Genomic DNA, 115343 nt, shown 5'->3' with positions numbered 1-115343 from the left:
GCCAAGATCGCCGCGATGGAAGGCGACTGGGACTCTGAAGGCCGCGCGCCGGAAATCCTGTTCGGTATTCCGGACATGGAAAACGAGACGACGCACTACAAGGTCCAGATTCCGCTCCTCGGCTCCCTGATCCTGACGCACAGCCTCGATGGCAAGGTGCCGGGCCTCAAGGACTACCCGAAGGATCTGCGACCGTATTCGCCGCTGCTGTTCTTCTCCTTCCGCATCATGATCGCGCTTGGCTCGCTCATGGTTCTGGTTGGTCTGTGGTCTCTCTTCCTGCGCTGGAAGGGCAGCCTTTACAGCAACGCGATGCTCCATCGTGTCGCTCTGTGGATGTCCCCGGCAGGCTTCATAGCCCTGCTGTGTGGCTGGATCACGACTGAGGTCGGCCGTCAGCCATACACGGTTTATGGCCTCCTAAAGACCTCCGACAGTGTCTCCCAGATCGCTCTGCCGAGCATGGCGACGTCGATGGTTGCCTTCGTGATTGTGTACTTTGTGGTCTTCGCAGGTGGCATCACCATTCTCCTGCGCAGCTTCGCAGAAGAGCCTCACTCTGGTGAGGAAGGTCCGTCCGAGCACGAGCCGCAGATGTCCGCTGGTACCACGCAGGTCTCACATCACCCCCACAATGCTGGTCTGGCGGAGTAAGCGATCATGACCGAATCCGCCGCTTTCTGGCTTCCCGTGGTCTGGGCCGTTCTCGCGGCCTCTGCCATCTTCCTCTACGTCATTCTTGACGGCTTTGACCTTGGCATCGGCGTCCTGTTCCTCAAGGAACGGGATCACGATCACCGCAACGTCATGGTCAACACGGTCGCTCCTGTCTGGGACGGCAACGAAACCTGGATGATCTTCGGCGGCGCTGCACTCTACGGCGTCTTCCCGGTCGCTTACGGCACGATCCTTCCCGCGCTGTACCTGCCGATCCTGTTCATGCTGCTGGCTCTCATCCTGCGCGGCGTCTCCTTCGAATTCCGCTTCAAGATGAAGTCTCCCGGTTCACAGCTGTTCTGGGATGCATCCTTCTGCGGTGGCTCCATCGTTGCAGCATTCATGCAGGGTGTGATCCTCGGGACGCTGGTGCAGGGCATTCCCGTCCAGAACAACGTGTTCGTCGGAACCTCGCTGGACTGGCTGACGCCGTTTGCACTGTTCTGTGGTGCCGCCGTCACAATCGGCTACGCGCTTCTGGGCTCCACATGGCTCATCTGGCGCTGTGAAGGCGAACTGCAGGATACGATGCGTCGTGTTTCCTACGGCCTTGCCGGCCTGATGCTGCTGACGATCGTCGCTGTATCCGTTTGGACGCCACAGCTTCACACGACCTACATGCAGCATTGGCTGGAATGGCCACAGCTTGCTCTGGTCCTGCCGGTTCCCGTCGCTGTCGTAGCTGTCGCTGGCGCGCTGTTCCTGGGCCTGCGCAACCGCAAGTCCCACCTGCTGCCGTTCATCTCGACACTGGGTCTGTTCTTCCTGTGCTTCTCCGGTCTCGGGATCAACGTGTGGCCGTATATCGTGCCGCCGACCATCACGATCTGGCAGGCCTCTTCGCCACCCAGCAGTCAGGCGTTCGTCCTGTTCGGTGCGATGTTCCTGCTGCCAGTCATCCTCGGCTACACGATTTATTCCTACTACGTGTTCCGTGGAAAAGTGACGAACGAGCATCACTACCACTGACCTTCAGGGAGTTCGCGCCATGAGAATCGAGTACGGAAAGCCCAACCAGAAAACCGGCACCGTCGCCTGGATGAAACGGGTGGGATGGTTCGTACTCTTCTGGCTCAGTGGTGTCCTCGTCGTTGGCGTGGGCGCTGAACTCCTCAAGAGGATCATCTTCGGCGGCCATCACTAACCGAGGCCTCCCAAAGAAAAACCCCGCCCCTGAAAGGCGGGGTTTTTCATGCCCTCAGAAGGTATCTTTCTGCCGACGCAAGTCCGCAAAATGCGACACATCGGACGCTCGCAGAAATGGATTCGTGGCCCGCTCCGTTCCCAGAGAGACTGGCAATGTCGGTCTCCCCGCTTCCAGAAGCGTTTCCACTTCCGCTGCCCGTGCTTTCAGAGCCTGATTGTCTGGATCGACATGCAATGCGAAGGCAATGTTCGAACGGGTATACTCATGTCCGGCACAAACCAGCGTGTTATCGGGCAGTGCATCATAACGATGGAGACTCCGATACAGTTCTTCTGCTGTCCCCTCCAGCAGGCGCCCACATCCGACACTGAACAGCACATCACCACAGAACAACGCAGGCACTTCAGGCACGACATAGGAAAGATGCCCGACAGCGTGTCCCGGCGTTAGAAGAACGTCCACTTTCGTGGATCCGATATAAAAACTGTCACCATCTCCAAGGCCACGATCCAGCTTGGGAAGCCATTCCTGCTTCTGGGATGGTCCAAACACTTTCGCGCCATATCGTTCGCGAAGGGCTTCCACCCCTCCCGTGTGATCCACGTGGTGATGCGTCAGAAGAATCAGATCGAGACGCCCTTCTCCCAACACGTCCATGACTGGGCCAGCTTCGCCTGGGTCCACGACAGCCCGCGTCCCGTCTTCTGCTTTCAAAAGCCAGACATAATTGTCTGACAAAACCGGAATGGACTGAATATCAAGTGACATGACAGTTCCCCTGACCTGAGCTTGCTGGTTAGATACTTCCATGCTGACGCGCCTGACACGCACCCGTTCCGAAGATGCTGCCGCTTTCTATCAAAGCCGGGCAGGCCAACGCACAGCCAGTCTCCTCAACCGGAGATTGAACAGCCTCCTGCCAGACCTTCGGGCGCGTCGGCTGCTCGGGATAGGGTACCCCGGCCCCTATCTTCCTGCCACAGCCGGATGCGCAGTTTCTGCGCGTTTGCAGCATCCCCAGACCCAGCGCCCATTTCACCACATCGTTCAGGACTGCCTGATTGAGAGCGGGCGCCTGCCTTTCGATGACCTGTCGATGGATACCGTGCTGGTCGTTCATGGACTGGAGTTTACCCGTTCAGCAGCAGAGTTTCTCCGCGCCGCCTGGAAAGTCATGACGGATGACGGCTACCTGATTCTCGTCGTACCAAACCGCTCCGGCTACTGGGCTCATACGGATGCAACACCTTTTGGTCACGGCGTCCCCTTCAGCACCAGACAGTTGACGCGGCTGCTGGAACAGGGACTGTTCCAAATCGAACATCATACTGGCGCCCTCATGACGCCCCCTGCTCTGCTGTCGCGTCTTTCAGGCACACTTCCAGAACGCGTTGGAAAAATGATCCGCTACCCCTGCGCGGGCGTCCATATCGTGGTGGCTCGCAAGAACGTCTATGCAGGCCTTCCCTTGATGGACGAAAAAGCGCGCGTGACCGTCCCCAGACAGGTTGCAGAACCTGCCTGAAAAACGCCTTCTTTGTGGCGAATTCTTGACCCTAGCTTCCTGTGCCGTAAGAGTGCGTTCCATGTCGTTGATCCAGTCCCTCAAACTTGTCCTGTCGCCGCCGCATCGCGCTGCGACTCCCTTCCTCGCTGCAGGTGCCTTCGTTGGCATCATCGGCCGCCTGACGCCCTGGCGGTTCACGCGTCTCATCGGAAAGGCTGGCATCGCATTTTCTGCCTTCTGCCTGTACTTCTTCCGGGATCCGAAGCGCACACCCCCACCGGGATCAGATCTCGTACTGGCGTCTGCAGATGGCCGCGTAACGTCAGTCTCTCTCGTTGCTCCACCGGTAGCGCTTGAAATGGGCACAACTCCGGTCTGGCGCGTCTCGACGTTCCTGTCCGTGCTGGATGTGCACATCAACCGGATGCCTGCAGCCGGTCAGGTCACGAAGATTGCCTATCATGCAGGCAAGTTCCTGAACGCCAGCCTCGACAAGGCCTCAGAGCATAACGAGCGCAACGAAATCCGCCTGACCCTTCCCGACGGCCGCAATATCGGCGTCGTACAGATCGCAGGCCTGATTGCGCGCCGTATCCTCTGCTTCGTTGAAGAAGGCGAGCACCTGGAAGCTGGTGAACGCTTCGGTCTGATCCGTTTTGGCTCCCGCACAGACGTGTATCTGCCGCCGGGTGTTGAGCCGATCGTTGTTGAAGGCCAGACCATGATCGGGGGCGAAACCGTCCTGGCGAAGCTCTGAGCCAGAACGCGCCAATGACCATTCCCGAGACGGCTGAACCCAACCGTCCTGCCAGACGCCGCCGCATTCGTCGCCGACTGCGCCGCATGGGACGCACCCCCCGCACACGCGTGCGAGGACCGTCCTTTAACCGGCTGATTCCCAACATCCTGACCATGCTCGGCCTGTGTGCCGGGTTGAGCGGGATGCGCTTTGCGCTGGAACACCAGTTTGCACACGCAGCAGTCGCTCTCCTGATCGCAGCCTGCATTGATGGACTGGACGGCCGGATCGCCCGCCTTCTGCGCGGCACAACGCGTTTTGGCGCCGAATTCGACAGTCTGTCAGATTTCGTATGCTTCGGTGTCGCACCGTCATTCGTGCTGCTGATCTGGTGCCTTGAAGATGCCGGGCGCTATGCCTTTGTCCCCTGCATCATGTTCACGGTCTGCATGGCCCTTCGTCTGGCACGCTTTAACGCAAGCCTGGATGACGATGACAAGCCGGATTACTCCGCCAACTTCTTTACCGGCGTTCCAGCCCCTGCTGGCGCAGGTATTGTTCTGTTCCCCGTATTTCTGGGGCTCGAGGCGGACAGGATGCATGCCGAAGGCCTTGCGGCTTTCGCCCGTGCACCCATCGTCTCGGCAGTCTGCCTGATCCTGACAGGTCTGCTTCTGGTCTCGACGCTGCCGGTCTGGTCTTTCAAGAATTTCAAGGTTCCGGCCCGCTATGTTCTGCCGCTCATGCTGGGAACGGGCCTCTATGCGGCCGTTCTCGTTGCAGACCCGTGGGGCGCACTAGCCGCAGCCGGACTGTTCTATGTCGCAATACTGCCCTTTTCCCGCCGGTCTTATCACCGGCTGAAACGGGCCGCTGAAGACATGTCCGAGACGGTTGAAGAAGAAGCAATCTGAACAAAAAAAGCCGCCGGAATAACCGGCGGCTTTTTTATGTCTCCACATGGCTGGAAGCAGTCTTCCAGCCATTCGGAAAATACTTATTCTGTGACATCCCAAAGCCATGCTGCACCGCGGACGCCAGAGCTGTCACCATGCAGGTTCTTGACGATTGGCGTTGTGCAGACCGGCGTAATGACGTGCTTGCTCAGGAGCGGCGGAACACGCTCATACAGAGACGCAAGATTGGAAATTCCGCCTCCGAGAACGATCACGTCCGGATCAAGGAAGTTGATCGCGAGGGAACAGGCGCGCGCAAAGCGCTCCATGTAGAGGTTCAGGGCGCGGATGGCAGCCTGATCGCCGTTTGCAGCAGCATCTTCGATGCCAGCCGTATTGCGGTTACCAGGACCCTTCCAGTCAGCAGCCAAAGCGGGACCGGAGAGATAGCGCTCCATGCAGCCCCTGTTTCCACAGAAGCAAGGACGCGGCTCACCATCTTCAGGGAGCGGCCAGGGAAGCGGCAGATGCCCCCATTCACCAGCAATATGATGGCGGCCCTCAAGCACACGCCCGTTATTGACAATGCCAGCGCCCATGCCCGTTCCGACAATAATACCGAAAACAGTCTGTGCACCTTTGGCTGCACCATCGGCCGCCTCAGACAACGCAAAGCAGTTTGCATCGTTCTCTGTGCGAACAGGGCGGGACAGAGCCGATTCCAGATCCATGCCGAAAGGCTGATCGTTCAGCCAGGTCGCGTTGGCGTTCTTGATCAGCCCCGTCTCCGGAGAAATCGATCCTGGAATGCCAATACCCAGCGTGGACGTGCTCTGACCGGCAGACACACGGTGGCTGGGAACAGCCCCCAGACGATGATCCACACTCGTCACGAGATCACGGATCGCAAGAACCGCTTCCGGATAAACACCTGGATTAGGAATTCGCTCACGCAGGACAAGGTCGCCCTGACGATTAAGAACTGCGATCTCGATCTTGGTTCCACCGAGATCAATACCAAGGCGATAGTCAGCCATCTCATGCCCTGTGTTGTTTGGCGGCCGTCTGAAAAGAGAGCCTGAAAACAGATTAACGCACTGTATGCGCTCGTCTGATTGAACGTGAAAGCCTCTGTCGGCAAGTCATCCGATCACAAAAAATCAATGTTTCTGTTTTTGCAGGATCGAGTGCTGGTCAAACTCCGCCATTCATCTCTCAGCGAGACGCTGAAGACCCACAAGAATGTCCTGGGGAGACGGAGGACATCCTGGAATAGCCCGGCGGACCGGCGTGAGTGCCTTCAAGCCTCCCAAAGTGGCATAATTCGGCCCGAACATCCCGCCATCAACAGCGCAAGCCCCTACAGCCACCAGACTTTTTCCAGCCGGCATCGCGTTCCAGACCCGCTCAAGCATCTGAACACAAGCCCTGCCCATCGGCCCCGTAACCAACAGCCAGTCTGCATCTGCCGGATCGGTAACGCGTGCAAAGCCATATTGCTCAAGAGCGAAAGCACTGCCGCATAAACTCTCCACTTCCATGGCGCAGCCTTCACATCCCCCGGTCTCCAATACGTACAAATTGATCGTATCGGGACGGACAGACATGCCTTTGTCAGCAGATACTCTCCACCGCGAGACATTCAGGAAAGCATGCAGCACACTGAGTGGGCCCATAGTCTGAAACGCTGTCACATCGCCACTCCAGACGGGGCCAGAGCCAGAGACTTCAGCCCGGCACTCAAACGCTCAGGAGCCTCTCCCTGCAAAACGCGATGCAGAACGGGTAGTAAAGAGACAGCCGGGTCTCGGGCATGGACAGACTCAATCTTCCCATTCTTCAGGCGGACCCAATACCAGACGTCACCTCTCGCCCCTTCAGCCGCGCCAATGCCTTCCTGCGTGGCTTCAGGTGCAGGCTCATCATCATCCATGCCGATACTCCCCAAAATCCGCTTGATTAAAGCCAGAGAATCCCGGATTTCCGTTAAACGCAACGCATCGCGGGCGGCCGCATCGCCATCGCTTGAGCCCGTTGCCCGCAAAGCATCCAGCCGCATACCGACTTCCCTGCGACGCACATCCAGGCTTCGACCCGAAGCCCGACCGACCAGACCACCCACGGCAAATTCACGTGCCTGCGCAGGCGCCAAAACCGCCAGTCCCTTCAAACGGGGTGCAAATACGGATTGCAGTTCGCGCAGTTGCGCCATGCGAGAGTACATGACCTCCAGAACAGCATGAGCCAGCGGAACGATTTCCAAACCAGACCGCACACCCTCGCACGTAATGACGTCCGTTAGTCGGCGCGGTACGCCCTGCTCTGCACAAGCGGCCGCAATAGCCTCCCGCGCATGCTCGCAGTGTGTTGCCAGCAGCCCCGCATCCACGGCACGTGCTGTTCTCGCCATATCGAAGAGGTGGACGGAAATTCGCTCGATTTCGAGAAGGATCATCCAGGCATCCCGCGTCCCTGGACCCGGCTGCAACCCGCGCGCTTGGGCAACAGCCCGGCAAAACGCCATTGGGTGGGCGACAAAACCCCCAGCCGTCATGCGGGCCACCAGCGGGAGAGCCTCTTCAGGCGACAATCCAACCATGCGTTGCAACACACCGCGATGAGCCAGCCCAGCATCGACGGACAGCCCTTGCACTGCGCCGCGCAGCACATCGAAAGAGAGTTCGAGCGGACCGCTCAATCCTGTTGTTTCCGCGCGCAGGCGGCTACGGCCCGCAGGCAAGGGCATAGCCTGCCCTCCAGGCCCCGGCCGTGAGGACAGCGGCCATGTCGTTTCCCAGAAACCATCATCAAGGGCAGGACGACCATCTCCGCAGGCACTCATGGCCTCAACACCCCACAGGTCATAGGCTACGCGTTCCCCCCACTCCGCCGCAGGGAAACGTGAAGATGGCGCCAGATAACGACGATCTTCCACCGGCGTACTGGCCATCAAAGGGCAATCGCCATCCAGAAACAGCACGTAAACACGCTGCTCATCCGCCCAGCAGGACAACAGTGACAAAGCTCTGCCGGGTGCAGTCAGCATCGCTTCCCATTGCTCGGGATCAAGATGGTAATGCGCCAGTGCAATCCGCTCACCACTCCGTATGATGCGTTCCATGCTCATCATGGCCGCCACCCAGGTGCTGGATGCCATGCCAGAAGCAGCGGCCCGCAAAGACCGACAAGCAGAAGAACGGCCTCAGCAGCCGGAACAATGCCACCCTTGAGACTAAGACCGGACGGCATCAGCCCCGCCAGACGAACCTGCCTCACCCCGGGCAGAAGACAAACGATCATCAGCACAAGGAGCAGTGGCTCGAGAGAGCGACCAATCGCCAACAAAGCGCAAAAGACCGGCCAGGGCGCTATACCAGCGGCAACCATCTCGTATCGACGCCCATCATTCTGACGCTCCAGAACAGCCAACCCAACAGACGCCACTAAAAGAAGGACAATTGCACTTCCTTCACCAACCGCCGCGGCAATCGCACCCAGCGAGGACAGAATGGGCAAGAAGACACCGCGACCTCGGGACTGGCCTGCCATACGCATGATCAGTGTCCCGAACCCAGCTACCAGCACCAGAATATGAACGAGCGGGTGTCCGTCCAGTCGCAACATCAGCAGAATGGCTGCAAACCTCAGGCCCGTATCAAGCAGCACTGCATCAGGTTCCGGGACGGGAGACGGCCCCAGACCAGCCATCATACACAACCCGACGGTCAGCAGAACCGGCCCCAGAGGAGACTGGTCCATCGACAGCAGGGATGCCCCAAGCACTCCCAGAATAACTCCACCGAGACGTGACCTTGCCATATCCCAGACAATGGCAGCCTTCTGCGCGCCCCGGCCCTCGCGCCACGCCCAGAGAACCGTTCCTGCGCCACACAGCACCGTAACGGCGAAAGCTGAATGAACATTCAGGGCCATCAAAGCGCATCCGGTCACCAGAAAAGGCAGAATGCGTCCAACCCGGTCTCCCGCAGGCGGCAAAAGAAGCGGCATGACTGCAACCACGCAGGAGCACGCGGCGGCGAGCGCATCCGCACCCGGCATCAGCCAAACCGCAACGGGGGTCATGAGAGCACCAGCAATCGCAAACGTGCGACTGCTGACAGCCTGTCGACCGGGAGGCGTCATGAGTAGCAGAAAAGCGGCCAGAAGCGGCCAGACTGTCACGGCAAACAGCGTTCCAACGGGAGCAAGTGGATGCATCAAGTTTCCTCCACCCGCCGCCAGGCAAGGCGTGGCAACAGCGTCATACCCAGTGCACCCAGAACACCCCATAGCGCTACAGCCGCAGCAAAGAACGGCCACGACTGAAGAACACACGCCATGACAATCAGTCCGTCAGCAGCCATCAGCAGCCCTGTAAACTGCACAAGTGCCGGACCGAAAGCAGCGCCACACAGGCCCACCAGAACCGCTCCCGCTCCCAACACAGGCGCCAATCCAAGACTCGCACCTGAGAGGCCAAGTGCCAGCAGCAGCAGCAACGCTCCGACCACAGGCAGCACGGCACCGCGATCTGGCACATGACCAGCGAACCGCCTGAGCCATATCCAGGCACCAATATTCAGACCGATTAATGCGATCGAGGTGAGCAGCGCCAAAAGCCCTCCACAGACTGTCGCCCCCGCAAAAGCACATACCAGACCGTAGAGCGGCAAGCCTCGTCCATCTCGCCCCAGCCCGGCAAGCGCCAGCAGCAGGAGCACACCAAATCCGACAATCATGTCGCAAACCTCCCGGCGAGCGCGAGCAGAAGCGCCACGCCGGCAAATAGCGCCGTCAGTCGTTCACTGCGTTCCTGTGCGGTGAGCCTCAGTCCAATAAGCACGACCACCACAAGAGCAAGTCGCCCCAACAGACCACCCAATCCTACAAACCAGCCCGTCACATCGCTTCCACCCAGACCAACCGTAATGGGCATAGCGAGATCAGCCAGCAGCAGAAGCCAAGCCGTATTCAGAACTTCCGCAACATTCCGCGACATCTCACGAACCTGACGGCTTTTTTCGCCATCCAGACGTTGGATCATATCGTCTTCACGCAGGGGCGGGCAGGAAATCGCCAACGCCAATGCGCATGCGCCCAGCGCACCTTCCAGCCCTGGTGCTGGCTCAATGTGCAACATGGCACATAAGCCCCCCAGACCATCCGCGCCAGGCGCCGCGAGCGCAATCAAGGCTTCAGTCAGGCAGAGCACCAGAACAGCAGGGAGAACCCGCCGCCATTCTTCCCTTTGCTGCGGAACACCTAACATGAGGCGACCGGCCAGCAGCAAAAGGCCGATCAACAGAGGATTGGCGAGAGAAACAAATGCCCCGCCCGTCGTCACCGCAGGCAGAACAACAAAGATCAACAACGCGATAGCCAGAACGAGCGCCAGCCTCGGTGCAACAGGCAGTTTTAAGACAATGCCCCAGAAACGGATTGCCCTGCGCATCTGACGCTGAAGCCCGCAAATGGCTTCGCCATTTATCCAGCGAGGCAACTCTGCTAGCGCCCACGCCATGACAGGCGCCAGAACCAGAAGAATAAAAAGCTGAAACAACGTCTGAGCGACAGCCCACAAACCGGTCATCATCATGCCGTCAGACCCAGAACCACCAGAACAAGCGCAAGCAGCACAAGCCAGAGCCCGACCGCCATCTGCCGCATATCTGGCATTTGACCGCTCTTAAGCGCCGTCAGTGCCTGAAGACGGATCCGACCGCCGACAATCAAACGACGCATGATCCAGGGCAGAGCCGGAGGTTCTTCGAAGAGTCCGGTCTCTGAACGTCCGGTCGGCGTCCCCGGAAGCAATAAGTTCGCGATAGCCTTTTCAAGACCGCGCTCCGTGCGCCACGATTTTACAAAGAACAGCCACATCACACTGAGAATTAACATCAAAGCTGGCACCTTGAGGTGTGCGCCGTCTCCGCCACCTAAAGACCAGAACGGCCAGACCCACTCTCCCTCGACGTGATGAAGCACAGGACTGAATACACCAAACACTGCCACCGGCAGCAGCAGCGCGCCCAGAATAACCCCGCAGACCGCACCAGCTGGACCGATAGGCAAAACACCCGTGTCGGGCCGACGCCCCACAGTCAAAACGTCAAACAATGAGATCAGGCCGATCAGAAGCGCCACAAGCACTCCAATCACGCTCCAGCCCTGCACACCGGCAGCCAGCCCCAGCGCAGCGTGAATTCCCAGCCACAACACGAGAAACCCCGGCAGGGGCGGAAACGGCAGACGCAACGTCACGAGGACCGGCATCAGTCTCAGCACCGGAACGGACAGCGTTATCAGGGTCAGATCCAGCAACAGGCTTTCAAGCGCAATCCGCGCGCCTGTTCCCATGCCCTCATCCTGCGCAGCAATCAGAAGCGTTGCCAGAATGGCAGGCCGGACCAGTCCCAGATCGCCCGGGGAAATTCCCCAGAACACGCTGCGCCCCAAAACGAGCAAAGCAAGTGCAGCCAGTCCCGCTGCACAGCCAATCGGGACGACGGCCCCCGCATGCCAGACAAGCGCAACGGCAAGAACAGACGACAACGCCGGAAAAAGCGCACCCTCACGTGTGAAGAGCGCAGGCCAGAACAACACCGGAAAGAGCGAAAGAAGCGCCAACGTACTGTCTGGCATCAATGCCGAGCATAAGAGAGCCGGCAGCGCCCACCATACCGGGCACGCTTTGCGCTCCTGCGTCATCAGCACGCCAATCGCGACAGCAACAGCCGGAGCAGACGCCAACAATACAGCCGCAAGAGCTGCCGGAAGGGCAAAGCGCCCCCGGCCAACACGGCTTTCCCGGTCTGTCTTAAGAGCAGCAGGAAACGTCAATGCCGCAAGGCAAAGAGAGACCGGATCAGTATGAAACAGGGCAGAAAAAGTGAGCAGGGTACGGTCCGGTCCAGAGTGGGAACGGGCCGTATCAGATCATGCCCGTCAGATCATGGCGAGAGATACCTTGCGTTGCGGCGGAGGGAAAGCATGATCCAGAACTTTCAGGTCCTCTTCAGTGAGGCTGATTTCCAAACTGGCAACATTGGAGATGAGATGCTTTGGAGAGCCAGCCTTGGGAATAGCCATGACATTTTCCCGACGCATCACCCAGGCGAGTGCAATCTGAGCAGGATCAGCCGGGCCAGCAGACGTCTCATGTCTCCCTGCGATCTCGGCAAGAGCGGGGTGCTGGAGAAGTTCGCCGCCCTGCCCCAGGGGAGAATAAGCCATCGTCACAGTGCCGGTCGAAAGATCGTGATCCAGCAGATCAAACTCCGTTCCGCGATGCTCCAGACTGTAAAGAACCTGATTGACCTGACAGGACCCTGAAAGCGCCTCGATTTCTTCCATGTCCTCAACATCGAAGTTCGAAACACCCCATCCCCGGATCAGCCCGTCTGTCTGAAGGTCTTCAAACGCCCGAATGGTCTCTTCCAGCGGCGTACCACCACGCCAGTGCAGCAGATACATGTCCAGCCAGTCCGTATCCAGGCGGTCCAGCGTGCGCCGGCAGGCCCGGCGTACGCCGTCATAAGACGCGTTGGACGGGAGAACCTTGCTGACGAGATAAACATCATCCCGCACATCCGCGATGGCTTCCCCAACCAGCTTTTCAGACCGGCCGTTTCCATACATTTCCGCTGTGTCGATAACCCGCAGACCGGCTTCCAGCCCCGTGCGCAAACTCTCGATTTCCAGAGCGCGACGATCTGCACTGTCTCCGACATTCCATGTCCCCATTCCCAATGCAGGAACGGTGGTGCCGTTGCGGAGCGTAACGGTTTTCATAAGGCGTCTCCCGGGAAGAACTCTGTCACACAACGACATACCCCCCGAAGATGTTCCGCCTGAACCTCAGCCGGACTTCTTCCAGCCCCGCTCCTGCTGCTGCCAGTACACAAGAGTATGGCCCGCCGCTTTCAAGGCTACCCATCTTTGACGGGCCCTCTGGACGCTCGCGGGGTCACGCCCATCGAACAGGTCAAAAATTCTTGTGAACGGAGAAAAGTCGTCTTCTCCAGCGCCATCAATCCGGAACAGGAACTTTGCACCATTCGGCACATCAGTCCCTTCTGTCAGCCAGATCGGCTGCCAGGACGCATGACCCATCTTTGCAGTGCCATGCGGAAGCCACACAGGATCGCGGGAGGCCCAGAGTGCGGCATCCAGAGCCGTAACGGACGCTGCATCAGGGCAACGGACCAAAGCCCGCTCCCCCACATCCAGCGTCTTACCCAAAAGCGCAGGCAACGCCTCTTCCAGAGGCGTCCGCGTCAGATGATAAAATCCGACATCCACTCTCAGGCACGGGCCTCATGAGACTGTACGAACTGGTTCAGAAGACGAACCCCAAACCCAGTTGCACCCTTCGGAGCCGTCGGGGACGCCGTCGTCTTCCATGTCGTGCCCGCAATATCCAGATGCGCCCAGCCAGTCTCACCAACGAAGCGCTTCAGGAACTCAGCTGCCAGAATGGCACTCCCCGGACGCCCACCAATGTTCTTCATATCAGCAATGTCAGAGTCGATCTGGCGGTTGTAGGCCTCGCCCATCGGCATCCGCCACAGACCTTCGCCAACCTGCTTTCCAGCTTCGAACAGACCGGAAGCCAGCGTGTCGTCATTGCTGAACAAACCTGCGTTTTCCGTTCCAAGACTCACCACGATCGCACCAGTCAATGTGGCCAGATCGACCATCAGCTTCGGCTTGAAACGATCCTTTGTGTAGGCAAGAACATCCGCCAGAACCAGACGGCCTTCGGCATCCGTGTTCAGCACTTCAATGGTCTGGCCGCTATAACTCGTCACAATATCGCCCGGACGCTGGGCCCGGTCAGACACCATGTTTTCCACCAGTCCAACAACACCGATCGCATTCACGGGAGCCTTGCGGCGCGCCAGTGCGCTCATAAGGCCGATAACCGTGGCGGCACCGCCCATGTCGGTCTTCATCTCGTCCATGCCGGCAGCAGGCTTGATCGAAATTCCACCGCTATCAAACGTTACGCCCTTACCGATGAAGGCTAAAGGGGCCTCATCACCACCGCCATTATGACGGACGATCACCGTGCGGGGCTTGTTCGCACTTCCCTGTGCCACACCCAGAAGGGCACCAAAGCCCAATTCCTGCATGGCGGCTTCATCGAGAACCTCCACTTCAAGACCCGTCTCACGGAGCGCTTCGATCCGCGCTGTGAACGTTTCCGGAGACAGAATGTTGGCGGGTTCGCTGATAAGGTCACGGGTCAGAAACACACCGCGAGATACGGCATCCAGAGCCGTCCAGCGCGCTTCAGCGGCGGCAACATCCGAAGCCACGACCGTCAAAGCCTTCAGAACCGGCCTCTCGGAAGACTTCTTCGTGCGATACAGAGCAAAGTCGTAACGAGCCAGACGTGCACCCAACGCAGCTTCCGGTGCAAATTCTGCAATATCTGCCGTCAGGGCGAGAGCAGCATCAGCCACGCCATCGAGCGCTTTAGCCGCAGAGCCACCAGCATTTTCAACAGCAACCGATCCGACAGCCGAGCCATCCTTAGCCGCACATCCCACCAGAACAACCTGAGACAGACCAGCAGATGGCGCCGTCAGCACAACTATCTGCCCAACTTCGCCCTTAAAACCCTTGAAAGACGCAGCACGGCTCAATGCACCAGCCGTCGCGTCATCGAGTGCCTTGAAGGTGCTGTCTTCAAAGGTCGCCTTCCCATGCCCAATCAAGGCAACGGCCTGTGGCTGAGCGTCGTTCAGCGCTGGAAGCGAACCAAAAGAAATATCGAGCATATCGCACCTTTTGCATGGCAGAACCATTTCAGTGCTCCCGTTATCGGGAACAGCGTGCTTCCACACAAGAGGGGAGCAGTTCGATGAGCACAACGGAGACGTCACATGTCACTGCGTTCCGGCTTCATTTCCGCTGCAATCATCGCCTCATTGGCGTGCTCTGTTCCGCATGCAACAGCGCACGAGGCCTCCGGGCAACTCAGCCGGCTCTCACTCCTGCCCCTGCATGACGGACTGAACACTTTCGAAAGCCCACTCGGACCGTTCTCCATTTTCCAGGCATGGCGGGACAACGGAAATGCGTGGGGCTATCACATGTATGTTCTGACGACCGTCATCGACAAAAGAACCAGCGTTATTGGTATCGAAGGATCCACAGAGACACCCGATCACTCATTCGAAGACCATCTGAGAGATTCACCTCATACGGGTGAGGACGCGTTGACCACCGTTCAATTTGCTCATGGCGAACTGGATGGAAAACCCGCGACTCTCTTGTTCGAGGCTATTCGAAACCCAAAAGACGGCCCTGTAACCTCTCGTGGCCCAACCATCATTTACATTTACAGCCTTGTCGCATCAGATGGCGTTCCCGGATGGACACCGCTCTATTTTCATTTTGTCAAAAAGATCGCAGTCCCGGGCACATTCTGTAGCTCCGATATCGCATTGAAAGTCGCCACAGGCCTGCCCCTGTCCGCCGATGCGGGGCCGCCCTCCTCTCCAGATGGATGCTTCCCGTAATCACGACGTGACATCTCTCGCATCAGCACATGACGAAACGCCTTTCATGAAGTAGCCTTGCAGGCATGACCTCAGCCCCCCTCCATACGGTCTCCCCAGACGATGACCGCGCCCTGCTGTCCCTCGCATTCCGTCTGGCCTCGGAAGCAGCGGACATCATTAACGAAATCCGTGCCCGAGGCTTCCTCACGGAAGTCAAGAAAGACGCCTCTCCGGTTACGGAGGCAGATCGCGCCTCTGAAGACCACATCCTGCGTGGCCTGCGCACGGCGTGCCCGTCGCTTGCTGCAATCGGGGAAGAGGAAATGTCGGCGGGGATTGAGGTTACGGCCGGGGACGCCTACTGGCTGGTGGACCCGCTGGACGGAACCCGCGGCTTCTCGTCCGGCGGCAAGGACTTCACCGTCAATATAGGCCTGATTCGTGGAGACAGGCCCGCTTTGGGCGTCGTCGCACTTCCAGGATACGGACTGATCTACAGCGGGGGCATAGGGCTCGGCGCCCATCGTTTCGATGGTACGACCAGTACCCCTATCCACACGGCCAAACCTTCTGCTGAAGGGCTACGCGTTCTGGCGTCCAGCCACCATGGGAATACCGAGCTTCTCGATCGGTGGCTCGCCGGACGGAAAGTCGCGTCCATCGACAAGCTGGCCTCCTCCGTAAAATTCATGCGCGTTGCAGAAGGCGCTGCGGATTTTTATCCCCGTTTTGGCCCGACAATGGAGTGGGACACCGCCGCCCCGCAGGCCATTCTCGAAGCCGCAGGGGGAAGCCTGCTGGATGAAAACGGCCAACCCTTGCGTTACGGCAAGCCCGACCGCCTGAACTCTTCATTTTACTGCACCGGAGGCGCTTCGTGAGCGAGACCCTTAACACGGAACGCCTGACTGCTGACACAAACGGAATCCGCCGCGCTGCAGAGCTTCTGAAGGCCGGTAAGCTCGTCGCCTTCGGAACCGAGACCGTTTATGGCCTGGGGGCGCTCGCATCGTCCGATACCGCAGTCGCGCGTATTTTTGCAGCCAAGGGACGTCCCCGCTTCAATCCCCTCATCAGCCATCTGGCAGATGCAGAAAGCGCCTTTGCACAGGCAGATCTGCATGGGCGGATCAAAGACATGGCGTATGCGCTGGCCGACAAGTTCTGGCCGGGGCCCCTGACGATGGTCCTCCCCCGCGGATCACACTCCACTGTTTCGGACCTGGCCGCCGCTGGCCTGAACACGCTGGCCCTTCGCGTCCCCCGAGGCAAAACGGCTCTTGCCCTCCTCCGCGAGGTTGGCGCCCCCATCGCAGCGCCATCTGCGAATATTTCCGGGACGGTCAGCCCGTCAGACGCCTCGCATGTTCTGCGGTCTCTGGATGGACGGATCGATGCCGTTCTGGATTCTGGTCCGTGCTCCGTCGGAGTAGAAAGTACCGTTCTGGATCTCACACGCGATACACCTGTCCTGCTCAGACCGGGTGGCGTGACGCTGGAAGAACTGACGGCTCTCTGTGGCCCAATCCAGCATCCGGACGATTTTGCCGAAGCGCTTCCCTCTTCCCCTGGCAGGCTGGCGTCTCATTATGCGCCCTCCCTGCCAGTCCGCCTTGACGCCTATGACGTCCGCCCCAACGAAGCACTGCTGGCCTTTGGCCCGGCGCTTTCCAATGCTGGCTTGACCTGGAATCTGAGTGAAACTGGGAATCTGGAAGAAGCGGCGGCGCGCCTGTTTGCAGGGTTGCGCTTCCTGGACGCAGAAGGCACCAAACGCGGACTGACATGTATCGCGGCACAGCCCATTCCCCGTCAGGGTCTTGGGCTTGCAATTCGGGATCGGCTACGGCGTGCGGCTGAACCACGCCCACTTTCTCAAGCTCTTGGCTGACATATGGCTGAGAACCGCTTCGACCCCAAAGATATCAAAATTCTTTCCGATATTCTCGCGCTGGTTCTCGCAGAGCCGTCTGGTTCTGCCCAAAATGCGCTCGAAGCACTCCGTCTCCGTGCCAAACGCAATAATCTGTCAGGCGGCGCACTCAAAAACCTGTTCGCAAGCCTTGCTGCTGACACCGGACGCCAAAACGCAGCCGATCGAGAAAAACAGTTCCGCCAAAGAATTTCCGATCTTGAGCGCGAACTACGACAAGCCCAGAGTCACCTCCGGTCCGCTCAGGGCGCCCTCAGTCATACGCAGATGGAGAGCCGAGCTCTCATGACCGAGATCGCGACACAGCGTGCCCAGCGCCCATGGCGTTACATTACAATTGCCTTTGGGATCAGCGCGGGGCTATTGCTTGGGATCGCGACAAGCCAGTTCTACCATAGCCTGACAGACCGGCCTCCGATTGACCGATCAGTCTACTTCCGCTGATACCGTTTTGTTTTTTTGCCTTTCTCCCGTCACAGGCTAAGGATAGATGAAGGGCCATGGCCTCTTCCCCCGGCGCTGCAAAGCGACATCTGCTGCCCCTTCTTGACCGATACGTTCTCCGCCAGCTTGTCATCGCCCTTTTGGCGCTGACGGGCGGGGCCGTAGCGCTCATCTGGCTGACACAATCGCTGCATTTTGTATCGATGATTGTTCAGCATGGGCTGTCGCTGCGCGTCTTCCTGCAGCTTACCTCCCTGATGTTGCCGTCCTTTGTGGCTGTCATTCTGCCGATCACAACTTTCCTCGTGATCCTCTTTACCTATCAGCGAATGTCCGGCGACCGGGAAATGACCGTCATGCGCGCCGCTGGCCGTTCCCCCCTGGAACTGGCACGCCCTGGCCTGATCTGTGCAGGAGCCTGCGTCGGCCTGTGCTACGTTTTGACGCTCTGGCTGGCTCCCGTGTCCTATCACGCGTTCCATCGATACGAATTCCAGATCCGCAATCAGATGGCTGCCTTCCTGCTTCAGGATGGTGTTTTCACAAAGGTCTCGGGAGACATGACCGTGTATGTCCGCTCCCGGGATTCCAACGGGCTGCTGCACGGTGTTCTGGTGGAAGATGATCGTGACCCGGATGCCCATACGACCGTTCTGGCCGAACGAGGCACGATCGTAACCGTCAACGACAAGCCTCGCGTCGTCCTTTACAATGGCTCTCGTGAAGAAATTGACCGGCATACAGGGCGACTCAACGTCCTGACATTTGGCCGCAACACGATTGATCTAACGTCGTCCCGCCAGAACAACCATGAAGAGCGGGACGCATCGGAAATGCCATTGCACGATCTATTCCACCCGGATCCAAACGAGGTGTCCGAGCGTGACAGGGGCAAATTTGCGGTCGAAGGGTGGCATCGCCTGACTGCGCCACTGACTGTGCTATCCTTTGCCATGATCGGGCTTGTGGCTGTTCTTCGGGGGACGTTCTCCCGCCATGGAAATATCACCCGTCCTCTGATCGCCATTCTGACAGTCGTGGGGCTTCTCGCACTTTCACTCATGCTCCAGAATTTTGCTGGCAGAAATCTTGCTCTTGTTCCCCTGCTCTGGGTTGCAGCCCTTCTTCCAAGCATCATCTGTGCAGCTCTTCTGTTCGCCGAGCAGTGGACTGGAACCACGCGCCAGACTGGACGCCCCTCATGAAATCCACCACTGACGGGTATCGCAGCTGGTTTTCCACGCTCATCCACACCCTGAGACCACAGGAAGCGGAAGTCGGGTTTTCTACGACCCTGGCGATCTACATCGCACGTCATTTCACGTTAAATACGCTGTCGATGGTTCTGGCTCTGACAGGGCTTGTGTCCCTGTTCGACTTCATTGATCTGCTCAGGCGCGCCGCAACCCGACCCAATGTGCCCACCAGCCTCATTCTTGAAATCGCAGGGCTGCACATTCCGTATTACGTCATTTACGTGCTGCCGTTTGGTATTCTGCTTGGCGGAATTGTCTGCTTTTCCCGCCTGACAAGGTCGTCCGAACTCATTGTCGCCAGAGCCGCGGGGATCTCTGCCTGGCAGTTCCTTGCCAGCCCTCTCTCCTGCGCCCTCCTGATCGGTCTGTTCACAACCACCGGCATCTCAGCCCTTTCTTCGTCAATGTATCGGCAGGCGGAGCTTCTGGATCAGTCTTATCTTCGAACGGGTGGTGGCGTTCTCACACTCAAAGGCGGCGAACTCTGGCTCAGGCAGGCCGACGATGGACTGACGCCACACGGCGTCGCCATTCTCCACGCCCAGAACGTCAAACTTGCGCAGGATACGCTCGATGTCTCCGGCGTGACCATTTTCCGCCTGGATGACCGGGATCGTCTGATCGTCCGCGTCGAAGCGCCAACCGGAACACTCGCCCATCAGCAGTGGAGCCTGAATGATTCGTCCCTGCTGCATCCGGATCATCTGCCGGAAAAAATCGGAACCCTGAGCCTTCCGTCCGATCTTACGGTCAGTCGCATTCAGGAAAGTTTTGCATCGCCCGATACGCTGTCGGTCTTTGCTCTACCCAGCTTTATCTCCCTTCTGGAGCGGTCCGGTTTCCCTTCAATTCGGCACAGGTTACATTTCCAATCGCTTCTGGCTCTTCCCATCCTTGCTGGTACAATGGCATTGGTGTCCGCAGGGTTTTCGATGCGTCCCGCACGACGCGGCGGAGTGGCCCGGATGCTGGGATCGGGAATTGCTGCAGGCTTTGCGCTTTTCACGATCTCGAAAGTGGCTGAACAGTTTGGTGAATCTGGCGCTTTGCCGCCGGTTCTTGCCGCATGGGCGCCCACGGGCGCAGGGCTCTGCCTTGCGGTCGCGCTTTTGCTGCATATGGAGGATGGTTGATGTCGGTGCCCCGGTGGCTCCCAAAACGCGCCCGCAGATGCGTCTCTCTTGCAGGCGTCGCCCTGACGGGAACTGCGCTCGTGGCGCCGCAGGACATGTTTGCCAATACGATGCAGCGCGACAATTCGCATATCATCGTCATTGGCAAGCCGACGTCCGAGCACGACCCTCTCACCTATCTGGCTGACAGCGAAAGCTACGCAAAGAACGGTCTCGTCACATGGGAAGGCAATGTCCGCATCTGGCAGGGCGATCACGCTCTCCGTGCCGACAAGATCACCTATGACCGGAACACAGGCGTTCTGGCAGCACGCGGCCATGTCGCCATCATGGAACCAGATGGCAGCACCACGTATGCTGCCTATATGGAATTCAGCCATGGCATGCATGACGGCATCGGCACGTCCATCTACATGCAGATGCAGGATAATGCGAAGCTGGCCGGTAACGGCATGCGTCGCACCAATGGTCTGATCAATGATCTCTCACATGCCGTTTATACGGCGTGCAAGATCTGCGAAACAAACCCTGATGCTCCGCCATTCTGGCAGTTCCAGGCCTATGGCGCGACGCAGGATGCCCAGCACAAGCGTATCGAGTTCAACCATGCCTGGTTGAAAATGCTCGGCCTTCCAGTGTTCTATTTTCCGTTCTTCTCGATGTCCGACCCTTCGGTCAAACGACAGAGCGGCTTCCTGATGGCCGGCATCAGCCCGCATGACCGCTATCTTGGAACGTATTTCACACTTCCATATTTCTGGGCCATTGACGACAGTCAGGACCTCACCGTGCGTGGACTGGTCTCCACAAAGACCGGTCCGGAAATCACCAGCGAATATCGCCGCCGTTTCAACTTTGGCACGCTGGATATCACGGCCGGTGGCGCATACGACACCAACCGAGAGAGCCGCTACGTCAATACGTTCGGAAACAACGTCAACTCTTCAGGCGAATATGGCCTTCAGGGTTACGTGTTCGGTCAGGGCAATTTCGCGATCAACAAGCATTGGCAGGCGGGGATCAACGTCAATCTGGCGACGTCTGCCAACTACATGCGAGATTACCGCGTCCCTGGTTACGGTCAGGAATCGCTCAACTCGAACGTCTATCTTGAAGGCTACGGCGTAGGTGCCTACGCCCGCCTCGATGCACAGGCCTATCAGGGTCTGAACCAGGGCGTCATTCAGAACTCCGAGCTGCCATGGGCACTGCCGCGCTTCACCTACGCCTATCAGGGCCAGCCTGATGCACTGGGTGGGCGTTTCAGCATGAACACCACAGACTTTGACGTGTACCGTACAAAGGGCGTGTCTGATCAGCGCGGCCAGCTTCAGATGCAGTGGGATCGTCCGTTCCATAACAGTCTGGGCCAGCAGTGGCTTGTAACGGCACGGTTGGACTCAAACGTCTATCGGGCCACTCGTCTTGCACAGCAGCCGACCTATTACGCCGTTGGCGGCACAAAAATCACAGGGCAGGTTCTTCCAACGATTGCCGTCAAGATGAACTGGCCGTTCCTGCGGTCCTTCGCCCGCGGACGTGGCACGCAGGTTCTTGAGCCTATTGTTCAGCTGATTGCCGCGCCTAACACCGGCAACTCCGCCAACAGCAATATGCCGAATGAAGACAGCCTGACGTACGAATTCACCGATACAACCATGTTCTCCCTGAACCGCTATGCCGGGACAGATCGCCTCGATGGCGGATTGCGCGGCAATATCGGCGTTCATCAGAGCTGGACGTGGAACGGCCATTCCATCGACATGCTGGTGGGTGAAAGCATCCAGGAGCACATCACAAAGAACCGTATTCCGTATTCCGGCCTGGATCATCATCTTTCGGACCCGGTTGGCCGTGTGCGCTTCACACCCAACAAGTACCTCGATGTAACGGCCCGCGGTCGTTACAATCCATGGACGCATCAGGTGGACTACGGCGAAGGCCTGTTCAGCGCCGGCATTCCGGCTTTGCGCTTCAGTGCCGGCTACCTCTATGCCCCGGTGACACCGTATTATTATTACGCCACCAACTATCGTGAGAGCGGCGTAAACTCGCCCTATCTGGTCAAGACGAACGAAATTACGGGCAGTGTCTCTACCCACTGGCGCCAGTATCATGCGTCAGGCTTCTTCCGTCGCAGTCTGTCCCGGAAACAGTTCGTCGCAAATGGCGGGGATATTGGGTATTCCAACGACTGCTTCGGGCTGGATATCATGTATATCAAACAGTACACACGGATCGGCGGCGAGCAGCGGAACACCACTGTGATGTTCAACTTCACGTTCAAAACGATCGGCACTTTCGGAATTAACGGCTGAGCATGTCCAAGACCCATCGCATCGCATCTACTGCCCTGGTTGCCCTGCTGGCCTTCTCTGCGGCGGCTCCAACCGCTGTGGCGCATGCTGCACCCGCACACAAGAGTGCTCCCAAAAAGGAGCAGGCACCCGCAGCGAAACCGCCTGAAGACCAGATCCTGGCTGTTATCAACGGTCAGGTGCTGACCCAGCGTGATGTGGATAACCGCGCCAAGCTGTTCGTGCTTTCCACTGGCCTGCCCGTCAGCCCGGATGTCATGAACCGCATGCGCGGCCAGATCATTCACCAGTTGATCGAAGAACGCCTGAAGACTCAGGAAATGCTGAAGCGACACATCAATGTCGAGCCTGAGCAGATTGCCGGAGCCATCAGCAACATCGAACAGCGCAACGGCATGCCCAAAAATGCCCTGCGTGACCGTCTGGCATCCGATGGCGTCTCCCTGACAACGCTGATCGATCAGATCCGTGTGCAGATTGGCTGGATGCAGGTGCTTCGTGAGCAGCTGGGCGAAGGGGGCCGCATTACAGCCACCCAGATCGCGCAGCGTGAGCAGGCCCTTCAGGCTGAGCAGGGTCGCGCGCAGTACATGATGAGCGAAATTTTCGTTCCTGTTGCTGACCCACGCCACGATGAAAACGAACTCACGTTCACACGCACCATCATCTCCCAGCTTCGAGAAGGCGCGCCCTTCCCTATTGTTGCCGCACAGTTCTCGCAGGCACAGTCTGCGCTCGACGGCGGTTCCATGGGCTGGGTGCAGGAAGACAACCTTGACCCACAGGTCGTGAATGTCGTGCGCCAGATGCCAATTGGTGCCATTTCCAACCCGATCCAGGTTGCTGGCGGGTTTGTCATCGCAACAGTTCAGGCCAAACGTGTCGTCGGCAAACAGATGGGCACGCTCGTTGCCCTGCGTCAGGCCTTCTTCCCGTTTGATGCGCCGCTGAATCCACAGAACCCTACACCTCAGCAGCAGGCGGCTCTTCAGAAAGCGACGCACGCTGTTGAAACGATCCATAGCTGCGATGCTCTGGAAGCGCTTAACAAAGCTCAGGGTGAGAAGCGTCCCAGCAATCCCGGAACTCAGGTTCTGGAACGCTTGGCGCCCCAGATGCGCTCCATTATCGAGCCTCTGCCTATAAACAAGGTGAGCCACCCGCTGGTGTCCATGGATGGTATTGCCCTGTTGATGGTCTGTGATCGCCAGCAGAAAAATCTGGCACAGCAGACACCTGGGGAAATTGCCGATCAGCTCATGAATGAGCGGGTTGAGCAGGCGTCCCGTCAGCTCCAGCGGGATCTACAGCGCCGGTCCATCATCGATATCCGCCCCGCAGCGAAGCCGGCTCTCAACTGACGTGAGCCTTCCTTCTCTGAAAGAGTCTATCCAGGCTTACGGTCTGGATGCAAAAAAATCCCTCGGTCAGCACTTTCTTCTGGATCCCGGAATTTGTGCCCGGATCGTCACCTTGGGTGGCGATCTGACCGGGCGAAGCGTTGTTGAAATCGGACCTGGTCCTGGTGGCCTGACACGCGCTCTGCTCGATAGTCCGGCAAGCCGCGTCGATGCTGTGGAAATTGATGAACGCGCGTGGCCGCTGCTCGAAGAGCTGGCTGGGCACTATCCGGATCGTCTGCATATTATCCGGCAGGATGCCCTGAAACTGGATGCGGCGAGCCTTGCCCCTGCTCCCAGACAGATCATCGCCAACCTGCCTTATAATGTTGCCACGCCCCTTCTTGTTGGCTGGTTGAGACAGGCCCATTCGTGGGAACGCCTGTCTTTGATGTTCCAGCTTGAAGTTGCTGAACGCATCTGTGCTGAGCCAGATACGTCTGCTTACGGGCGGCTTGCTGTTCTGGCCCAGTGGTGCGCGTCCTGCTCCGTGGCTCTGCGCATTCCACCCGGGGCATTTTCCCCACCGCCCAAGGTTCACTCGGCCGTTGCGGTTCTCATTCCACATGCAGAGCAGCCCGCACCAGAGCTTTTTCGTGCGATGGAGCGCGTCACCGCCGCCGCGTTCGGACAGCGCCGCAAGATGCTACGATCATCTCTCAAATCGATTGGTGGGGAAGCACTTCTGGACGCTGCGGGTATCGAGCCCACACGCCGGGCTGAAACCCTGAGCGTTGCAGAATTTGGCCGCCTTGCAGAGCTGCATCTTGCCCGCTCCCGCGCCTGAGAACCTTCCCCGCTGTCGTTGGGCCGTAACAGACCCCCTTCTTCGCCAGTACCATGACGAAGAGTGGGGCGTTCCGATCCGTGATAGCCGTGAACTGTGGGAGACCCTCGTTCTGGAAAGCTTTCAGGCTGGCTTATCCTGGGCGATCGTTCTGAAGCGGCGCGAAGGGTTTCGGAAAGCCTTTGCTAACTTTGACCCTGAAAAAGTAGCACTCTTTACGGAACAGGATATCGACCGCCTCATGCAGGATCCCGGCATCATCCGAGCCCGTGCCAAGATCAAAGCCACCATAGGCAATGCACAAGCCTACCTCGCCATGAAGGAACAAGGCGAAGATTTCGCAGGTTTCATTGCCTCCCTGGTCCCGAATGCTCCGATTTATAATTCGACCGGAGCAGTCTTGGCGCAGTCGCCTCTTTCAGTAACTGTCTCTAAAGCTTTAAAAGCCCGAGGCTTTCGCTTCGTCGGGCCTGTCATCGTGTATGCTTGGATGCAGGCCGTGGGTCTGATCCACGATCATGACCCATCCTGCTTTCGCTACAAACCCCAAGTCTAAAAACTCAGACTGCGCTTTTCGCACGCTCACTTTCAAACATGTAGTCACGCGTCAAAGGCACAGCATCCACGGACCGTGTCAGCTGAAGCTGGAAATTCATGTGCCCTTGCACGCGGAACGCCAGCTCGCTTCCCACGAGATATAACTCGAACATCCGCACAAACCGTTCATCATACAGATCAATGATTTTCTGTTTGTTGGCCTCAAAGCGCTTACGCCATTCTGCAATTGTCTTGGCATAGTGCAGACGCAGAACTTCGCAGTCCGTCATCCAAAGGCCAGTGCGCTCAACAGCAGCCAGCGTCTCGCTTAAAGACGGGGAATATCCACCCGGAAAGATGTATTTCTGGAGCCAGGCGTTAGTCGTTCCAGGCCCATCTGTTCGGCCGATCGAGTGGATCAAAGCCACCCCATCCGGCTTCAGACATTCCTTGATTCCGCGAAAATAGCGCTCAAATTGCGGCTGCCCAACGTGCTCGAACATTCCGACTGACACGACACGATCGAACTCGTGGTGAACGTTGCGGTAGTCCATAAGCTCGAAACGGACCTGCCCTTCCAGCCCCTCGGCGCGCACCCGAGCTCGCGCTTCCTCTAATTGTTCCTTGGAAAGCGTAATACCGACAACCGTTGCGCCATATTCTTTTGCCAGTGTCAGCGCCAGACCGCCCCAACCGCACCCAATATCCAGAACTTCCAGTCCCGGACGATTCAGATTCAACTTGGAGGCAATATGTCGCTTCTTCGCAATCTGAGCCTCCTCAAGCGTCATGTCTTCACGCTGGAAATAGGCGCAGGAGTATTGACGGTCCTTATCCAGAAACAAGTCATAAAGGCGACCATTCAGATCATAATGATGCGCAACATTCCGGCATGACCGTTTCAGGGAATTCAGCCCCTTGAAAGGTCGGAGAAGATAACGGAGTCGATCCTCGATCTCTTCAAAAACATGACCGCCTTGGGTGATGTTCGCCATGAGGACGATCATCAGTGTCTCAAGAGTGCATCCTTCCGGCGCAAGTTCGCCAGCCATGTATTCTTCGCCAAACGCCAACCCGGAATTAATAACCAGAGAACGCTCAGCCTGTTTTGTTTTGAGATGTAAGCCCGCTTCAACGCCGGGTAAGGCCCCACGATAGGTTTGTATCGTGCCGTCACTGAACGTGACTCGCAGTGTTCCGACCTGAATAAATTTTTTCAGAACGAAATCGAGAATGGGTTTCACGCCTGCCTCCCTCCTGTTCACGCGTCATGACAAGACATGACACAGTCTTCAGTTGCCTGACCGGGAGAGCAGACATCAAAAAACCCGGCGCGGGAATACCCGGCCGGGTTTTCTGTTGGCTATGCCAGCGAAATCAGCCTTCGGCTTCTTCCGTGACTGCAGCTTCGGCAGCAGCTTCTTCAGCTGCGTTCTCTGCCTGCAGTTCGCCGAGGATGTTGTCATCCTCTTCTTCCACGCCAACGGCTTCGCCGCGGGCCTGGCGCTCAGCTTCTTCAGCAGAACGTGCAACGTTGACTGTCAGCGGAATGGAAACTTCCGGGTGCAGGACGATGCGGGCTTCCGTCAGGCCAAGAGACTTGATCGGGTGAGCCAGAACAACCTGCTGACGAGCAACCGTAAGGCCAGCGTCCGTAGCAGCAACAGCGATATCACGCGTGCTGACGGAGCCGTACAGGTTGCCGCTGTCACTTGCCTGACGGATGATGACGACAGACAGGCTGTCCATACGTTCGGCAAGACGCTCAGCTTCTTCGCGCTTCTTGATGTTCAGCGCTTCAAGCTGGGCGCGCTCCGTGTCAAAGCGCTTGCGGTTTGCGGCCGTAGCACGCATCGCCTTGCCTTGCGGAAGCAGGAAGTTACGGGCGTAACCCGGCTTCACGGAAACAAGATCGCCCATCTGGCCGAGATGCTCGACCCGCTGGAGCAGGATCAGTGCGGTCTGGGACATGGTGCTCTCCTCAGCTTACGACGTAGGGGAGCAGGGCAAGGAAGCGGGCACGCTTGATAGCCTGCGCCAGCTCACGCTGCTTCTTGGCCGAAACAGCCGTGATACGGCTCGGCACGATCTTGCCACGCTCAGAGAGGAAGCGGCTCAGAAGACGCACGTCCTTGTAGTCGATCTTCGGCGCATTCGGGCCGGAGAACGGGCAGGACTTACGACGACGATAGAAAGGACGGCGTGCGCCGACAGCCGTGCGACGGGCTGCTGGGTTGACGTCGTTCACGTCGGTGGTGGTTGTATCGGACATGTTTCTTACTCCGCTCCAGCCGCCTCACGAGCATCGTCCTGCTCGCCGCGTGCACGGTATTCTTCACGGTCTTCGCTGCCACGACGCGGGCCGCCACGGCCGCTCTCGAAGCGACCAGCCGGCTTGGAGCCGCCACGGAAGCTACCACGGTCGCCGCGATCATCATTCTTGCGAGCAAGAACCGGGGACGGAGTTTCGTCGATTTCGTCAACGCGAAGCGTCAGAACGCGAAGCACGTCTTCGTTCAGGCCGAGCTGACGCTCAACTTCACGAAGCGTATCCGGCGTGCAGTCGATACCGAGCAGGACGTAATGGCCCTTACGGTTCTTCTTGATGCGGTATGCGAGCGAACGGAGACCCCAGAATTCGCGCTTCTGGATGGAACCACCATTCTCGGTCAGCAGGGCTTCAATGGTCTCAACCAGGCTCTCGACCTGTGCCTGAGACACATCGTTACGTGCGATGAGCACGCTTTCGTACAGTGGCATGAAAACTCCCTTCGGATAAGGTCAACCCAACTGGTCCAGCCCGTGCCGGAGACAGTGCAATCTTTGGGGAAAGCGCGGGTATAGCCGGCGCGACGCCACATCGCCCGGCAGGGAAAGGCTGCATTAATCATGCAGCCTAACGGAAATCAAGGATAAACTCAGAGTCGACGCAGCTCTGCCGGGACATATTCGTCAGGAACGTTCCAGATTTCCTGAACAACATACTGAATTACAAACCCACATTTCTGATAATTGGTCAGCGCTCTGGGATGATCCAGTGTGCAGGTATTGACCCGCAATCGCCAACATCCTGCCGTAAACGCCTGAGAAATCGCGGAATCCAGCAATGCCCGACCTAAGCCACGACCAATGGCCGCTGGCAGAAGCCCGAAATACGCCAGATTGGCATCTCCGCCCTCTCGCAGATCCAGTTCGTAGAACCCAAGAGGCGTACCATCTGCCTGCCAGAGCACCATGAAGTAAACGTCAGGATCATGGACAATTTCAGCAAGTTTTTCGTCCGGCATCGGACGACGCATCCACCAGCAATATGCCTCACCAACTTCCCGATAGAGCTTGCGGTATAGCGGCAATGCCGGAGGGAGAACTCTCTCAAGAGAGACCCCCTCTGGCAAAACCGGAGCTGGGCGGCTTGCCCTCGTCTCCAGAAAAGTCACACCCACCTCAAAACGGGTGGATGATCCCTGCGGATGAAGCCAGGCCGGCAGCATGACCCAGACGATCAGTTATCGTCGAGGAAGGAACGCAGCTTACGGCTGCGGCTCGGGTGCTTGAGCTTGCGAAGAGCCTTTGCCTCGATCTGACGAATACGCTCACGCGTCACGTTGAACTGCTGACCCACTTCCTCAAGGGTGTGGTCCGTGTTCATGCCAATACCAAAGCGCATCCGCAGAACGCGCTCTTCACGTGGCGTCAGGGACGCCAGAACGCGCGTGGTTGCTTCACGCAGGTTGGTCTGGATCGCGGCATCCAACGGAATAACAGCCGTCTTATCCTCGATGAAGTCACCAAGATGACTGTCTTCCTCGTCGCCAATCGGCGTTTCAAGGGAGATCGGCTCCTTGGCAATCTTCAGGACCTTCCGGACCTTCTCCAGCGGCATGCCAAGCTTCTCAGCCAGCTCTTCCGGAGCAGGCTCACGCCCGATCTCATGCAGCATCTGACGGGACGTGCGCACCAGCTTGTTGATCGTCTCGATCATGTGCACCGGAATACGGATCGTCTTCGCCTGATCGGCGATAGAACGCGTGATCGCCTGACGGATCCACCAGGTGGCATAGGTCGAGAACTTGTAACCGCGACGGTACTCGAACTTGTCCACAGCCTTCATCAGACCGATGTTGCCTTCCTGAATCAGATCCAGGAACTGCAGACCACGGTTCGTGTACTTCTTGGCAATCGAGATCACGAGACGCAGGTTGGCCTCGATCATTTCCTTCTTGGCACGCGTGGAGTCACGCTCACCACGGGAAATGGTCGCATACACACGACGGAACTCCCCAACCGGCAGGCCAGTCTCGTGAGAAAGCGCCGCAAGATCAGCACGCATGGACCGGATCTGGTCCAGGTGCTTGGTCGTCAGCGTCTTCCAACCCTTACCGGGCAGAGTGCAGATAAAATCAACCCAGGTCGGGTCCATCTCGCGGTTACGATACTTCAGCAGGAAGTCATCACGCGAAATTTTGCAGCCCTCAGCCAGACGCAGCAAGCGGCCTTCGAGGTTGTTCAGACGCTGAACATGCATCTTGATCTGGGCAACAAGCTCTTCAATCCGGTTGTTATGCAGGTGAACCTGCTCCACCAGACTGACCAGTTCATGGCGCAGCTCTTCGTAAATGTTCTCAGACTTGTCCGAGCTTTCCTCACCGGCCGTCAGGGCCTCCAGACGCTTGACCTGAAGCTGACGCAGCTTGTGATACAGCGGCTCGATGGCTTCGAAGCGGGCCAGAATTTCTGGCTTCAGCTTCTCTTCCAGAGCAGACAGGGACAGGCCACTGCCTTCCTGCTGATCACCGTCGCCTTCTTCGGCATCGTCGTCCGTAGCGTCTTCGTCAGCCGCAGCTTCCTCGCCTTCCTCGCCCTCTTCGCCTTCAGGACCCGGACCGACAGCCTGACTGGCTTCCAGATCGACGATGTCGCGGAGCAGCATTTCGCCGTCCTTGAGGCGTTCATGCCAGGAAATGATCGCGCGGATCGTCAGCGGGCTTTCGCAAAGCCCGCCAATCATCTCGTCACGACCTGCTTCAATGCGCTTGGCGATCGCGATTTCGCCTTCGCGGGACAGGAGCTCCACAGACCCCATCTCACGCAGATACATCCGAACCGGATCATCCGTGCGGCTGGCAGCCTCGGCATCAATATTGCCGCCCTGAGGCTCGTCTGATTCCTCAGCTTCTTCCTTGGCTTCTTCCTGAGCCGGCTCAGCTTCGTCCTGTTCTTCGTTTTCCAGAACCTGAATGCCCATCTCTGACAGAGCTGCCATGACGTCTTCGATCTGCTCGGAGGACATCTGGTCCTGCGGCAGAACGGCGTTCAGCTCGTCAAAGGTAATATGGCCACGCTCACGCCCTTTGGCGATCAGCCGCTTCACGGCAGCGGATTGCGTATCAAGAAGAGTGGCATCCCCCTCCTGTTCCTGCGCGTTCCGATCCGTACCAGAGGCTGTTTTCGTCGCCATGCGTCTCTCCCTCAACTCCACCGAAAGCAAGCAATTCGGCAGCGTGCAGGTGGTCGATCCTGAGCCGTAAGTCAAGGTTTAGACGAAAAAGAAAGCAACTTCAGGGCAATAAAAAACGTTAGCCCCGGCCTTTTTCACCCTTCTTCTTCAACATCCTCACCTCGCCGCAGCGCTTCCAGAACCCTCATCCGCGCCAGCAGGCTTTCCGGAAAAGATGAGTCTCCGCCCCCTCCACCAGAATAGACCTGCATGATGGTTGCCTGAATGTCATTGGCCACTTCGCGCTCGAAATTGCGAAAATTTACAAGCCCGTAAAAGTGCCACCAGCTCTCCACAACATCGATCTTGAGAACTTCATCTCTATCTTTTCCGAGCCCCACTTCTCGAGGCATCGGACTTTCTGTCACGGCCGCCACGATATCCGTCAGCCCATGAGCCTCGATCCAGCGATGGCAGTTCTCTTCCGTCAGATCCTCGTCCTGACAACTCCAGTCCAAAAGGGCGGAGCGAATCCGATCCAGATCCACCGGGAGAGCCAGACTGCTATAGGCCTGCTCTACCTCCGGAAGGATATCCGGATAACGCAGCAGCATCGCTGTCAGAATGTTGAGACGCTCCACACTCCCCTGCTCGATATGCCGCATCTCGCCAGGGGCCTGCGTTGAAAGAGGAAGCGGTGCCCCTTTCTTCTGGAACGGCTTTTTGCTTCCACCACCGCGCCTGAATCGCGCGAAAAACATATCCAGAAACGTACTGCGATACTCAGACGCAAGTGCCCGATCCGGGATCAGCTTTGACAGAGCAACAAGCTTCTCACGCAACGCCGCCCGCTGATCGGGACCGGGATCAACCATTCCCCCTGTCATCAACCCGAACAATTCAGTCGCCAGAGACGTCGCCCCAGACAGGGCTTCCTTCATGGCCGCAACGCCGCGTGTACGGATCAGACTGTCTGGGTCATCTTTAGGGTCCAGGCGGCAGAACCTGAGCGTTCGTTCGGGAGACAGCAGCGAAAGCGCGACTTCACAGACCCGCAAAGCGGCGCGCGCTCCTGCCGCATCACCATCCAGACACAGGATCGGAGAGGGCGTCATGCGCCACAGCAGATCAAGCTGCTCTTCGCCCAGTGCAGTCCCCAACGGCGCCACAGCACCACCAAAGCCTGCCTGGTCCAGAGCAATGACGTCCATATACCCTTCAACCACAACAAGCTCAGCGCCCTTGTGGACAGCCTCACGCGCCAGATCGAGGTTGTAGAGTGTGCGCCGCTTGGAGAAGAGCGCCGTTTCCGGACCATTGAGATATTTTGGTTGCCCGTCCCCCAGGGTGCGCGCGCCAAAAGAAATCAGCTTGCCGCGGCGATCCCGGATCGGAAACGTCACGCGATTAAAAAACAGTTCCCCTTTGGGCTGTCCCCGGTCATCCACGCGCAAAATACCCGCCTGAACCAGCATTTCAGGCGTCACATCATGGGCGCGCAATTCTTCAACCAAATGCCGCCCATCGCCAGACCACCCCAGACCAAACCGTTCGATAGTCGCGTCACTCAGTCCGCGCCCACGCAGATAAGCGAGCCCCTCCCGTCCTTCCGGAAGGAAGAGTCGACGCCGGTAACTGGCCTGAACGAGGGACAGAACATCGCCAAGAGATTTGACCTCCCGCGCACGCGCCTCACTCCGTGGGTCCTGCTTCGGAACTTCAAGGCCTGCCTCAGCGGCTAGTTGCTCAACAGCCTCAGGAAAACTCCGACCGTCGCTCTGCATGACAAAGGAGATCGCATCACCATGCGCGCCACAGCCAAAGCAATGAAAATGATCATCATAAACGTAGAAAGACGGAGTCTTTTCCCCGTGGAAAGGACAGCATGTTTTCCAGTTACGACCGGAGCGAACCAGCTTGTTGCGACGCCCGATCAGGGAGGCCAGCGGCGTTCGATTGCGGAGTTCGTCCAGAAAGGCGGCGTCGAATGCCATCGGGCAGCAGGAGCCTTTCAATCAGTTCCGTCGGAAGAGATGGCTCTTACAAGCCTGAGACAAGAAAATCCACTCTGGCTCGAACAGCGGGCACTCAAAGAAAAACAGAAAGGTTACTGGCCGTTTCCGAAACAATCGTAGCCGTTTTCCTGATCTGGAAACGATTACAATATGACAACTAAAAGAAATTTTTTTCTTTTGACACCCATCAATGGAAGAGGCGCAAATATAGCGTCAATATGGCAGTCGAACGAGGTGCAGGCCCCTGCATCCCTTTAGTGGGGTGGATGAGTCGCGCCTTCACAAAAGATTAAAGACGCAGGATCTCAACCTATGACCGTAAAAATCACGGTACTAAAAGAACAGGACGAAGGCGGTGAACGTCGCGTCGCCCTGATCCCGCAGGTTGTCGAGCGCCTCAGCAGCCTCGGCGTCTCTTTCGCGATGGAAAACGGGGCCGGTGTCGCCTCTTCCTATCCGGATGAAACCTATAAAGACGTAACCCTTTCAACAGACCGGAAGGCTCTCCTCGGCGATGCGGATATTGTCCTCGCCGTTCAGCCTCCCACCATTGAAACCGTTCAGGCCATGAAGCCCGGCGCCGTTCTGGTGTCTTTCATTTACGGCCGAAACCACCCTGATCTGGTCAAGGCCCTTCGGGACCAGAAAGTCACCTGCTTCGCCATGGAGCTGGTTCCCCGCATTTCCCGCGCACAGGCCATGGACGCCCTGTCCAGTCAGGCCACCCTTGCCGGCTATTACGCCGTTCTGCTCGGGTCCGTGCATATGACCAAGATCCTTCCCATGATGACCACGGCCGTCGGCTCCCTGCGGGCCGCACAGGTTCTGGTCATGGGGCTTGGCGTCGCTGGCCTTCAGGCTCTCGCAACGGCCAAGCGTCTTGGTGCCGTCACGGAAGGCTATGACGTCCGCCCCGAAACACGCGAAGAGGCACAGTCTCTGGGTGCCAAATTCGTCGATACCGGCGTGGATGGCACCGGCAAGGGCGGTTATGCCCGAGAACTGACAGACGAAGAAAAACAGACGGTCCGCAAGGTCATCAGCGACCACATCGCACGGGCTGACCTGATCGTCACGACAGCAGCCGTCCCCGGCAAAAAGGCTCCTCGCCTGATTGATGCCGAGCAGATCAAGGCCATGAAGCCTGGCTCCGTCATCATCGACCTCGGTGCAGAAGGTGGCGGCAACTGTGAAGGTACACAGGCTGGCCAGACGGTACAGGTTGGCCCGACCACAATCGTTGGTCCGATCAATGTTCCGTCCATGCTCGCCCTTCAGGCCAGCGAACTTTATTCCAAAAACATCATGCATCTGCTCCAACAGATCCTGACCAAGGACGGTCAGATCCAGCTGGATTTCACGGATGAAGTCATTTCCGGCACCGCCCTCACTCATGATGGCTACATCACGAACGAAGGCATCCGCACGGCCGTCGATCCGAATTCCCCGGCGCCGCCCGCACCGCAACCCCCTGCCCCGGCTGCCACCCCCGCCGCACCGGCACAGGCTTCAGGACAGGAGGCCGCACGATGATCACCGCAATGACCTTCATCATCGCGCTCTACATCTTCATGCTCGCGGCTTTCACGGGCTACGAGGTCATCAGCCGCGTGCCCTCTATCCTGCACACACCGCTGATGTCCGGCTCGAACTTCGTACACGGTATCGTGGTCGTGGGGGCGCTGACAGCCCTGTTCAACGCCTCTTCCGTGCTCGAACAGGTTGTCGGTTTCCTCGGCGTCATGATGGGCGCTGGTAACGTTGTCGGCGGTTACGTCGTGACAGACCGTATGCTGGCCATGTTCAAGCCCAGTGACAAAGCGGCTCCGCAGAAGGGAGCGCAGAAATGATCCTCCTCGAATATATCGTCGCTATCAGCGCTCTTATCGCCTCCGGCCTGCTGGTCTACGGCCTCAAGCGCATGTCCTCTCCCGTTACGGCCGTTTCCGGCATTGTGACGGCGGGTTGGGGTATGCTGTTCGTTACCGCAGCCAGCTTCCTCGGCATTTTCAGTGTTTCTGAAGCCGCAAAGCCGCATCTGGTCGTCAACGTCATTCTGGCCATCCTCGCCCTTGTCATCGGCGGTGGCTGGGCTGGCTGGAAAGGCCGCAGCGTTGCCATGACGGCCATGCCGCAGATGGTCGCCCTCTTCAACGGCATGGGTGGCGGTGCGGCCGCGGCTGTGTCCGTCATTGCCCTGACCGGCCCGAAAGAGACAGGCATCGTTCCGCTTCTCGTCACTGTCGCTGGTGGCCTGATCGGCAGCATGTCCCTGTCGGGTTCCATCATTGCCTGGGCCAAGCTCGATGGCCGGATGAACAAGCCGATCCGCTTCGGCGGCCAGCGTATCGTTAATGCTGCCGTCTTTATGCTCACCGTCCTGCTCGGCATCATGGCAGCCTTCCTGTACCATCAGGATGGCGGCGGTATCGCCACCCTGCTGTTCTTCATCGGCGCCCTGCTGGCTGGCATCTGCATGACGATCCCCATCGGCGGTGCTGACATGCCGGTCGTGATCTCGCTGTACAACGCCTTCACGGGTCTGGCTGTCGGTCTCGAAGGCTATGTCATGGCCGATCCGGCTCTGATGATCGCCGGTATGGTCGTGGGTTCCGCCGGTACACTGCTGACGGTCATGATGGCCAAGGGCATGAACCGTTCGATTGCCAACGTGCTGTTCAGCAACTTCGGTGAAGCCTCCGCTTCCACGGCAACAGGTCCCGAGAAAGAAGCCAAGTCCGTCGCTCCAAGCGATGCTGCCACGACGATGCGCTATGCTTCGTCTGTCATCATCGTGCCGGGTTACGGTCTGGCCGTCGCTCAGGCTCAGGGTAAGCTTTACGATTTCGTCAAGCAGCTTCAGGCCGCAGGCGTGGACGTCAAGTTCGCCATCCATCCGGTCGCCGGTCGTATGCCGGGCCATATGAACGTGCTGCTCGCCGAAGCCGGCGTCCCATACGACATGATCTATGACATGGAAGACATCAACGACAGCTTCGCTGACACGGATGTCGCCCTCATCATCGGCGCCAACGACGTGGTGAACCCATCCGCCCGGACGGACAAATCCTCCCCAATCTACGGCATGCCGATCCTGAATGCGGATCAGGCCCGTCAGGTCTTCGTCATCAAGCGTGGCATGGGCATGGGTTACTCCGCCGTTCAGAACCCGCTCTTCTTCCAGGACAACTGCGCCATGGTCTTCGGTGATGCGCAGGCCGTCCTCAGCAAGATGGTCGAAGCCGTAAAGGCTCTCGGCGCATCGTAAACCCTTCTCAAGGAGACACTCTCATGGCTGATACAATGCTAGCCGCCGTCGTCCGTGAGTTCGGGAAGCCTCTCTCTGTCGAGAGGCTTCCCATTCCCGAGATCCGGCCAAACCAGATCCTCGTGAAAGTCGATACCTGCGGCGTCTGCCACACCGACCTGCATGCCGCAGAGGGTGACTGGCCCGCAAAGCCGAACCCACCGTTCATTCCCGGCCATGAAGGCATCGGCCATATCGTGGCCGTTGGCAGTCAAGTCAGCCACGCCAAGATCGGCGACGTAGTCGGTGTACCCTGGCTCTATTCCGCCTGCGGGCACTGCGAACACTGCCTCGGCGGCTGGGAAACGCTGTGCAAAGAACAGGACGACACCGGTTACACGGTCAATGGGTGCTTCGCCGAATATGTCGTCGCAGATCCGAACTATGTCGCACATCTGCCCAGCAACATTGATGCCCTACAGGCTGCGCCCGTGCTTTGCGCTGGTCTGACCGTCTATAAGGGCCTGAAGATGACCGAGGCACGCCCCGGTCAGTGGATGGCCATTTCGGGCGTTGGCGGCTTGGGTCAGATGGCCGTTCAATATGCGGTCGCCATGGGCATGAATGTCGTGGCTGTCGATATTGACGACGACAAGCTCGCCACAGCTACAGAGCTTGGCGCGGCTCTGACCGTCAATGCCAAGGACAAGGACCCGGCAGCCTTCATCCAGCAGGAAGTTGGCGGCGCGCACGGTGCACTGGTTACGGCTGTGGGCCGCACGGCCTTCTCGCAGGCCATGGGTTATGCCCGTCGTGGCGGCACGATTGTTCTGAACGGCCTGCCACCCGGAGACTTCCCGGTTTCGATCTTTGATATGGTCATGAATGGCACGACCATTCGTGGCTCCATCGTGGGCACACGGCTGGACATGATCGAAGCCATGGATTTCTTCGCCCGCGGTAAGGTCAAGTCCGTCGTCACCGCAGACAAGATCGAGAACATCAACACGATCTTCGACAATCTCAAGAACGGACGCCTTCAGGGCCGTACGGTTCTGGATTTCCGTTCCTGAGACAGGACACCTGAGACTTTAGAAAGCACACGCCATGTTTGCCATGCAGCTCCGCCAACACCACCAGCCTCTGGAATGGGTGGAGCTGCCAGACCCCGAACCCGGACCGGACGAAATCCGCATCCGCATCGGGGCCTGCGGCGTCTGCCGCACAGATCTGCATGTCGTGGACGGCGAACTCGCCAACCCCACTCTTCCCATCATTCCCGGACATGAAATTGTTGGCCGGATCGACAAGCTCGGGAGCAACGTTAAAAGCCTGAGCGTCGGGGAACGGGTCGGCATTCCTTGGCTCGGCCATACCTGTGGGCATTGCTATTACTGCACGCACGGGATGGAAAATCTCTGCGATCACCCCCTGTTCACAGGCTTCAACCGTCATGGTGGCTACGCCACCATGACGGTTGCTGATGCGCGATATGCCTTTCCCATGGGTGACAAAGGGGAAGACAAGGATCTTGCTCCCCTGCTCTGCGCTGGCCTGATCGGCTGGCGCTGTCTCAGCAAAGCTGGAGACGGCAAAAAGATCGGCCTGTATGGCTTCGGAGCCGCCGCTCATATCATCATTCAGGTACTCCGCTGGCAAGGACGCGAGGTTTATGCCTTCACATCCCCCGGAGACACAGAGAAGCAGGCATTTGCCCGCTCCCTTGGCGCCGTTTGGGTAGGCGGCTCAGACGAACTTCCCCCCGAACCGCTTGATGCCGTAATCCTGTTTGCGCCTGTCGGCGCTCTGGTTCCGGCCGGACTGAAAGCCGTCCGCAAGGGTGGAAAGGTCGTGTGTGGCGGCATCCATATGAGCCCGATCCCGTCTTTTTCCTATGATACGCTTTGGGAAGAACGTGAAATCGTCTCCGTTGCCAATCTAACCCGGCAGGACGGGTTGGATTTTCTAAAGCTGGCTCCTGAGATGGGCATCAAAGTCACGAATACGCCTTATGCCCTCAAAGAGGCCAATCAGGCTCTGGATGACCTGCGCCACGGTCGTTTTGAGGGAGCCGCTGTTCTCATTCCATAAGCGGACATGATTGCTCTACCCTCGCTCTTAACAACCCCATCGCTTAAGAAAGACATACTGTGTCACAATAAGGCGACAGGCACTTCATGCGTAAGACAGCCCTTCTCCTGATCGTCTTTCAATTCTGCGGGCATGCTCAAGCTGCACCCTGGCAGAATTGCCTTCATGGAGCGGTCTCCGTTCCACTGGAGCACTATAATGCGCCACCCTCCATGCTGGGCAGTATAGACGGATTACCTGCCCGCTTTTTCCTTGCCCCACAGGCAAGCGATACTTTTGTTTTTGCCAATCACACTGTCACGTTTTCGGGCTCAGCTCCTGAAGATGCCGGATCAGAGACAGGCGAAGCGACAGTATTCGTGAAAACGCTCTCAACCGTAAATATTGGTGCACTCATACTCAAAAATTATACTGCTTATGTGGTGGATTATTCAGTGCCCAACACTATTATTCCACCACTCCAGGTCGAACTGGGAGAGCACTTTCTCTCCCATATTTCCACCCTGATTAACCGATCTTCTCGCAACGTCACGTTCTTTCGATACGACGATGAGAAATGTCCATCGATCGGAGATTTGCTCCCCGCGCCGACAACCAAACTGCACCTCTATCAAGACGGTTATCCACTCTCGAACACGGTTCTTGTTGAACTCAACGGCCATCCAGTTCGGATGAAAATCAACCTAAGCTCCAACCGAACCCTGATCCAGCAAGATACAGCCAGAGCAATAGGCATTGCGCCTGAGCCAAACACAGATGATCCCGTCCGCATCAATGCCAGCAATACAGTTGGTGGCTATCTTCATACGTTCGACACACTGAAAATCGGTCCGTTTCTGCTGCCCCACCCGAAGATCGTCATCGCTTCCACCATTGCCTATGACGAGTTAGGCACTGATGCTCTGAACCATTTCCATATCCTGCTGGACACACCTCGTGCGGCCATCTGGCTCTCTCCCGCGTCAGACCCTTCTCTCACCAAAGAACCTCCGCTGCCGTGGACGCCCCTCCATATCCGGAAGTATCAGGCAACTGCTCATGATCAGGGCATCGCCCCGAAAGATCCCGTTCATTCCGGGAATGATATGTTGAAAACAGCCGAGCCAGATCGATAATACTATTCCGAATTAGAAACATATCATCTGACCATAAAGGCTCGGCCGCCATGAGACGACTGTCCAAAACACTTCGAACCGCCGTGCTCGCATCCACGCTCGGCGCAGCATGCATCCCCAGCCACGGCGAGGCGCAAATTCTCCCGCCCCTGCAAAGTGTCTCCGTTTATGGTCAGCAGATCCGTTTCCTGGAAGCTGGTACGGGTCCGGACCTTGTGCTGGTCCATGGCCTCGGAAGCAGCGCCACAATGGACTGGGGCAAAGTTATCCCTGAACTGTCCCGGCATTATCATGTCATCGCCATGGATCAGCTCGGCTTTGGTGCTTCGGAAAAGCCGCTGATCGCCTACGGAATTCAGACATGGGTGGACATGCTGGATGGCTTCCTGAAAGCACGCCACATCACGCATTTCATGCTTACCGGAGAATCCCTCGGCGGCTGGATTGCGGGACTTTACACAATCGAGGCGGCACAGAATTCCTCCATGGCCATGCCCGTGCGCCTCATCCTGAGCGATGCCGCTGGCCACAAGTCCCTCGTCGAACATGGTCTTCCCCTGTTCGGGCCGGTCTCATTTTCTGGCATTCGCACGGGGCTAAGATGGCTGTTTTACAACAAAGCCCTCATTACAGATGAACTGGTCCAGGCAACATTTCGAACCCGACTGGCCGAAGGTGCGCAATACACGCAGGAGAGCTTCGCCAGAAACGCCAATGCGCCGGACACCTTTCTCGATGACAGCATGAAGGCCATTCATGTTCCCACGCTCGTGATCTGGGGACAGAATGACCAGGTCATTCCACTGGCCGACGGCCACGATTTTGCTGCAAAAATTCCCGGAGCACATCTGACGGTCATTCCACAATCAGGGCATGCCCCCAGCATTGAGCGACCCGAGGCTTTTCTTAAAGCCGTCGAGCCGTTCCTAGCGGCGAAGTAGTATTCGCCATCAGGTCAGAGGGGCTGGAATCCCGTCCCTCTTGTCCTGCGCCTCAACATACATCCGCAATACAGCGGGGTATCGCGTGCGGGTTATTTTTTCCAGCATCGAAACTCCCCGCTCCACGTCTCCGGCTGAGATCGCATCATCCCAGTCCAGAGATAGCAGAACGATAATGCTCTCGGGGCCTCGGGTCTCCGTCACAACCTCATTGATCCCGACAACACCGGGCAATTTCCGCGCTTCAGCGCGCACAAAGGCATCAATTTCCGGATTGCTCTCACCCACAAGAAGAGAGCGCGTCTCGTTGGTCAGCAATGCTGCCACCACAACCAGCACGACACCAATCAGCAGAGATGCAATTCCATCCAGAACGTGCAGACCCGTCACAACGGAAAGCACGGTGAACACCAGCGCAATCACCAGACTGACCAGAGCGGCCCCATCCTCAAACAGCACGACAAACAGGCCAGGATCGGCACTCCGGCGAATCATTCTCCACAATGAAACCCCCTCACTACGTGGCAGGGATTTCACCGCAGCAACGAACCCATACCCTTCCATGCTGCCGGAAATCGCGAGAATGGCCACGTTCATCCACCATCCCGGAAAGACATGACCCAGGAGATTCACCGGCTGCATTTCCGCCGGATGCATGACCTTCTCCCAACCTTCATAAAGAGACGCGACGCCGCCACCCACAAACAGCGCGCCAGCCACAACCATCGTCCAGAAATACAGCTCGCGATGGTAGCCCAGCGGATGCTCCTTCGTTGCCGGAGCCACGGACCGCTTCATGCCCACCAACAACAGGATCTGGTTTCCGCAGTCCACAAAGGAATGAACCGTCTCAGCCAACATCGCAGCAGAGCCGGTTAGAAGGGCAGCCATGCCTTTCACGCAGGCAATGCCGAAATTGACACCCAGCGCGATGAAAACGACTTTTGTTGAACCACCAGCAGACATGAAGCCCTCATTTCCGTAAGCAAAGGCCAGATTGGGGACCTCGGATAACCTAAGTCAAACATTGCCGGCTTTCAGGGGTTCATGACCCCAACATAAAAAAGGCCGCCCTCAAGGGACGGCCCTCTTCAAGCGACGATGCCTAGCCCGCTTCAGGCAGACAGACGTGCCTTCACAAGTGCACTGGCCTTGGCCGGGTCCAGATCGGCACCAAAACGCTCTTTCAGCGCTGCCATCACCTTGCCCATGTCTTTCATGCTTTCCGCACCTACAGCAGTGGCGGCTTCATCAATGGCAGACTTCAGAGTTGCCTCATCGAGTTCTGGCGGCAGGTAGGCCTTGATCGTTGCGATCTCACCTTCTTCCTTTTCCGCCAGTTCCGGACGGCCACCCTCACGATACATCGTTGCGGATTCAGTACGGGACTTGATCATGGAGCGCAGAGCGGAAATAATCTCTGCTTCCGTCACTTCCCCGGTCTTGGCGCGAGCAGCAACTTCAAGATCCTTCAGCTTCGCCGTGATGCCACGGATCTGCGCCACCTTCTCAGACTGACCAGCCTTCATTGCTGTTTTGAGGTCATCCATGATCTGCGTGCGAAGCGACATGCGTCTTCTCCTGTTTGCGCGGGGCCTGAAAAGCCCCTGTTCAGTCAATGGCGGCAAAATCGCATAAAAGCCTCCCCCCAACAATGGAAAGCACAGCTCTTTCCAGCATCGTCACAAGGTGCAGGGAAGTTTTTTCCCATGCCATTCCACAGACACAAAAACTCATTGGGAAAAAACTTCCCATTTCCGGTTCGATCGCCTATCAGACGGGAAAATGAACGCGGAGCCAGGAACGGGCGACCATGGACATCGACAGAATCATTGAAAAAGCTGGTGGCGCGGAAGAAATCGCCGCGCTGGCTGGTGTCGGCCTTGAAGCCGTACGAAAGTGGCGTCAGTCGCGAACCGTGCCGACCAAGCACTGGCCCGCACTGCTGCGCGTTCCCGGAATCGAACTCCAGGACCTAACTTCCGCTGAAACCCCGCAAGAAAGAGAGACGGACGTGTCCAATCCCTGCCCTGCCGGCGCCAATGCCGCCCTTGTCCTTGCAGATGGCACGGTCCTGTGGGGCCGAGGCTTCGGTGCCCACACCGATGGCGCCGTCGGTGAACTCTGCTTCTCCACCGGTATGACCGGCTATCAGGAAACCCTGACAGACCCGTCTTTCGCTGGGCAGATCGTCACCTTCACCTTCCCGCATATCGGCAACGTCGGCACGAACACGGACGACAATGAAGCGCCAAAAATGGCTGCTCTTGGCGCCGTCGTGAAGGAAGACATCACCGCTCCGGCAAGCTGGCGCTCCACAGAATCCCTCGACGGATGGCTGAAGCAACACGGCCGCGCTGGCATAAGTGGCGTCGACACCCGTGCAGTTACCCGTTCCCTGCGCGACAATGGCCCACAGACCGCCATCCTTGCCTTCCCGGCGAATGGTCGGATCGACACGGACAGCCTGCTGAACCGCGCCCGCCAGTGGCCCGGCCTTGAAGGCATGGATCTCGCCAAAGAGGTCACGCAGCCAAAGCGCGTCTGGACCGATGGCGTGTGGGAAAGCACCCGCCCGGCCCGTACCGAGAACCGCCGCCGCGTGGTCGCCATGGATTATGGCGCCAAGGACAACATCCTGCGCTGCCTCGTGACCGCTGGTTGTGACGTCACGGTTCTGCCGGCGACGGCAACGGCCGAGGAAATCTTGGAACTGAAGCCCGAAGGCGTGTTCCTCTCCAATGGCCCGGGCGACCCGGCAGCTACTGGCACGTATGCCGTACCAGCCATCAAGAGCGTTCTGGACGCCAACGTGCCTGTTTTCGGCATCTGCCTTGGGCACCAGCTTCTCGCACAGGCCCTCGGCGGAACGACCTACAAGCTGGATCGCGGCCATCGCGGTGCCAACCAGCCGGTCAAGGACATTGAGAGCGGCCGCGTGGAAATCACCAGCCAGAACCATGGCTTCGCCGTGGATGAGAAGTCGCTGCCCGCTGATGTGAAGGTAACGCATGTGAGCCTGTTTGACGGCTCCAACGAAGGCATCGCCTCCACCACGAAGGACGCCTTCTCCGTCCAGTACCATCCCGAGGCCAGCCCTGGCCCGTCTGACAGTTTCTATCTTTTCGAGCGTTTCGTCGCGGTCATGGACCGTCGCGCTAAAGCAGGAGCCTGAGCCATGCCAAAACGGACAGACATCAAGTCCATCCTGATCATCGGCGCAGGCCCGATCGTTATCGGACAGGCCTGTGAGTTCGATTACTCCGGCGCACAGGCCTGCAAGGCCCTGCGTGAGGAAGGCTATCGCGTCATCCTCATCAACTCCAACCCAGCCACAATCATGACTGATCCGGGCTTGGCGGACGCGACCTATATCGAACCGATCACGCCGGAATTCGTCGAGCGCATCATCCTCAAGGAAAAGCCCGACGCCGTTCTGCCGACCATGGGTGGCCAGACAGCCCTGAACGCCGCCATGGCGCTCGACAAGTCCGGCTTCCTCAAGAAACACAACGTGGAACTGATCGGCGCAGACGCAGAGGTCATCGACCGTGCGGAGGATCGCCAGAAGTTCCGCGAAGCCATGGACGAAATCGGGATCGAAAGCCCCCGCAGCACCATCGCCCATACGCTGGAAGAAGCCCGTGCAGCTCTGGGTGACGTCGGCCTCCCCGCCATTATTCGCCCGTCCTTCACCATGGGCGGCGCGGGTGGCGGCATCGCGTATAATCGCGAAGAGTTCGACCAGATCGTTGCAGGCGGCCTTGATGCCTCTCCCACAACGGAAGTGCTCATCGAAGAGTCCGTCCTCGGCTGGAAAGAGTACGAGATGGAAGTTGTCCGCGACACCGCGGATAACTGCATCATCATCTGCTCCATCGAAAACATCGACCCGATGGGCGTGCACACCGGTGACTCCATCACCGTCGCCCCGGCCCTGACGCTGACCGATAAAGAATATCAACGCATGCGGGACGCCTCGATCGCGTGCCTACGCAAGATCGGCGTCGAGACCGGTGGCTCCAACGTGCAGTTTGGCGTTAATCCTGCCGATGGCCGTCTGGTCGTCATCGAGATGAACCCGCGCGTTTCCCGTTCCTCCGCGCTTGCCTCAAAGGCCACCGGCTTCCCGATCGCCAAGATCGCCGCCAAGCTGGCCGTTGGTTACACGCTGGACGAACTCAAGAACGACATCACAAAGACGACCCCGGCATCTTTCGAGCCGACGATCGACTATGTTGTGGCCAAGATCCCCCGCTTCACGTTTGAGAAGTTCCCAGGCTCCCCGGCCCTGCTTTCCACGTCCATGAAGTCGGTCGGCGAAGCCATGTCCGTGGGCCGCTCTTTTGCCGAGGCGATCCAGAAGGGCTTCCGCTCCATGGAGACGGGCCTGATGGGTCTGGACCCGGTTGAAGCACCCGGCGATGGTTCAAAAGACGCCTATCTGGCTGCTCTTGCAGAACCACGCCCGGAACGCATTCTGATGGCCACGCAAGCCTTGCGCGCGGGCCTGACGGTCGAAGAGATCCAACAGGCCTGCAAGTTCGAGCCTTGGTTCCTGCGCCAGCTTGAAGACATCGTGTCTTCTGAGCGGGACGTGGAAAAGAACGGCCTGCCAAAAGACGCCTACGGCATGCGCCGCCTGAAAGCCCAAGGCTTCTCTGACGCCCAGCTTGCCCGCCTGTCAGGCCAGACCATTCCGGACGTCGCAGCGCAGCGCGAAGCTCTTGAAGTCGTGCCCGTCTATCGCCGCATCGATACCTGTGCCGCAGAGTTCGCTTCTGACACTCCGTATCTTTATTCCACCTATGAAGGCGGATATGGCACGCCGGAATGCGAAAGCCGCCCGACTAACCGCGACAAGATCATCATTCTGGGTGGCGGACCGAACCGGATTGGTCAGGGCATCGAGTTCGATTACTGCTGCGTTCATGCCGCTTACGCCCTGCGTGAAGCCGGTTTTGAAACAGTCATGGTCAACTGCAACCCGGAAACCGTTTCCACCGATTACGACACGTCCGACCGTCTGTACTTCGAACCTCTCACTGCGGAAGACGTCATTGCCCTGATCCGCACGGAAGCGAAGGGTGGCAAGGTTCTGGGCTGCATCGTTCAGTACGGTGGCCAGACCCCTCTCAAGCTGTCCCGTGCTCTTGAAGAGGCAGGCATTCCGCTGCTCGGCACCCCGGCTGACGCTATTGATCGCGCGGAAGACCGTGAACGCTTCCAGACCATGCTGCGCAAGCTGGGCCTTCGTCAACCACGTAACGGCATTGCCCGCAATCCGGCAGAAGCCGAGAAAGTGGCCGAAGAGGTCGGATATCCGGTCGTTGCCCGTCCGTCCTACGTTCTGGGCGGCCGCGCCATGGAAATCGTCTATGATAACGCAGGTCTGAAGCATTACCTGAATACGGTTCTGCGCGCTGCCGGCCCTGAAGTCTCTACCGGTCCGGTCCTGCTCGATCATTACCTGAACGATGCCATTGAAGCCGATGTGGACTGCATTTCGGACGGCGAAAACGTCTATGTCGCCGGCGTCATGGAACACATTGAGGAAGCTGGTATCCATTCCGGTGACTCTGCCTGCTCCCTACCGCCCTACACGCTGTCTCCGGCACTGGTGACAGAACTTCGAGCGCAGACAGAAGCCATGGCTCGTGAGCTTGGCATCCGCGGCCTGATGAACGTGCAGTACGCCATCAAGGACCAGGAAGTTTTCGTGCTGGAAGTGAACCCCCGCGCGTCTCGCACGGTGCCGTTTGTTGCCAAGGCAACAGGCGTTCCGGTTGCCAAGATCGGCGCTCGTGTGATGGCTGGCGCGCGTCTGTCCGAGTTCCGTCTGGATGGCGGGGCGGTCTCCCCGCACGTTGCGGTCAAGGAAGCCGTCTTCCCATTCCATCGCTTTGCAAACGCAGACACGATCCTCGGTCCGGAAATGCGCTCCACGGGTGAAGTCATGGGGCTGGATTCCAGCTTCGAGCGTGCTTTTGCGAAGTCTCAGCTTGCTGCTGGCGTAAAACTGCCACTGGCTGGAACGGTCTTCCTGTCCGTTCGTGACAGCGACAAGGGACATGTTCAGCCGCTAGCCCGCAAACTGGTTGAAATGGGGTTCACCGTTCTTGCAACCAGCGGAACAGCTTCACGCCTGGAAGCGGCTAACATTCCGGTCAAGCGCGTGAACAAGGTCATGCAGGGCCGTCCGAACTGCGTGGATGCTATCCGCTCGGGTGACGTTCAGATGGTCATCAACACCTCACAGGGCGGCCAAGCCGCACGTGACAGCTACGATATCCGTCGCGGCGCTCTGACCATGGGCATCCCGCACTACACCACGATTGCCGGTGCCCGCGCGGCAACCTACGCCATCGCGGTTCTTAAGGAAGGTGACCTCGGCGTCGCTCCGCTTCAGTCCTACTTCAAGGGCGAGTTCTAAGCCCTACCAGCAGAAAGGCCCGCCAGATTGCTCTGGCGGGCCTTTTTTGTATTCAATCGCTGGAATAGCGCAAAAGATCTCCCGGCTGACACTCCAGCACATGGCAGAGCGCCTCAAGCGTGGAAAACCGGATTGCCTTTGCCTTACCAGTCTTGAGAATTGAAAGATTGGCGAGAGTCAGGCCAACCTTCTCTGACAGCTCCGTAAGAGACATCCCGCGCTCTTTCAGCAGTGCATCCAGACTGACCTGAACCGGCATTAAATGACCTCATCCATTTCGGACTGAAGCTGGGTTCCTAAATCAAAAAGCCACACGACAGCAAACAGGATGATCGCTTCAGGCACGTCTGACAGGAACTCAAAAAAGTATCCAAACCAATTCGCAAAGCTCAACCCTGGCAAATTACAAACGTCATGGATGTAATTCGTTAAAGGAATAAGAAAATCATAAACAAACCCGAGAAATAAAATTTTATATGCTCTTTTCACATTCTCTTTTGTAAAAATTTTTCCCTGCATCAAACTCACTAAAATTTCGGACAAAATTCTGAATATTACTTCCAAACAGGAGTATACTATTACCACTTCGGCAATAAGTATAAAACTCCAGCATATATCTTCTTTCGTGTATCCAAGAGAGTTTTCCAAAGGGAAATGGTCAAAAACTACAATAAAAATGATACCGAACGTAATCAGCCCGAAAAAGCCAATGGGAAGCCACAGGAGAAGACGGAACAGCTTGAGCAGGGTCAGTGCATATTCGATTTTTGTCTCTGTCCTGCCCTTACGCGTACCTGCAATCATTCCTACCTATCCTGACAATGAATTTATCGTTTTTCAATAATATATTTCATTTCGTTTCGCTAGAGAATTTATTGCTTTTCGATAAACAAAAACGCGCCACCTTGCATAAACCCCCCTAAAATCCTATGTTGTCAGGCTGTTCATTCAATTTCAGTCACGCTTTTCCGAGGATTTCAGAGTGCAGAAGATCCCCATGACCGCAAAGGGACTGCAGCGTCTTGAAGACGAACTGCGTACCCTCAAGAGCGTTGACCGCCCTGCAGTCATTCGTGCCATCGCAGAAGCCCGCGAACATGGCGACCTTTCCGAAAACGCCGAATATCACGCCGCCCGAGACCGTCAGTCTTTCATCGAAGGTCGCGTACTTGAGCTGGAAAGCATTGTTTCCTCGGCAGAAGTTATTGATCCTTCGACCCTAACCGGCACGAAAGTACGTTTCGGCGCGCATATCGAAGTCGTTGACGAAGAGACGGACAAGGAAAACGCCTATCAGATCGTTGGCGTTCATGAAGCCGACATCAAGCAGGGCCTGATTTCAATCTCGTCTCCTCTGGCGAAGGCACTGATTGGCAAAGATGTGGGCGACACCATCTCCGTTCCCGCTCCCGGCGGTGATCGCAGCTACGAGATCCTGAAAGTCACATACCGCTAATGTCTGACGTCCTGACGTCCGTCGCCCCTGTTGTGACCCTCCTGGACATTGAAAACGCTCAGAAGCGTATTGCGTCCACGGTCGTTCGCACGCCGACGATTGCCTGCCCGGCCCTTTCCCGCCTGACAGGTGCCGAAATTACGCTCAAGCTTGAAAATCTTCAGGCTATCGGCTCGTTCAAGGAACGGGGAGCAGCCAACAAAATGGCGCTCCTGACGCCCGAGGAACGCGCCCGCGGCGTTATTACAGTCTCGGCAGGCAATCACGCACAGGGTGTAGCGCGTCAGGCCAGCCTCCTTGGCATTGATGCCACGATCGTCATGCCCCGCTTCACGCCAGCAACCAAAGTTGCAGCGACCCAGGCATGGGGAGCAAATGTTGTCCTCGCAGGCGACGATTTTGCTTCTGCATGCGTCACGGCGGAAGAAATTCAGAATAAAGAAGGCCGGGTCCTCGTCCATCCGTTCAATGACCCTGCCGTCATTGCAGGTCAGGGGACTGCTGCACTCGAACTTCTCGAAGATGCACCCGACATTGATACGGTCGTTGTCCCTGTCGGCGGTGGTGGCCTGATCGGTGGTTTTGCAACCGTCATGGCTGCACTTCGCCCCGATGTGGAAATCATTGGCGTGCAGGTCGAGGCTTATGCCTCTCTAGCCGCATTTCCCACAGAAGGTGGCGCCACTCTCGGCGGCTCGACAATTGCTGAAGGCATTGCCGTGACGCAGTTGGGCGATCATTGCCTCAGAGCATTTCGTCACCGGATTTCCAAAATTCTCGTGGTCAACGAACTTCAGGTCGAAAGCGCCATCACGACGCTGGCGGAAAAAGCCAAGCAGGTCTGCGAAGGCGCTGGCGCGACTGGTCTGGCTGCTGTTCTGGCCAACCCTGAGATGTTCAAGGGCCGCAAGGTTGCCCTTCCCTTGTCGGGTGGCAACATCAATGCCCGTATTCTGGCCAATACGATCCTTCGATCCCTTCTCCGGGACGGAAGAATTCTTCGCCTGATCTTCCAAATTCCCGACCGCCCCGGAATGCTGGCTGACATTTCCGCGCGTATTGGCAACTACGGTGGAAACATCATCGAAGTGTCCCATCATCGCCTTTTTGCCTCGCCGTCAGTTCAGACAGCCGAGCTGGTTGTGATGATCGAAGCCCGTGACACTCAGCACGCCACGCAGATCGAAACCGATCTTGCCCGTCATTACATCGTTCGACGGGACTGAAACTGCACGCATTGTGTTCGACCTGGTCTTCCAGCGTCGAACACAATGCAACTGCAACCTAATTTCCGAAATTCAGACGCCTTCTACAATCACCACGTTGTAAGAAGCGGCCTTCCAGCGATGCTTCGCGACAGTTTGATAGGCTGGGCTGTCATACCAGGCCCGGGCAGCAGCAATATCCGGAAATTCGACAATAACGACACCATCCGGCTCGATACCTTCAAGCTTTTCCTGCTTTCCGTAGGCAGCAAGAATTTTGGCCGGATGCCCCTTGAAGGTCTCGCCAACACCATTTGAATAAGCCTCAAATTCGGCTGGGTCGGTCAATTTGTCACGAATGAAAATAGCGTAAGCGGTCATGGTACTTCATCTCCTGAACGGGGGTGATGCATAACCGGCCACAAAACGGCGGGATGTTCAGCACACAAGCGCGTGTGCTGAACATTTGAGGCTTTTTAGCGCGTCCCGAAAAGACGATCGCCAGCATCGCCCAGACCGGGGACGATATATCCGTGTTCATCAAGCTTCTGATCAACACAACACGTTACGATCTGCACATCGGGATGCAGCTTCGTCATGTAATCAATGCCTTCTGGAGCCGCGAGCAGACAGGCGAAAACAGGTGAAATCGCACCCGCTTCCTTGACGCGCGCTACAGCCGCCGCAGCGGAATGTCCCGTGGCAAGCATCGGGTCCAGAACAATACATGTCCGCCCCGGAACGTCGCTTGGCATATTGAAATAATATTCGCTGACTTCCAGCGTTTCATGGTCGCGGCGCAGACCAATATGTCCCACACGCGCAGACGGAACCAGATCCAGCATTCCGTCCAGAAGGCCGTTTCCTGCGCGCAGAATGGAGACGAAGCATAGCTTCTTGCCGTCCAGTTCCTCACCTTCCATTGGCCCGCTCGGGGCTTCAATATGGCGAGACGCCAGAGAAAGCCCGCGCGTCGCTTCGTATGCCAGAAGCAGACTGAGCTCACGGGTCAGCCGACGAAAGCCTGCTGTAGATGTATTCTTATCACGCAGACGGGTCAGCTTGTGGCGCACCAGCGGGTGGTCGAGAACGATAGGCGGCAGCGCCTGACTCATGCTTTTTCTCCTTCGGCCGGGCGAAAATCGAGTGCCAGACCGTTCATGCAATACCGTAACCCTGTGGGCGGTGGCCCATCAGGAAAAACATGCCCCAGATGCCCGTGACAACCCGCACAGTGCACTTCCGTCCGAACCATTCCGTGGCTGACGTCCTGCGTCGTCCCGACACCGTTTTCCAAAGGCGCGAAAAAAGACGGCCAGCCACTTCCGCTCTCGTATTTCGTGGCGGATGAAAAAAGTTCACGCCCACATCCTGCGCAGGCATAAATTCCCGCTCGCTTTTCATCATTCAGCGGGCTGGAACCGGGATATTCGGTGCCATGCTCGAGCAGGATACGGCGCTGTTCCGGCGTAAGGCCGACGCCACACCCCCCGCCATTGGTTCCCGAAACGGGACCGCAGCTTTGGGTCATGGTCAATCTCCAGAAAATCTGAGGTTTTCAGTCTTGGATATATGGAAGCCGCACGCCGCTTTGTCACGCATATCTGAGCGCAAGATATGAAACTTCCTGCCTCACCAGCCGTTTATGTTCGGCAACCCTGTTTCAGGAGGTAATGTCATGAGCTCCATTGAAGACAAGATCAAAGGCGCCACCAACAAGGTCGTCGGCAAGATCAAGGAAGAAGTTGGTCGCGTCACCGACGATGAAAAGCTTGAAGGTGAAGGCGTTGTCCAAAATCTGAAGGGACAGGCCCAGACCGCCAAGGGTGACGTCAAGGACGCCGTCAAAGGCGGCATCGACAAGATCTGACGCTCACGCGACTGTCATGTCACCTGCAACGCCCGCCATCTGGCGGGCGTTCGCATTCTGGAGGAGAAGTGGCATAATGCCCGACAGTCTTTTCCTCCTTAATGCGAGACAGGAAGTCCAATCATGTCCCATACCGCTTCTTCTGCACGCCGCCCCGTCATGCTTGTCATTCTGGACGGGTTCGGCTGGCGTGAAGAAAACTCCGATAACGCGGTAAGACTGGCAAACACCCCAACGTTTGACGGACTTTGGGCGAATAACCCGCATGCTTTTCTTAAAACATGCGGAGAAGATGTCGGGCTTCCTGAAGGCCAGATGGGAAACTCCGAAGTCGGCCACCTGAATATTGGTGCAGGCCGCGTCGTAATGCAGGAACTGCCTCGCATTTCCCGCAGTGCTCGTGACGGCTCACTCGCCGAAAATACAGCCCTCAAAGAATATATTCATGCACTGAAGGTTTCAGGCGGAACCTGCCATCTGATGGGTCTCGTCTCGCCCGGTGGCGTTCATGCACACCAAGACCATATTCTGGCTCTCGCAAAAATCGTCAGCGCAGCAGGAGTGCCCGTCGCTCTACACATTTTCAGCGACGGCCGTGACACTCCCCCACGCTCCGGCGAGGAATTCATTTCAGCCCTCCTTCGAGATCTGCCAGAGACCGTACAGATTGCCACGATCAGTGGCCGCTACTACGCCATGGACCGCGATCGCCGTTGGGAGCGCGTCAAGCTGGCCGTGGATGCGATCCGTGATGGTCAAGGCCCTCATGCAGATAACGCCCTCTCTGTACTCGAAGCCAGTTACGCGGAGGACAAGGGAGACGAATTCGTCCTTCCAACCATACTCGGACAGTATGGTGGCATGAAAGACGGCGACGGCATTCTCTCCTGTAATTTCCGTGCCGATCGTATCCGTCAGTTGCTGGACGTTCTCGTGGCGCCGGACTTTGATGGATACGACAGCGGGCACCGCATCAAGTTTGCCGCCATTACCGGCATGACGCGTTACTCGGATCACTTGTCGCCTTACATGACAGTTCTGTTCCCAAAAATTCCTTTGGAAGATCTTCTGGGTGAGGTCGTGGCCAAGTCTAACAAGACTCAGCTTCGTATGGCCGAAACTGAGAAATTCCCTCACGTCACCTACTTCCTTAACGGCGGTCGTGAAGTTCAGCTTCCGGGCGAAGAGCGCATTCTCGTGCCGTCTCCTAAGGTCGCCACCTACGACCTGCAACCAGAAATGTCCGCTCCTGAGCTGACAGATCGTGCCGTAGAAGCCATTGATTCCGGCCGCTTCGACATGATCATTCTGAACTTCGCAAACCCGGATATGGTTGGCCACACAGGCTCCCTGCCCGCTGCCATCAAGGCCTGCGAAACCGTAGATCAGGGGCTGGGCCGCATTAATGACGCACTTGTCCGCGCAGGTGGCACACTGATCGTCACCGCCGATCACGGAAACTGCGAAACCATGCGCGACCCGGAGACGGGCGGCGTCCATACGGCCCACACCCTCAACGTCGTTCCGGTCATTCTGGCCCATGCTGACGGCAAAACGATTCACGACGGACGTCTGGCAGACCTGGCCCCGACGCTTCTGGCACTTCTGGGTCTTGCTCAGCCCCCAGCGATGACAGGCGTCTCCCTGCTTGAAAACGCCTGACCCAGCCGTCGTTCTGCCACTGGTTTTGGCGTTCTCGCCATTGCTGGTGGCCGCGACTGCGTCCACGCCTCATGGGCATCATACCACTGCCCACGCCCACCCGACGCATGCCCTGAGCGCGGGACAACAAGCACTGGCCCGAGCTCAGGCTGCCCGGAAAGCGCTTGAGACACAGCAGGCTCAGGAAGCCGCCACACTCCGTGCCAGACAGGCTGCCGCGGTTACCGCACAGCAAAAGGCCCTGCAGGATAGCGCGCGCAAAGATGCATTGGCCGCTCAGACCCATACGGCCCAGACCGTGGTACAGACGACACGTTCCCGTATCGCGGCTTTGAATACCGAAATTGCAGATCTCACCAGTCGGCAAGCAACCGTGCGGCAGGATATCGCCCACGAAAACCAAGCGCTCCAACCGCTCCTGCCCGTTGCAGCGAGACTCTCGATAGCGCCCGATGCTGCTCTGCTAGCCTCCCCGACGACTGCAACTGAGAGCATTACCGCACTTTCCATTTTAGGAGGTTTCTCCCGCCTAACCCAGCAGCGGGCTGCAAACCTGCAAGCGAAGGAAGATGAGCTTCAGGAAATCGGGGCCACTCTGGAAGCCCGCCAGAAAGAGCTCGATGGCCTCCTTCAGTCACAGACTCATCAACGTGATATCGCGGCCGCCAGAACCCGGATTGCGGCCAAGCAGGAAAACGTGTCGGACCAGGCTGCACGCCGTGCGAAATCCGCAGTTGCCGAAGCCATGAAGGCGTCAGCGGACCTTTCCGCAGAAATCGACGCAATCGCCCGGCAGGAAGCTCAGGCCAAAGCAACACTGGAAGCCGAAGCCCGTGCGCTCGCAAAGAGCCATCAGATGGAACAGGCGCGCAAAGCCCGTGCTCAGGTCAAAGCTCTTTCCGCCGGGAATGGTGTTTCTTCCGGGAGCGGCCATGCACCTGTCACCGGGCGTATTGCGGTCCGGTGGGGACAGGATACGGAAGCCGGTCCGTCAACAGGCATCACCTATGCCGCTGTGCCTTCTGCATCCGTTCAAGCTCCGTGCAGTGGCCGAATCGTCTTTTCTGGTCCGTTCCGCTCTTTTGGACAGATGTTGATTCTGGATTGCGGACAGAATTACCGCTTTGTTCTCTCTGGTCTGGGCTCACTGGGTGTATCCAGCGGGCAAAGTGTCAGGAAAGCTGCCGCACTTGGGCAAATGCCGTCTGCTGAGGGGCTGCTCTTTGTCCAGTTGCGCCACGGCGCCCAGATTGTCAGCCCTGCTCCGTTTCTGTGACCCTGTTTTCTGACAGGGCAGGACACTGTAAGATCACGTCTTAACATTTCGGCAACCCGTTTCGCGCTAGTTCACACACTGCAAGAGACGCCGGAAGCACGCCCGTTCCCGAGGATGGAGATCACATGAAGTTCCGTACTGGCCTGTTGCTGGGCACCGCCTTTCTGGCCGGACTGGCTGTCGGACCGGGCGCACTGCGTCTCGTCGGGTCCGCTGGCAGTTTCCCCACCGCCGCCATCGCTCGCGACGTCTCTCACGACAACAGCGCTGAAACCGTTCGCCTCCTGACCCTGCTCGGCACGGTCATGGATGTCGTGAAAGCCGAATACGTCCATCCCGTGACGGACAAAGATCTCATCAACAATGCCCTGGACGGTATGGTTGGTGAACTCGATCCCCACTCGTCTTACATGACCGCCGCCCAGTTCAAGGACATGCAGACCGAGATTTCCGGCAAGTTCGGCGGTCTGGGCCTTCAGGTTCAGGCTGAATCCGGCCATGTGCGTGTTGTGTCTCCAATTGATGGCACGCCCGCCGCACGGGCTGGTATCCAGACTGGTGATTTCATCACGATGGTGGATCACAAAAGCATTGATGGCCTGACGCTCGATCAAGCTGTTCGCAAGATGCGCGGCGATCCGGGAACGTCCATCAGCCTGACGGTGGTTCGCCCGAAAACGGGCAAGACACTCACGTTCGACATGAAGCGCGAAATCGTTCACGTCCAGATCGTAAGATCCGCTCTGTACGGCAGCACTGCCTATATTCGCCTGACAGAGTTCGACGATGATCTCGAAGGCGCAATGCATGCCGCTTTTGACAAGCTGAAAGCTGAAGCTGCCAAGAGTCCAGCCCACAAGCTGACAGGTATCATCCTTGATCTGCGGTCCAATCCGGGGGGCAAGCTCGATCAGGCTATTGCCGTCTCTGATGACTTCATCAAGGAGGGAGAAATCGTCTCCATCCGCGGGCGGCATGCTGAAAACAACCAGCGCTGGGATGCGCGCGGCACGGACATCACAAATGGCCTCCCGATTGTCGTTCTGACCAATGGTGGCTCTGCGTCTGCCAGTGAAATCGTGGCCGGAGCACTGAAAGACCATCGTCGGGCTGTCATTCTGGGTGAAAAGACGTTTGGCAAGGGGTCTGTCCAAACGCTGATTCCTATTGGGGATCAGGGTGCCGTTCGCCTGACAACGGCGCGTTATTACACGCCATCTGGCCGCTCCATTCAGGGACTGGGCATCACGCCTGACATCCCCGTTGCGGAAACCAAGGACGATGACGCCTATGGTTATCGGGAAGCGGACCTGTCCCACATTCTGACCAATGTTGGTGGAAACCGGACAGCAGAAACGCCTCGGACTGACCTGCCCCCGATCTCAAAGTCTATTCCGAAAGCTCCGCCGGCAGACTGGCCGAAATTTGATCTGACCAAACCTGCAACGGACTTCCAGCTGCAGCAGGCCATCAAGGTCGTGAACGCCATGGCTGGAATTTCCAATCCTGCACCGGCTGTAGAGCAGGCCACGGAAGTCAAAGCGCCTCCAGCAGACAAAAAGGCCGCCCCTGCACCGGCGCCGACGCACTAACCCGTAGAACGACACAGGACAGCCCAGACCGTGCAGAACCGTCCCGCTTCATCCCGCTCTGGGCTCTGGAGCCGCCTTCCCGTGATCGGGCGTCTTCTGATCGTGTTCTGGGGTGTCGTCCTGGTTGGTGGCACGTCAGCAGCCCTGATGCTTCGGCATCAAACACCTGCTGACGTGCCACCAAAAAAAAACGAAACTGCTCTGGCGCTACCGTCACACCCGCCAGAAAATACTGCTTCCGGTGAGAGGACATCCCCCCCGGCGACGCCGATAAATCAGAATTCCAAAGCCGCTCTCAACGCAAATTCATCGGTCTCACCAGTGCAACCTGCGTTAGCGATAAAAACGTCGGAAATGCCGCCCCCGATTGCGCAGATAACCCATACCGATCTGGCAACAATTACAGCTTCAGGCAAAAGCGTTGTGGCCATCGTGCTCGAAGGTTTCGGGTATTCAGACGCCATGACATATGACGTCCTTTCCCGAATCCCCGAGCCCGTTGCTGTCGGTGTCTCGCCCTATCTTGGCAATCTGACAGATGTCCTGTCTCGAGCACACGCGGCCCATCGCGAAACTTACGTCACACTCCCCATGCAAAGCGCTCATCCAGAGCAGGTTGACGAAGGCCCTCATGCGTTAGGCTATGGCAATTCGGAAGCGGAAGACCGACAGGAACTGGACTGGTGCCTCTCGCAGGCTAAAGGGGCCACAGGTCTAACCGATGCCGCCGAGGCCGGAGACAGCCAACCGGCAGACGGCTACGCAACTACGCCTGCATTTCAATCTCTGGCAGATACGATTTCCAGTCGTGGCTTTCTATATATCAGCAGATCGTCGCAGGAAGACCGTCATATCCGGGGTATGACAGCGTCCACGTGGATCAATGGTGACACAGATGCCAAAACGCTTGACGCAAAGTTTGCAGCCCTAGTCCCAGACGGGGCCAAGCCCACCCATATTCTGTTGATGATGGGGCCGCTGACACCCGTCGCAATCGACCGCCTTGAAGCATGGTTGAAAAGCCCGGCGGCAGAGCGTTTCATTCTGGTCCCACCCTCCGCACTTGCCGATAACGGCACGACGGATCATCAGGCATCCATTCAGTCAACAAACATCCAGACGGCACCCCTATGACCGATTTTTCAGACCTGCCCTACCGCCTCAATGTTGGCGTGGCGTTGTTCAATCGTCATGGAGAGCTCTTCGTCGCCCGTCGCGCCGATCTTCCTGGGGATATCTGGCAATGTCCCCAGGGGGGTATTGATGACGGAGAAGACCCGCAAACTGCGGCCTTCCGTGAACTTGAAGAAGAAACTGGGTGCACGAAGGCGACACTGCTCGCAGAACGGCCGGACTGGCTGTCCTATGATCTTCCTGCTGCCCTGATTGGTCGCGCGCTAGGCGGAAAATTCAGAGGCCAGACACAGAAATGGTTTGTTCTCGGATTTGATGGGGAGGACGGGGATATCCGTCTGGATCTTCATCTCCCGCCCGAGTTCGATACATGGGAATGGATTGCCCCTGAGGATCTTCTTCAGCGCAATCTGGGGTTCAAACGAGAGCTTTATGAAAAGCTCCTGCCTGAACTCAAAAACCTCTATCAGGCCGCTTCAAGAGACTGGCTTCGGACCAAGCGGGCGTAGAGGCCGTTCTTCTTGAGCAACTCCGCATGAGACCCAGATTCAACGGCCTTGCCTCCATCCATCACAACGATAACGTCGGCAGCCTGCACGGTTGAAAGTCGGTGCGCCACAATAACAGTGGTGCGACCTGTGCGAAGCGTACCGAGAGCTTCCTGAACACGAGATTCACTCTCGGAATCCAGCGCGCTTGTTGCTTCGTCCAGCAATAGTACGCGCGGGTTACGCAGAAGAGCCCGCGCGAGAGCAACACGCTGTCGCTGTCCCCCTGAAAGGCGCCGTCCCCCCGGCCCAACACGCGTTTCCAGTCCATGTGGAAGATTACCGAGAAAATCGACAGCCGCCATCCGACAGGCGTTCTCGACTTCTTCCCTGCTCGCATCCGGGCGGCCAATCCAGATATTCTCCATGAGCGACATATCGAAAAGCGTCGTGTCCTGACTGACATACGCAATCGCATCACGCAGGGACGATACACGCACGTCCCGGATATCTACGCCTTCCAGCAGAATACGCCCTGCCGTCACGTCATGCAGACGTGGGATCAGGGAAAGTGCAGTTGATTTTCCCGCACCACTAGGGCCCACCAGCGCGACTGTTTGCCCTGGTTGAACATCCAGGGTCAGACCGGCCAGTCCGACACGCCCATCTTCGTATTCGTAAGACGCCTCTTCGAAAACCAGATGTCCAGTTCCAGATGGGACCGTCAGAGCGTCCGCCCGTTCGACAACTGCAGGAGGCTCATCAATCACTGCAAAGACACGAGACAGCCCGGCCAATCCTTCCTGCATCGCCGTATTGAGAGAACCCAGAGCCCGAATGGGGCGCGCCGCGGTCAGCAGCGCTGTGATGAAAGCTGTGAAATCACCAAGCGTGGCGCCCCCCATGGCGGCACGCCACCCGGCGAAGCCCAGCACAACGGCAACTGCTGTACCTCCCAGAACTTCCAGAACGGGATCGACGCGTGCACGTCCCTTCGCAATCCGCAGAAAAGCAGTGTGCAACAGATCCAGAGAATGATCGACGCGCTCGCTTTCCCGACTTTCCATCCGGTAAATGCGCACCTGACGCGCCAGGGCAAAGCTCTCATTGAGGAGCGCAGAAGTCTCGCCAATCTGCTCCTGCATTCCCCCCGAAGCCCGACGAACCTTTTTACCAAGCTTCTGAATTGGCACTGCTGCGACGGGATAAAGCACCAGGGCAATCAGGCTAAGTTCCCAGTCAGCCCAGATCATGGCTGCTACAAGCCCGACCACAGTAACAGCGTCGCCCAGCGCATTCACGACCCTAACCATGGCTTCACGGATCGAAACAGCGTCTGTCGTGAAACGTGCGGCCCACTGAGCAGGCGCTTCGCGCTCAATGCGCGAAATGTCTGTTTGCAGGGCATGTGCGAACATCCGCGACTGAAGCCCACGGATAACAGTCAGTACCAGCCCCTGAACGGCAATTGTCTGCCCGTACTGGGAGGCAGCCTTGAGGGTCGTCACAATCACAACGAGTGCCGGCACCTGGTAGAGAATGCGCGGGTCCTGAGCCGCAAACATGTCTACAGCGCGTTTGATCACCACTGGATAGAGCGCCGTCAGTCCTGCCATCAGAACCGTCAGCACAACTACGCTCACAATCTGGCGCACGTGATGACGCATTTCATCACGCCAGATCCGTCGAATCAGAACCTGGCTGTCTGTATCAAGGGCTGTCTTTCTGCTCATTCGAGGGGGTTTAGCAGGCCTCTGCAAAAGCACGAAACCGCGACGACACCATATGCCTACTCTGACGCTTCTCCCATCTCATCCAGAAGATACGCCATGCATGCGTCTCGGCCCGGAAGGCACCCGTGGTTCATCCACCACAAACGCCCCTTAGCCAACCACTGCCCCATGCCTGGGCCTGGCATAATCCCGGCGTCTCTGGCCTCTTTGCCTCCAAGCGGGAACACAGGTTGTGGTTCCTGAGTCAGACGATCTCGCAGCCTGTTCCATTCAATACTTGGGACACCAATCAGCGCAGCCTGCAACAGCCAGCTTCTGTCCAGCAAAACAGAAAGGTTTTGTTCCACACGTGCCCGCCGGATATCGTCAGCAGACATTGCGGGTGCCAGATCTGGCCGATCAGAATCAAACAAACGCAGCCGGTCACGATCCGCATTGGAGAGCCTTAGACGCTCTGCCAATAATTCACCTTGCCCATGACCGAGAGCCGATAGCCGCAACACTGGATCTTCTGGAGCTTCACACATCAGAAGCCGCCGTAACAAGACCAGATTGGGTGCAGGGACAATCCGAGCCAAAAGGCCAACGTCCTGCATAGCCTGCAACGTTTCCTGTATTCTTGGTCCCGTCAGAATCCGCAGGAGTTCTGAGGCAATCCGTTCGGCGGACAAGCCATCAATCAGATCAAGCCGTTCCGCAATCGCCGTGCAGGCCTCATGATCGGGTGTTCCCCTGCCATAGCGCGCATCGAAGCGAAAAAATCTGAGCGCCCGCAGAGCATCTTCCTCAATGCGACGCCCGGCGTTTCCAACAAATCGAACGTGATGGGCTTCAAGATCCTGGCTGCCCTGGAAATAGTCATGCAGACGATCATGCCGATCCAGAGACATCGCGTTGATGGTAAAATCGCGACGTGCAGCGTCCTCTTCCCAGCTTTCTGTCCAGGCAACAACAGCATGCCGACCATCCGTCTGCTCGTCACGCCGTAGGGTTGTAATTTCGTACGGCACACCCCGAATCACAGCCGTCACAGTGCCATGAGATAATCCGGTCGGAATAACCCGGACTCCGTCAGCCTTTAGAATGTCCTGTACGATGTCGGGGGGCTCAGGCGTTGCCACATCCAGATCGTGCACGGAGATGCCGCGCAGCAGATCTCTGACGGACCCACCCACCAGGCGTGCCTCTGGCAGGAGCCTCCACAAAACATCCAGACCACCCCGGTCGTCCAGACGGGCCAGAAGTCCGGATGTCTCCATCATGGTTGGCGGGATAACGGGAAGAAACAGTCCTGACTCCAGACGCCCAGACACGGCTTGCCCTCAACATGGCCCTGCACGGCAAGAGCCGCGAGCTCAAAATGGACGGAGCGGCTGATTCGCGCCTGGATCGGGAAATCACCTTCCCCGTTTCTCACATGAACGTAAGGAATGGCGCCACACTCATCGAGCGGACGGTCCCAGTCACACGCGATAGGGTGTTCCGGCCCCACGCAAACGAGTTCGTCCATATTGGTGCGGAAACAGAGCGTCTGGTGGCGCCCACAACTTCCCCGAAAGTCCATTTCAACGGCGATGTAGGGGACGTCCTCGACCTGAATAACCCCGCTTTCCATGGGCGTTTTCAGCCAGTACGTGCCTTCGCTATCGCGTGTCAGCATGGACGAAAACATGCAAAGCATCGCCTTGCGCGTCACGGGAGACCCCCGATACAGCCAGGTGCCATCCCGACGAATCAGAAATGGAATTTTCCGGACACCGGTAGCCGGTGCTGGAGCCGCATCAGCAGATCCCGTCGCGGGGAAAACGTCAGATGGGGAGACATCCCGACAATCATGAGCGCTCAATTTTCCCTCCGGTTAAAATGAAAACTTCTCTTCTCACACCAAGTTGGGTGCAATCGAGCCTTGATGAAACCCCCACACCTGTCAGACTGGTGATATGAGCGAGCAGCATTATTCTACCGGCGCCTCCGCCGGAACCCTCCGGGGCGAAGCAGATGTGGCCGAGGCCGATCGTCTGGCCCCTGTTCTCCGCGATGTCCACACAGCTATCGGCAGTATCGTGCTGGGACAAGACCGGGTGATCGAGCAGGTTCTCGTCACGATCCTGTCTGGCGGTCACGCACTTCTGATGGGCGCGCCGGGCCTCGGCAAAACCCTTCTCGTCAACACGGCCTCCCGCGTGCTGGGCCTGGATGCCACGCGTATCCAGTTTACGCCTGATCTGATGCCGTCAGACATCACGGGTGCTGAAATCCTGGATCAGGACGTCAACGGACAGCGGGCGTTCCGATTCCTTCCTGGCCCGATCTTCGGACAGCTTGTACTAGCGGATGAAATCAACCGCGCGAGCCCCCGCACGCAGTCAGCCCTGTTGCAGGCCATGGCAGAACACCGCGTAACGCAGGGTGGCAAGGATTACATTCTTCCAAGCCCCTTCCACGTTCTCGCAACACAGAACCCGATCGAGCAGGAAGGCACCTACCCGCTGCCAGAAGCCCAGCTCGATCGATTCATGCTTCGCATTCCTTTGGATTTCCCAAATCGGGACGCAGAGCGCCAGATGCTCCTGCAAACAACGGGCGCCACAACGGCACAGGCACCGACGCTTCTGAACGCCGAATCCCTTCTGGCAGCGCAGGCCCTCGTTCGTCGACTTCCTGTTGGCGATAAAATCGTTGACGCAATCCTGAGCCTGACGCGCGCCCTTCGCCCAGAAGACCCGTCTGCTTCTTCCGAAGTGCGGGATGCCGTTTCTTTCGGCCCAGGTCCTCGCGCCGCGCAGGCCCTGATGATTGCGACCCGTGCCCGCGCCCTGCTGAACGGCCGTCTTGCCCCCAGCCTGGACGATGTCATCGCGCTCGCAGAACCCGTCCTCTCACACCGTATCGGTCTTGGCTTCGGTGCGCGGGCCTCCGGCGTAACAGTCGAAGCCCTGATCCGCGCACAGGCGCAAACGATTCTCTGAACCCTGTGAAAAGTCCGATTGAAACGCTCCGAGGCCTGTTCTCTTCCCAGAACAGGCCCTCTCCCGCCTCTCTCACGGCACCAGCCGAGCGGCTCGCCCTGCCGGCTCTGCTGCTTCAGGCCGAAAAGATTGCAGCCAGCCTTCAGGCCGGCGCACATGGCCGCAGACGTTCCGGGAGTGGAGAAGACTTCTGGCAGTTCCGTCCCTATCACTCTGGGGAACCGGCAACGGCCATTGACTGGCGGCAGTCCGCACGCTCTCCCATCGAAAATAGCTTCTGGGTGCGGGAACGGGAGCGGGAAAACGCGCAGTCTCTGCTCGTGTGGTGCGATCCTTCTGCATCCATGGACTGGCGGTCTTCCAACCAGCTCCCCACCAAACGGGAGCGTGCTCAGCTCTGTACACTGGCATTGGCCGGTGCGGCTCTCCGCGGTGGTGAACGGGCTGGCCTTCTGACAGGGCCAGAAGCCGGACGCGTTTTTGGTGGAGCTCAGGTGCTCAGCCGTCTCGGCGAGGCTCTCCTTCACTCTTCGACGGATGAACCAGAACTTCCTCCACTAAATGCGCTGTCACCTCAGACAGATCTGGTTCTCATCAGTGACTTTCTTTGGGAAGAAGACCGGATCGAAGCCGTTCTCAAGCATTGTGCCAGTCGGCCTGTCCGCGTCCATCTGCTCTGCATTCTGGATCCCGGCGAGCGTTCCCTTAATCAGACAGGACGAATCCGCTTTTCCGGTCTTGAGGGCGGTGTTCTGACCCTTCCCGCCGTGGAAAGTCTCAATTCAGCTTATGAACACGCGGTCTCAGCGCATCTGGATGCGTTGAAAGCAAGTGCAGCAAACCTGCATGCCGACTGCATTGTGCATGAAACATCGCAGGATCCGCTCCCTGCGCTACTGGCCCTCCACCTCGCCATGGGAAGCGGACGATGATTTTTCTTTCGCCTCTTCTTCTGCTTGGTCTACTGGCACTTCCAGCGCTGTGGTGGCTTGTCCGCGCGACACCTCCTGCCCCGCAGGAAAAGTCCTTTCCATCACTGCTGCTGCTCCGCCGCCTGACGGCGCAGCGAGAGGATGCAGCCCGTTCGCCTCTTTGGCTCCTGATTCTCCGGATTGCCGCAGTTGCACTGGTTATTTTCGGCCTTTCCCGTCCCGTCCTCATTCCACACAGTTCTGGAAAGACGAACGGTCCCTTCCTCATTGTTATGGATGACGGATGGGCCGCAATCCCGCACTGGAATGAACGCGTTGCAGCGGCTCTTTCCCTTGGACAATCAGCTCTCCGCAGCGGAAACCCGGTAACACTTGTTCGTGCAGCCCGCTCCCCCGATGGCGCGATGCCAGAGCCTTTCGTCACGAGAGACAGCCACGCTCTTTCGGAACGTTTTGAGCACATGCGCCCTCAGCCCTGGCCGGTTGATCGCGCAGGGCTGGCTGACGAGCTTGGCCATATTGATCTGTCGAACCAACATATTACTCTGCTGTCTGACGGGGTCGCCGCCCCTCATGACGAAGCTCTGCAAAACACCCTTAGCAAAGCAGAAGCCGTGCAGGATATGCGCTGGAACCCCTGCGATGTTCTACGCCTGAGTGCCAATCAGGAGGCAAACGGCACTCTTCATGCGAAGGTCGAAGGGTTTTCCTGCCCCAGCCGGACAGTTACGGTTCGTGCCGTTGCAGGGAATGGCGGGACCTTGGCAGCATATCCGGTTCAGATTGGCGAAGACAAAATACTTCCGCTACCTGCACTGCTTCGTAACCAGCTGGATCATTTCGCTGTAGAAGGCCTGGCAGGCCCAGCGACAACAGTGCTGAGAGGAGACGTCGGACATCGTCGCCCTGTTGGTCTCCTTCAGACGCCCGGCGACAACACACCGCTCATTGGTTCAGCATTCTTCCTTAACCATGCGCTCGATACACTCTCGGAACGCCGAACCGGTGACGCGAGCGCTCTGCTCGGTTCGTCACTTTCCGTCTTGGTGGCCACCGATGGTTCCCTCTCTGGCGACCAGACCCGCAACCGCGTTCTGGAGTGGGTCCGGCATGGTGGAATGCTTATCCGCTTTGCTGGCCCGGGCCTTGCAGCCGCTCAGTCTTCGCAACAGGATAACGCGACCGACGACGCCCCGGATGCTCTGCTGCCCGTTCCCCTGATGAGCGGTATGCGCCAGCTTGGGGGGCCGATGTCCTGGGGCAAGCCTCAGGCTCTGGAAACTTTCCCTGCCACGTCGCCTTTTGCTGACCTCGCCATTCCGCCAGACATGACAGTCTCACGACAGGTTCTTGCGAAGCCAGAGACGGGCTTGCAGGATCACGTCTGGGCTGCCTTGGCAGACGGGACGCCGCTGGTCACGGCACGGTCGGAAGGCAATGGAGAAATTGTCCTGTTCCACATCACAGCTTCTCCTGACTGGTCCAATCTTCCCATTTCCGGCCTGTTTCCACAGATGCTGGAGCGTCTGATCGAGCGCTCCGCAGGCGTGACTGGCACGAGCCCCACCGATCTTACCCCTTGGCGCACACTGGACAGCACCGGCGGCCTCACTATGCCTCCCGCAGCAGCCAGGGCCGTCAAAGCCAATGCTCTTGCCACCACAGAAGTCAGCGTCACTCACCCAGCAGGGCTCTATGGTCCCGCCCACGGAACACGCCCACTGAACCTGTCAGACCACGCCCCCCCTCTTCGGGAAGAGGCGCTCATGGGAACGCAACTTACGCCCGAAGGCGCGTCGCCAGATAGGCCGCTTGGCCCATGGCTTCTTGCCACCGGACTGCTGGTCCTGCTTGTGGATTTTGCATTGTCCCTGCGACGGCGTGGACTGCTTGGCCCTCTGTGTGGTGTACTTGTGGTACTTTCGTTCCAACAGGCCCAGGCTCAGCAACCAGTCCCCTCAGCACTCCCGACAACGGTGCCGCAGGCCGCATTGGAGACCCGGCTGGCTTACATCGTCACTGGGAATGACGATGTGGATACAGCTTCCCGAGAGGGGCTTCAGGGGTTGTCTGACTATACAAGTGCCCGAAGCTCTGCCCTTCTTGGGCACCCTGACGGTGTTGTTCCCGGGAAAGATGATCTGGCATTCTATCCGCTCATCTACTGGCCCATTACAGCAGATGCACAACCGGATGCCGCTCGCACCAAAGCCCTGAACGCCTTCATGGATCACGGCGGGATTCTGCTGATTGATCAGCAGGGCGCCGGCACGGATATGGATGCAGGATCAGGAGGCGCCGTGAGAGCCGCTCTTAAGCGCGTCACGGACGGACTGACCATTCCTCCTCTTGCCAAACTCACGGACAAGCACGTTCTGGGGCACACGTTCTATCTGCTCCACAGCGGCTTCCCGGGGCGCGTCAATGGGCAGCCCGTTTATGTGGCTCGTAACGGAGATGAAGCGAACGATGATGTCAGTCCTGTCATCATCGGCAACGGAGACTGGGCTCATGCATGGGCTGTCGATGCGTCCGGCAACCACCCTTACGCCGTTCTCCCCGGTGGCGATGATCAGCGCACACAAGCCTATCGTTTTGGCGTCAACATGGTGCTCTACGCCTTGACCGGAAACTACAAGAGCGATCAGGCCCATTACCCGGAAATGCTCCATCGTTTGGGGCAGGACAATCCTGACACGCAAAGCCCCTCCGTCGGCACGGACGAAGACGAGGAGGACGCACCATGACGTTCGACCTTGCCCCCATGCTTCCACTTTGGCTTCTGGCTACTGTGGGCGCACTCATCATTCTAAGCGCCCTTTACGGTCTGGTGCGTGGTGCGCGCGGGATGGTCTGGCGTGCATTGGCCGTTCTGATGCTTCTGGGCTGGATGGCTGGACCGCGCTCCCTACACCCGGTTCTTCGACCTGTTCCACAGGATGCCCTCCTGATCGTGGATCATTCTCCGTCCATGCAGGTTGGGCAGCGTGCGTCTCTCGCAGATCAGACAGCCAATCAGATCACGCAGGATGCAACGCACCTGCCGGGCCTGACACTTCATCGCATTGATGTGCCGGGAGGCTCAGGCCACGGAACGCGCCTGTTTGACGCGATGGATCACGCGGATCTGCCGCAAGGTCGTTTTGCCGGAGCCATCGTTGTCACGGATGGCATGGATCATGACGTCCCATCACGGCTTCCAACTCGCTTTCAGGGCCCGAACGGACAGAGACTACCGCTTCATCTGGTTCTGGCGGCAAGGGGAGAAGAAACGGACCGTCGTCTGCGAATTTTGAGCACTCCGCCGTATGCCATTGTCGGCCAGAACGCGACCATTCGCCTTCAAGTCGACGATCTGGGAACGCCTGCCCCCGCGACAACAACCCTGACCGTCCGTGCGGGAGACGCTCCTGCAACAACTCGCACAATCCAAACAGGCCAGCCGCAGGATATTACCGTTCCTGTCCAGCATCCCGGTGAAACACTGGTTGGCCTCTCCGTCTCAGCCCTCCCGGGCGAGGCCTCTACTCTGAACAACAACGACGTCATTCGCATTCGCGGTGTTCGGGACCGGCTGCGCGTTCTGCTGGTTTCTGGCGTGCCGAACCAGAGTGAGCGTGTTTGGCGCCGTCTGCTGAAAGCGGACCCGTCAGTCGATCTGGTCCACTTCACCATTCTCCGCTCCCCGAGCACAGATGATGGCACACCGCTTTCGGATCTGGCGCTGATACCTTTCCCCATCAGGGAACTGTTTCAGGAAAAAATCCGCAGCTTTGATCTCATTATTCTGGATGGATTTCGCAACAGTAATATCCTGCCGGAAGAGTATCTGACGAACATCGCGGATTATGTTCGCCGTGGTGGTGGCCTGCTTATCACGGCGGGGCCGGAATTCGTGCAAGATGGCTCCTTGCAGGACACGACACTGGCTCAGGTTTTTCCAGCACATGTCCCAACCGATGGTCTCGTAACGCAGGCTTTTCGTCCGGCCCTGACAGAGCTTGGCAAAGCTCATCCGGTCACTGCAGGACTGGGAAACAGCACTGACTGGGGCCCTTGGTACCGTTCAGCGAAGGTGGATCAGTCCCACGGCCAGAATCTAATGAGCGGCCCCAATGGCTCACCTCTCCTTCTGCTTGACCGAGTGGATCAAGGGCGCGTGGCGATGCTGCTGTCTGATCAGCTCTGGCTCTGGTCCCGTAGTGAGGGCGGCGGCGGTCCACAGGCTGAGTTGCTGCGCCGTCTTTCGCACTGGCTCATGAAGGAGCCGGATCTCGAAGAAAACCGGCTGAGTGCCCGCATTGAAAATGGTCAGCTTGCGGTGGACCGTCACGCATTGGGTCAGACAACAATAACACCACAAGCCATGGTCACCTTTCCGGACGGACACACCCAGCCCCTCCCCATGACACGCGGAAAAGGCCTTTGGCATGGCACAATGCCTGTAACAGGCAGCGGGATCTGGACCATCCGGCAAGATGGCCTCGTGGCCTTCGCCAGCCCTGCCGCACAGGATATTCTTGAACGGCAGGACCTCCGCGCGACCGCAACAGTTATGGGCGCAACGGCCAAAGCATCGGGCGGAAGCCAGAACTGGGCAGGAATCGGTATTCCTCATCTGCGTCAGGTCACAGCTGGTCAAGATCTCTCCGGCTCCGGGTGGATCGGCCTGCCTGTGAGTCAGGCTGCGGTAGCAGGAGAGACGCGTACACAGGACCTTGTTCCGGCATGGCTGGCGTTGGTTCTGGCGCTGATATTCCTTGGCGTGGGCTGGTGGCGGGAAGGACGTTGATATTGCAGCATGTGACAAGTTGCGGACGACGATTCTGGAGACTCGCACAGGACTTCAGATCGCAGTATATTGACCCTATGCGACTGCCCCTCACCCTGCCCCGCCTTCTGCTGATTGCCGCTTTGGCAGCCACACCGACAATCTTCGTGCCCTGGCACTCTGCCCATGCGCAGGATGCCGATGACGCGGAAGCTGAACAGGATGCGGAAGAATCTGCCAAAAAGGCAGAAGCCCGCAAGGCTGCCAAACGTGCAGCCCCTCCTTCAGCCCTGCCAGGTGCAGAGGCCGCAGATGACGACGCAGGTCATGCGCGTGTGGACACGAACCCGACGACAGCTCTCTTCGACGCCATCAATCGCGGTTCGCTGAATGCGTCCAAGGAAGCCTTGAATCGCGGTGCTGACATGAATGGCCACAACATTCTTGATCAAACCCCGCTGGATATGGCGATTGACCTGAACCGCAAGGACATCATGTTCCTGCTGCTTTCCATGCGGACCTACAATCCGGATGGACGTCTGGAAACAAGTGTTAAGGATAGCGGCGTGCAGATGAAAGGTGGCAGCGGTCACCTGACAATTGGCGGCAAAGCCTCGACAGCAACGCGTGCGGCGCCTTCTCCTCATTTCGATGAAAAGGGCGGTACCGCTGATCCGGCATCCGGCTTCCTTGGATTTGCAGGACGCTGATTTCCTAACGTTTTAGAACCAGAAAAGGCCTGAAGGAGAGTTCTCCTTCAGGCCTTTTTTATAATCTGCTTTCCAGAGCGGAAGGGCGCTTTAGCCCACGTTTCGCAGGGCAACGCTCTCCTGGCGCAGAATATCAATTGGCACCATTTCTCCGTCCCGCTCAAAGAACCAGAACGTCCATCCATTGCAGGAAGGTGCATTGGTCAGCATTGCGCCCAACTTGTGAATGGAACCACGCTGATTGCCCGATACCAACGTGCCATCTGGCGTAACCGTTGCCTTCAGACGCTTCTGACGATCATACAGTGCCGTTCCCGCAGGTAAGACACCCGTTTCCACAAAGCTCCCGAACGGGATCCGTGGAATATCGCGCTTGGCGGGCGTAACAGCAACATGCTCGGACGTCAGACGTTCCTCGCGGGCAACCCGCTCACGCGCAGCCTTGACATAATCGGGGTGACGTTCAATTCCGACGTAGTGACGCCCCAGTCGCTTGGCCACCGCAGGTGTCGTGCCACTGCCACAGAATGGGTCAAGCACGACATCCTCAACATTCGTGGAAGCCACCAGCACACGATGCAGAAGGCTTTCCGGCTTCTGCGTCGGATGCAGCTTCAAACCGTGTTCGTTCTTGAGGCGCTCGTTCCCCGTGCACAACGGCAAGTACCAGTCCGATCGCATCTGAAGGTCGTCGTTCAGCGCTTTCATGGCCTGATAATTGAAGCGATAACGGCTCTGCGGGCTCTTGGCAGCCCAGATCATCGTTTCATGAGCATTCGTAAACCGGCGTCCACGAAAATTCGGCATTGGGTTGGATTTGCGCCAGATGATGTCGTTCAGGATCCAGAACCCAAGATCCTGAAGAATAGCACCAAGACGAAACACGTTATGATAGGAGCCGATCACCCAGATCGTGCCGTCCTTGTCCAGAATACGATGTGCTTCTGACAGCCACTCACGCGTGAATTTGTCGTACGCCGAGTAATCGTCGAACTTGTCCCAGGCATCATCAACGCCATCAACGACAGTTTCGTCCGGGCGCCGAAGTTCGCCGCGAAGCTGAAGATTATATGGCGGATCGGCAAAGATACAGTCCACGCTGCCATCCGGCAGGGTCTTCATCGTCTCCACGCATTCACCACGCAGGATCTGGTCCACTGGGAGTTCGCCGGTCATGCTGCGTGTGCCTCTGCTTCAATCATGTTTCGAATAGGCGCAAATCCGCGCCTGTGATGGGGCGTCACACCCTGTGTTTTCAGGCCGCTCATATGAACAGCGGTGCCATATCCGGCATTGCGCTCCCATCCATAGGCATCATGCCGAACGGCAAGACGGGCCATCAGGCGGTCTCGTGTAATTTTTGCGATAATAGAGGCTGCCGCGATGGAGAGGCTGATGCCATCTCCACCAATCACCATCTGAATGGGACAGGGCAGCTTGGGTGCGTGCTTGCCATCAACCAGCGCGAGATCCGGCATACGACCCAACCGGTCCAACGCTCGTCTCATGGCCAGGTGGCAAGCCTGCGCAATGTTGATCTGTTCAATTTCCGTGACAGAGGCTGCGCCCACCCCAATCAGGATGTTCGACGCCTGCATCAGCAGGTCATAGGCGACCATACGACGCTTCGCTGTCAGTTTCTTGGAATCATCAAGAAGGCGCGAAAGCATTTCATCAGGGGGAGAGGTGAACGCAACGGCTGCTGCGACTACAGGTCCAGCCAGAGGACCACGCCCGACTTCGTCGATCCCGACGACCAGCCCGCCATGGGCCGCTTCAAGGGCGTAATCTGGCATTCCTGAACTTCTCCCCGACCAATCCGGTCAATCAACTGACTACCGAATCGGTTTTGAATCATGGCGACTCGAAAGGGAAGCCCAAAAATGGGTTATTTTTCAGAATAAGTTGTCAAGTGTGCCTCGAAAGACTCTTTCTCGTGCCTTTCAGAGGTTTTCCTGCTCGCCGTCGCCTTCCGCGGGGTCCTGAGGAGCACTGGTCACATGGTGACCATGCTTCACCTGCTGCTGTATTTCCGGCCAACGGCTGAGGGTGTCACCGATGTTGAACACGAGCAGCACAAGGCTCACGACAAGAAGTGATCGGCCTCGCCCAGTGACCTGACGGCGGCGCCAGAAATATCCGGGCAGGAAAAGCCACCACCAGAACCCCGGCGGTGTGGCGCCCGTTTCCCGGATCGAGTTCCGATCCATAAAAAACGCCGTAAAGAACAGGCCCAGCACCAGAAGACTAACCACGGACATCGTGTTCATACGGTCGGCTTCTGCCACATGCCGCCAGTCCATGATGTAGAGCGTCACACGTCCCATGATCCACGGGCCAACAAGCAGCGCCCAGGCCCAGTGCTCTGAAATTTCTGCGGAAGGACGCACAAGTCCGGTCAATGGCGATACCAGCCCGGCGGACGACGCCGGACGCCAGGAATCCCCAAAGGTTGACGTCCAGACCAGCGTCTCCGGACGAATCCGCTGCTGCATGATCAGACGCAGAATTTCTTCACGGGATACGGGCCCTGTCTGCTGCCCGTTATTCTCGTAAAACCATTCCATAGAAAAAGCCTCCCGGATTACTCCGGGAGGCTTCTAGCACACGAAGTAATGCGTGTGTGAAATCAGCTGCTCTTGCGACCGAACAGCAGGCCGCCAACAATCATGCCAACGACGGTGGCAATGACGATGGAGATAAGCGGACGGTCCTGAACGAACGCCGTAGCAGCTTCAAGCTTCGTTTCGCCTTCGTCATAAAGATCAGCGAATTCCTGCTGAGCCATGCCCGAAAGCTGGTCAAACTTGCCCTCTGCCTGCGTGGCCGTGTCACCCGTCAGACCACCAACGCCGTCCTTGACCTTGCCCTTGACTTCATCAAGAAGGCCCTCGGCCTTTGTACCTGTCGTATCAGCCATGTCTGTATCTCCTTATCCGGATATGATCCGTTCCTGCCTTAAACGGCCCACGGACCATCGGGTTTCCATAAGGATATGGTGCGAGCGTGAAATGAAGCAAGAGAGAGATTGCCTTGAAAAGCAATCTCTTAGCCTTCCATGTTTCAAATTCGTTGCTGAACCTGAACAGGATTTAAGGTCCCGTCATGGCAGCATTGCATTCGCTGCACTATAAGAGAACAACTGACGGAAGGATGCCGTTTCTCAGGCGCATTCATGCCAAAAAGCTGTACGGGAAAGACAGGACCACTATGGACGAGCAGACGGCCGGACCCAGCGACCGCCACCAGAGCATCAACGCCCAGTCCCCCACACCAGCCCGACGCCCCCGCCGTCGCTGGCTGCTATGGGGCACAATTGTTCTGGTGATTCTGCTGATCCTTTTTGCAGTCCTGCGGACGCATGGATCTCATTCCGGAAAATCGCGCAAAAACGGCGCAGCGGGCGATACGCAGCCTGTTGCAGTTGCCACGGTGCATACAGGCGACATGCCTGTGATCCTGCAACTGATTGGCACCGTCGTTCCCGTGACGAACGTGACGATTACACCGCGCGTGGATGGCCATATTCTTGATGTTTATTATCAGGAAGGCCAGCACGTTAAAAAGGGCGATGAACTGGAACTGATTGATCCACGTCCGTACGAAGCAATTCTTGCCCAGTACAAAGGAACACTTGCAGCTGACCGCGCCCAGCTTGAAAAAGCCCGTGTGGACAATGCCCGTTACCAGAAGCTGATCCGTCAGAATTCGACATCCGCGATGACGGCCCGGGATCAGGAATTCACGGTTCAGCAACTTGAAGGCACCGTGAAGTTCGACGAAGCCAACGTCCATAACGCCGAACTGAACGTGATGTACTGTCACATCATTGCCCCGGTTGATGGTCGCGTCGGTATCCGTGTGCTCGATAAGGGCAACTATGTTTCTGCCGGCCAATCCGGCGGCCTGACAATCCTGACGCAGATGGAGCCAATCTCCGTTATCTTTACTGTGCCGCAGAATCAGATCGGCCCGGTTGCTGACCGTCTGCGTGAAGTTCAGGAACTTCCGGTCGAAGCCTGGAACAGCGATAACACCCAGAAAATCGCCACCGGCACCGTGAAGGCGCTGGACAGCCAAATCGACACGTCCACCGGCACGGTCCGTATGCGTGGCATTTTCGCCAATGAAGACGAACGACTGTTCCCGAATGAATTCGTGAATGCCCGCCTGCTCGTCAATACACTGCACAATGTTCTTATCGTGCCAGGTAATGCGCTTCAGACAGGCCCGGACGGTCAGTTCCTTTATGTTGTGCAGCCCGACATGACTGTAAAGGATCTTCCGGTCAAGGTTGGCGAGACGGACGACAGCAACGCCGTCATTCTGTCCGGTGTGAAAGCTGGTGATCGTGTCGTGACTGATGGCGTGAGCCATTTGCGCCCGGGTCAGAAAATCTCGATCCCTGACACTTCCGCACCCACGACACAGAATGCTGCTGCTGAAGCCAAGACGGCGGAGACCCATCATCGCCATAGCAATGGTCAGCAAAGCACTGATGCCGCCAAGCGTGGCAATGATCCGTCCGCAGCCGATGTCACCGGCAATCACTGACCGCTCACAGGGAACAGCAAGACCGTGAATCCGTCCCGCCTGTTCATCGAGCGTCCGGTTGCCACCAGCCTCCTGATGTTCGCCATCCTGCTGAGCGGACTGCTCGGCTACCACTTCCTGGCAGTCTCAGCACTGCCACAGGTTGAATATCCAACCATTACGGTCTCGACCTATTACCCGGGCGCCGGACCGGACGTGATGAGCACGTCCATCACCGCTCCGCTTGAAACGCAGCTTGGCCAGATGCCGGGCCTTGACCAGATGACGTCTCAGTCTTCTGGCGGTGCGTCGGTCATCACTCTGCGCTTTGGCCTCGACATGTCCATGGACGTGGCCGAGCAGGAAGTTCAGGCCGCCATCAACAACGCGACATCGTTGCTGCCAACGGATCTGCCAGCACCTCCGATTTATGCGAAGGTCAATCCGGCGGATACTCCGGTCCTGACACTGGGTATCACGTCGAAAACCCTGCCGCTTCCGGAAGTGGAAGATTACGTCAACACGCGTCTTGAGCAGAAGATCAGCCAGATCTCCGGCGTGGGCCTTGTCACGCTGTCTGGCGGCAATCGCAAAGCGTACCGTATTCAGGTCAACATCCCGAAGCTGACATCATACGGCATCGCGATCGATACGCTGCGGACCATCATCACAACGGTGAACGTCAATTCCCCAACGGGCACATTTGACGGCCCCAAGCGCTCTACGTCCCTGCGCATTGATGGGCAGATCAAGTCCGTCGATCAGTTGATGGACCAAATCATTGCCTATCAGAACAGCGGCCCGATCCGCGTTCGCGATGTGGCTACTGTCGTCGAAGGCGCAGAGAACACTCAGTTGGCGGCATGGTCGAACAAAACCCCTGCCCTGATTCTGAATGTTCAGCGTCAGCCCGGCGCCAACGTGATTGGCGTGGTGGACAATGTTCTTCGCATCCTGCCCCAGCTTAAGCAGGACCTACCCCCTGGCATCGAAATCACACCGCTGACAGACCGGACAACAACCATCCGCGCCTCTGTTGACGATGTTGAATACGAGCTGGGTCTGTCCATGCTGCTCGTGGTCGGCGTCATTTTCGTCTTCCTGCGCAATGTCCCTGCCACCATCATTCCCAGCCTGTCGGTCCCGCTTTCGCTGGTGGGCACCATGGCTGCGATGTACCTACTCGGGTTCTCGCTCGATAACCTGTCGCTGATGTCCCTCACCATTGCCACGGGCTTTGTGGTGGATGACGCCATCGTGGTGATCGAGAACATTGCCCGCTACGTGGAAGCTGGCGAAGACCGTTACACCGCTGCCCTGAAGGGTGCCGGCGAAATTGGCTTTACCATCATCTCGCTAACGGTTTCGCTGATCGCAGTGCTCATCCCACTGCTGTTCATGAAGGATGTCGTGGGACGCCTGTTCCACGAATTCGCCATGACGCTCTCCATCACGATCGTCATCTCGGCCATTGTATCCATTACGCTGGTTCCCATGATGTGCGCGCGGATGCTGACGGATACGCACGCTCCGTCCAAGAGCCGTGGAATCTGGGGGCGCCTCTCCGACGGCACCGAACGTGGCATCAATGGCATGATTGCCTTGTATGGCCGTTGGCTGGACGTGGTTCTGCGGTTCCGTGGCCTGACGCTTCTGGTCACGCTCGGAACAATTATCCTGACGGGCGCACTGGCCTACACAATCCCGAAAGGCTTCTTCCCAACGCAGGATACTGGCGTTGTGCAGGGCATTTCCGTCATGTCGCAGGCCATTTCCTTCAATGGCATGAAAGAACGTCAGGCCGCTTTGGGCGCCGAGATCCTCAAGGATCCGGATGTAGCCAGCATTTCCTCCTTTGTGGGAATTGACGGCCAGAACATGACGCTGAACGTCGGTCGTTTCCTGATCAATCTCAAGGCGCGGGACGAGCGCACCTCCGACCTGTCGACCATCCTTCAGCGTCTGGGCCAGGTCGGCCAGAATGTCATCGGAACGCAGCTGTTTGTTCAGCCGATTCAGGATCTGTCTCTGGATTCCTCGATTTCGGCCACACAGTACCAGTTCATGCTTGAGAACCCGGATTATGACACCTTCAAAACCTGGGTTCCAAAAATTGTCGACGCGCTGAAACAGGAGCCTTCCCTGTCGGATGTCACGTCCGATCTGCAGGCTGAAGGTCTGGTTGCCCAGCTCTCGCTCGACCGTGCAACGGGTGCACGTTATTCCATCACGCCGCAGACGGTCGATAACCTTCTGTATGACAGTTATGGCCAGCGTCAGATCTCAACAATCTACACGCAAGCCAACCAATACCGCGTCATTCTGGAAGCGCTTCCGGATCTTCAGAACGACCTGACATCTCTCAATCAGCTATACCTGCCCGGGATTTCATCCGAAGCAGGCAGCAGCACCTCCGGACCGACACGTCAGCCGACTTCCGGGTTGGTCCCGCTGAAGCAGGTTACGACAATCAGTCATAGCCTTGCCCCCCTCCTCATCAGTCATTACGGCCAGTTCCCAGCCACGACGATCTCTTTCAACGTCTCGAAAGGGTATTCGCTTGGTGCGGCAACCAGTGCCATTGAACGGGTTGAGAAGCAGCTTGGCCTTCCTCCCGCATTTGAAACTGCTTTCCAGGGCACAGCCGCAGCTTTCCGCTCGTCTCTGACGAACGAAGTCTGGCTTGTTATGGCTGCGGTCATCGCGGTCTATATCGTGCTGGGTATTCTCTATGAGAGCTTCATCCACCCCATCACCATCCTGTCCACGCTGCCATCCGCTGCTATCGGCGCGCTGATTGGCCTGTACCTGTTCGGTATGGACCTCGACATCATGGGGATCATTGGCATCGTGCTGCTGATCGGCATTGTGAAAAAGAATGCCATCATGATGATCGACTTCGCACTCGAGGCCGAGCGACTGGAGGGGCACACACCGCTCGAAGCCATTCGCCAGGCAGCTCTCCTGCGTTTTCGTCCAATCCTTATGACGACGCTGGCCGCCCTGTTTGGTGCCCTGCCTCTCATGCTGAGCCATGGCGTCGGCTCCGAACTGCGCCGCCCCCTCGGCGTGGCGATTGTGTGTGGCCTGATGCTGTCACAGATGCTGACCCTGTTTACCACTCCGGTCATTTATCTGTTCATGGACGGCATCGGTCGTAAGACAAGGACGCTCATGCAGCGCTATCACGCAGGCCGGGCGCAAACTCCAAGCACGCACAGCAACCCGTGAAGCTGATCCGCCTTTTCGTCATGCGGCCAGTTGGAACGATCCTTCTGGCCGTCGCGCTCCTGATCGGCGGCATCCTGGGCTATTTCAGCCTGCCCGTCGCCGATCTGCCGAACGTGGACTTCCCGGTCATCATGGTGATGGCGAACCAGCCCGGCGGTTCTCCGTCCGAGATCGCCAGCACAGTCGCAGCACCGCTGGAGCGGCATCTGGGTGCGATTTCGGGCGTGACGGAGATGACGTCTGAATCAACGGTCAATCAGACGCGCATTACTCTTCAGTTTGACCTCTCTCGCGACATCAATGGTGCCGCACGAGACGTGGAGGCTGCACTTCAGGGCGCACGCCAGGATCTTCCCTCCACTCTGCGTACAAACCCGACTTACGACAAAGCAAACTCCAACGGCCCCCCGGTTGTTGCACTGACGCTGACGTCCAGCACACGGACGCCACAGGAGCTTTATGAGTTTGCCAGCAACGTTCTGATTCAGCAGCTCAGTCAGGTTGAGGGCGTGGGCGAAGTCGAAATCCGCGGCAGTTCCCTCCCCGCGGTTCGTGTAGAACTAAATCCTCTCCGCCTGTTCCGCTATGGCATTGGTTTCGAAGATGTTCGCGCGGCACTTGCATCGGCCAACGCTCACACGCCGAAGGGTTTCATTGACTCCCATGGCACGCGCCTCATGCTGTCCACAAACGATCAGGCCAGCAAGGCCGTGGATTATCGTGGGCTGGTCGTCGCCTATCGTGACAGCCAACCCGTCCGCCTGACAGATGTCGCGGAAGTCAATGACAGCGTTGAAGATCTACGCCAGACAGGCTTCCTCAATGGTCAGCGCGCCATCATCTGTACGGTGTTCACACAGGGCGGCGCCAACGTCATCAAGACGGTTGATGGTATTCGCAAGCGCCTTCCCATTCTCCAGTCGGCAATGCCGGGCAACACCCATATCAACGTCCTGATTGACCGATCCAAGACAATCCGCGCGTCCCTGAATGATACGAAACAGACCCTCATCATAGCCGTGGTGCTGGTCGTCGTCGTTGTGCTGCTGTTCCTGCGCAGCGTGTCCGCCATTCTCATTCCAGCGATTGTCGTCCCCATTTCGATCATCGGAACGTTTGGGGTGATGTCACTGCTGGGTTATCAGCTCGACAATATGTCTCTGATGGCCCTGACAATCTCCACCGGTTTCGTTGTGGACGATGCCATCGTCGTTCTTGAGAACATCACCCGCTACATGGAAATGGGTCATGAGCGGATGGAAGCCGCCATCCTTGGGGCCAGCGAAGTTGCCTTTACGGTTCTATCCATCACCGTGTCCCTGATTGTGGTTTTCGCTCCCATCATGTTCATGGGGGGCATTGCGGGTCGGCTATTCCACGAATTCGCGATGGTAATGGTCATTACCCTGACTATTTCCATGGTCCTGTCCCTCTCCCTCACCCCGATGCTCAGCGCACTGATCCTCACCTCTGCGCCAGCCGCCTCACAGGGTTTCTGGGGCAGAATTGGTTCCCTGCTCGAACGCATGATCGACCGCGTCGCGAAAGGCTACGAGCAATCGCTAGGATGGAGCCTTCGCCATCCGTTCCTGATCGTCATGTCTCTGCCAGCCACCCTGATTTTGGCTGGTGTTCTCTTTGTGAAAATGCCCAAGGGATTCTTTCCCTCTGAAGACACCGGTCAGTTGATGGGGCGTCTGGTCGCCGACCAGTCCGTGTCCTTTCAGTCTCTTAAAGACATCACGGCTCACGCCATGAAGGTTGTCGCCGCAGACAGGGATGTCGCAGGCGTTATGGGCGGCGCCGGCGGGCGTTCGGCCAACTCTGCCAATCTTTTCGTTGCTCTGAAGTCTAAAGAGGAACGTAAGGACGATCTGGCTGCCACGGTGCAACGCATCAACCGGGCCTTTTCCAACGTTCCAGGCGCGCAGCTCCGTCTGATGGCCCCCGGCGCCGTCCGTATAGGTGCGCGCTCAGGTGACGCAGCCTATCAGTATTCGCTGGAAGGTCCGTCGGCCGAAGATCTCTATGAATGGACGCCGAAGATTGTCTCGGCACTCTCAAAAATTCCTCTGCTGATGGATGTTTCATCCAACGTGGAAGAAGGCGGTCAGGCCATTGCCATTGCGATCAACCGCGATATGTCTTCCCGGTATTCCATCACGCCCCAGCTTATTGCCAACACACTCTACGATGCGTTCGGACAGCGCTCAGCTTCCGTCATTTACGGAAATCTGAACCAGTATCATGTGGTGATGGAGGTCGCTCCACGATACTGGGAAAGCCCCGAAACGCTGAAGCAGATGTGGGTGAGTGCTTCTGGCGGAACAGCCGCAGGCGGAACGTCTTCGAACAACCTGCGTGTTCGAGCCGACACCACAACCAGCACGCTCTCGCAAAGCGAGCAGTCCTACATTAACTCCGTGGCCAATGCTCTGGCTGGTGGAAAATCTGCGTCCAGTGGTGCCGCCGTCGCAACAAGCGTTTCCAACATGGTGCCACTATCGGTGCTTGGATACCAGCGCGCAACAAACACGGCCCTGACGGTCAACCATGATGGGCTTTCAGTTGCAACGACTGTGTCTTTCAACCTTGCGCCAGGAGCGTCCCTCGGGCCTGCCGTGCAGGCCGTTGAAGCCGCTATGGTCAAACTGCATGTTCCACCAACGATTCACGGTGGGTTTGCTGGCAACGCCGCGGCCTTCCAGAAGTCTGTCAGTGACGAGCCTCTGCTGATCCTTGCGGCTCTTGCTGCGGTCTACATCGTTCTGGGTATGCTTTATGAGAGCCTCATTCATCCCCTGACGATCCTGTCCACGCTCCCTTCCGCTGGCGTCGGCGCCCTTCTCGCCCTTCAGTTGTTTGGGCAGGAGTTCTCACTCATGGCGATGATTGGTGTCATTCTTCTGATTGGCATCGTCAAAAAGAACGCCATCATGCTGATCGATTTTGCGCTCGTGGCGCAACGTGAGGGCGCGACAGCTTTTGAGGCTATCCAACAGGCGAGCGTTCTGCGGTTCCGCCCGATCCTCATGACGTCTCTGGCCGCAGCCTTTGGTGCCGTGCCCCTCGTCTTCGGGAATGGATATGGCTGTGAACTGCGCCGACCGCTTGGCATTGCCATTCTGGGTGGCCTGATGGTTAGCCAGCTTCTTACGCTCTACAGCACGCCCGTCGTGTTTTTATACCTCGATCGTTTCGGAAAAATGCTCGGCCGCGCCCGACATCACTTTGCCATTCTGCTTCACATCTCGCCCCGGGAAACGGAAATCTGATGACCGTCCTTCGTATGCCTTCCCTGCGTACTCTTCTGCTGGGAGCCGCAGCCCTGCCTTTCCTGAGTGGGTGCATGGTCGGACCGAATTACCATCGTCCTTCGGCAGTCATTTCTCCGCATTTCAAGGAAGTGCCTCCCCCAGCCGGCTGGAACAAGGCACGCCCGGATCTGGTGCAGATGCCCAAAGGCGACTGGTGGACTATCTTTAATGATCCGCTTCTCGATGATCTGGAAGAACGGATCGCAACGTCCAATCAGAGCCTGAAGGAATACGAAGCGCAGTATCGCAAAGCCGCTGCGACAATCGATTCCATCAAGGCAAGCCTGTACCCGACACTGAGCGGGAATTTCAGCTTCAACAGGAATTCACAGGGAAGCAGTGCTTCAAGCACGAGTGGTGGTTTCACATACACCTCGTCGCAGTCCTACACGAGCAACACCTGGGCAACTGGCCCATCTGCCAGCTGGACGGTTGATGTCTGGGGAAAGATACGTCGGCAGGTGCAGCAACAGGTCGCCGCGACGCAGGGCGACGCCGCACTGGTTGCCAGTATGCGCTTGTCCTACCAGCTGACACTGGCGCAGGACTATTTCAGCATGCGCTATCAGGACAGCCTGATCGATCTCTACACGCGCAACGTGGGTCTATACCGCGATAATCTCAAAATCCTTGAGAACCAGCTTGAGGCCGGTGTTGCAGATCCCACAAGCGTTCTTCAGGCTCGATATCTGCTGCAATCCACCGAAGCCAGCCTTGCCAATGCTCATATCGCTCGCGCGCAGTATGAGCATGCCATTGCAGTGCTGACCGGTCGTGCACCGGCAGATGTCACTATCGCTGCGGCCCTTCTGCCCAAGGAGATTCCAGCAGCGCCTGTAGCGGTTCCGTCCATGATCCTTGAACGCCGGCCAGACGTCGCTCAGGCTGAACGGAACATGGAAGCCTATAACGCAGAGATTGGATATGCGATTGGCGCCTTTTTCCCGGAAATCACGCTTTCTGCGTCTTATGGATACAGCGGCAACCCGCTCCAGCAGCTGATCCAGACAGCCACGCGCACCTGGGGCCTGGGTGCTGCTGCCACGGAAACGATCTTCCAGGGCGGCGCCCGAACAGCGGCTGTCCGCGAAGCCGAGGCAGACTACGATAATGCGGTCGCCACATATCGACAGACCGTTCTGGCCGCCATGCAGGACACGGAAGACCAGATGTCCAACCTGCACTATCTCGATCAGCAGCTAGGACTTCAGAACCAGGCCGTTGCGAGTGCCGAAGCCGCCGTACGAGTATCCATGAACGAATATCTCGCCGGCACCCAGATTTATACGACCGTCATCACGGCCCAGCAGACTGCCCTTCAATATGAAGAGAGCCAGCTGAGCATCCGTCAGCAGCAATTCAATGCGGAAGTTACTCTGCTGACAGACCTTGGTGGCGGCTGGAACTCCAAAGACCTGCCGACAAAAGCCTCTCTCCAGACAGACAATCCGTTGCTGCCGTCATTTATCCAAAAAGACAAGAACGGACGCTGAAAAACAAAAAGGGCGGGATCTTCAAGATCCCGCCCTTTTTTATGGCCTCTTCAGGCAGAGGATGCGGCTCTTAGAGAGCGTGCAGTCCTGCAACACCGGCCAGGATCGCCAGAACGGCCAGCACCAGGAAGATAATGAAAAACAGCTTGGCGATACCTGCGGTAGCGGCAGAAATGCCCGAGAAGCCGAACACGCCAGCAATGATGGAAATAATAAAGAAAACGATAGCATAGTGCAGCATGGGACATGATCCTTGAATTATAGGTCGTGGTCATGTCGTAACGTCATGCGCCTCAGGAAGGTTTCTTTCCTGAAAAAAGAGTACGTGCGAACAACAGACCGCTGAGAAATGCGGAAAACAGCAAGAACAACGGCTGATCCACCATCAGATCAGCCACAACTGCCCGACTTTCCTTTAAGAACGAGCAAATATTTTTCTTTGCACGGGTGCAATCGACAACCCGCCCAGCTCCATCCTGCAAGGACGGCACGCTCTCATCCAGATATGACGCCAGATCCGCGTCCATAGTTTTCAACTCCAAAACCATTTCATCCACGACATACAAAAACAGGGGCAGTTCGATAACGAACCACCCCTGCTCTTTTACAGCTTAAAAACGAAGATGTGACGGGTCGCTCTTAGTGACCGACAGTCGTGCTCACTTCGCCTCGGGCCGTAGCTTCTTCTGTGTAGCGACGAGCCTCAGGAGAAATCTTAAGGGCAAGCGTCATACCTGCGGAAGCAAGGTAGATCACAGCAAATGTCCAGATCACATAGCTCATGCCCGGACCGAAAACCGCTCCACAGAACGAGACGATTGCCGGACCAACCCATGTCGAGGCACCTGCGCCGAGACCCAGAATGGACAGAGCTGCAGCTTTTTCACGTGGGCAAATCTGCGGCATCAGGCCTGAAAGCGGCACGAAGGCAGCGACCGTTGCACCATAGAAAATGCCCGCTGCGGCAACCGCCCAGAAATTCCCTGGGTACCAGATAGGCACATAGTAAAACAGCGGAATGGCAATGAAGCCGCCGATACCACCGAAGACCGACACCACGAAACGATGTCCTAAAGTGTCAGCAATCATGCCGGAGACAAGGTTAAACAGGATGTTGCTGAGGAAGATCAGCGACAGCAGGTTGAGCCATTGTTCGAGGCTGAAGTGCAGCTGGTCCACAAAGAACGCTGGCATGATGGCAAGGAAAGCGTATTCCGATGACGTATCGATAATACGGACAATGCCAGCAATCGTCGTTTTGGGTTCACGCCACATGATGCTGAGTGAGCCAAAGAAAATATCTTTGGTGGGCACGTGATCAGGCAGAAGGCGCTTCTTGCCTGTAGGCTCGTGCGTAAACAGCAATGCGACGAGGCCACCAATAATCACCAGCCCCAGTGAACACCAGAACGTCTTGAGTTCACCAAGATATGGGATCGTATAGCGTGCAAACTGGGAGCCAAGTGTCGGCAGACCCGCAGAGAAAGAGAACCAGAACCATCCAGCAGCCGATCCAAGCATGGCAGCCGGGGTGGCGGCAGCAATCCACACGAGGAAACCGTATGCGAACAGCGGATAGGCAAATCCACGCAGCGCATAAAAGAGAAGGATCATAGGCCCGCTATTCGGACCCAGCCCGAATGTCAGGAAGCAGACTTCCAGAAGAGCCCACAGGATCAGGCCGATCCACATGACTTTCTTGGGGCCCATCAGATCAGACAGAGGCCCGGAAAACCAGGCGGCAATCATGACCGTGATGCCGTAAAGAGTGAAGAGTTCGTTGACGAACCCTTGGGAGTGGCCGTGGTGCAGCATGTAGGTGTCGAGATATCCGGCTTCGACACCGTCTCCCACCATGAATAAAAGCTGACCAACAAAAGCCCAGAAAAGGGCGCGTGGGATGCCAAGAATTTCCGCTAGTCCGCGTTTAGGTGCGGCTGTTTCGGACATTTTCATGCTCTCCAGGCATAGGCGCGTCACGAACCTGCTTCGACCTCATTGCCGAAACAGATATGGGAGGCGTCGTTGCGGGCCCTACGAGAGTGCTCGGACCCGTTTCTCAAAATTATGCAGGACAGCGAGGCCAACAGATTGTCGACCTTCAGGAAAAGAGACACCCTCCCCGCCCTGACGGGCGGGAGAAAAACAGCCGGTTAAGAAACCAGACGGGAATCGTCCTGCAAGAGATGTGGCAAAACTACACACTCTGCACAGCAATGTGAACCGCAGAATAAAAAAAAGGCCGGTGCATTGCTGCACCGGCCTTTCTTTCGTCTCAAAACGAGAAGCCTCAGGCGGCTTCCTGCTCTTCTGCAACTGGCTTCGGACCGCTGTCCTGGCCCTTGGCATCAACATCGCGCTCTACGAGTTCGATGACTGCCATGTCGGCATTGTCGCCGTAGCGTACGCCAGCCTTCAGAACGCGGGAGTAGCCACCGGCACGAGCCTTGTAGCGCTCTGCAACCGTGCTGAAGAGCTTGCTGACAACCGTGTCATCACGCAGCTGAGCGAATGCCTGACGACGAGCGTGCAGGTCACCGCGCTTACCGAGAGTGATCAGCTTCTCAACAACCGGGCGAAGTTCTTTCGCCTTCGGCAGAGTCGTCGTGATCTGCTCGTGCTTGATGAGTGCGACGGCCATGTTGCGGAACATGGCAGCGCGGTGAGAAGAGGTGACATTGAGCTTACGCCCGCTCACACCATGACGCATTGCTAGTTTTCCTTACCCTAAGAAGTTCTCAAAACGTCTCGTCGAGACGCTTGGCCAGATCCTCGATGTTCTCGGGCGGCCAGGCCGGGACGCTCATGCCGAGCGACAGCCCCATACCGGTGAGAACTTCCTTGATCTCGTTGAGCGATTTACGCCCGAAGTTTGGCGTACGGAGCATTTCCTGTTCGGACTTCTGCACCAGATCGCCAATGTAAACAATGTTGTCGTTCTTGAGGCAGTTGGCGCTACGCACCGAAAGCTCAAGCTCGTCAACCTTGCGAAGAAGATTGCGGTTGAACGGCAGGTCATCCTGCGGCTCTTCATGCTGGACCGGACGCGGCTCATCAAAGTTGATAAACAGCTGAAGCTGATCCTGAAGAATACGCGCAGCAAGAGCCAGACTGTCTTCCGGCGTCACAGCACCGTTCGTCTCAACCGTCAGCAGCAGCTTGTCGTAGTCAGTAACCTGACCAACGCGGGTCTGCTCGACCTTGTAAGACACGCGACGAACCGGCGAGTAGATTGCATCGATCGGAATCATACCAATCGGAGCATCTTCCGGACGGTTTGCAACAGCAGCAACGTAACCCTTGCCCATGTTGACGGTGAACTCCATTCCGAGCTTCACACCATCATCAAGAGTGCAGATCACGAGATCAGGGTTCATGATTTCAATATCATGCCCAGCCTGAATCTGTCCTGCCGTCACTTCTCCCGGACCAGTCGCCGTGAGAATCATGCGCTTCGGTCCCTCACTGTGCATACGCAGAGCGAGTTGCTTAACGTTCAGGACAATGTCCGTAACGTCTTCGCGCACACCTGGAACAGCCGAGAACTCATGCAGAACGCCATCAATCTGAATGGCTGTTACTGCAGCGCCCTGTAGTGAGGACAGAAGAATACGACGCAGCGCATTACCGAGCGTCATACCGAAACCGCGCTCCAGCGGCTCCGCCACGACTGTGGCGATGCGCGAGGCAACCGGGCCGGGCTCGACTTCAAGCTTCTCCGGCTTGATGAGGGACTGCCAGTTTTTCTGGAGAACCAAGGTCGTGGCCTTTCAAACAACGAAGCCCGCCAACAAAAATTGGCGGCACCTGGCCCGCACAAATCGTGCGGAGGGAGATGCAATCACTACACATGCCGCGCATTCTCACGAACGCGCGGCATGGCATCACTCAAACGCGACGACGCTTGCGCGGACGGCAGCCGTTATGGGGCACCGGCGTCATGTCACGGATGGACGTAATCGTGAAGCCAACAGCCTGCAGCGCGCGAAGAGCGCTTTCACGCCCCGAACCCGGGCCGGACACTTCGATCTCAAGCGTTTCCATGCCGTGCTCGCGAGCCTTGCGGCCTGCGTCTTCTGCAGCAACCTGTGCAGCGTACGGTGTGGACTTACGCGAGCCCTTGAAGCCCTGTGCGCCCGAGGAGGACCATGCAATTGCATTACCCTGCGCATCGGAGATCGTGATCATGGTGTTGTTGAACGTGGAAAGCACGTGAGCAACGCCAGAGATGATATTCTTGCGCTCTTTCTTGCGAATGCGCGGTGCTGCGGCCTTAGCCATAATAGAGGTCGTCCTAAAAGTTAGCGAGAAGCGTCAGAGTGAAGCAGTCAGGCGCGAATTAGCGCGTGACCTTCTTCTTGCCAGCAATCGCCACTGCCTTACCCTTACGGGTACGTGCATTCGTGTGCGTACGCTGACCGCGGACCGGAAGGCCGCGACGATGACGCAGACCGCGATAGCAGCCCAGATCCATCAGACGCTTGATGTTCATAGCGGTTTCGCGACGCAGGTCGCCTTCAACGCGGTGCTCACCGTCAATGAGTTCACGGATCTTTACGATCTCGTCATCAGACAGTTCGTTGACGCGCTTCGCATCGGGGATACCGAGCTTGCTGCAGATTGCCTGCGCGGTCGACGGGCCAATGCCGTAGACATAGCGCAGGCTGATGACCACCCGCTTGTTGGTCGGAATGTTTACGCCGGCAATACGTGCCACGCCAATTCTCCCATCGACGCGATCAATTGACCGCGTCAGCCTGTTTCATGTCCGGTCGAAACCGGATCGTTTGCATCGCAGGCATGTCAGCTCCCAGTCCGATTCCGGAACCCAGGGCCACCTTCACGCCACAGATATGTCGAGGGCGCGCAATATACCGGGCACCCCCCTTGAGTCAAATGAGAATGATCACTTCTTCGTGATCATTCTCATTTCTTCAATTTTTTGCGGTCTTTCCGATGAGTGCATCAATCTCTGCACCCACTTCGTCAACGCCCAGCATTCCATCAACATGCTTCAAACGACCAGCCTTCTCATAATAAGGAAGGATTGGTGCAGTCTGACGGCGATAGATATCAAGACGAGATCTCACCACCTCAGGATTGTCATCTGGCCGGCGTGTACCGTCTTCCGCAGTACGGCTGGCAATACGCTCTACAAGCTGATCTTCGGCAACGTCCAGAAGAATGACGGCGTCAATCTTCAACCCGTCGGTGCCCAACATGGCATCAAGTGCTTCCGCCTGGCTTTCCGTTCTTGGAAAGCCGTCCAGAATAAACCCCTGAGCACAGTCGGGCTGCGCTATACGCCCCTGGATCATCTTTACCATGATAGGATCAGGAAGGAATTCTCCCCTTTCCATAATGGCCTTAGCCTCTTGTCCGATAGGCGTACCAGCAGCAACTTCAGCGCGCAGCATATCTCCAGTGGAGATTTGCTTAAGGCCATAGAGCTGCTCAAGACGCTTTGCCTGCGTCCCCTTACCTGCCCCAGGAGGGCCCAGAAGAATAATATTCATCGACGCTTATTTCCTCCCGAAACACCATTTCTGGAACCACGGCTACGCTGCTTGCGGATCAGCCCTTGATACTGATGTGCGACAAGATGGGACTGAACCTGCGTCACGGTATCGATCGTTACGGAAACGATAATGATGAGGCTCGTACCGCCAAAATAAAATGGCACGTTGTACTTGCTGATCAAAATCTGCGGCAGAAGACAAACAACAACCAGATACAGAGCACCGATTGTGGTCAGTCTCGACAGGATACGATCAAAATACGACGCCGTGCTTGCCCCGGGACGGATACCCGGAATAAAGCCCCCCTGCTTCCGCAGGTTCTCGGCCGTTTCTTCAGGATTGAATGTCACAGCCGCGTAGAAGTATGAGAAAAACAGGATCATTGCGGCATAGAACAGCATGTAAAGAGGCTGTCCCTGACCAAGCTGCTGCCCGAGAACGGAAAGCCAACCCGGCATATTATGTCCGTTCATGAACCCTGAAATCGTCACAGGAATCAGCAACACGGAAGAGGCAAAAATGGGAGGAATTACACCTGCCGTATTGACCTTCAGCGGCATGTGGGTGGAGTCACCACCAAACATGCGATTGCCAATCTGACGCTTCGGATACTGGATCACAACTCGACGCTGCGCCTGCTCCATGAAGACGATAAAGGCAATGACGGCGATCGCCATAACCAGAAAAATCATCACGAAGATTGGCGACAAAGCTCCGGTGCGACCCAGTTCAAACAAACTAGCCAGCGCATGGGGAAGATTGGCGACAATACCCGCAAAAATAATCAGCGAAATACCGTTACCGACACCACGTGATGTGATCTGCTCGCCAAGCCACATCAGGAACATCGTGCCACCAACCAGCGTTACGACACACGACGCGAGGAAGAAGACACCCGGCATCACCACAGCGCTTGCGCCATGAGACGTCATGTTCTCCAGCCCAACAGCGATGCCGTATGCTTGGAAGAGTGCGATGAAAACAGTGAGGTAGCGGGTATACTGGTTAAGCTTTTTGCGCCCCGCCTCACCCTCTTTCTTCATTGCCTCCATAGACGGAAGAGCAGTTGAAAGAAGCTGAATGATAATCGATGCACTGATGTACGGCATGATGTTCAGGGCGAACACAGTCATGCGTCCGAGAGCACCACCCGTGAACATGTCGAACATGCCCAGAATGCCACCCTGATGCTGTGCCAGCAGCTGACCCATGACTGTCGCATCAACACCAGGAACAGGAATGTATGTTCCCAGGCGATAAACGATAAGGGCCAAAAGCGTAAACCAGATACGCTTCTTGAGTTCAGTCGCCTTGGCAAAGGAACTCATATTGAGATTGGCGGCGAGCTGCTCTGCTGCGGAAGCCATCCACCTGTCCTTTCATGAAAACAGCGTCGCCGCACATCTGCACGGGACGCTGTTCACTATCTAACCACACCCCAGATAAATCTGGGAGAGGAGAACTCAGGCTTCAGCCTGAACTTCCTTCTTCGGTGCAAGCACCTTAACGGAACCACCAGCCTTCTCGACAGCAGCGAGAGCTGCTGCGGAAGCACCGTCGACTTCGATGGTTACGCCATGCGAAAGTTCACCCTTCGCAAGAAGACGAACACCATGGGTCTTGCCATTGACAAGCCCAGCAGCGCGAAGTGTTGCTTCCGTGACAGGAGCCGACTTATCCAGCTTGCCTGCTTCGATAGCCTTCGAAATCGCGCCAAGGTTCACCGGAGCATATTCCTTGCGGAAGATGTTCACGAAGCCACGCTTAGGCATACGGCGATACAGCGGAAGCTGACCACCTTCAAAGCCATTCAGCGAGACGCCTTCACGAGCCTTCTGACCCTTAACACCGCGTCCGGAGGTCTTACCCTTACCGGAACCAATGCCACGTCCTAGGCGCTTCTTGCGATAACGAGAGCCCTCGTTATCGCGCAATTCGTTGAGGTTCATTTCAACCCTCCACCTGGATGAGGTGGGCAACCTTGCGGATCATCCCACGCACAGCCGGAGTATCTTCCAGCGTACGGGTGGAACCGATACCGCGCAGACCAAGACCAACAAGAGTCTCAGCCTGGCCCGGTTTACGACCAATGACAGAAGCGATCTGCTTTACCTGAACGGTCTTACCGTTTTCAGACATTTGCAGTCTCCTCGGTCTGAGCCTGCTCGCGCTTACCGAAAAGTTCAGCGGCCTTCTTGCCACGACGCGAAGCGACGTTGCGAGGGCTGCTTGCCTTTTCAAGGGCAGCGAACGTAGCCTTGATCATGTTGTGCGGGTTACGCGTTCCGAGGCTCTTAGCGACAACGTCGTTAACACCCAGGCTCTCGAAAACTGCACGCATCGGACCACCGGCGATGATACCCGTACCGGCCTCAGCCGCACGAACAACAACCTTACCAGCGCCGTAGTGACCTGACGTATCATGATGAAGGGTACGACCCTCCTTCATTGGTACACGGATCATCGTACGCTTGGCGCGCTCGGTAGCCTTACGGATAGCTTCGGGCACTTCACGAGCTTTACCCGCACCGTAACCAACGCGTCCCTTCTGATCGCCAACGACAACCAGCGCTGCGAAAGCAAAGCGACGGCCACCCTTAACAACCTTGGCAACACGATTGATGGTTACGAGCTTGTCGACCAGATCGTCGCCCTGCTCGCGCTCACGACCACCACGGCCGCCTTCTCTTGGCTCACGTGCCATGTGTGATCCTCCTTAGAACGAGAGTCCGCCCTCACGGGCAGCCTCTGCCAGGGCCTTGACCCGGCCATGATAGACATAAGCGCCGCGATCAAACACGACGGCCGTCACGCCAGCTGCCAAGCCACGTTCCGCGATCAGCTTGCCGATCGCCGAAGCTGCGTCCACGTTAGCACCGGTGTTGCCATTGTCGCGGAGCTCTTTTTCCAGCGTAGATGCGCTGGCAAGAGTACGACCCTGTGCATCGTCGATGATCTGGGCGTGAATGTGCTTGCTGGAACGGAAGACCGACAAACGCGGCCGGCCGCCGCTCTTGCGACGAAGCTGGAAACGCAGCCGCTGACGGCGACGTTCCTGCAATCCTTGCTGCGATGCCATTACTTCTTCTTACCTTCCTTGCGACGCAGAACTTCCGTGTCATAACGAACGCCCTTGCCCTTGTATGGCTCAGGCTTGCGGAAGCTGCGAATATCGAGAGCGACCTGACCAACGCGCTGCTTGTCGTTGCCTTCAACAACAATAGCGGTCGGACGCGGCGTGGTGATCTTGATACCGGCCGGAATCGGATAAACGACATCGTGCGAGAAGCCGAGGTTCATCACCAGATTGGATCCCTGAACAGCAGCACGGAAACCCGTACCCTGAATTTCAAGACCCTTGGTGAAACCAACAGACACACCCTTGACCATATTTGCGATCAGAGCGCGCGTCGTTCCCCACATCGTCCAGTTTTCACGGGAGCGACGACCAATCGGAGCAACTGCAACTGAGTTGTCTTCGATTTTCACGTCCACGTGACGAGAAACCGGGAAGCTCAGTTCACCAAGCTTGCCTTTGGCCGTGAAGACACCGTTGGCAACTGCGACCTGCACACCTGCCGGAACTTCTACGGGATATTTACCTACGCGAGACATGCGACCCTCCTCAGAAGACGCGGCAGAGAACCTCGCCGCCAACATTGGCAGCGCGGGCCTCGACGTCCGAAAGGACGCCACGCGGGGTGGACAGGATCGACACACCAAGGCCGGCATAAACGCGCGGAAGTTCCTTGATCTTCGAATAGACACGACGGCCAGGCTTGGAGACCCTATGGATTTCCTTAATGACCGGCTGCCCTTCAACGTACTTCAACTCAATACGGAGCTGCGATACGCCCTTACGGACTTCTTCCGTGGAAAAACCACGGATGTAACCTTCACGCTTCAGAGCCTCAAGCACGTTCGTGCGAAGCTTGGAAGCGGGCGCAACGCAGGCAGCATGACGAGCACGCTGAGCATTACGGATCCGGGTAAGCATATCACCCAGCGGATCAGACAACGACATTCGATCTATCCCTTACCAGCTCGACTTGACCATGCCAGGAATCTGGCCGGCGGACGCAAGATCACGCAGAGCAATACGGCAAAGCTCGAACTTACGGTAGTTAGCACGGGGACGACCGGTCAGCTTGCAACGAAGACGGACGCGCGTTGCGGATCCGTTACGTGGCATCTGTGCCAGCTTAAGAGTCGCTTCAAATCGGTCTTCAACCGAAAGGGAACGATCCTTGATGATGTTTTTAAGAGCGGTCCGCTTTTCCTTATCGCGCTTTGCAAGAGCAGCGCGATGGTTATTACGGTTAACCGCTGAGATCTTCGCCATCTCGAATTTTCTCCCGGAACCTGTCAGGCCTATCCCGACGGTTTTCCAATCTGCGTGTCTATAAAGGAAAGCGGCCTTCCAATGGAAGGCCGAATCCTTATTTTTAGTCGCGATCGGTCTGAAAAATTACCTGATCAACCTGCGAACGGCAGATCGAAGGCCTTCAGCAGAGCCTTTGCTTCGGCATCGGTCTTTGCAGTGGTCACGAAGATGATGTCCATACCGCGAACGGCATCGATCTTGTCATATTCGATTTCCGGGAAAACAATCTGTTCCTTGATGCCCATGGCGAAGTTGCCACGACCATCAAAGCCCTTGTTTGCCGGAAGACCACGGAAATCACGAATGCGAGGCATTGCGATCGTCACGAGACGGTCGAGGAACTCATACATACGCTGACGACGCAGAGTAACCTTACAACCGATCGGAAGACCTTCACGGATCTTGAAGCCAGCAATAGCCTTGCGTGCCAGCGTCTTAACCGGCTTTTGACCGGAGATCGCTGCCATTTCAGCAACTGCTGCATCCAGCTTCTTCTGGTCGCCAGCTGCTTCACCGACGCCCATGTTCAGCACGATCTTCTCGAGCTTAGGAACCTGCATCGGGTTTGCGTAGCCGAACTGCTCGAGAAGCTGCTTACGAAGAATTTCTTCGTAGCGCTGCTGCATACGCGGCAAAGCGGTGTTGTTATCGCTCATTTTTGCGTTCCTCAGCCTTCGATCACTTCGCCGGTTGCCTTAGCAACACGAACTTTGCGACCGTCTTCAAGAACCCGAAAGCCAACGCGTGTGGGCTTACCGCTCTTGGGATCAACCAGCTTCAGGTTTGACAGATGGATCGGCATTTCCTGCTCGATGATCCCACCTTCTCCACCTGCGCGGTTTGGCTTCGTGTGACGCTTAGCGATAGCTACGCCGCGAACGACAGCTTTCTCAGCCTTCGGCATCACTGAAAGGACTTCGCCACGAACGCCCCGGGACTTGCCGGAAAGAACGAGGACCTGATCGCCTTTTTTAATACGTGCAGCCATTACAGCACCTCCGGCGCCAGGGAGATAATCTTCATGAACTTGCGAGCACGCAGTTCACGAACGACCGGGCCAAAGATACGCGTGCCAATCGGCTCCTGCTGCTTGTTAATCAGCACAGCAGCATTCTTGTCAAAACGGATCGCAGATCCGTCTGCACGACGTACCGGATAAGATGTACGAACGATAACGGCCTGATGGACGTCACCCTTCTTCACCTTACCGCGGGGAATGGCTTCCTTAACGGATACGACAATGATGTCGCCGACCGAGGCAGTCTTCCGCTTGGAGCCGCCCAGCACCTTGATGCACTGCACCCGACGCGCACCGGAATTATCGGCGACGTCAAGGTTGGTCTCGGGATGAATCATGTGCCTACCCCCTTATGCGCTGACGGAAGAGGAAGCCGAAGCCATGTCCTCTCCGTTGCGTGCGACGACAGACCAAGTCTTACGCTTGGAAATCGGTGCGCATTCTTCAATGCGAACCAGATCTCCAATCTGGCAGACGTTGGCTTCATCATGAGCCGCATACTTTTTGGAGCGGCGGATGAATTTCTTATAGAGCGGGTGCATGATACGACGATCAACAAGAACGGTAACCGTCTTGTCCATCTTGTCGCTCGTTACTCGCCCTGTCAGGACGCGCCTTGGCATCGTCCGTCTCCTCTCAGGACTTTGCGGCGGACGTTTGGGCGCCCGCACGGTTCTTCGATTGATGAGCCAGTGTCTTGATGCGCGCGACAGCACGACGCACGACCTTAACACGGCTTGTGTTTTCCGACTGCCCGGTGGCAGCCGCAAAACGGTGATTGATCTGTTCGCGCTTCAGATCGATGAGCAGAGCGTTCAGCTCGTCCTCGCTCTTCGCGCGCAGATCTGCAGGCTTGTACGTGTCGGCCATCTTACGCGTCTCCGATACGCTGAACGAACTTGGTCTTGATCGGAAGCTTTGCAGCTCCCAGGCTCAGTGCCAAGCGAGCGACTTCCGGCGGAACGCCTTCGATCTCAAACAGGATGCGACCTGGCTTGACACGAGCTGCCCAGTACTCTGGGGAACCCTTGCCCGAGCCCATACGCACTTCTGCAGGCTTTGTCGAGACCGGAAGGTCAGGAAAAATACGAATCCAGACGCGACCGGCACGCTTCATCGCACGAGTAATAGCACGACGGGACGCTTCGATCTGACGGGCCGTGATCCGCTCTGGCTCAAGAGCCTTCAGACCATATGCACCGAAGTTCAGCTGCGTTCCGCTTTTCGCAAGACCGTGGATACGGCCTTTGTGAGCTTTACGAAACTTTGTCCGCTTTGGGGAAAGCATGTTGTTAAATCCTCAATCAGCACCAGCAATGGAACTGTAGGCTTTCGCCTACAATTCAACGTTGCGGAGCCTGCTCCGCGGCACGACGGTCTTGTGCCAGGGGGTCATGAGCCAGGATCTCACCCTTGAAGATCCAGACCTTCACACCGCAGGTTCCATAAGTCGTCTTGGCCGTCGCCGTGCCATAGTCGATATCAGCGCGGAGCGTATGCAACGGCACACGTCCCTCACGATATTTCTCGTCACGTGCGATTTCGGCACCACCCAGACGTCCGCTGCAAGTAATACGGATGCCCTGGGCGCCCAGACGCATTGCAGACTGGATTGCGCGCTTCATGGCGCGGCGGAAAGCAACGCGACGCTCAAGCTGCTGAGCAATATTTTCAGCAACCAGAGTTGCGTCGATTTCCGGCTTACGGATCTCAACGATGTTTAGCGCCACGTCGGTCTTCGCCATACGGCTCAGTTCCTTACGCAGTGCATCGATGTCCTGACCCTTCTTACCGATCACGACACCCGGACGGGCAGCGTAGATCGTTACGCGGGGCTTCTTTGCCGGACGCTCGATAACAACACGAGAGACGCCAGCACCAGACAGCTTGCGACGCAGGAATGCACGCAGCTTAAGGTCTTCATGAAGAAGACGTGCATAGTCTGCACCTGCGTACCAGCGGCTATCCCAGGTACGGTTAACACCGAGCCGAAGCCCGATTGGATTGACCTTATGTCCCATGGATCAAGCTGCCTTCTGCTCTTCGCTGGTTTCCGACGCTTCTGCAGCTTCGGCCACAACAATCTTCAGGTGGCTGAAGAACTTTTCAACGCGAGCCGAGCGACCACGGCCACGAGCGTGAAAACGCTTCATGACAATGGACTTGCCGACTTCAGCCGTCTTCACAACCAGACGATCAACGTCCAGCTGATGATTGTTCTCAGCGTTGGCCACGGCGCTCTCAAGAGTCTTCTTAACCTGCTGCGCGATACGACGACGCGAGAAGGTCAGAGCGGCAATAGCCTTGTCAGCTGGCTGGTTACGGATCATTGCCGCAACCAGGTTCAGCTTACGCGGGCTAACACGGATGTTACGCGTAATTGCTTGCGCTTCCGTATCAGCAAGCGTGCGGATGTGCTTCGGCTTGCTCATTTTCAGCCCCGCTTCGACTTCTTGTCAGAGCCATGACCGGTGTAGGTCCGTGTCGGTGAGAATTCACCGAACTTGTGACCGACCATGTTCTCCGTGACCTGCACAGGCAGGAACTTGTGACCATTATAGACGCCGAACGTAAGCCCGACGAACTGCGGCAGAATCGTGGAACGACGTGACCAGATCTTGATCACTTCGTTACGACCAGAAGCACGTGCTGCTTCTGCTTTGCCGAACAGATACCCGTCAACGAACGGGCCCTTCCAGACGGAACGTGCCATCTCTGTTTGCCCCCTCTTACTTGCCGGACTTACGGCGACGGATGATCAAGCTATCCGTCTTTTTGTTAACACGCGTCTTGTAACCCTTCGTCGGAACGCCCCAAGGCGTAACCGGGTGACGGCCACCAGAGGTACGACCTTCACCACCACCATGCGGGTGATCGACCGGGTTCATGACAACGCCACGGTTGTGCGGACGACGTCCGAGCCAACGGGAACGTCCAGCTTTACCCATGTGCTGGTTCATGTTGTCTGGGTTAGAGACAGCACCAACCGTTGCCATGCATTCGCCGCGAACAAGACGTAGTTCACCAGACTGAAGCTTGATCTGGGCGTAGCCCGCATCTTTACCGACGAGCTGAGCATACGTTCCAGCGGAACGTGCCATCTTGCCGCCAGCACCTGGCTTCAGTTCAATGTTGTGAACAATCGTACCAACCGGCATAGCGCCGAGAGACATCGCATTGCCCGGCTTCACGTCCGTATGGGCACCAGAGATGACGCGATCGCCAACCTTGATGCGCTGCGGAGCCAGAATGTAAGCAAGCTCGCCGTCATCGTACTTGATGAGCGCGATAAACGCCGTACGATTTGGATCGTACTCAAGGCGTTCAATCGTTGCACCCACATCGAACTTACGACGCTTGAAATCGACGTAACGATAGGACTGCTTGTGCCCGCCGCCACGGAACCGAACTGTCGTACGGCCGTGGTTATTACGACCGCCAGACTTGTTCTTACCTTCCGTCAGCTGCTTGACCGGCTTGCCCTTCCAGAGCTCGCTACGATCAATCAGCACGGTGCCGCGTGTGCTCGGCGTCGTGGGATTAAAGTGCTTTAGTGCCATGGTTATTACCCCGCGTCAGCCCAGCTTCGCTGTAAGGTCAATGGACTGACCTTCTGCAAGCTGTACATACGCCTTCTTGATGTCAGAGCGGCGACCAGGACGACCCTTGACGCGCTTCGTCTTACCCTTCTGGACCAGCGTGTTCACGCCAGAAACCTTAACGTTGAAGAGCTTTTCGACAGCGGCCTTGATCTGCGGCTTGGTTGCAGTCGTGGAGACCTTGAAAACAACCTGATTACGCTCCGAAAGAAGCGTAGCCTTTTCCGTGATCAGCGGCGAACGGACCACATCGTATAGAGCTTCCTGAGACATGTTCTCAGCTGTCTTACGTGCGTTCATGACGATAGAGATGGTCATGCCAGACGCTCCTTAAGACCCTCAAGACCCGCACGGGTAATAACCAGTACATCGTGGTTGAGGATGTCATAGACGTTCGCGCCGATGGTCGGCAGGACGTCAATCTTCGGCAGGTTCGCAACCGCACGAGCAAACTGCTCATCAACCGCACCATCCACGATCAACGCGGAGGACCAGCCGAGAACCTTGAGCTTAGCAGCAGCTTCACGGGTCTTGCTCACGCCATTGGCGGTATCGAGCACAACCAGCTTGCCAGCAGCAGCCTTCTGCGACAGCGCAGAAATCAGGCCGAGACGACGAACCTTCTTTGGCAGGTCGTATCCGTGGTCACGGACAACCGGACCATGAACAACGCCACCCGTACGGAACTGCGGCGCACGCAGCGAGCCCTGACGTGCAGAACCGGTGCCCTTCTGGCGGAACGGCTTCTTCGTCGTACCAGAAACTTCACCCATGCCTTTGGTGCGATGCGTGCCAGCGCGGCGCTTAGCCAGCTGCCAGTGAACAACCCGCGCCATGATGTCGGCACGCGGAGAAACCGCGAAAATCTCTTCTGGAAGCGCGACTGAGCCAGCGCTGCCATTATCGAGGGTCTTGATATCGTATTCCATGCCCCTCGTCCTCAACCGGCGGCCGCTACGACTGCAGCCGGGTACGGCGCATCGGCGTGGCGAGCCTTCTTGATTGCATCGCGAATCAGCACAAGGCTATTCTTCGCACCAGGAATCGCACCCCTGACCATGATCAGGTTACGCTCTTCATCCACGGCTGCCACTTCCAGGTTCAGCGTTGTAACACGCTCGTCACCCATATGACCTGCCATCTTCTTGCCCTTGAAGACCTTGCCAGGATCCTGGCGCTGGCCCGTAGAACCATGAGAACGGTGGCTAATGGAAACGCCGTGAGAGGCTTCAAGGCCAGCGAAGTTATGACGCTTCATAACACCCGCAAAGCCTTTACCCTTACTCTGGCCCGTGACATCAACTTTCTGCCCAACCACGAAATGGTTAGCGGAGAGCTTTGCGCCGGCCTCAAGCAGAGCATCTTCCGCAACGCGGAACTCTACGAGGTGCTTCTTCGGCTCAACCTTGGTACGGGCAAAGTGGCCACGATTTGCCTTGGTGACATTCTTCACCTTGGCATTACCAAGACCGAGCTGAACGGCTGTATAGCCATCACGCTCATTCGTGCGGGTATCCACAACCTGAACTTCGTCAAGGTGCAGGACCGTCACAGGCACATGAGTGCCGTCTTCTTTAAACAGCCGGGTCATCCCCAGCTTTTTTGCAATCAATCCGGTACGCATCGTCTGGACCTTAGAGTTTGATCTCGACATCAACGCCAGCGGCGAGGTCGAGCTTCATGAGGGCGTCCACGGTCTGCGGTGTCGGCTCGACAATGTCGAGCAGCCGGCGGTGAGTCCGAATTTCGAACTGCTCGCGGCTTTTCTTATCCACGTGTGGCGAACGGTTCACCGTGAAACGTTCGATATGCGTCGGCAGCGGGATCGGACCCCGAACCCGCGCACCCGTACGCTTCGCCGTGTTTACGATCTCTTTGGTGCTGTTGTCCAGCACTCGATGATCGTACGCCTTAAGGCGAATGCGGATGTTCTGGTTGTCCATAGTCTTAATTCGTCCAACTCAAAAATTCGGGTCTCGTCCTACTGCCATTGCATCTGAAAGGGAACCCCGGCCAGAAATAAATCTGACCGGGGCTTCCATATCAACGGCGAAACGCAGGACTTAGGCGCTGATTGAAGAAACCACGCCTGCACCCACGGTGCGGCCACCTTCGCGAATTGCGAAGCGGAGGCCTTCGTCCATGGCGATCGGAGCAATCAGCTCGACATCCATGGCTACGTTATCACCCGGCATGACCATTTCCGTGCCTTCCGGCAGCGTCACGACGCCAGTGACGTCGGTCGTACGGAAATAGAACTGCGGGCGGTAGTTCGTGAAGAACGGCGTATGACGGCCACCTTCTTCCTTCGTGAGGATGTAAGCCTCAGCCTTGAACGTCTTGTGCGGCGTAATGGAACCTGGCTTTGCAAGAACCTGACCACGCTCAACGTCTTCACGCTTCGTGCCACGAACCAGTGCACCGATGTTGTCACCGGCTTCACCACGATCGAGCAGCTTGCGGAACATCTCAACACCCGTAACGGTTGTCTTGATGGTGTCCTTCAGGCCGATGATTTCAACTTCATCGCCAACGTTCACAACGCCACGCTCGACACGGCCGGTAACAACCGTACCACGACCAGAGATCGAGAACACGTCTTCGATCGGCATCAGGAACGGACGGTCAACCGGACGCTCAGGCTGCGGAATGTAGGTGTCTACAGCTTCCATCAGCTCAAGAACGCGATCTTCACCGATGGTGGCATCACCATCTTCAAGAGTCACAAGAGCAGAACCCTTGACGATGGGGATATCGTCGCCTGGGAACTGGTAGGAAGACAGAAGTTCACGAACTTCCATTTCCACGAGCTCAAGCAGCTCTTCGTCATCAACCTGATCGACCTTGTTCAGGAACACGACCAGAGCAGGAACACCGACCTGACGGGCAAGCAGGATGTGCTCACGCGTCTGTGGCATCGGGCCGTCAGCAGCGGACACAACCAGGATTGCGCCATCCATCTGAGCAGCACCGGTGATCATGTTCTTGACGTAGTCAGCATGGCCAGGGCAGTCGACGTGAGCGTAGTGACGGTTCTTCGTCTCATACTCAACGTGAGCCGTGGAGATGGTGATACCACGAGCACGCTCTTCAGGAGCCTTATCGATCTGGTCATATGCGCTGAACGTTGCGCCACCGGTCTTTGCCAGCACCTTGGTGATTGCAGCAGTCAGCGAGGTCTTGCCGTGATCGACGTGACCGATCGTACCAATGTTGCAGTGCGGCTTGTTCCGCTCGAATTTAGCCTTTGCCATCGTCTTTCTCCAAAACCCTGCCTTCCACGAGGCAGAGATAAGACTGAAAGTTCATCCAGTCAGTACCTGTTAGATTCCCAGATACTGCCGGAAGCCCTTTAGCGGGTTCTGATTACCAGCGATAGTGACTGAATGCCTTGTTGGCTTCAGCCATACGGTGGGTGTCTTCGCGCTTCTTTACAGCAGCGCCACGATTGTTAACCGCGTCCATCAGTTCGTTGGACAAGCGCTCCTGCATCGTGTTCTCACCGCGCTTGCGGGAGGCATCGATCAACCACCGGATCGCCAGAGCCTGACGGCGCTCAGTGCGCACTTCGACAGGCACCTGATAGGTAGCACCACCGACACGACGTGAACGGACTTCAACAGCCGGCTTCACGTTGTCCAGAGCCGAGTGGAACATAGCCACCGGGTCAGCAGTTGCACCACCACGGTGACGCAGAACCTCGAGAGCACCGTAAACGATGCCTTCGGCGGTGGATTTCTTTCCATCGTACATCAGCGCATTCATGAAGCGCGTAATGACGATGTCTCCGAATTTTGGATCGGGAAGGATCTCACGCTTTACAGCGCGGTGACGGCGACTCATTCCAAATACCTCTTACTTCGGACGCTTCGCGCCATACAGCGAACGACGCTGACGACGCTTAGCGATGCCCTGCGTGTCAAGCACGCCTCGCAGGATGTGATAACGCACACCAGGAAGATCCTTCACTCGCCCACCACGGATAAGAACAACACTGTGTTCCTGAAGGTTATGACCTTCACCCGGAATGTAGCTTACGACCTCGTACCCGTTGGTCAGACGCACCTTGGCGACCTTACGCAGAGCGGAGTTCGGCTTCTTTGGCGTTACCGTGTACACGCGCGTGCATACGCCACGCTTCTGGGGGCATCCCTGTAGTGCAGGGACCTTATTCCGCTTTGCGGCCGGCTCACGGCCGTTCGCGATCAACTGGTTGATGGTCGGCATGCGCCCTTCCCAATCCTTGTCCTATTCCGGACAGAAAGCACCAGACTTTCTGCCATGACATTTTATTCAAATCGACATGCGGCTGAACCGCCTGCCTATCCCACATTTGGAAAGAGAAACAGCAAAAGCCATTTCCCTCCTTTTGTAGCGTGCGGCCTTGGCATCCCCCGAATCCGAGGTAGCGGCACCACATGCGATTCTTTGTCTTCGACGGCTTTTTTTTCGCCTAATTAGACGGGAGTAGCCGAGGGCGCGGAACCTACGAAGGGTTCCGCGTTGAGTCAAGTGTTTCGGCTAAAATTGCGGCGATTCTAAAGAGAGAGTTTTTAGAATCGCCGCAATTTCCCCTCTGCTCTTCTTTTAAAAGAGGAACAGAGGGGTTTCTCATTATTCTGCCGCGTCTTTCACTTCAGCCGCTGAACGGCCAACGCGATGACGATCCTGGCTGGCAGCAATGCCGCGCAGACGGTTCATAACGCTACCAGTACCGGCCGGGATCAGACGACCCACAATCACGTTCTCCTTGAGACCGTTCAGTGTGTCGACCTTACCAGACGTCGCAGCGTCCGTAAGTACGCGCGTCGTCTCCTGGAAGGATGCTGCCGAGATAAAGGACTGCGTCTGCAGGGAAGCCTTGGTAATGCCCTGTAGCACCGGCATAGCCACTGCTGGGGTATCACCATTTTCCTGAAGACGCTGGTTCTCGATCTCGTACTCAATCCGATCCACGGTCTCGCCGATCAGATAGGTAGAATCCCCTGGCTCCAGAATTTCAACCTTCTGCAGCATCTGACGAACAATGACCTCGATGTGCTTGTCATTGATCTTCACGCCCTGCAGTCGATAGACGTCCTGAATTTCGTTGACCAGATAATCCGAAAGCGCCTCGACACCCATAACTTTCAGAATGTCATGCGGCACACGCGGACCATCGACCAGCGGATCACCCTTCTGGACAAAGTCACCTTCCTGAACGGAGACATGCTTGCCCTTCGGGATAAGATACTGCGTCTCTTCGCTGGTCTCGTCGTTTTTCACGATAACGCAACGCTTCGACTTGTAATCCTTCCCGAACTCAATACGGCCATCGCCTTCGGCAATGATCGCATGATCCTTTGGACGGCGGGCTTCGAACAGTTCGGCAACACGCGGCAGACCACCGGTAATGTCACGGGTCTTGGAACCTTCACGCGGAATACGCGCCAGCACGTCACCAGCATGAACTTCGGCACCATTCTCAATCGACAGAATACTGTCTGGTGAGAGGAAGTAGCGAGCATCATTGCCATTGGCGAGCTTGACCACATTGCCCGCAGCATCCTTGAGCTGCAGACGTGGACGAAGATCAACACCCTTGGAAGCCTGCTTGTAGTCAACCACAACCTTGGAGCTAAGGCCGGTGACCTCATCCATACGTTCGACAAGCGTGATGCTGTCGATCAGGTCAAGGTATTCAACAGTACCAGCCTGCTCGGTGATGATTGGAAGGGTGTACGGGTCCCACTCGGCCATCTTTTGACCACGTGCGACTGCCTCACCCTCGCCCACCATCAGACGTGCACCATAAGGCACACGATAACGGGCACGCTCGACACCGTTCTCATCGGTCAGCAGGATTTCGCAGTTACGCGACATCACCACCAGAACCTTCTGAGAATTCTCAACGACGTTACGGTTCTTGATCGTCACACGCCCATCACGGGAGGCTTCGACCATCGACTGCTCAGCACCACGCGTTGCTGCACCACCAATATGGAAGGTACGCATCGTCAGCTGTGTACCAGGCTCACCGATGGACTGAGCGGCAATAACGCCGACAGCTTCACCGATGTTCACCGGCGTACCGCGAGCCAGATCACGACCATAGCAATGCGCACAGATACCAACGCGGCTATCGCATGTCAGAACCGAGCGGATCTCCATGCTTTCGACGCCGGCCTTCTCGATGAGCTCTGCTTCGGGCTCCTCGATCAGGGTGTTGCGCGGAAGCAGAACTTCATGCGTCACCGGGTGCAGCACATCTTTGGACGTCGTACGTCCCAGAATACGCTCAGACAGCGAAGCGACAACTTCACCACTATCCATAACCGCACGAACCGTCAGGCCGCGTTCAGTACCGCAATCCGGCTCGACGATGATGCAATCCTGGGCAACGTCAACGAGACGACGCGTCAGATAACCCGAGTTTGCAGTCTTCAGAGCCGTATCCGCGAGGCCCTTACGAGCACCGTGGCTGGACGTGAAGTAATCGAGAACCGACAGACCTTCTTTGAAGTTCGCGATAATCGGCTGTTCGATAATTTCGCCCGAAGGCTTCACCATCAGACCGCGCATACCAGCGAGCTGCTTCATCTGGGCTGGCGACCCACGAGCACCGGAGTGGCTCATCATCCAGACAGAGTTAGTCGGCTTACCGATAACCTGCTTGGAAATTTCCTTCAGCATGGCTGCCTGGACTTCGTCCGTGCAGCGTGACCATGCGTCAACCACCTTGTTATAGCGCTCGCCAGCGGTGATCAGACCATCCTGATACTGCTGCTCGAATTCCTTGACCTCTTCCGAAGTCTTGGCAACCAGCGGCGCCTTCTCTGCCGGGATGATCATGTCATCCTTGCCGAAGGAGATGCCGGCACGGGCAGCATGACGGAATCCAAGACCCATCAGACGGTCACAGAAGATCACTGCTTCCTTCTGACCACAGTGACGGTAGACCGTGTCAATCACGTCAGACACGTTCTTCTTCGTCAGCTGCTTATTGATCAGGCTGAACGGAATCGCTGGGTGCTTCGGCAGGATCTGCGCAATAAGCGCACGTCCCGGCGTCGTCACGATCATCTGGCGGATCGGCTTACCGTTTTCATCAACGGTCGGCAGGCGCAGACGAATCTTATCGTGCAGTTGCAGAGTACCCGCCAGCATTGCGCTCTCGATTTCTGCAACATCCGAGTATGCCGGCGGCGCAGCCTTAACGACCTTGTCGCCTTCAATGACAGCTTCGTCTGGCGTTGCGCGATACTCAGGAACTTCAAGGCTCAGATAATAGAGACCCAGAACAATATCCTGAGACGGCACGATAATCGGCTTACCGTTAGCCGGGCTGAGGATGTTGTTTGTGGACATCATCAGCACGCGGGCTTCCAGCTGTGCTTCGAGCGACAACGGAACGTGCACGGCCATCTGATCGCCGTCAAAGTCAGCATTGAACGCGGTGCAGACCAGCGGGTGAAGCTGGATAGCCTTCCCTTCGATCAGCGTTGGCTCAAATGCCTGAATCCCAAGACGGTGAAGCGTCGGCGCACGGTTCAGCATCACAGGATGCTCGCGGATAACCTCTTCGAGGATATCCCAAACTTCCGGACGCTCTTTCTCCACCATACGCTTTGCAGCTTTAATAGTGGTAGCGTGACCGTACTTCTCAAGCTTCGAGTAGATGAATGGCTTGAAAAGCTCTAGCGCCATCTTCTTTGGAAGACCGCACTGGTGCAGCTTCAGCTCCGGACCAACCACGATGACCGAACGGCCAGAGTAGTCAACGCGCTTACCAAGAAGGTTCTGACGGAAACGGCCCTGCTTGCCCTTTAGCATGTCGGACAGAGACTTCAGCGGACGCTTGTTGGCACCCGTGATGGCACGTCCACGACGACCGTTATCGAACAGCGCATCAACAGATTCCTGAAGCATACGCTTTTCGTTTCGAACAATAATGTCCGGCGCACGAAGCTCGATCAGACGCTTCAGACGGTTATTACGATTGATAACGCGACGATACAGATCATTCAGATCGGACGTGGCGAAACGACCGCCATCCAGCGGGACCAGCGGACGCAGTTCCGGTGGGATCACCGGAATAATGTCCATGATCATCCAATCCGGACGTGAACCACTCTCAACGAATGCCTCAACGAGCTTCAGACGCTTGACCAGCTTCTTGCGAGCAGCCTCGGACGTTGCCTTGCGCAGCTTCTTGCGCATCATCGTCTTTTCGGAATCGCCTTCCATGACTTCAGCGTCATAGTCAAACGGATCCGCCAAGCCCTTTGCCTTAGCGGCAAGGCTCAGTTCACGCTCCTGAGCGTTAGGAATACCCCAGTCATACGTGGAAAGTGCACGCTTGATGGCTTCAGCGCCGATACCGACGTCGATGCCTGCATCCGGATATTCATCCAGAAGATCTTCACAACGGACTTCGTCCAGAAGGTACTGGTCGCGCTTCTTGCCGTTCTTGTAAGACTCGATCTGATCGGAGTCACAGACGCCCTTGTCGAGCACAAGGAACTTTTCGAAGTACAGAACTGGCTCAACATCCTTGAGAGCCATATCCATCATCGTAGCAATACGGCTAGGAAGCGACTTCAGGAACCAGATATGTGCGACAGGTGAAGCGAGCTCGATATGGCCCATACGCTCACGGCGAACCTTCGCCAGCGTAACTTCAACACCGCACTTTTCACAGACAATGCCGCGGAACTTCATCCGCTTGTATTTTCCACACAGGCATTCGTAGTCCTTGATCGGACCAAAAATACGCGCACAGAAAAGGCCGTCACGCTCAGGCTTGAACGTCCGGTAATTAATGGTCTCCGGCTTTTTGATTTCACCGTAAGACCAGGAACGGATCTGCTCGCTGGAAGCAAGCTGGATCTTGATCTGATCGAAGGCTACCGACTGGCCAGCCTGACCCAGGATCTTCATGAGTTCGTTCATGCGCCGAAACCCCAATGCGCGCCGCAGCGTCCTGCGGGCGCGTCAAAATTGAACCGTAAAGCGAGCAGCAGAGACGCCAATTAAGCGGCGCCCTGCTCAAGTTCGACATTCAGACCGAGCGACTTCAGTTCCTTGATCAGAACGTTGAAGCTCTCAGGAATACCGGCCTCGAAGTCATCCTGCTCACGCACGATCGCCTCATAAACCTTGGTACGGCCGGACACGTCATCCGACTTCACCGTCAGCATTTCCTGCAGCGTATATGCTGCGCCATACGCCTCAAGTGCCCACACTTCCATCTCACCGAAGCGCTGACCACCGAACTGCGCCTTACCACCCAGCGGCTGCTGCGTAACAAGCGAGTAAGGACCGATCGAACGTGCATGGATCTTGTCGTCGACAAGGTGATGCAGCTTCAGCATGTAGATGTAGCCAACTGTCGTCTTACGCTCGAACAGCTCGCCTGTACGACCATCGATCAGCTGGGACTGGCCAGACTTATCAACGCCAGCCTTCTCCAGCATGTTTTCGATATCAGGGATGGAAGCCCCATCGAAAACAGGCGTAGCAATTGGCAGGCCCTTACGGAGATTATTGGCCAGCTCAACAAGCTGCTCGTTAGGAAGCGTTGCCACATCCGTCTCGAACACTTCGTCGCCATAGACATCACGCAGGCGATCAAGCAGTTCCTGCTTACGTTCGCCAGACCGCTGATACTCGTCGACCATTTCCCCGATGCTTGCGCCAATATTGGCACATGCCCAACCCAGATGGGTTTCAAGGATCTGACCGATGTTCATACGAGACGGCACACCGAGCGGGTTCAGAACGATATCAACCGCCTGTCCGTTCTCCAGGAATGGCATGTCCTCGACTGGCACAACGCGGGAGACAACACCCTTGTTACCATGACGACCGGCCATCTTATCGCCAGGCTGAAGCTTACGCTTCACAGCGACGAAGACCTTGACCATCTTCATCACGCCAGGCGGCAGTTCATCACCACGCTGAAGCTTCTCGACCTTGTTCTCAAAGCGAGAGTTAATGAGGCGAACAGCTTCGTCGAACTCTGAACGCAGGGTCTCAAGCTCGGCGGTGACTTCGTCAGAAGCAACCGTGACGTTCCGCCATGCAGCGCGAGGATGCTCATCAAGCACCTCTACTGTGATCGGCGTTCCTGCACGGATCCCCTTGAAGCCTGCTCCGGCCACTTCACCAACCAGACGCTCACGCAGACGGTTGTGGAAGCTACGCTCCTGAATGGAACGCTCGTCATCACGGTCCTTCGTCAGACGCTCGATTTCAGCGCGTTCGATGGCCATGGCACGCTCGTCCTTGTCCACGCCGCGGCGCGAGAAGACACGAACATCAACGATCGTTCCGGTCGTTCCGGGTGGAAGCTTCAGAGACGTGTCACGAACGTCAGAAGCCTTTTCACCAAAGATGGCACGCAGAAGCTTCTCTTCTGGCGTCATTGGGCTTTCGCCCTTTGGTGTCACCTTACCAACAAGAATGTCGCCCGGATTGACCTCTGCGCCGACATAAACAATGCCAGCCTCGTCAAGGTTACGAAGAGCTTCTTCGCCGACATTAGGAATGTCGCGCGTAATTTCTTCCTGACCCAGCTTCGTATCACGAGCCATGACTTCGAATTCCTCGATATGAATCGAGGTGAACACGTCATCACGAGCAATACGCTCAGAAATCAGGATGGAGTCTTCGAAGTTGTAACCGTTCCAAGGCATGAACGCGACGAGCACGTTACGACCCAGAGCCAGTTCACCCAGTTCCGTGGACGGACCGTCAGCAATGATGTCGCCAGCATGAACCGTATCGCCAACTTTCACCAGCGGGCGCTGGTTGATGCAGGTCGACTGGTTCGAACGCATGTACTTGCGAAGGCGATAGATATCGACGCCCTGAGTTGCACCAGCATCGTCGGTCGCGCGGACCACGATACGGGCACCATCGATCTGGTCGATAATACCGTCACGCTTGGCGACGATTGTCGCACCAGAGTCACGTGCAACAGCTGCTTCCATGCCCGTACCAACCAGTGGGGCATCAGCCTTCACCAGTGGAACGGCCTGACGCTGCATGTTCGCACCCATCAGGGCGCGGTTCGCGTCATCGTTCTCAAGGAACGGAATGAGAGCCGCAGCAACAGACACAAGCTGCTTCGGTGATACGTCGCAAGCCGTAACCTGCTCAGGCGGAACAACACGGAAGTCACCAGACTTACGAACCGAGACCAGTTCGTCTGTCAGATGGCCATCAGCGCTCTGCTTCGCATCGGCCTGGGCAACAACAAGCTTCTCTTCTTCCATGGCGGAAAGATATTTCCAGCCATCCTGAAGAATGCCGTCCTTCACAAGACGATACGGTGTCTCAATGAAGCCGTACTTGTTAACCTTGGCATAGGTCGAAAGCGAGTTGATCAGACCAATGTTCGGGCCTTCAGGCGTCTCAATTGGGCAGATACGACCGTAATGCGTCGGATGGACGTCACGAACTTCGAAGCCTGCGCGCTCACGGGTCAGACCGCCCGGGCCAAGCGCCGAAAGACGACGCTTGTGCGTCACTTCAGAAAGCGGGTTTGTCTGATCCATGAACTGGCTCAGCTGCGACGAGCCGAAGAACTCACGTACGGCAGCAGCCGCAGGCTTGGCGTTAATCAGATCATGCGGCATGACCGTGTCGATGTCGACGGAGCCCATGCGCTCGCGGATGGCACGCTCCATACGAAGCAAGCCAACGCGATACTGGTTTTCCATCAGTTCGCCGACGGAGCGAACGCGACGATTACCAAGGTTATCAATATCGTCGATCTGGCCACGACCATCCTTGAGATCGCACATGATCTTGATGGTACGCAGGATATCTTCCTTGCGCAGAACGCGCAGGGTGTCCGGGGCGTCTACATCAAGACGCATGTTCATCTTGACACGACCAACAGACGAAAGGTCGTAGCGATCCTGGTCAAAGAACAGACCGCGGAACATCGCTTCAGCGGTTTCCTTGGTCGGCGGCTCGCCTGGACGCATGATACGATAGATATCGATCAGTGCTTCGTCACGGCTCGTGTTCTTGTCAACTGAGAGCGTGTTACGGATCCAAGGACCGTGCGAACCATCGATGGAAAGCGTTGGAAGCTCTGTAATTCCCAGCTCTTCAAGTGCTGCCAGACGGTCTTCCGTCAGCTCTTCACCAGCTTCACCGTAGATCTCGCCAGTGTTCTCATTGATGAGATCATGGGCAAGATAGCAGCCAAGAACGTCAAGGCGACCGACCTGAACTACACGGGTCTTTTCAGCAATCTTGCGAACCATGCGCGCTGTCAGCTTGGCATCGGCTTCAGCAACGACTTCACCGGTATCAGCGTCAACCAACGGGCTCAGCAGCTTCTGGCCGCGGAACGCATCAGGCTCGAACGGACGTGCCCAGCCATCACCCATGCGGGTAAAGGTGACCATGTCGTAGAAGTAGGACAGGATTTCATCCTGATCCATACCCCGAATGTCTAGACCTTCGACATCGCCGCCTTCTGCAATCTTCTCTTCGCGCTGGGCGATATAGTTCGCGCCCTCAAGAGCATAAAGCAGCGTCGTAACCGGAAGCTTACGCTTACGATCGATGCGGACGTAAATCAGGTCCTTTGCATCGAATTCGAAGTCCAGCCACGAACCACGATACGGAATCACACGGGCAGCAAAAAGATACTTGCCCGAAGAATGCGTCTTGCCCTTATCATGATCGAAGAAGACGCCCGGGCTACGATGCATCTGAGAAACGATGACACGCTCGGTACCATTGATAATAAAGGTGCCGTTATTGGTCATGAGCGGCATGTCGCCCATGTAAACCGGCTGTTCCTTCAGATCATGAATGGAGCGTGAACCTGTGTCTTCATCGATATCCCAAGTCGTAAGACGGAGGATAACCTTCAGCGGAGCTGCAAATGTCAGACCGCGCTGAATGCACTCTTCAACGTCATACTTCGGCTCTTCGAACTCGTAAGACACGAAGTCCAGACGACCGCGACCAGCAAAGTCATTGATTGGAAAAACCGAACGGAAGACTTCCTGCAGACCGGAGTTCTGACGGCTGTCAGGACTCACGTTCATTTGCAGGAACGCTTCGTAGGACGCGCGCTGCACATCGATCAGATTGGGCATCGGCGCAATTTCGGGAATGCGCCCGAAGCTTTTGCGGATCCTCTTGCGTCCCGTGAACGATTTGGTGATCGCGTTCATCTATCTTGCCCTCTGCACCAGACCTTCGAGTCGCCCGGGATTTCATTGTCAGACGAACGCCTGACACGACACGGACGACCGGAACGACCGGCTTTCAGTAATTTCAATACGTAGCGAGCCGCGTATTATACTCTTATTTCCAGCAACGGCAAATCGGGCGGGAACCGCATGCGATCCCCGCCCTATCCGTCTGCTTTCGCAGAGGCCGCCTCCTCAGAGAGGAAACGACCCGATCAAGTTGATTACTTGATTTCGACCTTGGCGCCGTTGTCTTCCAGGGTCTTCTTGATCTTCTCGGCTTCGTCCTTGGACACGCCTTCCTTGACGGTCTTCGGTGCGCCTTCAACCAGGTCCTTAGCTTCCTTCAGACCCAGGCCCGTGATGCCACGGATTTCCTTAATCACGTTGATCTTCTTGTCGCCAGCAGCGGCCAGAACAACGGTGAACTCGGTCTGCTCTTCAGCAGGAGCTGCAGCAGCAGCCGGGCCAGCAGCAACAGCTACTGGAGCAGCAGCGGAAACGCCCCACTTCTCTTCGAGAAGCTTGGAAAGCTCAGCAGCTTCGAGAACGGTAAGAGCGGATAGCTCTTCAACAATCTTTGCCAGATCGGCCATGGTCTTATCCTACGTGATGCACTGTTTGATTGGGTTCAAATCTACGCCGCAGCGTTGATTTTACTCTTAGGCGGCTTCGCCGGTCTTGGCATAGGCGCCGAAGACGCGAGCAAGCTGGCCTGCCGGAGCCTGAACAACACCTGCGATACGCGTAGCGGGGGTCTGAATCATACCCACCAGCTTCGCACGCAGTTCGTCCAGAGACGGCAGCTCGGCAAGTGTCTTGATTCCAGCGACGTCAAGCGTCTGGGAACCAAGGGAGCCACCGAGCACTACAAGCTTGTCATTCGTCTTGGCGAACTCGACGATCACCTTTGCAACTGCAACCGGGTCTTCAGACCAAGCCAGGGCCGTTGGCCCCTTGAGCAGCGGCGCGATGCCGTCGAATTGGGTCCCATCCAGAGCGCGGCTGGCCAGCCGGTTCTTCGCAACCTTATATGTCGCACCTGCCGCACGAATGCGTCGACGCAGCTCCGTCACATCAGCAACCGTCAGACCCTTGTTCTGGGTGACGACAACCATGGACGTGCTGTTGAACACATCGGCGAGGAACTCGACAAAGGCCCGCTTTTCCGTACGGTCCAAAACCTGTCTCCTCGTCAGTCCGGAACGATCCGGACCAAGTTACCCATGGGATACCCCCGTTTCCGGAAAATACCCCGCTCGCCTGTCCACAGAAGTGAGCGAACCCAGTGCATCCTGGCAAAGCCACTGAAACACTGGCGCCCCGCCTGACGCTCGCCACTCCACGAAGGGAGCATTTAAAGCACCAGAGGTGCTACGTGCGGTCTTGGACAGGTTTGGAAGCAATTCGCGAACGAATTACCCCTACGCCACCATGCCGAAACATGGCGTCATTCCTTGTTGAGGGCTTTCTACAGAAAGCCCTCAATTCAATCAAGCCTCGAAGGAGGACACGTCAACGCGGACGCCCGGACCCATCGTGGAAGACAGCGCTGCCTTCTTCATGTAGGTACCCTTGGCGCCAGACGGACGAGCCTTCTGAACGGCATCGACCAGAGCCTTGATGTTCTCGACCAGCTTGGCTTCATCGAAAGAAGCCTTACCAACGCCAGCGTGGATGATACCGGCTTTTTCAGCGCGATATTCAACCTGACCGGACTTGGCAGCCGTGATCGCACCCTTGACGTCCATCGTTACCGTGCCGAGACGCGGGTTCGGCATCAGGCCACGCGGACCAAGAACCTTACCGAGACGACCAACGAGAGCCATCATGTCAGGCGTTGCAATGCAGCGGTCGAAAGCGATTTCGCCAGCCTGGATCTTTTCAGCCAGGTCTTCTGCACCAACAACTTCTGCACCGGCTGCCAGAGCTTCTTCAGCCTTGGCACCACGTGCGAACACGCCAACGCGAAGTGTCTTGCCCGTGCCGTTCGGCAGGGAGATCAGACCACGAACCATCTGATCAGCATGACGCGGGTCAATGCCGAGGTTCAGGGAGATTTCGATGGTCTCATCGAACTTTGCCTTGGCGTTGCTCTTCACCAGAGCAACAGCTTCGGAAAGGGCATATGGCTTGTTGCGCTCGACAGTTGCCTGCGCAGCATTCAGACGCTTGTTCTTGGCCATGATATCAGCCCTCCACCACGTTCAGGCCCATCGACTTCGCGGAGCCTGCGAGCATACGCACGGCGCCATCGAGATCGTTGGCGTTCATGTCCTTGAACTTCGTTTCAGCAATCTCGCGAAGCTGAGACGTCGTCACGGAGCCAACAGCCGCAGCCTTACCGACCGTCTGGCTGCCCTTGGAAATCTTGGCGGCCTTCAGAAGGAAGTACGTGTTCGGCGGGGTCTTCGTAATGAAGGAGAACGTACGGTCTGCATACGCGGTGATAACCACCGGGATCGGCATACCTGGTTCAAGCTGCTGCGTCTTCGCGTTGAACTCTTTGCAGAACTGCATGATGTTCAGGCCGCGCTGACCCAGTGCCGGACCTACCGGCGGAGACGGGTTGGCTTTACCAGCCGGGATCTGAAGCTTGATGTAGCCAACAACTTTTTTGGCCATATCCGGGACTCCCCTGTTTGTCGTTCCCGAACCGCGGTGACAACGGAGTCGGACACAGCCGCCCCCTCCCGCGTTCGAAGTGAGGCGGTCCCCTAGACTGGTTTAGCCTAGTGCGTCAACCCTCCGCGGACATTTTTCGCCCCTTTATCTCCGCTCAGATCGTTGTCAGCTGCAGACTCATGAGCATCAATTCCTGCCACAGGTGCCGGTTTGTGCAATCCTTCATACTGGAACGCACCAAACGGATCGATCTGCTTCACACCTGGAAGCTCACTGACATCCCATCCGCCGCCCAAAGAGCGCACAAGACGGACTGTCGCCTGTATCTGTGACGTCTGCGTCTGAACCAGCCCCAGCCGCGCCTGAAGCGCATCCTGCTGCGCCACAAGAGCATCCAGGTAATTCGACAATCCACCTGTGTAGAGCGCCATGGTCATGCTCTGCGTCCGCAGTGCGGCCTCAACAGCTTTCTGCTGCTGGTCCTGAGCAATTTTGTATTGCCCGCTCTGGGTCAGACCGTTTTCCACGTCCTGAAAAGCCGACAGGACGACGCCGCGATAGTCATCAACCGAAGCCCGATATTGAGACCACGCCCGCTGCAAGGCCGCACGCCTTAATCCACCCGTAAATGCTGGCTCCACAGCTTGAACTGCAATTTTCCAGAATGCCCGGGAGACACTGGCAAGATCGAACCCGCCATCCTCAAAGCCACCATCTGCGCTCAACGTAATATGCGGATAGAACGCTGCTCGTGATATGCCTATCGCCCGGGAGGCTGCGGCCATATGTCGTTCAGCCGATGCAATATCCGGACGCCGCTCCAGCAGCGACGACGGGAAGCCCGGATTTACCTTCACGACACCAAACCGCATTTTCACGTCGCGAACTGGCGCAATATGGAAACCCGCAGGCGCTGTATTCAGTAGCACGGCGATCGCATTTTCCATCACCCGCCGGTCTGCAACCAGAGTGCTCTGAGCGGCCATGGCTGAAAACAGCTGATTCTGGGCACGCGAAACGTCAAGTCCCGCGCCAATAGCACCAGCCTGACGCAGCTCCGTAATTTCTACTGCGGCCTTAAAGTAATGGATTGAGTCTTCATAAACCGCATTCTGGGCATCAAGCCCCCGCAACGCGATATAATCGCTGGCGAGCTCCGCCTCCAGGCTCAGCTTGGCGGACGCATATTCTGCGGCCGTTGCCTGAGCGAGATTTTTCTCCATCCGTGTTGAGTTACGGATGGAGTCCCAGAAATCTGGCTCCCAGGTTGCAGCGCCGCTATAAGCCTGATTTGACTCATAGACGAGCGACGAACTAGTTCTCGGGTTGTTATATAGCCGCCCGACCGAGCCCTTGTTATAGCTCATATGAGCTGCACCCGTGAGCTGCGGATAGAGCTTGCTCTCCGCCTCGCGCGCAACGTCCCGGGCTTGGGTAAAGGCTTCCGCTGCGGCTTGCAGGTCCGGATTGACCTGCAGCATCCGCGTTTCCATTTCGTTCAGGATAGGGTCCTTGAACATCGTCCACCAGTCACTGCGGAGTGCATCATCCGCAGGACGGGCGTTGCCCATGACCCCCTTCCCTTCCCAGCCTTCCGGATAGAGGAATTTCTGAGGATGGTACTCTGGCGCCAGGTTGCAGGACGCCAGACCGATGGACAGGACACCAGCCAAAGCCGTCGCCACATGACGGCGAGGCCTGGAGAAATATCCGCGCTTGCGATCAGTCAATCTCATCAACGGGATCCAGCCTCATCCGGATTGGCATCATGCGAACGCACAGATTTCTGGTCCTCTTCCTGCTGAGCCTTGGTCGGAATGTTATAGCCCGGTGTCGTTGGCACAACACGAACCTCATCCCCTTCCAGCAGATCAGCGGTCGGGTTGGCAATAAGCTGGTCATCCTTCGTCACACCACTCAGGATCTGCACAGTCGTCCCAAAATTGATGCCAACGGTCACGCTGACCAGATGGACATGTCCGTTGATAACTTTGGCAACCTGCATTCCCTGGGCCCGGAAAATGATAGCGCCCTCAGGAAGAATCAAAATGTCCGGATTTCCGGGAGCAGCGATATGAGCCGTTGCGTAGGAATTCGGCCAGAGAAGATTGTCCTCATTCCCGATCGTCAGCTCTGTCGTCACAGTTCGCGTAGACGCATTGAACGCGTTTGCCGTTGCCAGGAACGTGGCGCGGAAGCGGCGCCCTGGATACTGAGGAACAGACAGATCAGCCGTAATTTTAGGCGAAATAACGCTCGCAAAATCCTGCGGAACAGAGACGAAAACGCGCATCCGATGAACATCTGCCACCGAAAACAGCTCTGAGGCTGTTCCGCGCGAATTCACGTTTCCACCCCCTGCATTCACATAGTCACCAACGTTCACCAGACGTGACGTCACGATTCCATCGAATGGAGCGACAATTTTCTTAAAGTCTTCCAGCGCCTGAAAACGCTCGACTTCATGCTCGGCAGCTTCTAGTTCAGCTTTCTGTGCCGCTGCATTTGCAGCCTGCACGTCCACTTCCTGCCGGGAAACAGCCTGCGTCCCCTTCAGAGCAGTCCAGCGCTGAGTCGTGATAACGGCCAGATTATAGCGCGCCAGTTTGACGTTATATTGCGCCTTGGCCGCCTGGAACTGGGCATCAATGCTTGGCGTATTGATTTCAGCCAGAACATCACCACGCTTCACATGCGCGCCGTAGTCCTTGTACCACATTTTCACATAGCCGGAGACCTGAGCGTAAATCGGCGCTTCATACCAGGCCGCCAGATTGGCAGGCAGATCCACCTGACGCGTTTTCGGCCCAGGCTGCGGAGAAATCAGTGTTACCGGCGGAATGGCTGCTTCTTCAGTCACACCGCTGAGCGAATGATAGTGCACGCCTCTTTCAACGATACCCCAGGCAGCCAGCACAATGGCAACCACCACGACACCAAGAAGAATCAGTCTGTTCCGCACGGGTGATCCACTTTCCTGTCGGTTTCCCTGAGGCGTCTGCCCCTGTTGTGTCGGGTGGGTCACGCGCGGTCTCCTTCAGGCCCAGCAGGCCGCTTGTAATGCATTAGGGCAAAGACACAGGGAACGAACAGCAACGTTGCCACTGTTGCGATGAGCAGGCCACCAATCACGGCCTTACCCAGCGGAGCGTTCGAAGAATTACTGATCGACATCGGAATCATGCCGATCATCATGGCAAGCGCTGTCATCAGAACCGGGCGGATACGCTCATATCCCGCCTCCAGAGACGCCAGCAGAACATCACCGTGGTGATCCAGCCGCTCTCGCGCAAACGAGACAACAAGAATGGCGTTCGCGGTAGCCGTTCCCATACACATGATCGCACCAGTCAATGCCGGCACAGACAATGGCGTGTGGGTCAGGAACAGGCTCCAGGAAATACCACCAAGCGCGCCCGGCAACGCCGTAATGATCACGAACGGATCAAGCCAGGACTGAAAATTCACCACGATAATCAGGTAAACAAGAACAATGGACAGGGCGAGGCCGCCAATCAGCTGCACATAGGCATCATTCATGGTCACAGCCTGACCGCGCACCACAAGAGTTGATCCGTGCGGCAGGTCTTTACGCTCTCCATCAACGACGCGGTTCACTGCGCGCGACAGGGTGCCAAGGTCCGTCCCCTCTGGAGCTGCGTAAATATCGAAGACCGGCATGATGTTGTAATGTGAGATTTCCGCAGGCGTACCGGTCTGAACCAGTTCGCTCAGGGCACCCAGCATCTGCGGGTTCTGGTTGGTCGGATTGCCGTCGCCCTTGTCGATTGGAACGATTTCCAGATCATTCATAGTCTGAAGATAGTTCGCAGGTGTCTGCACATCGATAAGCTGGGACGTCCCCTGAGCATTCAGGTAGTAGGTCTGCCCCACCTGCGCACTACCAGACAGCGTGACGAGAGCATTCAACGCAACGTCCCGCTGTGTGATGCCTGTTCCCAGTGCAAAGCTTCGACGATTGTTGATCAGCAACGTTGGCTGGGTCATCGGCTGCTGAAC

The 115343-nt window shown here is 57.1% G+C and carries 116 protein-coding genes (2 of these 116 running past the window's edge); 42 read left to right on the top strand and 74 right to left on the bottom strand.

Features of this window, described 5'->3' with window-relative positions; genetic code table 11:
* The 3 genes in view from GCE01_RS13210 to GCE01_RS13200 are tightly spaced (at most 19 nt apart) and all read left to right on the top strand, a layout consistent with a single transcriptional unit that may run on beyond the window.
* On the top strand, positions 1-654 hold the 3' portion of the coding sequence (locus GCE01_RS13210) for a cytochrome ubiquinol oxidase subunit I (protein WP_046901266.1). It extends 771 nt beyond the left edge of the window; the window shows 654 of its 1425 coding nt (coding positions 772-1425); its start codon lies off the left edge, out of view; the stop codon is at positions 652-654.
* 6 nt (positions 655-660) lie between these two features.
* Positions 661-1686 carry a cytochrome d ubiquinol oxidase subunit II gene (gene cydB, locus GCE01_RS13205; RefSeq protein WP_046901265.1) on the top strand — a complete coding sequence of 342 codons (1026 nt, stop codon included), beginning with the start codon at positions 661-663 and terminating at the stop codon, positions 1684-1686.
* Between the two features lie 19 nt (positions 1687-1705).
* Positions 1706-1861, top strand: a complete 156-nt coding sequence (locus GCE01_RS13200) for a DUF2474 domain-containing protein (RefSeq protein WP_086633006.1) — start codon at positions 1706-1708, stop codon at positions 1859-1861.
* 54 nt (positions 1862-1915) lie between these two features.
* Here GCE01_RS13200 and gloB read toward each other — a convergent pair whose 3' ends face one another.
* Positions 1916-2632 carry a hydroxyacylglutathione hydrolase gene (gloB, locus tag GCE01_RS13195; RefSeq protein ID WP_099213231.1) on the bottom strand — a complete coding sequence of 239 codons (717 nt, stop codon included), beginning with the start codon at positions 2630-2632 and terminating at the stop codon, positions 1916-1918.
* Positions 2633-2672: 40 nt separating this feature from the next.
* On the opposite strand from gloB, the gene GCE01_RS13190 reads away from it, so the two are divergent.
* The 3 genes from GCE01_RS13190 to GCE01_RS13180 all read left to right on the top strand — a co-directional run bounded on the left by GCE01_RS13190 (position 2673) and on the right by GCE01_RS13180 (position 5024).
* Positions 2673-3389: a methyltransferase domain-containing protein gene (locus GCE01_RS13190; protein ID WP_099213230.1), complete on the top strand. Its 717-nt coding sequence runs from the start codon at positions 2673-2675 to the stop codon at positions 3387-3389.
* Positions 3390-3450: 61 nt separating this feature from the next.
* Positions 3451-4128, top strand: a complete 678-nt coding sequence (locus tag GCE01_RS13185; protein WP_099213229.1) for a phosphatidylserine decarboxylase — start codon at positions 3451-3453, stop codon at positions 4126-4128.
* Positions 4129-4142: 14 nt separating this feature from the next.
* Positions 4143-5024, top strand: coding sequence for a CDP-alcohol phosphatidyltransferase family protein (locus tag GCE01_RS13180; protein WP_046901261.1), 882 nt, complete (start codon positions 4143-4145; stop codon positions 5022-5024).
* Positions 5025-5107: 83 nt separating this feature from the next.
* On the opposite strand, the gene GCE01_RS13175 is transcribed toward GCE01_RS13180, so the two are convergent.
* The 10 genes from GCE01_RS13175 to GCE01_RS13130 form a co-directional block, all read right to left on the bottom strand.
* On the bottom strand, positions 5108-6043 hold the full coding sequence (locus GCE01_RS13175) for an ROK family protein (RefSeq protein ID WP_099213228.1): 936 nt from the start codon (positions 6041-6043) through the stop codon (positions 5108-5110).
* 171 nt (positions 6044-6214) lie between these two features.
* The gene (locus GCE01_RS13170; RefSeq protein ID WP_099213276.1) at positions 6215-6682 is read right to left on the bottom strand and encodes an NADH-quinone oxidoreductase subunit B family protein; all 468 of its coding nucleotides are present in this window, start codon (positions 6680-6682) and stop codon (positions 6215-6217) included.
* A gap of 14 nt (positions 6683-6696) precedes the next feature.
* Positions 6697-8163: an NADH-quinone oxidoreductase subunit D-related protein gene (locus GCE01_RS13165; RefSeq protein WP_244591221.1), complete on the bottom strand. Its 1467-nt coding sequence runs from the start codon at positions 8161-8163 to the stop codon at positions 6697-6699.
* Positions 8133-9224 (bottom strand): hypothetical protein, encoded by a 1092-nt coding sequence (locus GCE01_RS13160; protein WP_099213226.1) that lies wholly within the window; start codon positions 9222-9224, stop codon positions 8133-8135. Before GCE01_RS13160 ends, GCE01_RS13165 begins: the two co-directional genes overlap by 31 nt.
* Positions 9224-9745 carry a hypothetical protein gene (locus GCE01_RS13155; protein WP_099213225.1) on the bottom strand — a complete coding sequence of 174 codons (522 nt, stop codon included), beginning with the start codon at positions 9743-9745 and terminating at the stop codon, positions 9224-9226. Before GCE01_RS13155 ends, GCE01_RS13160 begins: the two co-directional genes overlap by 1 nt.
* Entirely contained in the window at positions 9742-10602 is an 861-nt protein-coding gene (locus tag GCE01_RS13150) for a hypothetical protein (protein WP_099213224.1), read from the bottom strand. The genes GCE01_RS13155 and GCE01_RS13150 overlap by 4 nt, the downstream gene beginning before the upstream one ends.
* Positions 10599-11846 carry a hypothetical protein gene (locus GCE01_RS13145; protein ID WP_099213223.1) on the bottom strand — a complete coding sequence of 416 codons (1248 nt, stop codon included), beginning with the start codon at positions 11844-11846 and terminating at the stop codon, positions 10599-10601. Before GCE01_RS13145 ends, GCE01_RS13150 begins: the two co-directional genes overlap by 4 nt.
* Positions 11847-11951: 105 nt before the next feature.
* The gene (locus GCE01_RS13140; protein WP_099213222.1) at positions 11952-12797 is read right to left on the bottom strand and encodes an aldo/keto reductase; all 846 of its coding nucleotides are present in this window, start codon (positions 12795-12797) and stop codon (positions 11952-11954) included.
* Positions 12798-12863: 66 nt separating this feature from the next.
* Positions 12864-13307: a DNA polymerase III subunit chi gene (locus GCE01_RS13135; protein ID WP_099213221.1), complete on the bottom strand. Its 444-nt coding sequence runs from the start codon at positions 13305-13307 to the stop codon at positions 12864-12866.
* Between the two features lie 2 nt (positions 13308-13309).
* The gene (locus tag GCE01_RS13130) at positions 13310-14791 is read right to left on the bottom strand and encodes a leucyl aminopeptidase (protein WP_099213220.1); all 1482 of its coding nucleotides are present in this window, start codon (positions 14789-14791) and stop codon (positions 13310-13312) included.
* 105 nt (positions 14792-14896) lie between these two features.
* Here GCE01_RS13130 and GCE01_RS13125 point away from each other — a divergent pair, with 105 nt between their 5' ends.
* The 10 genes from GCE01_RS13125 to GCE01_RS13080 all read left to right on the top strand — a co-directional run bounded on the left by GCE01_RS13125 (position 14897) and on the right by GCE01_RS13080 (position 25344).
* Positions 14897-15535: a hypothetical protein gene (locus tag GCE01_RS13125; protein WP_099213219.1), complete on the top strand. Its 639-nt coding sequence runs from the start codon at positions 14897-14899 to the stop codon at positions 15533-15535.
* A 65-nt stretch (positions 15536-15600) separates the two neighbouring features.
* Positions 15601-16398 carry a 3'(2'),5'-bisphosphate nucleotidase CysQ family protein gene (locus GCE01_RS13120; RefSeq protein ID WP_099213218.1) on the top strand — a complete coding sequence of 266 codons (798 nt, stop codon included), beginning with the start codon at positions 15601-15603 and terminating at the stop codon, positions 16396-16398.
* The gene (locus GCE01_RS13115) at positions 16395-17408 is read left to right on the top strand and encodes an L-threonylcarbamoyladenylate synthase (RefSeq protein WP_099213217.1); all 1014 of its coding nucleotides are present in this window, start codon (positions 16395-16397) and stop codon (positions 17406-17408) included. Before GCE01_RS13120 ends, GCE01_RS13115 begins: the two co-directional genes overlap by 4 nt.
* A gap of 3 nt (positions 17409-17411) precedes the next feature.
* Positions 17412-17894: a hypothetical protein gene (locus tag GCE01_RS13110; protein WP_099213216.1), complete on the top strand. Its 483-nt coding sequence runs from the start codon at positions 17412-17414 to the stop codon at positions 17892-17894.
* 56 nt (positions 17895-17950) lie between these two features.
* Positions 17951-19099: an LPS export ABC transporter permease LptF gene (gene lptF, locus GCE01_RS13105; RefSeq protein WP_046901247.1), complete on the top strand. Its 1149-nt coding sequence runs from the start codon at positions 17951-17953 to the stop codon at positions 19097-19099.
* The gene (gene lptG / locus GCE01_RS13100) at positions 19096-20283 is read left to right on the top strand and encodes an LPS export ABC transporter permease LptG (RefSeq protein ID WP_244591220.1); all 1188 of its coding nucleotides are present in this window, start codon (positions 19096-19098) and stop codon (positions 20281-20283) included. The genes lptF and lptG overlap by 4 nt, the downstream gene beginning before the upstream one ends.
* Positions 20283-22601 carry an LPS-assembly protein LptD gene (locus GCE01_RS13095; protein WP_099213215.1) on the top strand — a complete coding sequence of 773 codons (2319 nt, stop codon included), beginning with the start codon at positions 20283-20285 and terminating at the stop codon, positions 22599-22601. Before lptG ends, GCE01_RS13095 begins: the two co-directional genes overlap by 1 nt.
* Positions 22602-22603: 2 nt before the next feature.
* Positions 22604-23962: a peptidylprolyl isomerase gene (locus GCE01_RS13090; RefSeq protein WP_099213214.1), complete on the top strand. Its 1359-nt coding sequence runs from the start codon at positions 22604-22606 to the stop codon at positions 23960-23962.
* Between the two features lies 1 nt (position 23963).
* A complete protein-coding gene (gene rsmA, locus GCE01_RS13085; protein ID WP_099213213.1) occupies positions 23964-24788 on the top strand; it encodes a 16S rRNA (adenine(1518)-N(6)/adenine(1519)-N(6))-dimethyltransferase RsmA in 825 nt (274 codons plus the stop codon).
* Entirely contained in the window at positions 24769-25344 is a 576-nt protein-coding gene (locus tag GCE01_RS13080; protein ID WP_099213212.1) for a DNA-3-methyladenine glycosylase I, read from the top strand. Before rsmA ends, GCE01_RS13080 begins: the two co-directional genes overlap by 20 nt.
* A 4-nt stretch (positions 25345-25348) precedes the next feature.
* Here GCE01_RS13080 and GCE01_RS13075 read toward each other — a convergent pair whose 3' ends face one another.
* The 7 genes from GCE01_RS13075 to dnaG form a co-directional block, all read right to left on the bottom strand.
* Positions 25349-26569: an SAM-dependent methyltransferase gene (locus GCE01_RS13075; protein ID WP_099213211.1), complete on the bottom strand. Its 1221-nt coding sequence runs from the start codon at positions 26567-26569 to the stop codon at positions 25349-25351.
* Between the two features lie 133 nt (positions 26570-26702).
* Complete coding sequence (gene rplI, locus GCE01_RS13070) at positions 26703-27296, bottom strand: 50S ribosomal protein L9 (RefSeq protein ID WP_064275005.1); 594 nt, start codon at positions 27294-27296, stop codon at positions 26703-26705.
* Between the two features lie 10 nt (positions 27297-27306).
* Entirely contained in the window at positions 27307-27597 is a 291-nt protein-coding gene (rpsR, locus tag GCE01_RS13065) for a 30S ribosomal protein S18 (protein ID WP_046901240.1), read from the bottom strand.
* 5 nt (positions 27598-27602) lie between these two features.
* A complete protein-coding gene (rpsF, locus tag GCE01_RS13060) occupies positions 27603-28085 on the bottom strand; it encodes a 30S ribosomal protein S6 (protein WP_046901239.1) in 483 nt (160 codons plus the stop codon).
* A 158-nt stretch (positions 28086-28243) separates the two neighbouring features.
* Positions 28244-28816: a GNAT family N-acetyltransferase gene (locus GCE01_RS13055; RefSeq protein WP_099213210.1), complete on the bottom strand. Its 573-nt coding sequence runs from the start codon at positions 28814-28816 to the stop codon at positions 28244-28246.
* A gap of 11 nt (positions 28817-28827) precedes the next feature.
* On the bottom strand, positions 28828-30783 hold the full coding sequence (gene rpoD, locus GCE01_RS13050) for an RNA polymerase sigma factor RpoD (protein ID WP_064275007.1): 1956 nt from the start codon (positions 30781-30783) through the stop codon (positions 28828-28830).
* 134 nt (positions 30784-30917) lie between these two features.
* Positions 30918-32756 (bottom strand): DNA primase, encoded by a 1839-nt coding sequence (gene dnaG, locus GCE01_RS13045; protein WP_099213209.1) that lies wholly within the window; start codon positions 32754-32756, stop codon positions 30918-30920.
* A 333-nt stretch (positions 32757-33089) separates the two neighbouring features.
* On the opposite strand from dnaG, the gene GCE01_RS13040 reads away from it, so the two are divergent.
* From GCE01_RS13040 to GCE01_RS13010, 7 genes are all read left to right on the top strand, one after another.
* Positions 33090-34310, top strand: coding sequence for an NAD(P) transhydrogenase subunit alpha (locus GCE01_RS13040; RefSeq protein WP_099213208.1), 1221 nt, complete (start codon positions 33090-33092; stop codon positions 34308-34310).
* Positions 34307-34627, top strand: coding sequence for an NAD(P) transhydrogenase subunit alpha (locus GCE01_RS13035; RefSeq protein ID WP_007282792.1), 321 nt, complete (start codon positions 34307-34309; stop codon positions 34625-34627). Before GCE01_RS13040 ends, GCE01_RS13035 begins: the two co-directional genes overlap by 4 nt.
* Positions 34624-36045 carry an NAD(P)(+) transhydrogenase (Re/Si-specific) subunit beta gene (locus GCE01_RS13030; protein ID WP_046901232.1) on the top strand — a complete coding sequence of 474 codons (1422 nt, stop codon included), beginning with the start codon at positions 34624-34626 and terminating at the stop codon, positions 36043-36045. Before GCE01_RS13035 ends, GCE01_RS13030 begins: the two co-directional genes overlap by 4 nt.
* Positions 36046-36068: 23 nt before the next feature.
* Complete coding sequence (gene adhP, locus GCE01_RS13025; protein WP_099213207.1) at positions 36069-37097, top strand: alcohol dehydrogenase AdhP; 1029 nt, start codon at positions 36069-36071, stop codon at positions 37095-37097.
* A 34-nt stretch (positions 37098-37131) separates the two neighbouring features.
* Positions 37132-38115, top strand: a complete 984-nt coding sequence (locus GCE01_RS13020) for a zinc-dependent alcohol dehydrogenase family protein (protein ID WP_099213206.1) — start codon at positions 37132-37134, stop codon at positions 38113-38115.
* A gap of 86 nt (positions 38116-38201) precedes the next feature.
* Complete coding sequence (locus GCE01_RS13015) at positions 38202-39230, top strand: retropepsin-like aspartic protease (RefSeq protein ID WP_099213205.1); 1029 nt, start codon at positions 38202-38204, stop codon at positions 39228-39230.
* Between the two features lie 50 nt (positions 39231-39280).
* Positions 39281-40171, top strand: a complete 891-nt coding sequence (locus GCE01_RS13010) for an alpha/beta fold hydrolase (protein ID WP_099213204.1) — start codon at positions 39281-39283, stop codon at positions 40169-40171.
* 9 nt (positions 40172-40180) lie between these two features.
* Here GCE01_RS13010 and GCE01_RS13005 read toward each other — a convergent pair whose 3' ends face one another.
* Positions 40181-41137 carry a cation diffusion facilitator family transporter gene (locus GCE01_RS13005; RefSeq protein ID WP_099213203.1) on the bottom strand — a complete coding sequence of 319 codons (957 nt, stop codon included), beginning with the start codon at positions 41135-41137 and terminating at the stop codon, positions 40181-40183.
* A gap of 149 nt (positions 41138-41286) precedes the next feature.
* Positions 41287-41742 (bottom strand): GatB/YqeY domain-containing protein, encoded by a 456-nt coding sequence (locus GCE01_RS13000; protein ID WP_046901226.1) that lies wholly within the window; start codon positions 41740-41742, stop codon positions 41287-41289.
* 242 nt (positions 41743-41984) lie between these two features.
* Here GCE01_RS13000 and carA point away from each other — a divergent pair, with 242 nt between their 5' ends.
* Both carA and carB read left to right on the top strand, forming a co-directional pair.
* Entirely contained in the window at positions 41985-43346 is a 1362-nt protein-coding gene (carA, locus tag GCE01_RS12995; protein WP_099213202.1) for a glutamine-hydrolyzing carbamoyl-phosphate synthase small subunit, read from the top strand.
* A 3-nt stretch (positions 43347-43349) separates the two neighbouring features.
* Positions 43350-46604: a carbamoyl-phosphate synthase large subunit gene (carB, locus tag GCE01_RS12990; protein WP_099213201.1), complete on the top strand. Its 3255-nt coding sequence runs from the start codon at positions 43350-43352 to the stop codon at positions 46602-46604.
* A 52-nt stretch (positions 46605-46656) separates the two neighbouring features.
* Here carB and GCE01_RS12985 read toward each other — a convergent pair whose 3' ends face one another.
* Together GCE01_RS12985 and GCE01_RS12980 are read right to left on the bottom strand one after the other, a co-directional pair.
* Entirely contained in the window at positions 46657-46863 is a 207-nt protein-coding gene (locus tag GCE01_RS12985; protein WP_099213200.1) for a helix-turn-helix domain-containing protein, read from the bottom strand.
* Positions 46863-47408 carry a hypothetical protein gene (locus GCE01_RS12980; RefSeq protein WP_099213199.1) on the bottom strand — a complete coding sequence of 182 codons (546 nt, stop codon included), beginning with the start codon at positions 47406-47408 and terminating at the stop codon, positions 46863-46865. The genes GCE01_RS12985 and GCE01_RS12980 overlap by 1 nt, the downstream gene beginning before the upstream one ends.
* A gap of 178 nt (positions 47409-47586) precedes the next feature.
* Between GCE01_RS12980 and greA the strand changes: the two genes are divergently transcribed.
* On the top strand, positions 47587-48060 hold the full coding sequence (gene greA, locus GCE01_RS12975) for a transcription elongation factor GreA (RefSeq protein ID WP_086632975.1): 474 nt from the start codon (positions 47587-47589) through the stop codon (positions 48058-48060).
* Positions 48060-49286: a threonine ammonia-lyase gene (locus tag GCE01_RS12970; protein ID WP_086632974.1), complete on the top strand. Its 1227-nt coding sequence runs from the start codon at positions 48060-48062 to the stop codon at positions 49284-49286. The genes greA and GCE01_RS12970 overlap by 1 nt, the downstream gene beginning before the upstream one ends.
* A 72-nt stretch (positions 49287-49358) precedes the next feature.
* On the opposite strand, the gene GCE01_RS12965 is transcribed toward GCE01_RS12970, so the two are convergent.
* The 3 genes from GCE01_RS12965 to msrB form a co-directional block, all read right to left on the bottom strand.
* Positions 49359-49646 (bottom strand): DUF1330 domain-containing protein, encoded by a 288-nt coding sequence (locus GCE01_RS12965; RefSeq protein ID WP_099213198.1) that lies wholly within the window; start codon positions 49644-49646, stop codon positions 49359-49361.
* Between the two features lie 95 nt (positions 49647-49741).
* Positions 49742-50380, bottom strand: coding sequence for a uracil phosphoribosyltransferase (gene upp / locus GCE01_RS12960; protein WP_064275018.1), 639 nt, complete (start codon positions 50378-50380; stop codon positions 49742-49744).
* Entirely contained in the window at positions 50377-50796 is a 420-nt protein-coding gene (msrB, locus tag GCE01_RS12955) for a peptide-methionine (R)-S-oxide reductase MsrB (protein WP_086632972.1), read from the bottom strand. Before msrB ends, upp begins: the two co-directional genes overlap by 4 nt.
* 147 nt (positions 50797-50943) lie before the next feature.
* Between msrB and GCE01_RS12950 the strand changes: the two genes are divergently transcribed.
* The 6 genes from GCE01_RS12950 (at position 50944) to GCE01_RS12925 (ending at position 57308) form a co-directional block, all read left to right on the top strand.
* On the top strand, positions 50944-51135 hold the full coding sequence (locus tag GCE01_RS12950) for a CsbD family protein (RefSeq protein ID WP_046901216.1): 192 nt from the start codon (positions 50944-50946) through the stop codon (positions 51133-51135).
* A gap of 123 nt (positions 51136-51258) precedes the next feature.
* Positions 51259-52797: a 2,3-bisphosphoglycerate-independent phosphoglycerate mutase gene (gene gpmI / locus GCE01_RS12945; RefSeq protein ID WP_099213197.1), complete on the top strand. Its 1539-nt coding sequence runs from the start codon at positions 51259-51261 to the stop codon at positions 52795-52797.
* A complete protein-coding gene (locus GCE01_RS12940; protein WP_099213196.1) occupies positions 52784-54073 on the top strand; it encodes a murein hydrolase activator EnvC family protein in 1290 nt (429 codons plus the stop codon). Before gpmI ends, GCE01_RS12940 begins: the two co-directional genes overlap by 14 nt.
* Positions 54074-54198: 125 nt before the next feature.
* Positions 54199-55665, top strand: coding sequence for a S41 family peptidase (locus tag GCE01_RS12935; RefSeq protein ID WP_099213195.1), 1467 nt, complete (start codon positions 54199-54201; stop codon positions 55663-55665).
* A 30-nt stretch (positions 55666-55695) separates the two neighbouring features.
* Positions 55696-56799 carry a divergent polysaccharide deacetylase family protein gene (locus tag GCE01_RS12930; protein ID WP_099213194.1) on the top strand — a complete coding sequence of 368 codons (1104 nt, stop codon included), beginning with the start codon at positions 55696-55698 and terminating at the stop codon, positions 56797-56799.
* The gene (locus GCE01_RS12925) at positions 56796-57308 is read left to right on the top strand and encodes an RNA pyrophosphohydrolase (RefSeq protein ID WP_099213193.1); all 513 of its coding nucleotides are present in this window, start codon (positions 56796-56798) and stop codon (positions 57306-57308) included. The genes GCE01_RS12930 and GCE01_RS12925 overlap by 4 nt, the downstream gene beginning before the upstream one ends.
* Here the strand turns inward: GCE01_RS12925 and GCE01_RS12920 are convergent.
* The 3 genes from GCE01_RS12920 to GCE01_RS12910 are packed head-to-tail and all read right to left on the bottom strand — an operon-like array spanning position 57266 to position 60866.
* Positions 57266-59020 carry an ABC transporter ATP-binding protein gene (locus GCE01_RS12920; protein WP_099213192.1) on the bottom strand — a complete coding sequence of 585 codons (1755 nt, stop codon included), beginning with the start codon at positions 59018-59020 and terminating at the stop codon, positions 57266-57268. The two genes, GCE01_RS12925 and GCE01_RS12920, sit on opposite strands and share 43 nt — an antisense overlap.
* 56 nt (positions 59021-59076) lie before the next feature.
* Entirely contained in the window at positions 59077-60282 is a 1206-nt protein-coding gene (locus tag GCE01_RS12915) for a CCA tRNA nucleotidyltransferase (RefSeq protein WP_099213191.1), read from the bottom strand.
* Positions 60279-60866 carry a DUF1285 domain-containing protein gene (locus tag GCE01_RS12910; RefSeq protein WP_099213190.1) on the bottom strand — a complete coding sequence of 196 codons (588 nt, stop codon included), beginning with the start codon at positions 60864-60866 and terminating at the stop codon, positions 60279-60281. The genes GCE01_RS12915 and GCE01_RS12910 overlap by 4 nt, the downstream gene beginning before the upstream one ends.
* A 94-nt stretch (positions 60867-60960) precedes the next feature.
* Here GCE01_RS12910 and GCE01_RS12905 point away from each other — a divergent pair, with 94 nt between their 5' ends.
* From GCE01_RS12905 to GCE01_RS12885, 5 genes are all read left to right on the top strand, one after another.
* A complete protein-coding gene (locus GCE01_RS12905; RefSeq protein ID WP_046901207.1) occupies positions 60961-61989 on the top strand; it encodes an AAA family ATPase in 1029 nt (342 codons plus the stop codon).
* Positions 61990-61994: 5 nt separating this feature from the next.
* Positions 61995-62921, top strand: coding sequence for a DUF58 domain-containing protein (locus GCE01_RS12900; protein ID WP_099213189.1), 927 nt, complete (start codon positions 61995-61997; stop codon positions 62919-62921).
* The gene (locus tag GCE01_RS12895; protein ID WP_099213188.1) at positions 62918-65668 is read left to right on the top strand and encodes a DUF4159 domain-containing protein; all 2751 of its coding nucleotides are present in this window, start codon (positions 62918-62920) and stop codon (positions 65666-65668) included. The genes GCE01_RS12900 and GCE01_RS12895 overlap by 4 nt, the downstream gene beginning before the upstream one ends.
* Positions 65665-67713: a hypothetical protein gene (locus tag GCE01_RS12890; protein WP_099213187.1), complete on the top strand. Its 2049-nt coding sequence runs from the start codon at positions 65665-65667 to the stop codon at positions 67711-67713. The genes GCE01_RS12895 and GCE01_RS12890 overlap by 4 nt, the downstream gene beginning before the upstream one ends.
* Positions 67714-67790: 77 nt before the next feature.
* Positions 67791-68402 (top strand): ankyrin repeat domain-containing protein, encoded by a 612-nt coding sequence (locus tag GCE01_RS12885; protein ID WP_099213186.1) that lies wholly within the window; start codon positions 67791-67793, stop codon positions 68400-68402.
* Positions 68403-68492: 90 nt separating this feature from the next.
* On the opposite strand, the gene GCE01_RS12880 is transcribed toward GCE01_RS12885, so the two are convergent.
* The 4 genes from GCE01_RS12880 to GCE01_RS12865 form a co-directional block, all read right to left on the bottom strand.
* The gene (locus GCE01_RS12880) at positions 68493-69578 is read right to left on the bottom strand and encodes a site-specific DNA-methyltransferase (protein WP_046901202.1); all 1086 of its coding nucleotides are present in this window, start codon (positions 69576-69578) and stop codon (positions 68493-68495) included.
* The gene (locus GCE01_RS12875; protein ID WP_099213185.1) at positions 69575-70198 is read right to left on the bottom strand and encodes a ribonuclease HII; all 624 of its coding nucleotides are present in this window, start codon (positions 70196-70198) and stop codon (positions 69575-69577) included. Before GCE01_RS12875 ends, GCE01_RS12880 begins: the two co-directional genes overlap by 4 nt.
* 147 nt (positions 70199-70345) lie before the next feature.
* Complete coding sequence (locus GCE01_RS12870) at positions 70346-70969, bottom strand: DUF4339 domain-containing protein (protein WP_099213184.1); 624 nt, start codon at positions 70967-70969, stop codon at positions 70346-70348.
* Between the two features lie 62 nt (positions 70970-71031).
* Positions 71032-71322 (bottom strand): CsbD family protein, encoded by a 291-nt coding sequence (locus tag GCE01_RS12865; RefSeq protein WP_046901199.1) that lies wholly within the window; start codon positions 71320-71322, stop codon positions 71032-71034.
* 290 nt (positions 71323-71612) lie between these two features.
* Here GCE01_RS12865 and GCE01_RS12860 point away from each other — a divergent pair, with 290 nt between their 5' ends.
* Genes GCE01_RS12860 through GCE01_RS12845 form a run of 4 tightly spaced genes read left to right on the top strand, consistent with a single transcriptional unit; the run spans position 71613 to position 80976 of the window.
* Positions 71613-72956, top strand: coding sequence for an efflux RND transporter periplasmic adaptor subunit (locus GCE01_RS12860; RefSeq protein WP_099213183.1), 1344 nt, complete (start codon positions 71613-71615; stop codon positions 72954-72956).
* A 24-nt stretch (positions 72957-72980) separates the two neighbouring features.
* The gene (locus tag GCE01_RS12855) at positions 72981-76166 is read left to right on the top strand and encodes an efflux RND transporter permease subunit (protein WP_064275032.1); all 3186 of its coding nucleotides are present in this window, start codon (positions 72981-72983) and stop codon (positions 76164-76166) included.
* A complete protein-coding gene (locus GCE01_RS12850; RefSeq protein ID WP_099213182.1) occupies positions 76163-79441 on the top strand; it encodes an efflux RND transporter permease subunit in 3279 nt (1092 codons plus the stop codon). Before GCE01_RS12855 ends, GCE01_RS12850 begins: the two co-directional genes overlap by 4 nt.
* Positions 79441-80976 carry an efflux transporter outer membrane subunit gene (locus GCE01_RS12845; RefSeq protein WP_099213181.1) on the top strand — a complete coding sequence of 512 codons (1536 nt, stop codon included), beginning with the start codon at positions 79441-79443 and terminating at the stop codon, positions 80974-80976. The genes GCE01_RS12850 and GCE01_RS12845 overlap by 1 nt, the downstream gene beginning before the upstream one ends.
* Before the next feature lie 70 nt (positions 80977-81046).
* Here the strand turns inward: GCE01_RS12845 and GCE01_RS12840 are convergent, their stop codons facing one another.
* From GCE01_RS12840 to GCE01_RS12630, 42 genes are all read right to left on the bottom strand, one after another.
* On the bottom strand, positions 81047-81217 hold the full coding sequence (locus GCE01_RS12840; protein WP_007282750.1) for a DUF1328 domain-containing protein: 171 nt from the start codon (positions 81215-81217) through the stop codon (positions 81047-81049).
* Between the two features lie 52 nt (positions 81218-81269).
* A complete protein-coding gene (locus GCE01_RS12835; RefSeq protein WP_099213180.1) occupies positions 81270-81503 on the bottom strand; it encodes a hypothetical protein in 234 nt (77 codons plus the stop codon).
* Between the two features lie 112 nt (positions 81504-81615).
* Complete coding sequence (locus GCE01_RS12830) at positions 81616-82932, bottom strand: MFS transporter (protein ID WP_174694847.1); 1317 nt, start codon at positions 82930-82932, stop codon at positions 81616-81618.
* 334 nt (positions 82933-83266) lie between these two features.
* The gene (rplQ, locus tag GCE01_RS12820; RefSeq protein ID WP_046901194.1) at positions 83267-83686 is read right to left on the bottom strand and encodes a 50S ribosomal protein L17; all 420 of its coding nucleotides are present in this window, start codon (positions 83684-83686) and stop codon (positions 83267-83269) included.
* Positions 83687-83714: 28 nt separating this feature from the next.
* A complete protein-coding gene (locus GCE01_RS12815; RefSeq protein ID WP_046901193.1) occupies positions 83715-84734 on the bottom strand; it encodes a DNA-directed RNA polymerase subunit alpha in 1020 nt (339 codons plus the stop codon).
* Between the two features lie 130 nt (positions 84735-84864).
* Entirely contained in the window at positions 84865-85257 is a 393-nt protein-coding gene (gene rpsK / locus GCE01_RS12810; RefSeq protein WP_007282744.1) for a 30S ribosomal protein S11, read from the bottom strand.
* Positions 85258-85315: 58 nt separating this feature from the next.
* On the bottom strand, positions 85316-85693 hold the full coding sequence (gene rpsM / locus GCE01_RS12805; RefSeq protein ID WP_046901192.1) for a 30S ribosomal protein S13: 378 nt from the start codon (positions 85691-85693) through the stop codon (positions 85316-85318).
* Positions 85694-85910: 217 nt separating this feature from the next.
* Positions 85911-86492 (bottom strand): adenylate kinase, encoded by a 582-nt coding sequence (locus tag GCE01_RS12800; RefSeq protein WP_099213179.1) that lies wholly within the window; start codon positions 86490-86492, stop codon positions 85911-85913.
* On the bottom strand, positions 86489-87862 hold the full coding sequence (secY, locus tag GCE01_RS12795; protein WP_046901190.1) for a preprotein translocase subunit SecY: 1374 nt from the start codon (positions 87860-87862) through the stop codon (positions 86489-86491). The genes GCE01_RS12800 and secY overlap by 4 nt, the downstream gene beginning before the upstream one ends.
* Positions 87863-87958: 96 nt before the next feature.
* Positions 87959-88444 carry a 50S ribosomal protein L15 gene (gene rplO / locus GCE01_RS12790; protein WP_046901189.1) on the bottom strand — a complete coding sequence of 162 codons (486 nt, stop codon included), beginning with the start codon at positions 88442-88444 and terminating at the stop codon, positions 87959-87961.
* 1 nt (position 88445) lies between these two features.
* Positions 88446-88634, bottom strand: a complete 189-nt coding sequence (gene rpmD / locus GCE01_RS12785) for a 50S ribosomal protein L30 (protein WP_046901188.1) — start codon at positions 88632-88634, stop codon at positions 88446-88448.
* Positions 88627-89199, bottom strand: coding sequence for a 30S ribosomal protein S5 (rpsE, locus tag GCE01_RS12780; RefSeq protein ID WP_046901187.1), 573 nt, complete (start codon positions 89197-89199; stop codon positions 88627-88629). Before rpsE ends, rpmD begins: the two co-directional genes overlap by 8 nt.
* A 12-nt stretch (positions 89200-89211) precedes the next feature.
* Positions 89212-89574 (bottom strand): 50S ribosomal protein L18, encoded by a 363-nt coding sequence (gene rplR, locus GCE01_RS12775; protein WP_046901186.1) that lies wholly within the window; start codon positions 89572-89574, stop codon positions 89212-89214.
* Positions 89574-90110, bottom strand: coding sequence for a 50S ribosomal protein L6 (gene rplF / locus GCE01_RS12770; protein ID WP_046901185.1), 537 nt, complete (start codon positions 90108-90110; stop codon positions 89574-89576). Before rplF ends, rplR begins: the two co-directional genes overlap by 1 nt.
* A gap of 10 nt (positions 90111-90120) precedes the next feature.
* On the bottom strand, positions 90121-90519 hold the full coding sequence (gene rpsH / locus GCE01_RS12765) for a 30S ribosomal protein S8 (protein ID WP_010502111.1): 399 nt from the start codon (positions 90517-90519) through the stop codon (positions 90121-90123).
* A gap of 12 nt (positions 90520-90531) precedes the next feature.
* The gene (rpsN, locus tag GCE01_RS12760) at positions 90532-90837 is read right to left on the bottom strand and encodes a 30S ribosomal protein S14 (protein WP_007282734.1); all 306 of its coding nucleotides are present in this window, start codon (positions 90835-90837) and stop codon (positions 90532-90534) included.
* A 134-nt stretch (positions 90838-90971) separates the two neighbouring features.
* On the bottom strand, positions 90972-91535 hold the full coding sequence (rplE, locus tag GCE01_RS12755) for a 50S ribosomal protein L5 (protein ID WP_046901184.1): 564 nt from the start codon (positions 91533-91535) through the stop codon (positions 90972-90974).
* 11 nt (positions 91536-91546) lie between these two features.
* Positions 91547-91867, bottom strand: coding sequence for a 50S ribosomal protein L24 (gene rplX / locus GCE01_RS12750; RefSeq protein WP_046901183.1), 321 nt, complete (start codon positions 91865-91867; stop codon positions 91547-91549).
* Positions 91867-92235 carry a 50S ribosomal protein L14 gene (gene rplN, locus GCE01_RS12745; protein WP_007282731.1) on the bottom strand — a complete coding sequence of 123 codons (369 nt, stop codon included), beginning with the start codon at positions 92233-92235 and terminating at the stop codon, positions 91867-91869. Before rplN ends, rplX begins: the two co-directional genes overlap by 1 nt.
* Positions 92236-92247: 12 nt before the next feature.
* A complete protein-coding gene (rpsQ, locus tag GCE01_RS12740) occupies positions 92248-92520 on the bottom strand; it encodes a 30S ribosomal protein S17 (RefSeq protein ID WP_010502113.1) in 273 nt (90 codons plus the stop codon).
* Between the two features lie 13 nt (positions 92521-92533).
* Positions 92534-92767 carry a 50S ribosomal protein L29 gene (gene rpmC, locus GCE01_RS12735; protein ID WP_010502114.1) on the bottom strand — a complete coding sequence of 78 codons (234 nt, stop codon included), beginning with the start codon at positions 92765-92767 and terminating at the stop codon, positions 92534-92536.
* 1 nt (position 92768) lies between these two features.
* The gene (rplP, locus tag GCE01_RS12730) at positions 92769-93185 is read right to left on the bottom strand and encodes a 50S ribosomal protein L16 (protein WP_007282728.1); all 417 of its coding nucleotides are present in this window, start codon (positions 93183-93185) and stop codon (positions 92769-92771) included.
* A 55-nt stretch (positions 93186-93240) separates the two neighbouring features.
* The gene (gene rpsC / locus GCE01_RS12725) at positions 93241-93918 is read right to left on the bottom strand and encodes a 30S ribosomal protein S3 (RefSeq protein WP_046901182.1); all 678 of its coding nucleotides are present in this window, start codon (positions 93916-93918) and stop codon (positions 93241-93243) included.
* 3 nt (positions 93919-93921) lie between these two features.
* Positions 93922-94329, bottom strand: coding sequence for a 50S ribosomal protein L22 (gene rplV / locus GCE01_RS12720; protein ID WP_046901181.1), 408 nt, complete (start codon positions 94327-94329; stop codon positions 93922-93924).
* 2 nt (positions 94330-94331) lie between these two features.
* Positions 94332-94610, bottom strand: coding sequence for a 30S ribosomal protein S19 (gene rpsS / locus GCE01_RS12715; RefSeq protein ID WP_007282725.1), 279 nt, complete (start codon positions 94608-94610; stop codon positions 94332-94334).
* A 16-nt stretch (positions 94611-94626) separates the two neighbouring features.
* On the bottom strand, positions 94627-95457 hold the full coding sequence (gene rplB / locus GCE01_RS12710; protein ID WP_046901180.1) for a 50S ribosomal protein L2: 831 nt from the start codon (positions 95455-95457) through the stop codon (positions 94627-94629).
* A 15-nt stretch (positions 95458-95472) separates the two neighbouring features.
* Positions 95473-95769 carry a 50S ribosomal protein L23 gene (locus GCE01_RS12705; protein WP_174694852.1) on the bottom strand — a complete coding sequence of 99 codons (297 nt, stop codon included), beginning with the start codon at positions 95767-95769 and terminating at the stop codon, positions 95473-95475.
* Positions 95770-95810: 41 nt separating this feature from the next.
* Positions 95811-96425: a 50S ribosomal protein L4 gene (gene rplD / locus GCE01_RS12700; RefSeq protein ID WP_046901178.1), complete on the bottom strand. Its 615-nt coding sequence runs from the start codon at positions 96423-96425 to the stop codon at positions 95811-95813.
* An 11-nt stretch (positions 96426-96436) separates the two neighbouring features.
* Entirely contained in the window at positions 96437-97120 is a 684-nt protein-coding gene (rplC, locus tag GCE01_RS12695) for a 50S ribosomal protein L3 (protein ID WP_046901177.1), read from the bottom strand.
* Positions 97121-97130: 10 nt separating this feature from the next.
* A complete protein-coding gene (gene rpsJ / locus GCE01_RS12690) occupies positions 97131-97439 on the bottom strand; it encodes a 30S ribosomal protein S10 (RefSeq protein WP_007282720.1) in 309 nt (102 codons plus the stop codon).
* Positions 97440-97559: 120 nt separating this feature from the next.
* Positions 97560-98750, bottom strand: coding sequence for an elongation factor Tu (tuf, locus tag GCE01_RS12685; RefSeq protein WP_086632949.1), 1191 nt, complete (start codon positions 98748-98750; stop codon positions 97560-97562).
* A gap of 112 nt (positions 98751-98862) precedes the next feature.
* Entirely contained in the window at positions 98863-99339 is a 477-nt protein-coding gene (rpsG, locus tag GCE01_RS12680) for a 30S ribosomal protein S7 (protein WP_046901175.1), read from the bottom strand.
* 12 nt (positions 99340-99351) lie between these two features.
* Positions 99352-99723: a 30S ribosomal protein S12 gene (gene rpsL / locus GCE01_RS12675; protein ID WP_010502158.1), complete on the bottom strand. Its 372-nt coding sequence runs from the start codon at positions 99721-99723 to the stop codon at positions 99352-99354.
* Between the two features lie 387 nt (positions 99724-100110).
* Positions 100111-104427 (bottom strand): DNA-directed RNA polymerase subunit beta', encoded by a 4317-nt coding sequence (rpoC, locus tag GCE01_RS12670; RefSeq protein ID WP_099213178.1) that lies wholly within the window; start codon positions 104425-104427, stop codon positions 100111-100113.
* Between the two features lie 80 nt (positions 104428-104507).
* Positions 104508-108680 (bottom strand): DNA-directed RNA polymerase subunit beta, encoded by a 4173-nt coding sequence (gene rpoB / locus GCE01_RS12665; RefSeq protein WP_099213177.1) that lies wholly within the window; start codon positions 108678-108680, stop codon positions 104508-104510.
* Positions 108681-108922: 242 nt separating this feature from the next.
* Positions 108923-109294, bottom strand: a complete 372-nt coding sequence (gene rplL, locus GCE01_RS12660; protein ID WP_064275059.1) for a 50S ribosomal protein L7/L12 — start codon at positions 109292-109294, stop codon at positions 108923-108925.
* Between the two features lie 66 nt (positions 109295-109360).
* Positions 109361-109879 (bottom strand): 50S ribosomal protein L10, encoded by a 519-nt coding sequence (gene rplJ / locus GCE01_RS12655; protein WP_046901171.1) that lies wholly within the window; start codon positions 109877-109879, stop codon positions 109361-109363.
* Positions 109880-110191: 312 nt separating this feature from the next.
* Positions 110192-110884: a 50S ribosomal protein L1 gene (gene rplA, locus GCE01_RS12650; protein WP_046901170.1), complete on the bottom strand. Its 693-nt coding sequence runs from the start codon at positions 110882-110884 to the stop codon at positions 110192-110194.
* A 4-nt stretch (positions 110885-110888) separates the two neighbouring features.
* Complete coding sequence (rplK, locus tag GCE01_RS12645) at positions 110889-111323, bottom strand: 50S ribosomal protein L11 (protein ID WP_046901169.1); 435 nt, start codon at positions 111321-111323, stop codon at positions 110889-110891.
* 107 nt (positions 111324-111430) lie between these two features.
* Entirely contained in the window at positions 111431-113059 is a 1629-nt protein-coding gene (locus GCE01_RS12640) for an efflux transporter outer membrane subunit (RefSeq protein ID WP_174694846.1), read from the bottom strand.
* Complete coding sequence (locus GCE01_RS12635) at positions 113059-114285, bottom strand: efflux RND transporter periplasmic adaptor subunit (RefSeq protein WP_046901168.1); 1227 nt, start codon at positions 114283-114285, stop codon at positions 113059-113061. The genes GCE01_RS12640 and GCE01_RS12635 overlap by 1 nt, the downstream gene beginning before the upstream one ends.
* A gap of 59 nt (positions 114286-114344) precedes the next feature.
* Positions 114345-115343, bottom strand: the final stretch of a protein-coding gene (locus tag GCE01_RS12630) for an efflux RND transporter permease subunit (RefSeq protein ID WP_099213176.1). It continues 2169 nt past the right edge of the window; the window shows 999 of its 3168 coding nt (coding positions 2170-3168); its start codon lies beyond the right edge, outside the window — the gene reads right to left on this strand; the stop codon is at positions 114345-114347.

The organism is Gluconobacter cerinus, assembly GCF_002723935.1.
Classification (GTDB): domain Bacteria; phylum Pseudomonadota; class Alphaproteobacteria; order Acetobacterales; family Acetobacteraceae; genus Gluconobacter; species Gluconobacter cerinus.
This window is presented reverse-complemented; position numbering and strand designations above follow the sequence as displayed.

Excerpts from the sequence above, each read along its gene's own strand:
- GCE01_RS13160 (WP_099213226.1), bottom strand. The coding sequence starts at position 9,224 with ATGCATCCACTTGCTCCCGTTGGAACGCTGTTTGCCGTGACAGTCTGG.
- rplD (WP_046901178.1), bottom strand. The coding sequence starts at position 96,425 with ATGGAATACGATATCAAGACCCTCGATAATGGCAGCGCTGGCTCAGTC.
- GCE01_RS12985 (WP_099213200.1), bottom strand. The coding sequence starts at position 46,863 with ATGCCGGTTCAGGTCAGTCTGGATGCACTGCTGAAAGAGCGCGGGATG.
- rpsJ (WP_007282720.1), bottom strand. The coding sequence starts at position 97,439 with ATGGACAACCAGAACATCCGCATTCGCCTTAAGGCGTACGATCATCGA.
- GCE01_RS13005 (WP_099213203.1), bottom strand. The coding sequence starts at position 41,137 with ATGTCTGCTGGTGGTTCAACAAAAGTCGTTTTCATCGCGCTGGGTGTC.
- gpmI (WP_099213197.1), top strand. The coding sequence starts at position 51,259 with ATGTCCCATACCGCTTCTTCTGCACGCCGCCCCGTCATGCTTGTCATT.
- GCE01_RS12640 (WP_174694846.1), bottom strand. The coding sequence starts at position 113,059 with ATGAGATTGACTGATCGCAAGCGCGGATATTTCTCCAGGCCTCGCCGT.
- GCE01_RS12870 (WP_099213184.1), bottom strand. The coding sequence starts at position 70,969 with ATGGAATGGTTTTACGAGAATAACGGGCAGCAGACAGGGCCCGTATCC.
- rplI (WP_064275005.1), bottom strand. The coding sequence starts at position 27,296 with ATGTCCCAGACCGCACTGATCCTGCTCCAGCGGGTCGAGCATCTCGGC.
- GCE01_RS12895 (WP_099213188.1), top strand. The coding sequence starts at position 62,918 with ATGATTTTTCTTTCGCCTCTTCTTCTGCTTGGTCTACTGGCACTTCCA.
- GCE01_RS12830 (WP_174694847.1), bottom strand. The coding sequence starts at position 82,932 with ATGAAAATGTCCGAAACAGCCGCACCTAAACGCGGACTAGCGGAAATT.
- rplN (WP_007282731.1), bottom strand. The coding sequence starts at position 92,235 with ATGATTCATCCCGAGACCAACCTTGACGTCGCCGATAATTCCGGTGCG.
- GCE01_RS13040 (WP_099213208.1), top strand. The coding sequence starts at position 33,090 with ATGACCGTAAAAATCACGGTACTAAAAGAACAGGACGAAGGCGGTGAA.
- GCE01_RS13155 (WP_099213225.1), bottom strand. The coding sequence starts at position 9,745 with ATGATTGTCGGATTTGGTGTGCTCCTGCTGCTGGCGCTTGCCGGGCTG.
- GCE01_RS13120 (WP_099213218.1), top strand. The coding sequence starts at position 15,601 with ATGACCTCAGCCCCCCTCCATACGGTCTCCCCAGACGATGACCGCGCC.
- GCE01_RS13110 (WP_099213216.1), top strand. The coding sequence starts at position 17,412 with ATGGCTGAGAACCGCTTCGACCCCAAAGATATCAAAATTCTTTCCGAT.
- rpsL (WP_010502158.1), bottom strand. The coding sequence starts at position 99,723 with ATGCCGACCATCAACCAGTTGATCGCGAACGGCCGTGAGCCGGCCGCA.
- dnaG (WP_099213209.1), bottom strand. The coding sequence starts at position 32,756 with ATGGCATTCGACGCCGCCTTTCTGGACGAACTCCGCAATCGAACGCCG.
- rplO (WP_046901189.1), bottom strand. The coding sequence starts at position 88,444 with ATGAACCTCAACGAATTGCGCGATAACGAGGGCTCTCGTTATCGCAAG.
- GCE01_RS12950 (WP_046901216.1), top strand. The coding sequence starts at position 50,944 with ATGAGCTCCATTGAAGACAAGATCAAAGGCGCCACCAACAAGGTCGTC.
- GCE01_RS13010 (WP_099213204.1), top strand. The coding sequence starts at position 39,281 with ATGAGACGACTGTCCAAAACACTTCGAACCGCCGTGCTCGCATCCACG.
- GCE01_RS13185 (WP_099213229.1), top strand. The coding sequence starts at position 3,451 with ATGTCGTTGATCCAGTCCCTCAAACTTGTCCTGTCGCCGCCGCATCGC.
- rpsF (WP_046901239.1), bottom strand. The coding sequence starts at position 28,085 with ATGCCACTGTACGAAAGCGTGCTCATCGCACGTAACGATGTGTCTCAG.
- rplP (WP_007282728.1), bottom strand. The coding sequence starts at position 93,185 with ATGCTTTCCCCAAAGCGGACAAAGTTTCGTAAAGCTCACAAAGGCCGT.
- GCE01_RS13150 (WP_099213224.1), bottom strand. The coding sequence starts at position 10,602 with ATGATGATGACCGGTTTGTGGGCTGTCGCTCAGACGTTGTTTCAGCTT.
- GCE01_RS13015 (WP_099213205.1), top strand. The coding sequence starts at position 38,202 with ATGCGTAAGACAGCCCTTCTCCTGATCGTCTTTCAATTCTGCGGGCAT.
- lptG (WP_244591220.1), top strand. The coding sequence starts at position 19,096 with ATGAAATCCACCACTGACGGGTATCGCAGCTGGTTTTCCACGCTCATC.
- upp (WP_064275018.1), bottom strand. The coding sequence starts at position 50,380 with ATGAGTCAGGCGCTGCCGCCTATCGTTCTCGACCACCCGCTGGTGCGC.
- rplB (WP_046901180.1), bottom strand. The coding sequence starts at position 95,457 with ATGGCACTAAAGCACTTTAATCCCACGACGCCGAGCACACGCGGCACC.
- GCE01_RS13095 (WP_099213215.1), top strand. The coding sequence starts at position 20,283 with ATGTCGGTGCCCCGGTGGCTCCCAAAACGCGCCCGCAGATGCGTCTCT.
- rplX (WP_046901183.1), bottom strand. The coding sequence starts at position 91,867 with ATGGCTGCACGTATTAAAAAAGGCGATCAGGTCCTCGTTCTTTCCGGC.
- gloB (WP_099213231.1), bottom strand. The coding sequence starts at position 2,632 with ATGTCACTTGATATTCAGTCCATTCCGGTTTTGTCAGACAATTATGTC.
- GCE01_RS12915 (WP_099213191.1), bottom strand. The coding sequence starts at position 60,282 with ATGATGGAGACATCCGGACTTCTGGCCCGTCTGGACGACCGGGGTGGT.
- rplE (WP_046901184.1), bottom strand. The coding sequence starts at position 91,535 with ATGAGCGATAACAACACCGCTTTGCCGCGTATGCAGCAGCGCTACGAA.
- rpsR (WP_046901240.1), bottom strand. The coding sequence starts at position 27,597 with ATGTCCGATACAACCACCACCGACGTGAACGACGTCAACCCAGCAGCC.
- GCE01_RS12965 (WP_099213198.1), bottom strand. The coding sequence starts at position 49,646 with ATGACCGCTTACGCTATTTTCATTCGTGACAAATTGACCGACCCAGCC.
- GCE01_RS12920 (WP_099213192.1), bottom strand. The coding sequence starts at position 59,020 with ATGAGCAGAAAGACAGCCCTTGATACAGACAGCCAGGTTCTGATTCGA.
- GCE01_RS12980 (WP_099213199.1), bottom strand. The coding sequence starts at position 47,408 with ATGATTGCAGGTACGCGTAAGGGCAGGACAGAGACAAAAATCGAATAT.
- GCE01_RS13035 (WP_007282792.1), top strand. The coding sequence starts at position 34,307 with ATGATCACCGCAATGACCTTCATCATCGCGCTCTACATCTTCATGCTC.
- rpsN (WP_007282734.1), bottom strand. The coding sequence starts at position 90,837 with ATGGCGAAGATCTCAGCGGTTAACCGTAATAACCATCGCGCTGCTCTT.
- rplR (WP_046901186.1), bottom strand. The coding sequence starts at position 89,574 with ATGGCATCGCAGCAAGGATTGCAGGAACGTCGCCGTCAGCGGCTGCGT.
- GCE01_RS12865 (WP_046901199.1), bottom strand. The coding sequence starts at position 71,322 with ATGGCTGATACGACAGGTACAAAGGCCGAGGGCCTTCTTGATGAAGTC.
- GCE01_RS13020 (WP_099213206.1), top strand. The coding sequence starts at position 37,132 with ATGTTTGCCATGCAGCTCCGCCAACACCACCAGCCTCTGGAATGGGTG.
- GCE01_RS12925 (WP_099213193.1), top strand. The coding sequence starts at position 56,796 with ATGACCGATTTTTCAGACCTGCCCTACCGCCTCAATGTTGGCGTGGCG.
- GCE01_RS12935 (WP_099213195.1), top strand. The coding sequence starts at position 54,199 with ATGAAGTTCCGTACTGGCCTGTTGCTGGGCACCGCCTTTCTGGCCGGA.
- rpoD (WP_064275007.1), bottom strand. The coding sequence starts at position 30,783 with ATGGCGACGAAAACAGCCTCTGGTACGGATCGGAACGCGCAGGAACAG.
- rpoB (WP_099213177.1), bottom strand. The coding sequence starts at position 108,680 with ATGAACGCGATCACCAAATCGTTCACGGGACGCAAGAGGATCCGCAAA.
- GCE01_RS13175 (WP_099213228.1), bottom strand. The coding sequence starts at position 6,043 with ATGGCTGACTATCGCCTTGGTATTGATCTCGGTGGAACCAAGATCGAG.
- rplF (WP_046901185.1), bottom strand. The coding sequence starts at position 90,110 with ATGTCTCGCGTAGGTAAATATCCCGTAGAAGTTCCGGCAGGTGTGCAG.
- GCE01_RS12845 (WP_099213181.1), top strand. The coding sequence starts at position 79,441 with ATGACCGTCCTTCGTATGCCTTCCCTGCGTACTCTTCTGCTGGGAGCC.
- cydB (WP_046901265.1), top strand. The coding sequence starts at position 661 with ATGACCGAATCCGCCGCTTTCTGGCTTCCCGTGGTCTGGGCCGTTCTC.
- carA (WP_099213202.1), top strand. The coding sequence starts at position 41,985 with ATGGACATCGACAGAATCATTGAAAAAGCTGGTGGCGCGGAAGAAATC.
- rplA (WP_046901170.1), bottom strand. The coding sequence starts at position 110,884 with ATGGCCAAGAACAAGCGTCTGAATGCTGCGCAGGCAACTGTCGAGCGC.
- rpsH (WP_010502111.1), bottom strand. The coding sequence starts at position 90,519 with ATGTCGTTGTCTGATCCGCTGGGTGATATGCTTACCCGGATCCGTAAT.
- GCE01_RS13190 (WP_099213230.1), top strand. The coding sequence starts at position 2,673 with ATGCTGACGCGCCTGACACGCACCCGTTCCGAAGATGCTGCCGCTTTC.
- msrB (WP_086632972.1), bottom strand. The coding sequence starts at position 50,796 with ATGACCCAAAGCTGCGGTCCCGTTTCGGGAACCAATGGCGGGGGGTGT.
- GCE01_RS12705 (WP_174694852.1), bottom strand. The coding sequence starts at position 95,769 with ATGTCTCAGGAAGCTCTATACGATGTGGTCCGTTCGCCGCTGATCACG.
- GCE01_RS13090 (WP_099213214.1), top strand. The coding sequence starts at position 22,604 with ATGTCCAAGACCCATCGCATCGCATCTACTGCCCTGGTTGCCCTGCTG.
- secY (WP_046901190.1), bottom strand. The coding sequence starts at position 87,862 with ATGGCTTCCGCAGCAGAGCAGCTCGCCGCCAATCTCAATATGAGTTCC.
- GCE01_RS12840 (WP_007282750.1), bottom strand. The coding sequence starts at position 81,217 with ATGCTGCACTATGCTATCGTTTTCTTTATTATTTCCATCATTGCTGGC.
- GCE01_RS13130 (WP_099213220.1), bottom strand. The coding sequence starts at position 14,791 with ATGCTCGATATTTCTTTTGGTTCGCTTCCAGCGCTGAACGACGCTCAG.
- rpoC (WP_099213178.1), bottom strand. The coding sequence starts at position 104,427 with ATGAACGAACTCATGAAGATCCTGGGTCAGGCTGGCCAGTCGGTAGCC.
- GCE01_RS12970 (WP_086632974.1), top strand. The coding sequence starts at position 48,060 with ATGTCTGACGTCCTGACGTCCGTCGCCCCTGTTGTGACCCTCCTGGAC.
- rpsQ (WP_010502113.1), bottom strand. The coding sequence starts at position 92,520 with ATGCCAAGGCGCGTCCTGACAGGGCGAGTAACGAGCGACAAGATGGAC.
- GCE01_RS13055 (WP_099213210.1), bottom strand. The coding sequence starts at position 28,816 with ATGCTGCCGGCCTGGCTTCATCCGCAGGGATCATCCACCCGTTTTGAG.
- rpsC (WP_046901182.1), bottom strand. The coding sequence starts at position 93,918 with ATGGGACATAAGGTCAATCCAATCGGGCTTCGGCTCGGTGTTAACCGT.
- rpsS (WP_007282725.1), bottom strand. The coding sequence starts at position 94,610 with ATGGCACGTTCCGTCTGGAAGGGCCCGTTCGTTGACGGGTATCTGTTC.
- adhP (WP_099213207.1), top strand. The coding sequence starts at position 36,069 with ATGGCTGATACAATGCTAGCCGCCGTCGTCCGTGAGTTCGGGAAGCCT.
- GCE01_RS12875 (WP_099213185.1), bottom strand. The coding sequence starts at position 70,198 with ATGCCAGATTACGCCCTTGAAGCGGCCCATGGCGGGCTGGTCGTCGGG.
- rpsK (WP_007282744.1), bottom strand. The coding sequence starts at position 85,257 with ATGGCTAAGGCCGCAGCACCGCGCATTCGCAAGAAAGAGCGCAAGAAT.
- GCE01_RS13200 (WP_086633006.1), top strand. The coding sequence starts at position 1,706 with ATGAGAATCGAGTACGGAAAGCCCAACCAGAAAACCGGCACCGTCGCC.
- GCE01_RS13140 (WP_099213222.1), bottom strand. The coding sequence starts at position 12,797 with ATGAAAACCGTTACGCTCCGCAACGGCACCACCGTTCCTGCATTGGGA.
- carB (WP_099213201.1), top strand. The coding sequence starts at position 43,350 with ATGCCAAAACGGACAGACATCAAGTCCATCCTGATCATCGGCGCAGGC.
- rplV (WP_046901181.1), bottom strand. The coding sequence starts at position 94,329 with ATGAGCAAGCCGAAGCACATCCGCACGCTTGCTGATACGGAAGCGCAA.
- GCE01_RS12880 (WP_046901202.1), bottom strand. The coding sequence starts at position 69,578 with ATGACCGGCGAACTCCCAGTGGACCAGATCCTGCGTGGTGAATGCGTG.
- rpsE (WP_046901187.1), bottom strand. The coding sequence starts at position 89,199 with ATGGCACGTGAGCCAAGAGAAGGCGGCCGTGGTGGTCGTGAGCGCGAG.
- rpsG (WP_046901175.1), bottom strand. The coding sequence starts at position 99,339 with ATGAGTCGCCGTCACCGCGCTGTAAAGCGTGAGATCCTTCCCGATCCA.
- GCE01_RS12905 (WP_046901207.1), top strand. The coding sequence starts at position 60,961 with ATGAGCGAGCAGCATTATTCTACCGGCGCCTCCGCCGGAACCCTCCGG.
- GCE01_RS13125 (WP_099213219.1), top strand. The coding sequence starts at position 14,897 with ATGTCACTGCGTTCCGGCTTCATTTCCGCTGCAATCATCGCCTCATTG.
- lptF (WP_046901247.1), top strand. The coding sequence starts at position 17,951 with ATGGCCTCTTCCCCCGGCGCTGCAAAGCGACATCTGCTGCCCCTTCTT.
- GCE01_RS12890 (WP_099213187.1), top strand. The coding sequence starts at position 65,665 with ATGACGTTCGACCTTGCCCCCATGCTTCCACTTTGGCTTCTGGCTACT.
- GCE01_RS13170 (WP_099213276.1), bottom strand. The coding sequence starts at position 6,682 with ATGGGCCCACTCAGTGTGCTGCATGCTTTCCTGAATGTCTCGCGGTGG.
- rpmC (WP_010502114.1), bottom strand. The coding sequence starts at position 92,767 with ATGGCCGACACGTACAAGCCTGCAGATCTGCGCGCGAAGAGCGAGGAC.
- GCE01_RS12835 (WP_099213180.1), bottom strand. The coding sequence starts at position 81,503 with ATGGACGCGGATCTGGCGTCATATCTGGATGAGAGCGTGCCGTCCTTG.
- GCE01_RS12860 (WP_099213183.1), top strand. The coding sequence starts at position 71,613 with ATGGACGAGCAGACGGCCGGACCCAGCGACCGCCACCAGAGCATCAAC.
- rplL (WP_064275059.1), bottom strand. The coding sequence starts at position 109,294 with ATGGCCGATCTGGCAAAGATTGTTGAAGAGCTATCCGCTCTTACCGTT.
- GCE01_RS13180 (WP_046901261.1), top strand. The coding sequence starts at position 4,143 with ATGACCATTCCCGAGACGGCTGAACCCAACCGTCCTGCCAGACGCCGC.
- GCE01_RS13165 (WP_244591221.1), bottom strand. The coding sequence starts at position 8,163 with ATGGCATCCAGCACCTGGGTGGCGGCCATGATGAGCATGGAACGCATC.
- rplC (WP_046901177.1), bottom strand. The coding sequence starts at position 97,120 with ATGCGTACCGGATTGATTGCAAAAAAGCTGGGGATGACCCGGCTGTTT.
- rplQ (WP_046901194.1), bottom strand. The coding sequence starts at position 83,686 with ATGCGTCATGGTGTGAGCGGGCGTAAGCTCAATGTCACCTCTTCTCAC.
- GCE01_RS13030 (WP_046901232.1), top strand. The coding sequence starts at position 34,624 with ATGATCCTCCTCGAATATATCGTCGCTATCAGCGCTCTTATCGCCTCC.
- rpmD (WP_046901188.1), bottom strand. The coding sequence starts at position 88,634 with ATGTCTGAAAACGGTAAGACCGTTCAGGTAAAGCAGATCGCTTCTGTC.
- GCE01_RS12885 (WP_099213186.1), top strand. The coding sequence starts at position 67,791 with ATGCGACTGCCCCTCACCCTGCCCCGCCTTCTGCTGATTGCCGCTTTG.
- rplK (WP_046901169.1), bottom strand. The coding sequence starts at position 111,323 with ATGGCCAAAAAAGTTGTTGGCTACATCAAGCTTCAGATCCCGGCTGGT.
- tuf (WP_086632949.1), bottom strand. The coding sequence starts at position 98,750 with ATGGCAAAGGCTAAATTCGAGCGGAACAAGCCGCACTGCAACATTGGT.
- GCE01_RS13000 (WP_046901226.1), bottom strand. The coding sequence starts at position 41,742 with ATGTCGCTTCGCACGCAGATCATGGATGACCTCAAAACAGCAATGAAG.
- GCE01_RS12800 (WP_099213179.1), bottom strand. The coding sequence starts at position 86,492 with ATGAATATTATTCTTCTGGGCCCTCCTGGGGCAGGTAAGGGGACGCAG.